Raw genomic sequence first — 106,039 nt, 5'->3', positions numbered from 1 at the left:
GCTCAACAAGCTGACGCCTCGTGAGTACAGGCGCCAGCTTGCGGTTTAAGGTCTTTTTTCACTGCCTACCAAATGGGGTCTTGACCAGGCGGAAGAGGGGCTTTTTTCTGTGAAACTTGCAAGCGAGTGGTTAGCGGGTGGCAAACGATGCGTCGATCTCGTCCGCTTCTGCGGAGTCGAGCGGTTCTCCCATCGCCACCAAGGTTTTGCGTTCGCCTGTGAACGATTCACGTCCGTGGGAGACCAACATGTTGTCGAGGACCAACAGGTCCCCGCGCTGCCACGGAAAGGCGATGGTCTCCGCTTCGATGACCGCGCGGATGGCAGCAGCGGTCTCGTCTTCAATCGGAGTGCCGTCGCCGTAGTACGTGTTGTACGGCAACCCGTCCAGACCCAGCTCGTCGACGAGCAGGTCCCGAATTTCCGGTTCTAAGCTGGATACGTGCCAAAACGAAGCGTGGTTGAACCAGATCTTCTCGCCTGTGACCGGATGGAAGCGAACCGCTTTGCGCTTCTGGCGGGTGCGCAACAGGCCGTTTGGCTTCCACTCGACTTCAATTCCGTGGGTGGCGCAATACGTTTCGACTTCCGACTTGTCCTCGGTATGGAAGACGTCTTGCCACGGCAGCCCGAATCCGTCACCGTAGTTGCGCACGAGCATCCATCCTTTTTCTTCAAATCGAGCGCGGATGGCCGGGTCGATCTGCTCATAGACGCGGCGCATGTCGGCAAGCGGCGTCGCTCCGCCCGTTTCCGCCTCCTTGACCGAACAGAACCAGATCTTCTGCGGCCACGTGCTGGAGTAGGAAAGCTCGTTGTGTTGCAAGATCACCAGTTCTTTCGGATGTTCCGTCGAGGTGTACACTTTGCCGGTCAGTTTGGTGCGCGGCGACGAAGATTCGTTGTAGACCAGCAGTTTTTCACACATGCCGCTGACGTACTCGTCGAATCGCTCTTGCGTGGAGACGTCAAACCCGCGAAACAGAATTCCGCCGTGTTGCAACAGCAACTCCTCCACTTTCGACTTGTTGGTTTTGCACCATTCCAACACGTCGACTCCGGGTACCAGAGGCGTGATGAGAACCGGCAGCGTCTGCCCTTCGGCAAACTCGCGAATTTGTACCAGATCTTGCTCCGCATGGAGCTTTACAGATGTTGCTTTGATACCGGACAATCCTTTTTTCATGATTGGCTCCCTCCTGTTTTTTTGGCTTTGGTCGCTTGCAGTTTGGAACGGCGGGCCGATTGGAAATTCTGTTGCTGCTGCTCTTCCGAACGCCCCGCCAATTCCGACATCATCGTCCGCAATTCGTCAAGGGTGACCTCCGGGTTGGCGACCACCGCTTGGAGAACGGCTTTCCACTGCGAAGCGAACAACTCAACGGTCGCGGTGCGGAAGAGGTCGGTGTTGTACGAAAGCGAGACGGCGAGTTCCCCGTCCGTTTTCGTCAACGCTTCCAGCATGAGGTCGAATTTGACCGCTTCTTCGGGAACTTGTCGGGCACGCAGGGTGACGCCTTGCAACGCAAGGTCGGTGCGCGGGGTGTTCTGGTGGTTAAACCACACTTGCACCAACGGCGGATAGGCGGTGTTGCGCTCCGGATTGATCTCTTCGATCACCCGGTCGAACGGCAAGTCTTGGTTGGACAGCGCGCCATGAGCCGCTTCGCGCGTGCGTTGCAACAGATCGCGGAACGTCGTTGCTCCTGCCAACCGGGTGCGAATCGCCAACGTGTTGACGAACATGCCGAAGATCGGATGCGTCTCTTCGGATTGGCGGTTCGCCATCGGAATCCCGACGAGGATGTCGTCGCGGCCGCTTCGTTGTGCCAACACCAGATCATAGGCGGCAAGCAACGTCATGAACAACGTCGCGCCTTCTTGACGGGAGAATTCATCCAAGCGCTCCGACAGCCCGTCCGTGAAATCGAGGCGCATGGTGTTGCCGTTCGTCGTCTGCACAGCAGGGCGCGGGAAGTCCGGGCGCAAATCGAGCAGCGGCGCGGTGTCGGCCAGCGTCTGCTTCCAATAGCGGACTTGCTCCTCCAGATACCCCTCTTCCACCAAGCGGCGTTGCCAGACCGCGTAGTCGGCATACTGCAAGGTCAGGGCCGGGAGCGAGGAATCCGCGCCACTCCGGTGTGATGCATAGAAGGCGGACAGTTCGCGATGCAAGATGTCCATCGACCATCCATCCCCGATGATGTGGTGCGCGCACAAGATCATCACGTGGCGTTGGTCGCTCAAGCGCAGCAGTTCCACACGCAAGAGCGGACCGTTCTCCAGATCGAACGCGGTGTTGATCGCGTTTTGTTTCGCTTGGATCGCTTCGATCTGTTCGGCAGCCGACAGCGAACGGAGGTCCGTTTGCGAGATCGCAAATCCCGACTCGGGGAGGATCACTTGCACCGGTTGGGTGCCGTCGAGACGGTAGACGGTACGCAAGACTTCATGGCGTTCGATCACGTCGCGGAAGCTTTGCTCCAGCACCTCCGGGTGGAGGTCGCCTTCGATCTCCCAAACGTGGGTGACGTTGTACTGGGTGTCGCGCTGCATCTGGTCGGACAACCACAGTCGCTGTTGTTCAAACGACAAGGGCAACGGCAGCGCGCGCGAGACCGGCTTGAGCGGCGGCAGGGCATCGCCGTGGTTTTCGCGCAGCTTGTTCCCGAGGAAGGACGCCAGTTGCGAAATCGTGGGCGCTTGGAAGATGTCGCGAATTTGGAAGTCGACGCCCAGTTCTTTTTTGAGGCGCGAGGTGATCAAGATCGCGTTGACGGAGTGCCCCCCGATTTCATAGAAATTCTCTTGCACGCCGATGTCGTCTCGTTTCAACACGGACTTCCACACCGCTTGCACTTGGCTCTCCAACTGGGTGAGCTGCGTCGTTTGCACCGCGTCTTCCGCCTGCGGCGCGTCGGGAGAAGGAAGCGCGCGGCGGTCGATCTTGCCGTTGACCGTCAGCGGCATGCTCTCCAGATGCAAGAGGTGCGACGGGATCATGTGCGGCGGCAGCGTGTCTTTCAAGAAGTTGCGCAAGTCGCGGGACTTGAGCGCTTCGCCGTCTGCCGTGGTGTAGTAGCCGACGAGACGCTTGTCGCCCGCTCCGTCGTCTTGCACGACCACAGCGGCCAATCGGATCTGCTCGTGCGTTTCCAGCACGGCTTCGATCTCCCCGAGTTCGATGCGGTAGCCGCGCACTTTGACTTGGTCGTCGAGGCGGCCGAGGTAGACGAGGTTGCCGTCCGGCAGATAGCGGGCCAAGTCGCCCGTTTTGTACATCCGCGTGCCCGGTTCAAACGGGTTTTCCAAGAAGCGTTCCGCCGTCAATTCCGGACGGTTCAAGTAGCCGCGCGCCACCCCGTACCCGCCGATGTACAACTCGCCAACCGCTCCGATCGGAACGGGTTGCAAGTGCGGGTCGAGTACGTAGAGTTTCGTGTTGGCGATCGGGCGTCCGATCGGGACGGGGCCGGTCGCTTTCTCTCCGCGCGGTACGCTGTACACGCAACAGCCGACGACCGTTTCGGTCGGGCCGTACTCGTTGACCAAGACGGTGTCCGGCGCATGAGTCAGCCACGGGGCGATGCCTTCGTACGTCAGCGCTTCGCCGCCGATGACGAAGACGTGATTCCACGTGTGCGCGTCGCCCGCTGCGGTCTCCATCCCCAGCAACTGCAGATGGGCGGGCGTGATCTTGGTCAAGCTGTACCCGGGGTAGGTGCGCATCGCGTCCACCAGCGCGTCCACGCCCATCGAGTCCAAGACGAGGACGATGCGCTTGCCTGTCAGCAACGGCACGTACGTCGAGGTGACGGTGAGGTCAAACGCCAGCGACGAGTGCACCGGTGCTCCATGCCCCTGCTGGGCATACGCGTCCATCGCCCACGTCAAGTAGTTCATCAAGCCGCCGTGCGTGATCAAAACTCCCTTGGGTCGTCCCGTGGAGCCGGAGGTGTAGATGACGTACACGAGGTCTTGCGCTGAGATCGTGTGGTCGAGATTCTCGGCGGACACCGCGTCCAAGGTGTGGAGTTCGGCGTCCAAGAGGAAGCGGGCCGTCTGCACGGGAAGCCGTTCCGCGAGATGACTTTGAGTGAGCAACAGTTTGATTCCGCTGTCTTCCACCATGAACGAGATGCGGTCTTGCGGGTACGCCGGGTCGATCGGCACGTACGCGCCTCCCGCTTTGATCACCGCCAAGATCGCAATCACGAGCTCCGGAGTGCGGTCTGCGCAAATGCCTACGCGATCGTCCGCTCTCACTCCTTGTTCGCGCAGGAAGCGCGCCAAACGGTTGGCGCGTTCGTTGAGCTCTCGGTAGGTGAGACTGCGGTCGCCGCTTACGACCGCCACATCCGCCGCGTGGCGGGCTGCCGTCTCTTCAAAGCGCTGTACGACATTCTGCTCACGCGGATCATACTCCGTGGCGGTGTCGTTCCACTCGACCAACAGGCGCAACCGATCTTCCGGCGTGAGAATCGGCAACTGCCAAATCGGGCGGTTCGGATTCTCGACTGCTCCGGCCAGCAAGATGCGGAAGGCGTTCGCCAAGCGGACCATCGTCGCTTCGTCGAACAGGTCGGTGTTGTACTCGAACACAAACTGCAAGCCGTCCGGTTTCAGGTGGGCTTCGATGACGATGTCAAACTTCGCCACGCCCGCGTCGAACATCTCGTACACCATGCTCAGTTGCGGCAGGTGCGTTTCGGGATACTCCCGGTTGAGGTTGAACATGACTTGGTAATACGGAGAGACGCCGGGCGGGCGTTCCGGTTGCAACTCTTCCACCAATTTGGCGAGCGGAACGTCGGGATTGGCCATCGCGCCTGTCAAGCGCTCGCGCACCCGCTGCAACAGGTCGGAGAACGTCTCTTCGCTGGACACTTGCGCCCGCAGCGGCAAGGAGTTGACCAGCGGCCCCATGATGCCTTGCGTTTCTTCACGAGAACGTCCGGAAACCGGAAACCCGACGGCGAAGTCCTCTTGCCCGGTGTACCGATGCAACAGCGCTTGGAACCCCGCCATCAGCGTCATGAACATCGTCGTTCCCGCTTCGCGGCTGAGCTCTTGCAGGGAGTTGCGCAGGTCGGCGTCCACATGCAGGTGATAGAGCGAGCCTTTGTAGCGGGGAATCAACGGGCGCGTGCGGTCAAACGGCAATTCCAGAGTCGGGACTTTGCCGGCGAGTTGTGTTTTCCAATAGTCGAGCTGTTGCGCGGCCACCTCCCCGCTGAACCACTCGTTCTGCCAAGCCGCAAAGTCGATATAATGCAGGCCGGGTTCCGGCAAGTTCGTCGCTTGCCCGGTCAGCGCTTCTTCGTAGAAGCGACCGATCTCAAAGAGCATGATCCCGGCCGACCAGCCGTCGATGACGATGTGGTGGATCATGAACAACAGCAGGTGTTCCTGCTCCGAGAGACGGTACAGAAAGAGCCGAATCAGCGGACCGTGCTCCAAATCGAGGGGGCGTTGGGCTTCCAAACGCATCAGACGGTTCGCCTCCTCCTCCCGCTCAGACAGCGGGAGGTGTTCGAGGCTCACCAACGGGATCTCAATCGTAAGTTCATCCAACACGCGCTGGAACAGTTCGTTTTCGCTGTTCTCCCGAAACACGGTGCGCAGCGCTTCATGGCGGTCGACGAATTTCTGGAAGCTGACCTCGAGGAGCTTCGGTTCGAGGGTCCCGGTCACCCGAATGAGGGAAGCGTTGTTATAGGAGGAATTGTCCGGCTCCATGCGCTGAAGCAACCACATCTGCTTTTGTGTAAACGAGACCGGGTATTCGGCTTGGTCCCTGGGGATCGCAGGGATTTGCAACGGGTTGGAAGCGGCGGACGATTTGTTTTTTTTGACGCGCGCTTGCAGGGCGGCCAGCTGTTCCGGGCTTAGGTGGGAGAGGCGGTCTTTCAAATTGCTCATGGTTTACTCCTCCTTCGAAGCTGCGATCTCTGCCAACAATGCATCCAATTCCTCGGACGAGAGTTCGCTGAGCTCAGCCACTAGATCTTCCTCGACGTCTGCGGTGGACAGCAACGCCCATTCGTCGACTTGCGGACGCAAGGAAGAGGCCAGTTCAGCCACGCTTACGCCGCGAATGAGTTCCACGATCGGCACGGAAGCCCCGATCGTTTTTTCCAGACGGCCTTTGAGTTCGATCGCCATCATCGAGTCAAGCCCGTACATTTGCAGAGAGCGCTCCGGGAGCAACTTGGCGCGCGGGATGCGCAAAACTTGCGAGACGACGTCGGAGAGTTGATCTTGGAGCACGTGTTGGCGCTCTTCGGTGTCCGTTTGGCGGTAGCGTTCACTGAAGTCGACCGGTTCGCTTTCCCCGTTTCCACCGTCCGATTCCGCATCGCCAAGCTGTGCCCGGATGTCCGCCAAAAGCGGCGGGAGCACGCCGGCCGGATAGTTGTGTTGGCAGAAGGTGTTCCAATCCATCGCTGCGACGGTGATCTGCGGAACGTTGTGGGCGATCAGATGGCCGAACGCTTCCAAGCCCTGGTCCGGCTGGATCGGGAAGAGACCTCGACGCTCGAAGAAGTCCAACAGGTCGAGATTGATCGCCAAGCCGACATCCGCCCAAGACCCCCAGTTGATGCTCTGGGCGGGCAGTCCCTGTCCGTGGCGGAAGCGGGCCAGCGCGTCGAGGAACTTGTTGCCGGCCGAGTAGTTCCCCTGTCCGGCCGAGACGAGTTGCGCAGCGGTCGACGAGAACAGGATGAAGTGATCGAGGTCGCGGTCGGCGAAGGCGCGGTGCAAATTCCAAGCGCCCCGCACTTTCGGTTTCATCACGTCATACAGGTCTTGCAGCGTCATCTTCGAGAGCAGTTGCGGGATCGCCGTGCCGGCAGTATGAAGGATGCCGCGAATTGCCGGTCTTCCCTCGCGGTCATACTCGTCGAGGAAGTGTTGCAAGCCGGCTTCGTCTGCGATGTCAAACCCTGTGATGTGGACGCTTGCCCCGAGCAACTCGAGGTCGCGCACTGCTTGGATGCGTTGACCCAAGCGGCTGTCTGCCGGGTGTTGACTCCAATCGCGGCGGGCCGGGAACGGCTCTCTCCCGACGAGGATCAAGTGGCGGGCTCCGTGTTCAATCAGCCAACGCGCAAACAGCAAGCCCAGTCCGCCGAAGCCCCCGGTGATCAGGTACGCGCCGTCCGAGCGGAACTTCGGCGGCAACGGAACGGTCATGTCCCGCTCCTGCAGACGGGGAAGCAGTCGTTGCCCTGCGCGGAAGGCGATCTGGTCTTCGCCGTCCGGCCGCAGAATTTCTTGAAGGAGTTGCGCTGCGTCGTGCGACGGCTCTTGGACAGGGTCGAGGTCGAGAAGCCCTCCCCAGAGTTCCGGATGTTCTTGGTGCCCGATGACGAGACCCAGGCCCCAAAGCGCGGATTGGCCGAGACCGTCCGCCGTCTCCGTTCCGTTGATCGGGTTCGCGCCGCGCGTGACAAACCAGATGCGCGGTTTCACAGAAGCGGCTTCGAGGGCTTGGACGAGCAACAGCGCGCTGCCGCATCCGGACTCTTGCATCGCATCGGCACCCGTTTGGTTTAAGCTCCAGAAATGCACGAGTCCGCGGGGAGCCCGGCCGTCCGCTGACAGGTCCTGCATCAGGCGGAGGTAGTCGCTTCCTTCGGCCGCTTGGATCGAATAGGAGTCTTGGCCGAGGCGTTGGAACTCTGTGCCCGCTTGCACCAGCACGGGTGTCCCGCCATGCGCGCGCAGTTGGCGGGCCGCCTGCTCCGCGACCTCTCCCTCGTCCGCAAACAACAGCCACACTCCTGTTGCGTCCATTTCTTCGGCACCCGCCGCCGAACGCTCGCGCTCGTGCGGCGTCCAGACCTGTTCCGCGAACGAAGGGATGCTGTGGCGAGCGTGCGCGGCGTCGTTTTGAAGAGACTGGGCGAGGATATCTGCGACTTCCAAGAGAACTTGGCCCGATTCATCGGTGACGGTGATCGAGCAACGCACCGTCGATTCCGTGTGCTCGTGCAGCTCTGCGAACGCCAGCATCTTCGCCTGCGGTTTCGACCAGATCGCCAAGCGTCCGAGTTCGACCGGCATGAAGAGCGCGGAACTCCCCGCGTCTCCGATCGGCAAAACGGCCGCCATCATCTGCAGGGAGATGTCCAACAGGGCCGGGTGGATGACGTACTCCCCGGCATCTGCCGCCAAAGATTCCGGCATCGCAATCTCCGCCATCGCTTTGCCGTGCCCTTGCCGGATCTGCTCCAAGCCTCGGAACAACACGCCATATTCCAAACCAAGGCCGGCAAAGTGTGCGTAGGCTTGCTCTGCGGAAATCGAACGCGTGCAGTCGGCCCGCCACGATTCGAGGTTGGTGCGGCGGACGGCCGGAGCCGGATGCGGCTTGACCGTCCCGAACGCATGGCGCGCCCAGATCGGGTCCGCTTCAAATCCCGCTGCGTACACTTCGAAACGCCCGTTGGCCGGATCGAGGTGCAACTGCAGACGGTTCCCCGTCTCTTCGTTGAGGAACAGAGCTTTTTCGAACGTGACCTGCGTCACTTCCAAGCCTGTGATCTGGTCTCCGTAGAACTTGCGGGCAGCGCCCATCCCCATCTCCAGATACGCCGCCCCGGGAAAGACAACGGCTCCGCGGATTCGATGGTCGCCGAGATACGGCAGACGCCAGAGATCGACGTTGCTCTCCCAGACGGGACGCGCCATCGGCACGCGCTGGTCGAGCAGCGGGTGAGCGTCCGGGTCGCCCACCCGATAGCGGCGGGATTCCGGCGACTCGTGCCAGTACACGTCTCGCTGCCACGGATACACGGGCAAGCGGACGAACGAACCGGTTCCGTTGACGCTCTCCCAATTCGGCTCCAGACCCAGCGTGTACAGGGCTCCCAGCGAGCGCAACAATTGCGGGCGTTCCGGTTCCGCGCGTCGAATCGACGGCAAGACCTCGGCGGTGCGCCCCTTGAGCGTCAAGCACTCGCGCACAGAAGCCGCCAAGACGGGATGCGGTCCGATTTCCAGGAACACGTTGTACCCGTCGTCGATCATGTTCAGCAACGCGTTGGAGAATTGCACGGTATCACGCAAGTTGCGCCACCAGTACTCCACTCCGTGTTCGTGAACGTCCGTGCGGGTTCCCAAGACGGTCGAGTAATAGGGCAAACGGGTCGGGTTGATTTTCATCCCTTCCAGATGACCGAGGAACTCCTCGCGAATCGGGTTCATGAAATGACTGTGGAACGCCATTCCCACTTTCAAAAAACGAACAAACACGTCCGTTTCCTGCAACGGAGCCAGCACGCGCTCCAGCGTTTCCGTATCGCCGGCGAGCGTGACACCGCTGGGCGAGTTGATCGCGCCCACGCAAATTCGATCTTCCAAACCGGCCATGTGTTCGCGGATCGACGCTTCCGGCATCCCGACAGCGACCATCGTGCCCTGACCGGTCATGCTTTGTTGCAGGCGGCTGCGGTGGTACACCACGCGAACCGCTTCTTCGATGCTCATGATCCCGGCCGCATACGAAGCCGATGCTTCGCCGGCGCTGTGTCCGATCACGCCGTCCGGCTCAATGCCTTTGGAGCGCCACAAGTTCGTCAACCCGATCTGCAAAAACAAATTGGCCGGCTGCGAGATCTGGGTTTCCACCATGCGGGACTCAGCTTCGTCCTTGAACATCTCTTCCAGCAAAGACCAGCCGGAAACCGCTTGGAACGCGCGGTCGCACCGGTCCAGCGCGTCGCGGAAGACAGGCTCCTCTGCATAGAGTTGTCGGCCCATCCCCCACCACTGCGGGCCCATCCCCGTGTAGACGAACGCGACACGAGGCTTGTCCGGCAGCACCGCCGTGGTGCCGACCACAGCCCGGTCGTGCGCTTCGCCGGAGATCACGGCTTCGAGCGCTTCGAGCAGCTCGCTTTGTTCGGATGCCACGAGCGCCATGCGTTGTCCGTGATGCCCGCGACGTTGCGCTGTGCTGAACGCGAGGTCGGCAAGCGACACGCCTTCCAGTTCTCCTGCTTCTGCAAGCGCACGGTGGTAGGACGCGGCGACTTCAACCAGCGCGTCGGGCGTGCGAGCGGAGAGCGGGATCAGAAAATCGTGAGCCGCACGCGACGGTTGCGTTTTGTCCACAGTCGGTGCTTCCCGCAAGACGACGTGCGCGTTCGTGCCGCCAAATCCAAACGAGTTGATGCCCGCATAGCGCGGCTGTGAAGTGGACGGCCACGGGACGTTCGAGTTCGGGACGCGCAGTTGCAGACTGTCGAAGTCGATAGCCGGATTGACGTTCAACAGGTGCAGATGCGGCGGAATCTGTTCGTTTTTCAAGCACAGCGCGGCTTTGATCAGCCCGGCCACACCCGCCGCCCCTTCGGTATGACCGAGGTTGGTTTTGACGGAGCCCACCCAGCAGAATTCATCAGCGGGTCGGTTTTCCGACAGCACGGTCCCCAACGCCGTCGCTTCAATCGGGTCGCCTACCGCCGTGCCGGTGCCGTGCGCTTCCATGTATTGCAGTTGGTTACCCCCGATGCCCGCCCGTTGCAGAGCTTCACGGACCAAGTTTTCTTGCGAAGAGCCGCTGGGAACCGTCAGGCCGACGCTGCGGCCGTCTTGGTTGCACGCCGACCCGGCGATGACCGCATAGATCGGATCGCCGTCCGCCAACGCATCTTCCAGTCGCTTCAGCGCGACCATGCCCGCCCCTTCGGCGCGCACGTACCCGTTGGCGCGCGAATCGAACGCTTTGGAGCGGCCGTCGGGAGAGAGGAATCCCCCTTTGGACAGCGAGTTGCTCAATTCCGGCTTCAGCATCACGTTGACGCCGCCTGCCAACGCCAAGTTGGACTCGCCCGTGATCAAGCTCTGGCAAGCCAGATGGACCGCCACCAGCGATGACGAGCACGCGGTGTCCAACGTCATCGACGGACCTTGGAAATCAAACACGTACGAAATGCGGTTGGAGTGCAACGTCATCAAAAGTCCGGAGGTCGTATGGAGTTCGAGGTGATTGGCGTTTTTTTCGGAAACTTGCAGCCATTGATAATCGTTCGTGAAGCAGCCGACAAAAACGCCGGTCTTGGACCCTGCGAGCGTTTCCGGACGCAGCCCCGCATCTTCCAACGCTTCCCAGGTGACTTCCAGCATCAAGCGCTGTTGCGGGTCCATCGTGTTGGCTTCCCGCGGCGACACGCCGAAAAACTCCGCATCGAACTGGTCGATTTTGTCCAAAAAACCGCCCCAGCGCGAATGCGTCGCGCCCGGCTTTTCCCGATTGGGATGGTAGAAACGCTTGACGTCCCAGCGATCGCTCGGAACTTCGGTCACCGCGTCAACTCCTTCAACCAACAAGTTCCAAAAACTTTCCGGACTGTCCACGCCGCCCGGAAAGCGGCATCCGATCCCCACGATGGCGATCGGTTCATATCCTTGTTTCAAACGCTCCGTCATTCCCATTTCCTCCTTCATTCACAATCCCGTTCTTATATGGAAGCCGCTTCCTGCCCAACCGCCTCCGCCTGCATGTTCCGCTTTCGCTCCGGCAAGCGTTTGATCGTGACGAGAAACAGCGCCGCGCAACTCACGCCGATCAACACGGTGACAACACCGATCGTCCACGAAGGCACATACGCGCCGATGGTGATCGAACCGGCTCCGATCATTTGCGAGGTGACTCCGATCAGACCGGTGAGCGCCATGTACGTGCCGCGATTGGCCGCCGGGATCATTTCGGCGAGGTACGATTGGCGGATCGAGGTGTGCAACAGCTCCCCGCCGGTCGCAACCAGCATGCAGATCACCAGCAACCAAGGGTTGTTCGTCACCGCGAGAATCGCAAAGCCGGCCAAGGTCAGCAAGATCCCTGTCATCAAAACGCCCAAGTCGCGAAACCGGCTGAACACGCGCACCGCCACCACCGACAGCAACACGACGAGCAACGCGTTTTCCGTCCGCAACACCCCGAACATGCCGACGCCGTCCACGTGCCAATTCAGATTCATCCAAGCAAACGGCGTCCAGTGAGAGAACTCGTTGGACAGTCGAATGCCCGAGTAGTTGAAGAAGATGTTCTCCATCGAGATCAACAGCGCACATGCCAAGATGTAGATCATAAACGTGCTGTCGCGAAACACCTTGCCGTATCCGCTGCCGCTCTTTGGGGCGGATGTCTGCTGCCCTCCTTGGGAGGGCGCCGGATGGTGCGTTTCTTGGATGACAAACAACAGCAACATCAGAGAACCAAACGAGACGAGAGCGGCTGCCGACATCAATTCAAACAGATAGTCCCGGAAGAAAAACGCCCCCACCATGCCGCCGACCAACAACGATGTGTTGAGCGCCCAATAGTCAAAGCTGTAGACGAACTTTCGGTTCTCCGGCGTGGTGCAATCCACGATCATCGCTTGCATCGCCGGGAACGCCAACCCGCCAAACCCGTTCAACGCCAGCATCGAAACCAACGTCACGACCGGCGAGTCAAACCAAGGCGAGTTCGCAAACGCCATCGTCGCAAGCGACAGCACCCGACCGGTCTCCGCCCACCGGAGCATGCGCCGCCTGCCGTACCGATCGGTGAGGGTTCCGCCGTACAGGCCGGAACCAAGACCAATCAGAATGTAGAGAATCATCAAATAGCCGGTGATCGCAGCCCCCAGTTTTTCCGCGAAGTAGATCGCCATGAACGGATAAATCATGTTCCCGACCAAATTGACGAGAAACGCTTCCACCAACCGAACGCGGATGTTGATGTGCAACTCACGATATTTCATGTGTAAGCCACCCTCTTCTACTAGGCTTTTTCCTGGAGGTATCGGGATCTCGCTTGCCGGTCGGCTTCTCTCATCCGCTCGACCAACACGCTTAGGTATTGCACATCCAACATGGAGTTGTGGTCACCCAAAACGGGATACACATAGACCGAACCGTCGGTGCGGGGTGCCCAGTCCTCAGGCTCCACCAAGGGGTGAGCATGGGCGGTCATTTCCGAAACTCGGAACAGATGAAGATCGGTGCGCACAGGCCCTTCATAACGATAGAATCTCGAAGCGGTGCCGTGTGCGGCCATGATCTGCACTTGGGCACGGATGCTCTCTTTGGAAGCGCCCGCCGGGAAACGCCCCGCGAGCACCATTTGCTCTGTCACGTAGTCAAACGCTTGCTCCTCGTCCCGCTCGTCGAGCACCGATGTATCGAGTCCCAAGTCGACCAACGTAAACCGCAAAACATCCATCTCGGTCCACGCCCGTCGCTCCCGCAGATCGCCCGGCTGGTCCATCGGAATTGCATCGAAGAGGCCCAAGATTTCGATCCGTTGGCCTTGCTGTTCCAAACAGCGCGCCATTTCAAACGCCACTGTCCCGCCAAAAGACCACCCGTAAATCCGATACGGCCCCTCCGGTTGGAGGCGGCGGATTTCTTCGACGTACCGCTTGGCAATCTCCGTCATCGAATCGTACGGCGCGACGCCCGACTCGTACCCGAACCCCTGCAAGCCGTACACCGTCTCTTCCGGCCCTAACGCTTTGGCTAGCGGGAAGAAACTGCTGATGCCGCCGCCTTGACCGTGAACGAAGAACAGAGGAGGACGCGTGCCTGTTCCTTGCTGGATCAAAAGAGCCCCGTCTCGCAACAACTCTTGCGGGCGCGAAGTGTTCGCTTGCAGGGTCTCTTCCACCCATTCGGCGAGTTTGGCGACCGTGGGACGCTGATAAACGCCCGCGACAGAGAACTTGACTTGGAACACCTGCTGCATCGCACCCAACACGCCGAGAACCCGCATCGAGTTGCCCCCGAGTTCAAAGAAGTCGTGATGAACGCCGACCGGCTCCACCCGCAGTACGTTTTCGAAGATCCGCACCAACTCCCGTTCGGCGGCGCTGCGCGGTGCCGCGTACTGCTGAGCCGAGACGGAATGGTTCTCCAACGGGATGGCGAGCAACGCTTTGCGGTCCAGCTTTTGGATGGCATTGAGCGGCAATTCGGGCAAGAGCACGAAGTACGAAGGCACCATGTATTCCGGCAATTTGCTGGAGAGCCAGTCCCGCAACGGTTGTGTTTCTTGCGGTCGGTCAGGTTCAAGCACCACGTACGCCGCCAGCGATTCGAAGCCGTCTTCTTTCCGAACCAAGACAGAAACCTGTTGCACATCCGGATGATTCAATAGGGCGGATTCAATCTCACCGAGTTCGATGCGGAACCCGCGCAATTTGACTTGGTTGTCCGCCCGCGTGACGTATTCGATCGTTCCGTCGGGATGACGGCGAACCAAATCGCCCGTTTGATACATCCGGGCACCCGGCTTGGAAGCAAACGGGTCCTGTACAAACCGTTGTGCGGTCAGCTCTTCCAAGTTGTTGTACCCGCGCCCCACGATGTCACCGCCGATGAACAGTTCCCCCACCAGACCGAACGGCGCGGGTTCACGATTCTCATCCAAGATGTAGATTTTCGCGTTGGAGATCGGGTCGCCGATCGGCACATAGCGACGCGTGTCTCCTCGTTGGCAGAGCCATGCGGTCGCGTGCACCGATGCCTCTGTCGGGCCGTACAAGTTGTGCAGTTCTGCCGTGGCAAACGTTTGGTAAAAGCGCTCCTGCACTTGTGCCGTAAGGTTTTCCCCAATGGTGACGACCGTTTTCAAACTGTCACACAACTTGAAATCTTCCTGTTCGAGCTGAATTTGCAAGGCGGATGGAACGAAGCAGATCCAGGTGATTTGTTGTTCTTGAACCACCTGCGTCAGATACTCCGGATCTCGATGTCCGTCATGGCGCGCCACGACCAACGCCGCCCCTCGCAGTAACGGCAAGAACAACTCCCAAGTCGACACATCAAACGTATGGTGGGTCTTGAACAACACGCGGTCTTGGTCGGTTAACGGAAACGCTTCATAAAGCCATTGCAACATGGTGCAAAACGCGAAGTGCTCGTTCATGACCCCTTTGGGAACGCCGGTGGAACCGGACGTATGGAACATGTAGACGAGATGATTCGGCTCCACCACACGCTCCGGACGCGAGGAGGGCATCTCCATCCAGCGGTGTTGCGCACTGTCCAGCACCACCAACCCGACATTCGATTCGGCAAACACCCCTTGCAATCGTTCCGTCGTCACGACGAGCGCAAGACTCGCTCCCTCCAACACGCTGTAGAGGCGCTCGGACGGGTGGTTGATATCCAGCGGCACATAGACACCGCCCGCTTTGAGGATCGCGTGAACCGTGATGACCATCTCCACCGAGCGTTCCAGATACATCCCTACGCGAACTTCCGGGCCCGCTCCTTGAGCACGCAAGTAATGGGCCAACGAGTTCACGCGCGCATCAAATTCACGATAGGTCAGCGTTTCATGTTCGCCGATCAACGCAATGGCATCCGGCGTCCGGTCCACCTGCTCTTCCACCAACTCATAGGCGACGAGTTCCTTGCGCAGCTCAACATCGGTCTTGTTGAACTCGTGGATCATGTGCCGCTTCTCTGCTTCTCTCAGCAGAGACAACTTGTCCACCGCTGCATCCGGCTGATCCGCGATCTGTTCCAAGAGGTTCACCAGATGCTGCAGCCAGCGCTCGATGGTTGTTTTTTCGAAGAGGTCGGTTCGATAGGTCAGCCTGCATTCCAACGTGTCGGGCAGCTCCACAAATTCGACTTGCAAGTCTTGTTTGACCGCCGTAACTTCCAAGTCGACCGGACGCATCCGCAAACCGGCGGTCGTTTCTTGAAAACGCTCTTCTCCCGCGCGGAACACTTGGAAGAGCACGGAGAAGATCGGGGTGCGGCTCATATCGCGTACGGGATTGATCAATTCGACCATCTGGTCAAACGGGTATTCATGATGCTCATACGCTTGAAGCGCCGACGCTTTGACGATCTCCAGCAGTTCGAAGAAAGAATGCCCCTGTGCCAGGCGAATTCGAAGCGGCAGCGTGTTCGCAAACAACCCGATCAGCCCTTCGACTTCAAGCAGATTCCGCCCCGCCTCCGGCGTGCCGATCACCAGATCGCGTTGACCGCTCAACCGGGAGAGCAGCAGGCTGACACCCGCCAGCAACACCATAAACAGCGTTGCATCGCCTTGCGTCGTCAACGCCTGCAACTTTGAAGTCAAGCGGGTGTCGAGAGTGATTCGCACTTGATCACCGGCAGCCGTCATCACGGACGGACGCACATGGTCGGTCGGCAAATCGAGCTCCGGCAAATCGGTGCCGAGCGTCTCCAGCCAATACTGCTCCGCTTGAAGCAACGTTCCATCGTGGAGGCGTTGGTTTTGCCACGAAGCGTAGTCGGTGTATTGCAGCGGCAACGGCGGCAACGCGGCCGGTTCCCCTGCGCACGCGGCGGCGTACAGCGCTTGGAGTTCACGGGTAAGCACGCCAAACGACCAGAAATCGATCATGATATGGTGCAACACAAACAGCATACGATGGCGCGACGGTCCCAATCGGAACACCATCAAGCGCACCAACGGCCCCGCTGTCAAATCGAACGGCTTTTGAGATTCCTCGTGGAAGTGCTTCCAGACGATCGCTTCCTGCTCGTCCTCGCTCGACCCGGAGAGGTCCACCAGCGGACACTCAAGAGGAGCCGGCGGGTGCACACGCTGGAAGAACGCTTCGCCCTCCATTTCATAGGTGGCGCGCAGCACGTCATGCCGAGCGATCACCTGCTCAAACGCCCGAACCAATGCCGCGTGGTTCAACTCCCCTTCCAACTCCAGCAGCGAAGGCATGTTGTACGTGATGTCCTCCGGGTTCAGACTCTGCAGGAAAAAGAGCCTCTGCTGCGCGTGCGACATCGGGTATCTCTCTGCAGCCGGCAGCTTCGGAATCGTCATAGACTCCGCTTCCTGCACCGCCGCGTCGCCGACCAACAGGGCGAGCTCTCGCACCGTCGGGGATTCAAACAGTTGATGCAACGGCAGATCGACCCCCAACCGCTTCTTGATACGGGCTCGAACTTGGATCGTCTTGAGCGAATGCCCGCCCAGTTCGAAGAAATTCTGGTCGATCCCCAGTTCCGGCACTTGCAACACGTCTTGCCAGATCTGCACCAACGCCGTTTCAACCGGGGAACGCGGGGCGACGATCTCCTGCGCCCCCGTAAGCCCGTTTGGTTCGGGCAACGCTTTGCGGTCGATCTTCCCGTTTTGGTTGAGCGGCATTTTTTCCAGCAAGAGGACAGCTTCCGGGATCATATACTCCGGCACCCACTGCCGCAAATGATCGCGCAAGACCGACGCTTCGGTCGGTTGCGAGGTGACGACGTACGCCAACAGCCGGTTTTGCCCGGACTCGTCCTTGCGCACGATCGCGACGCATTGGTCCACCTGCTCGTGTTTGCGCAGAGCCGCCTCGATCTCGCCCAGCTCGATCCGGTGCCCGCGCACTTTGACTTGGAAATCGACCCGGCTGACATACATGAGTTTGCCGTCCGGCAGGAAGTACCCCAAGTCGCCCGTCCGGTACAGCCGCGGCCCGCGTCCGTCGTCAAACGGATTGCGGAGAAACGCTTTGGCGGTGCGTTCCGGGTCGTGCAAGTACCCGCGCCCGACGCCGATGCCGGTGACGCAGATCTCGCCGAGGCATCCGACGGGAACTTGGCGCAAGAACCGGTCGAGCACATACACGCTGTGATGGGGGATGACCGTGCCAAGCGACACGTAGGGACGATCTTCCGACACAAGTTCGCGGATGACTTCATGCGTAAAGTCATCGGACGTCTCCGAAGCGCCGTACGCGTTGATCAAGCAGACGTTGGGAAACTTGCGCCGCCAACGATTGGACAACTCGGCGGGCAACCCTTCTCCCGTCGCGATCAAGTGCCGCAACAGAGAGAGCGGAACCCCGTCCGTCTCTTCGGCGCTTCGCCACATCATCTCCATCATCGCGGGCACCAGTTCCAACTCGGTCACTCCGTCTCTCTGCACCGCCGGCAGAAGAGCATCCGGGTCTGTCGAGACGGAGTTCGGATAGATGACCGTCACGCCGCCGACCATCAACGGCGCGAGGAATTGCCAGACCGAGATGTCAAAGCAATGCGATGCGGTCTGCGCCACCACGCCCGTCTCGTCGAGACCGACCAAGTTGATTTTGGCGTACAGGTGGTTGAGCATCCCGATGTGCTCCACCATCGCTCCTTTGGGCAGTCCGGTCGATCCCGAGGTGTAAAACACGTTGGCGAGGTCAGCCGGCTCGTTTTGGAACGTCGGGTTCTCTGCGGATTCTCCAGATCGCGCCTCCACATCGCTCAAGTTGACGACCTCGGTGTCCAAGCCCTCCGCCAATTGCGCCGCCTCGCCCACGAACGGCGTCTGGGTCAGCACGACTTTCGCACGGCTGTTTTCCACCACCGTGCGGTTTCGCGCCACCGGATTGGCGGTGTCAAGCGGTACGTACGCACCGCCCGCCTTCAACACCCCGAGAATCCCGATCAGCATGGAGATGTCGCGCTCGGCAAACAGAGCCGCCACATCATCGCGGCCAAACCCCGAGCGGCGCAACCGCCACGCCAAGCGATTGGCTTCGGCGTTCAATTGTGCGTACGTCAGCGCTTGGTCTTGGCAACGAACCGCCACTCTGTCCGGCGTGCGCAGCACCTGACTCTCGATCACCTGATGAGCCAACAAACTCAAATCAGGGTCCGGCTGAGCGGAGACGTTGAAGCCCGCCAATTGCGCCCGCTCTTGCTCCGACACCAACGTCAAATCGCCAAGCTTCGCAGACATGTCCGCCGCCGCCAAACTTTGCAACAGCGTGCGCCATTGACTTTGCAAGCGCAGAATCGTCTGCAAAGACAGCGTGTTTCGGGCGTACGACCACACAACCTTCCACTGTTCGCCCGCCTGCACCCCGACTTGCAGAGGAGGTTCCGGTACAGTCGACTGCGCAAAGCTCTCGCTCCAGGAAAACCCTTGCCGCGTCCGCTCTTCCAAATCAGCAAACGACAGCGCGGTGTCATACAGCATCACGCCTTCCGCCACCGCAGCGTCGGCTCGCACTTCCGCTTCCGGTAAAAAAGCGGACGCTTCCACCCGGCGCAGTTTCTCGTCCACCGTCTGGAGGAATTCCTGCACCGACTGTTCCCCTGCTGTCCCGACACCGAGCGGCAACCGATTGGAATACGGCCCAAGCCCGCGTCCCGACGCTTCCAGTTCCGGCACGCGACCGGAAGCCCGCAAGCCGAAAGTCACGCGCTCTTCTCCGGAGTACAACGCGACCAACAGCGACCAAGCCGCGGCGGCCAACGCCTTCTCCGACACCTGCGCGTTCTGCGCGGCTTTGCGCAGAGCGGCACTCAACTCCATATCCAATTCCTGATCGGCTTGCACGAAAGGCCCGGCATCCACGCTTTGCCGCAAGGTGGAGAGCGCCATCGACGGCATCAACTCCCCGGCTTGGGCCCGCCAAAATTCCTTGGCGGGCATCCAATCTTGACGGGTCAACCATTTGACATAGTCCGAATAGCGCGGACGGCTCTGAGCAGGGGTCCGTGCGTTCGTTCGCAGCAGCGACTCATATTGCGCCATCCACTCCCCAACCAGCAGCGCCTTGCTTTCCGGATCGAGAATCAACGCATGATGCGTGACCAGCAACGTGGCGCGCGTGTCCGAATGGAGGAGCAACGCCGCTCGCAGCAGCGGTCCGGTCCCGATATCCAGCGGTTCGAGGTGCGAAGCCGCGACTTCCTCTGTGGAACTGGCCCCGTCAAATACCTGCAACTCGACGGGGCGTTGCTTGAGGCACGCCTGCACGACGCGGTTTTTGAGCGGTCGAAAAACGGAGCGAAGTTCCGGATAGGACGAGATGACCGCGTTCAACGCTTCCTCCATCACAGCGGGGTCAATCGTCCCTTCCAACTCATAAGCGTTGAGATGAAGAGGCAAGCGGGCAAGGTCTTGGGTGTCTGAGCCGGAAAGCAGGCTTTCTTGCAAGCGGGAGAGTTCAATCACTTCCAACATGTTTTCTTTCGATAGATAATTCACGCGCCGTCACATCCTTTTTTAACCGAATAGCTCGTCCGCCACATCTTCCGCCGAGGCGGAGACCAGTTCTTGCAGACGTGCCGTCGCATCCTCTGTCATGCGGCCGAGCAAATCGAGATACTGTTGCGCCATGCCCTGGATCGTCGTCGCATCGAAGAGGTCCGTCGCGTATTCAAACAACAGCTGAATTCCGCTCTCCAGATGATGCACGAGCACTTCCAAATCGAATTTCGCCGTAAAGCGACCGACCGTTTCCGTCTGCAACCCAACGCCCGGCAGTTCAAAGGAAGTCGAGCCGACGTTTTGGTAGTTGAACATGACTTGGAACAGCGGGGAGCGCCCTTGGATGCGTTCCGGCTGCAACTCCGCCACGAGATGCTCAAACGGCACATGGGGGTTCGCAAAAGCTTCCAGCGAAGTCAGGCGCACACGATGCAACCAATCCGCCACGCTCGGGTTGCCCGATACGTTCGTTCGCAACACCAGCGTGTTGATGAAAGCGCCGATCAGCCCTTCCGTCTCCTCGTGGTCGCGTCCGGCGACCGGCACGCCGATCAACAGGTCTTCCTGTCGGGATCGGGCATACAACAAAGCTTGGAACGCGCTGAGCATCACCATCTGCACCGTGACCGACTGCTCGCCGGCAAATTTCGTCACCCGCTCCAGCAACTCGTGGGGAATCGTGATGCGATGTACCGCCCCACGGTAGCTCGGTGTCACCGGATGCGGCCGATCGGGCGACAGGTCCAAAACGGGAAGGGTTCCGCCAAGTTGGCGTTTCCAATAGGCAAGTTGGTTCGCATACGCGTCGCTTTGCAAAAAGCGCTGCTGCCACACCGCGAAATCGGCATACTGGATCGGAAGCTCCGGCAATTCGACCGATTGACCGGTTGCATGAGCGGTGTACAGCGCCATCAACTCGCGTGTGAACACGCCGGCCGACCAACCGTCGGAGATGATGTGATGCATCGTCACGAGGAGGACAAACTCCCTCGTCTCCAGTTGGAACAAGTGCAGGCGGTACAGGGGCCCTGTGAACAAATCGAAGGGGCGCGCGCTTTCGGCAAGCAATTTAGATTCCAACTCCGCCTCGCGCAACTCGTCGGAAATCTCCCGCAGATCGGTCAACGGCAGGTGCACGTCACCCGGCGGCAAGAACGCGATCACCGCTTGCCCGTCTTCCGCTTCATCGGAGCGGAAGATCGTGCGCAAAGATTCTTGCCGGCGGACGATCTCATGCAACGACGCTTGCAGGTGCTCCACGTTCAACTCGCCCTTAAACCGCACAGCAAACGGAATGTTGTACAAGGAGCTGTCGGTGTTGAGTTGCGCAAAGAACCAGTATTGTTTTTGCAGCTCGGAGAGCGGCAGATCTTCTGTGCGAGAAACCGGGCGAAGCGGTTCGATCTGCGTGTGTTGGCGGCTGGAAACCGCGCTGTCGACGTGGACGGCGAGCTGTTCGACGGTCGGGCCTTCAAACAACAGCCGCAACGGCAAGTCGATACCCCAATGACGACGCACGCGGGACATCACTTGAATGAACAGCAGCGAATGGCCTCCCAGAGCGAAGAAGTTCTGGTTGACGCCGACACGCTCCACGCCCAGCACGTCCGACCAAATGTTGCTGAGCACGGCTTCTGTTGCCGTGCGAGCCGGCAACGAGCTCTCGTCGCCCTCCATGTGAACCTCCGGCTTCGGCAATGCCCGGCGATCCACTTTGCCGTTGGCGGTGAGCGGCAAGCGCTCTAAGGAGAGGAACCAGTTGGGCACCATCGCCGGCGGAAGTTGTTGCTCCAGATACCCTCGCAACGCCTCCATCCCGCAAGCAGGATCGGCCAGAACGACGTAAGCTGCCAACTGCGTCCGTTCCTGAGCGTCCTTGACATCGAGCACTGCGCAGGAAGCCACCGCGGGGTGACGCATCAAGACGGCCGACACTTCGCCCAATTGCACGCGGACGCCGCGCACTTTCACCTGATCGTCGAGGCGGCCCAATACTTCCAACGAGCCGTCTGTACGATACCGTCCGCGGTCTCCCGTGTAATACACGAGATCGGTTTCGTCGTTCGTGAACGGGTTGGCCCGGAACCGCAACGCTTGCTCGTCCGGTGCGTTTACGTACCCTCGCGATGCAAACGGCGTGCGCAAGACGATCTCGCCGACTTCTCCGACGCCCGCCAGTTGACCGCTTGGCGTGAGGACCCAGACTTGCGTGTCCGGTTGCGGCCAGCCCGCCGGCTGCATTCCCGCCACGACTTGCCCCCGGCGCACGCGGTACGACGTTTTGATCATCGTCGTCTCCGTCGGCCCATAGAAATTGACGAGGTCGCCGCTTGAGAACCGCTCTTGCCAACGCGCCGCAAATCCGTCCGTCAAGGGCTCACCGGAGAGGAAGACATAGCGCAGGTGCGGGAGCGCGACGTTTGCGGGCGCATCGTTGAGCCACATCTGCGCCAGCGACGGAACCGAGTGCATCAACGTGATGCCTTCCCGCTCCAACCAAGGAAGCACGACGTCGGCGCTCATGTCCTCCGGGACGTCGGGCAGATGCAGAGAAGCGCCTGCCGTCAGCGGAAGCAAGAGGTCGCGCAAGATCGCATCGAAGGAGAGGTGAATCAGTTGCGCCACCCGGTCGTCCGCACTCACTTGGAATTCTTCGCGCTGCCACGCGAGGAAGTGGTTCAGCCCTTTGTGCGTGCCGAGCACCCCCTTGGGGACGTTGGTCGTGCCGGACGTGAAGAACAAGTACGCCGGATCATCCGGAAGCGGATCGTACCCTTGCGCGGCAGACGTTCCGGGCGAAGCGGCCGGGAGCTTGGAAAGTCCGGTCGCAACATCCACGTGCACCCACGGGAGATCGCGAAGCATGCGGCTGACCGATTTGGAGGCCGATTCATTGGCCCACGCGAGGACGAAACGCACACCCGCCTGCTCCAGCATCGTGCATTGTCGAACTTCCGGAAGCGACAGGTCCACCGGCAACAACACTCCGCCGCTCTGCAAGACCGCCAACGCGCTGACGACGAAGCCGACGCTGCGGTGCGTCAACACGGCGGTCACATCTCCCGGCTTCAAGCCTTCTTGACGCAGGCGTTGAGACAATGCCTCCACCCGTTCGAGCAATTCTCGGTAGGAAAGCGTCACGTCACCCTGAACGACCGCCGGGCGGTTCGGCTCTGCAAGCGCCTGCTTGCGGAACGTTTGCAACACCGACTCATAGGAAGGCTCGGTCATGGCTTGGCGCACGGACGGCCATTGCTCGCGTACAGACTCGGTCACGAGCGTGTACTCGTGAATGGAACGATCCGTCTGCTCCAGCACCTGCACGAGGAGCGATTGCAACTGCTCCAACATCATCTGGCCGCGCTCCGCTGTGAACAGCTCTTCCCGATAGACCAACTCCAGATGCAGCACACCCTCAACGTCCTGCACGAACAACGTCATCAGATACTTGGAAATCAACAACTGCTCGTAGGTGGACGTCACCTCAAGATCGCCGATCTGCAAGCCCGTCTCCGGCGTATCCAAATAGTTGATCATCACATCAAAAAACGGATTGCGCACGAGGCTGCGTTCCGGCTGCAGCTCTTCCACCACTTTTTCATAGGGGATGGAGCTGTGCTCATAGCCTTGCAGCGTCACGTCACGCACGCGACGGAGCAGTTCGCGGAAGGTAGGATTGCCTGTCAAATCCCCGCGCAGCGCGATCGTGTTCAGCAAGAAGCCGATCATCCCTTCCAATTCCACGCGGTCGCGGTTGGCCATCGGAGTCCCCACGACGATGTCCTCCTGTCCGGACAGACGGGACAACAGCAGGAGGTAGACGCTGAGGAACACCATAAACGGAGTCACGCGTTCTTCCCGGCACAGCTCCCGAAGCGTCGGGGACACGTCCACCGGCAACGGGATGCGTTGCATGCGGCCGGCTTTGGAACTCTGCGGCGTCAAGGGTGCGTCCATCGGCAATTCCAAGAGCGGCAGGGTTCCGCCCAATTGAGTGCGCCAATAGTCGAGGTCGCGCTCGATCTTGGGCTGGTGGATGCGAGCGCGCTCGCGCAGAACGTAATCGCCGAATTGCACGGTCAGCGCGGGCAGTTCGCCGCCTCCGTACAGCGTGAACAATTCCTCCTTGAACACATCCAGAGAACGAGCGTCAAACAAGATGTGGCTGACGTTCAGCATCAGTTCATGATGCGTCTCGCTGTAGCGGAACAGCCACCCGCGGCAGTTCGGACCTTGCGACAGGTCGAACCCGTTTTGGGAATCCCATGTGCGGATTTCTTCGTAACGCTTGCGTTGCTGCTCTTCCGGCAAGCCGCTTACATCGACGAGCGGAAGTTCCCAGCGGTTCGACTCTGTGAGGCGTTGATAGGGAACTCCGTCGAGTTCCACGATGACGGTGCGCAGCGATTCATGCCGTTTGATCAACTCGTCCAAACTGCGGCGCAACGCCCCCACATCGAGCGGCCCGTGCAGGTGGAAGCCAAACGGAACGTTCAGATGCGTCGTGCCCGGTTGCAAGCGGTCCACAAACCACATCGCTTCCTGCGGATAGGTCAGCGGCAAAAGCTCGGGACGTTCGACCCGCTCCCAGCTTTCCTCTTGTGCGCTTCCTTGCGACGAGTCTTCCAACAGCTCGGCCAGCTCCGCGACCGTCGGGCGGTCGTACAGTTGGGCAACCGACAGCTCGCACCCGAATTTCTCGCGGATGCGCGCCACCACGCGATTGGCAAACAGCGAATGCCCGCCCAGATAGAAAAAGTGATCGGTGACGCCGATCGCCGGCACTTGCAGCACGTCTTCCCAAATTTGCACCACCGCTTGCTCAAGCGGTGTGCGGGGCTTGACGTGCTCCTCGCGGGCGTTGTCGGAGAAGGAAACTTGCGGCAACGCTTTGCGGTCGATCTTGCCGTTCGGCGAGAGCGGCATCTCCTCCAGCACGACGAACACGTTGGGCACCATATAGTCCGGCAGTTTCGATTTCACAAATTGGCGCAGGACCCCTTGGTCCGCATCGCCGTTCTCTTGCGCGGTCAGGAAGGCGGCCAAAAATTTCCCGCCTTGCACGTCCTGTTGCGCCATGACCACCACTTCGCGCACAGCGGGGTGCGTCTGCAACACCGACTCAATCTCGCCAAGCTCAATGCGCAACCCGCGAATCTTGACTTGGTGGTCGATACGCCCGATGTAGTCGATGGTGCCGTCCGGCAAGTGGCGGGCTAAATCCCCGGTCCCGTACATCCGCGCTTCCGGGTCGCCGTGGTAGGGATCGAGCACGAATTTCTCCTCGTTGAGTTCCGGTCGGTTCAAATACCCGCGGGCGACCGCGGTGCCGCCGATGAACAGTTCCCCCGCCGCGCCGCGCGGAACCGGCTGTTTGCGCTCATCGAGCAAATAGATCATCGTGTTGGCGATCGGGTACCCGATGGGAACCACGCGCTTGGGGGAGTTTTTCACGCACTTCCAATGCGCGACGATGACAGACGCTTCGGTCGGCCCGTAGAGGTTATGCAACTCTGCGTCCAACTTGGAGAAAAACCGCTCTTGCAATTCAAACGGCAGCGCCTCGCCCGCACACAGCGCCCGCTTGATCGTCGTGCACGCTTCGACACCCGCCTCTTCCAAAAACAACTGCATCATGGAGGGAGCGAACACGATCGTGGTAATGCCCTGCTCTTGGCACAACTCCACGAGATAGGCGCTGTCTTTGTGCCCTTCCGGTTTGGCGATCACCAAGCAAGCGCCGTTGACCAGCGGCCAAAACAGCTCCCAAGCGGAGACGTCGAAACTGTACGGCGTCTTCAAGATGTGGCGGTCTTGCGGGGTGAGTCCGAAGATGTCCTGCATCCAACGCAACAGGTTGCAGATGCCTTTGTGAGTGCTCATGACCCCTTTGGGCTTGCCGGTCGAACCGGACGTGTACAGAATGCTGAGGTTGTTGTCCGCCGACAGCTCCAACTCCGGGTTCTCCACCCGCTCACCGGCGAACGTTTCCCACTCGGTGTCCAAGCAGATCACTTCGTCCGCTTGGGCAGGCAGATGCATCAACCAACGCGCTTGCGTCAACATCAGCGGAACCGCGGAGTCCTCCATGGTAAACTTCATCCGCTCCGCCGGATGGTACGGGTCGATCGGCACATAGACGCCGCCCGCTTTCATGACGCCGTAGATCGCCACGAGCATTTCCAGCGACCGATCCATGCAGATGCCGACTCGCACATTCGATTGCACGCCCGAACGAATCAGATAATGCGCTACTTGGTTCGCCCGCTCATTGAGCTCCCGATACGTCATCTCGGCTCCTTCGAACACCAACGCCACCGCGTCCGGCGTCAAAGCCGCTTGCCGTTCAAACATCGTATGGATGCACTCTTCCGTTCCATACTCAACGCGGGTATCGTTCAATCCGTACAACACATGCTCGCGTTCCTTGGCCGAGAGCACCGGCAGATCCAAGAGATCGCGCTCCGGCTGCTCCACGATGCCGGTCAACAGCGCTTCCAGACTGTCCAAGTACGCTTCCACCGTCTGCGCCTCAAACAGTTCCACACGAGCGTCGGCGACCATCTCCTCCCGATTGAGCGTCAACGCCAATTCGAAGGGAGACTCCTCCCGTACAGGAGATACGCCCCAAGCAAACCCGATTTGAAAAGGAAACGGCTCGATCGCCGCTTCCCTTCGTCCTGCTTCCCGAACACTCTGCACCAATTGGGAGAAGCTCGTCTCCCCTGAAAGCTGCACCCGAGACGCCAGCACCTCTTGCGAATCGGATACCCCGATGACCAGATCCTGTTGGCCGGTATAGCGAAACAGCAAGACATGGCTTGCAGCCAACGCCAGCTCTTCGATGGAAACACGCCATCCCTCCGCCAGACGTTGCAACCCGACGGCGAGTTCAGCCGGCATCGAGCGTGTCAAACGGCGGCTCCGCAGGGAAGGCACAGCCGGGCGCGGCGCATCCGTTGGCAGATTCACAATCGGCAGACTTTCCACTTTCTTGTGCGTGCCTTTCATTCTTGACTCCTCCTCAAAAGAGTTCTTCCCATGCATCTTCTTCCTCGACGGCCTCGGCCTGCAGCTGAGACAGGCGTCCCTCCGGATCGGCTGCAAACTGCTCCAGCACGCGCACCATCTGCGCCAAGTACCGGTCGACCGTTTCCGGGCGGAACTTCTGTCCCGCGTACGTGGCTTCCAACACGATCCCGCCGCCCTCTTCGCTCATCGAGAGCACGAGATCGTACGAAGCGTGTTCTCGTTCCGACGCTCCGTACAGGCGGCGAACCACCTCGTCCGTGCGGTCTGAGAGCAATTCGCTGAGCGGGCGAGGCTGCAAACTCATGCCGTCCAATTGCACGGCTCCGTCCGTCACGTTCTGCCCGATCAAGATCACCGAATACAGCGACGGAGCTTTGGCCCCGCGCTTGCGAAGTTCCTGCCAGATCAAGTCGAACGGATAGTCTTGGTTCGCATACGCGTCAAACGACGTCTTGGCGGTTCGTTCGACGATCTCGGCAAACGTCGGGTTGCCCGCCAGATCGGTCCGCATCGCCACCGGATTGATCAGCGGTCCAAACGCCTCTTCCATCTCCGGGTGCGTCCGCCCGGACAACGTAGCCCCCACGGTCACGGTGGTCTGACGCGAAAGTTGAGACAGCCAGGCCATGACGCCGGACAACACCGTGGCGTACAGCGAACTGCCTTGTCGTTTTGCCAAGTCGTTCAATTGCGCCGTCACACTCGGTGATACACTCGCCTTGCGCACGTCCAACGGGTTGGCGGCAAACTCCCCAGTGTCTCCCGGCACTTCCGGCGGCGGCACGTCATCTTGCAGTTGCGAAAGCCAATACTCCAGCTGCCCCTGCAGCTCCCCGTTTGCGAGCCGCTTGTTCAACCACGCGGCGACATCGAAGAACGAAACGACGTCCGGCAAGTCCACGTGAGACTTCCCGTGGCGGTAAGCGGTGTAGAACGCGTTCAGATCCCGAATCAACAAGCGAACCGCCCAACCGTCATAGCCGAAGTGATGCGCGCAGAGAAACAGCAACGATTTGCGTTCAGACAGCCGGAACAATTCCACGCGGAAAAACGACTCCCGGCTCAGATCGAACGGTGTCGTCCAGACCTCCAGCACGCGCGCTCTCACGGCCTCCATCTGCTGGGCATCGGGTCGTGCGCTCAGATCGTGTTCCCGATAGGACGGCGTCAGGCCCGGTGTGACGCGCTGATACGCCACGCCGTCCTGCACGACGATCGTCGTGCGAAGCATCTCATGACGCTCGACGACGGAAGCGAACGCCCGCGCAAAACTCTCCGTATGCAATTCGTCCTCGATGACATAATAAAAACCGGTACCGTACTGACTGCTCTGGGACAATTGGGAGGAAAACCACAAGCGCTTCTGAGAAGGAGAGAGCTCGTACAGCTCTTGTTCCCCCAAGCGAGGAATTGAAAGCTCCTGCCCCGAAACAGCTCCTTCGCCTCTCTCTCCCGTCGACCGTTCGACCATTTGAGCAAGCGCTTCCAACGTCTTGGTTTCAAAGACGATCCGCATCGGGAATTCCACCCCGTACTTCGCCCGCATCCGCATGACCACTTGTGTTGCCAACAACGAATGCCCGCCGAGGTCAAAAAAGCTGTCCTGCACGGCGATGTCCTCCACGCGCAACACGTCCTGCCAGATTGCCGCAAGTTCTTGCTCCACTTGGCTTCGCGGCGCGGTGAACGCACCGCTAGAAGCCGTGCTGTCCCCCTTCACCAGCTCCAGCCTTCCGTCGGACCACGCCCGCACCGACTGCTCGGTTGGAACCCATTCCTCGGTTCCCGTTCTGCGAACGTGCAGAAGTCCGACAGCGCCCAGCGGCACCCATTCTCCCGATGCGTCCACCGCCCGTACCTGCACTCCCGACCTCGGCCGCCACAAGGGAACAGCGGAAAGTTGATCTTCGGAATTTTCCAAATTATACAAATATATTCCATCTTCAAGCAGCGCTTCGTCCGCCGAGGTGCTCTCCAGAGCGTCCGCGTGCGCCTGTCGCGTCGTTTCCTGCCAGTACGCCAAGTCCGCACAAGTCAACGCCGAACCGGTACCGACCGATTCCACGCACTGCTCCAAACTGGCAAGCACAGCGCCCGCCCACTGCTCAATCGCTGCTTCCGACCAAAGAAGCGGGTCGACTTGAAACACCAAGTCCGCTCCTGTCGCGTCCGACTGACACGACAACCAAGCGTCAAACTTCTCGACCGCTGCCAGCTCCCGGAATTTCGTGAAGGTGGCCGCTCCCGCCTGATACGACCGCACGCGAGCGCGGCTTTCAAACCCGACCTGGAAGGAGAACGACTCTGCGACAGACTCCCCGGTCCAGGATTCCTGCCATTCGTACGCTTCCTTTGCGGCGGAAGCAAGTCTCCGCCCGGCGTCGGAAACGAGTTCCGTGCCCTCAAACTCCACGACCAACGGCACCGCGCGGGACAGCGCGCCCAATGCGCTTTCTACCCCTTCATCGGTGCGTCCGTCACAAACCCATCCCATCACCATGTCAGATTGTCCCGTGACGCGCGCCCAAACGGCCCGCCAAGCGGTCAGCACCAGATCCTGCGCCCCGATCTCCCAACGTCTCGCCGTGTTCTCCAGCGACTTCCACAGGTCATGGGAGAGCTCGACCGTTTTTTGCAAAAAAGGCTTTGCGCTCTGCGCAACGGTACGCTTGGGCACCTGAAGGCTTGGGACAGAGTCGATGCGCTTTCGAGCCCAATACGCACGGCCCGCTTCACTGTCCTCATCTTCCGCCAATTGGTTTAACCACTCTGAAATCACACTGTACGTGATTTCTTCCTCTTCGGATTCTTCGGCTGTGTCAACTGTATCAGAGATCATCGCCTCATAGAGGCTGAACCATTTCTCCATCAAATGCGAGGAGTTCGAATCGGCAATCAACGCCGAGAGATTCAAAACGACCAGCTCTTCTCCTGTCGTCAGAGCGAGCAGAGCCGGACGTACCAACGGTCCTGTTTGCAAATCGAATTCCGGTTGAAAAAGTCTGTCCAGAGCGGACTCCACATCCTCGGGATGAAGATCCTCCACGACCGTCCAGGCGACTTCGATCTGCTCCAACACCACCTGAACCGGCCAAGACAACCCCGGCACTTCGTGAAACACGGTGCGCAAAACTTCGTGTCGGCACACCAACTTCTCCAACGCTTTTTCCAGAACCTCGCGATTCAGCGGGCCTTCCACCCGCAATGCTGTCTGTACTTGTGTCAGCGGGTTCACGCTCCACACACGCCGCTGCTGTGGAGAAAGGCGATATCCTTCGACCGAAGTGCTCATAAGACGTTCACTCCTTAAATATTAACTGTTACTACGAAGATAATTCACGGTAGTTCTTATAGTAATTAAACGCATAAAATTAGTCAATCAAATAATGTATATATGAATCACTTTAAGTTAAGAACAATTACATAAAAAGAGCAACTCCTTTTATTCGGAGTTGCTCTGCTCTCATGCCCGGTTAGCGGCGGAACTGGTCGATCAAGGACTGCATTTCATCGTTCGGGATTTCCAGCGGCACTTTCACCGTGCCTTGTTCGGTCGCTCCGAGCACGACTTCATGGAACGCCGGGCGGTCTTCGCGGTAGAGGATCCCCGTGCAGACCGACTCCGTTTCCGCGATTTTCGCCAACGCTTGCGCTTTGTTCGTCGGGTCGTAGCCTTCTTGCTCGTCAAAGTTGACGATGTTCTCTTTGAACCACTCGTACGTGTTCACGCGGTTGAACGTGACGCAGGGCGAGAACACGTTGATCAGCGAGAAGCCTTTGTGACGGATGCCCTCTTCAATCAAGCGCTGCAGTTGCTTCAAGTCGCCGGAGAACGCCTGCGCGACGAACGAAGCGCCGGAGACGATCGCCAGTTCCAGCGGCTTGATCGGCTCTTCGGCCACGCCTTTCGGAGAGGTTTTGGTTTTGAAGCCTTTTTTCGACGTCGGGGACGATTGCCCGGTGGTCAAGCCGTAGATGTGGTTGTCCATGACGATGTACGTGATGTCCACGTTGCGGCGGCAGGCATGGATGAAATGCCCGACCCCGATGCCGTAGCCGTCCCCGTCACCGCCTGCCGCGATCACGGTCAGGTCTTGGTTTGCCATCTTGATGCCTTGCGCGGTCGGCAGGGAACGACCGTGCAGGGAGTGGAAGCCGTAGGAACCGAAGTGCTGCGAGATCTTCCCGGAGCACCCGATCCCGGAGACGCAGCAGACGTCTTCCGGCTCCAAGCCGATTTTTACGCAGACTTGTTGAAGCGCCGCGAGGACGGAGAAGTCGCCGCACCCGGGGCACCAAGTCGCTTTGTCGTAGCGAAAGTCAGCCATCGTTGCCATGTCTCAATCACCCCTTCACCGCTGCGAGAATTTCGCGGATCGTAAACGGATTGCCGTCGTACTTCAAGAGCGGCGTCAATTTGTCGTGGAAGCCGAGCTCGCGGGAGATCAGTCCGGTCAATTGTCCCGTGAAGTTGTTGTCGACGACGTAGATTTTCTTCGCTGCTTGGAAGTACTTTTGTGTGTCCTTCGGGAACGGCATCAGGCACCGGTATTGCAGGTGGCCGACCGATTGCCCGTCCATCTGTTTGATCGCTTCGCAGATTTGCGCCTGCGTGGAGCCCATGCCGACGATCAGCACGTCCGGCGTCTCCGAGCCTTTGTACTCATAGCCCCAGTCGTTGATGTGTTGCTCCATCGCGTTCAACTTGCGGAAGCGTTTTTCCATTTGCGCGTTGCGCATCGGCACGTCCTCGATCTCCAAGCCCGTCTCTTCGTGCTCGTTGGTCAGCGCGCAGTAACGGCCGTTTTTCTGACCGGGGATGGAGCGCACGGAGATGCCCGATTCGGTGTCGAGCGAGTAGCGTTTGAACGCCCCCTTCTCCAGCGCGTCGAGTTGCTCTTGGGAGACGAGGTTCTTGCGGGTGATGTCGACCGTGGAGAGGTCGAGGTCTTGGAACGACATCTTGTTCATCCCGATCAACAGGTCGGTGCAGACGATGACCGGCACTTGGAACTCTTCCGCGAGGTTGAACGCGCGGCCGATTTGATAGAAGCAGTCCGGGATCGAGGTCGGCGTGATCACGATGCGCGGCGTTTCGCCGTGCGACCCGTACAGCGCTTCGTTGACGTCCGATTGCTCCGTTTTCGTGGGCAGACCGGTCGACGGGCCGCCGCGCATGACGTCGACGATGACCAGCGGCGTCTCGGAGATGCCGGACATGCCGAGCGCTTCCATCATCAAGGACAGGCCCGGGCCGGACGTGGACGTCATCGAGCGCACGCCCGCGTAGTTCGCGCCGATCGCCATGATGCAGGCTGCGATCTCGTCTTCCGCTTGCAGAACTTTCCCGCCGTACTTCGGCAGGTTCGCAAGCACCCAGTAGAGGATTTCCGTCGCCGGAGTGATCGGGTACGCCGCGAGGATGCGGCAGCCGTTCAGAACCGCGCCGAGACCGATCGCTTCGTTGCCGTTCATCAGCAGGTAGCCCGAGCCCGGGCGGGTCGCTTGCGGCGCCGGTTTGCGGACATCCGGGTAGTTTTCCTTGATGTAGTCGTAGCCTTTGTTAAACGCGGTCTTGTTGAGATCGATCAATTCTTGGCCTTTTTTCGCGAATTGCTGTTCGATCTGCTCGTAGAAGTTGCTCGGGTCGATGTCGAGCACATACGCGGAAGCCCCGGCGGCGACCATGTTTTTGATGATCGGGTTGCCGAGTTCCTTCGCCATGTCAAGCAACGGCACGGAGCAAACTTGCAAGCCTTGGCGGTTGGTTTGCGCTTGGAACTTGGCGTCGTGCAAGATGATGCCGCCCTCGATCAACTCGTCCTCGTTCTCGGAGATCGTGGTCTGGTCAAAAGCAACCAGCATGTCGAGGTCGTCTCCGTGGTAGTACACCGGATCGGTTGTCGACGCACGAATTTTGTAGTTCGTGTGACCCCCTTTGACGAGCGACATGAAGTGGCGATAGGCAAATATGTAATAGCCCATCCGCGTGAGCACGGTGGCGAGAATTTCCCCGGTGGAGTCGATGCCTTCCCCTTGGGCCCCGCCGACCTTCCATGTGAATTCGTTGGTCATGTATGTCACCTCATACTTCATTCTTGTGGAGCCGTGTCATTGGCTAGTATGTCCCACTTGCAGAATTCCATCTCGCGTTTTGGCGGCGCTTCCACCAACGGCGCCGCCGCATAGAGCAGGGCAAGCGCCGCCGCCACCACGCCGGAATCGTTAAAAAGCAAAGCCGCCGCCGCCCCCATCAGCACCATGCGCCCGTTGCGGCGCAAGACGGGCGACGTGGTTTTTCTGCGGTACACGCGCAACAGCAAAAACAACAGCAACAGCACAAACAGCCGGCCCCACGGCGAGACGCGCAACAACAAAAAGTTCAACTGCAACTTGCGCATGGCGATCTGATAGAGCGCCGCAAACTTCCCGTCCACCAATTCCTGCGCGGCGCGCCCGATATGCGTCTGATCCGCGCCAGGAAGCGTCAAGTTCAACGCGAGCATGCCGAGGATGACGACGCCGGAAGCCGCGCTTAGCACGATCCAATTGCGCCGCGTCATCCGCCAACGGCTGAACTGCATCAAAGCGTACGTGCACCCCGCCGCCGCCGCCAGCGCGCCTCCGGCGTTCGTCCCGAACTTCGGCGCGGCAAACAGATAGATCACCGCCAAAAAAACCCCCGTCGCCCAGACCCGCCCGCGCACCGTCAACTTGCGCTTGGCGCGGTTCCACGCGTTCAAAAACAAAAACAGCGCCCCGAGCAGCACGCCCATGTACTCGTTGCCGATGCCATAGTACCGCGCTCCGGCGATCGGGTCGTACGAAAGCACCGACCGCTCCAAAAGCGGCGCGCCGATCAGCATGTCCACAACGAGCGTCAGCACCGTCACGCCCGCAATCGCGCCCAGACGATTCAGCGGGTCGCGAATCCCCCGCGCCATCATCCAGATCGACAGCGTGAGCCCGAGCGAGTAGAGGATCGTCTGCTCGTTGTTCACCGGATTGAACAGCGGCACAAACAGCCACGTCAGCGGGAAGATCAACAGCGCTTCCGTCAGCGGAGCGAGAACTTTCAGCCACGAACGCCGGAACAACTCCAACAGCAAGATCAGCGCCGCGAACGCGATCCACGTGTTCAGCCACGGCTTGACCAACACGGCGCGGGCAAAGCTCGGCACGAGCATCGCGTCCACTTGGCTCTTCAAGAGCTCGAAATTCTCCGTTTGCGTATTCATCACCGTCTGCGAAACGACCGGTTGACCGAGCCAGTCGTAGCGCTCCCCGACATACCCGTTGCCGCGCAAGAACCGCGCAAACGTCGGCGCGAGGTCGGTGTTGGCGAGCAATCCCTTGCGCTTCGTCGTGGCGGACGAGAGCATCCCGCCCGCCATGATGTCGCCGCCCGCCAGGAGCACGGGCGAAAGCGCCGGAGCGTCGGCGGTCGGGTGTTTGACAGGCGACGTCACCGCAATCATCGTGTTCGGTCCGGCGTCGGCGAGCAACTTGCCAACCAACGCGTCGCCGTCCCGCAGCGCTTCTTCAAATGTGCGAGCCGCTTGCCGCTCTTGCATAAGTTCGCGGGCTTTGCTCCAGCGCACCAGATCGCCCGGTTCCAGCACGATCAAATTCGCGGCTTGCTTGATTTTTTGATAGCTTTCGTAAAAAACGCCCGGGTCCGTCCGCATGCCGTAAGGACGCGCCGGGTCTGTGACGCGCCCCGCTTGGAACGAGCCGAGGTCGACCTGCCCGAGGCTGTCCGACGCGATCAACGCCGCCGGACGGTTGATCTCTTGGCCGAGATCGGAGTTGGCAAGCACCGCGGTCTTCCCTCCCGCTTCGTGGAGGATGTCGCCGAGCAAGCCGAGCGTGGACGTGTTGTACTTCTGCTTGTCCATGCTGACGAGAATCTGCGGCCATTGCGGCAACACCACGCCGGCGTTCGACGTTTGACCCGTGTGCCGGACGTAGAGATCCCCGCCGGTGACGGTCTGCCCGTCCTGTTGGACGGTTTCGCTCGTCCGGTACGCTTCTGCCGCCGCAAGATTGGCGCCCGCCCGGTTGCCGGAGCCGAGCGTCAGCGCGGCGTTGACGTCCGTTTTCGCTCCGAGCGTATTCAGGTTCATCACGCCGATCGAGCCGACGTCTTGCATCTTCCACAGGTTCGGCGTGCGCTCCGGCGTGATGTCGGAAAGCCGCAGTCCGTCGAGGAGAAGCAGCACGACATGACGCGCGATCGGAGACGGCTCGTTGGAGTTTCGATATTCAATACCTCCATAAGCGCCGGACAACGGGAGCGAAGAGCCGAGCACCAGCGTCAGGAACAGCAGCATGCCTGCGCGAAGGTTTGATTTTTTTCTCATACGATCACCCCTTGGCGGCTTTCCATGACGGCGTCGTATTCGCGGAGCACGGCCTGCAACATCCCGTGGCGGGTGAACTTCTCGTGGGCGCGCTGAGAGCCGAGACGCCCCATCCGCTCGCGGACGTCGGGCCGTTCGATCAAGTAACAGAGGGAGCTCGCCAGCAACACCGGGTCTTCCGGCGGCACGAGCAAGCCGGTCTCGCCGTGCACGATCACTTCCGGCAATCCTCCGATGTCGCTTGCGACAACCGGTCTTGCGGCGAGCATCGCTTCAATCGCCGCCAGCCCCAACCCCTCCTGCCGCGACGGGCAGACGGCGATGTCGACACCCGACAAGAGCTGCGCGGCGTTCGGCACTTCTCCTAAGAAACGCACGCGGGCGAGCCCGACTTTGCCGGCGATTTTTTGGTAGTCGGACAGAAGCGGCCCGTCGCCGATCAACACCAGTTCCGCGTCAAAGCCCCGCGACAGCAAGATCGCGAACGCTTCGAGCAAGAGATCGATTCCCTTCTCCTCCACCATTCGGGCGATGCAGGCGATCACCGTGCGCTCGTCGTTCTCACAGCCGAGCACGGCGCGGGCGAAGCGGCGGGTCAGCGGCGGAGGGCCTTGGATGCCGCCCCGAATCGTGACGGAGCGCGCCTCGTCAACACCGTGTGTGAGCAGCAGTTCGCGGCGCAAAGAATCGGAGACGGCGATCACGCGGTCGGTATCGGCGGCGAGACGGCGCTCCAGCGCGTTCATCGCTTTTTTCAAAAGGGCTTGGCGCGGCAAGACGTGATTATGTACGGTATAGAGCACGGCCGGGCGGGGTTCGATCCCGCGCACCGCCAAGCGGCCGACGTAGCCTGCCTTGGCTCCGTGCAGATGCACGATGTCAAAGCGCTCGCGGCGCAGCAGTTTTTGCAAGTGGCGCATCGCAAGCAGATCGGCGATCGGGTTCAGGCCGTCGTCGAGCGGAAAGTGCATCGTCGGCACGAGCGCGCTCAACTCTTGAAACAGCGCCGTCTCTCTCGGACACGCCGCCGTCACCTCATGGCCGGATTCCTGCAGCCCTTGGATCAAATCGAGCACATGACGGCGCATGCCGCCCTGCATCGGACGCAAGACTTGTAATATTTGATAGGTTCGCATCGGGTCACCTCACTCATCCTTTCCAGTCTTTCCCGAAAAACGATTGGAAAAAACCACCCGCGCACGAGAGTCGGGTGGTTTTTCGCAAAAGGGTCTGCTTGACAGGACACCAATTGGTGTCCTATCCTAAATACGGCACCAGTCAGTGTCCTTTCAAGACGTGAAGGTAAGGGGAAGGGTGATCGTGAGCGATACCAATCAAATCAGGGATGTGTATGTTGCCATTGCCGACCCGACTCGACGTGAACTGATTCGCCTCTTGGCGGACGTCGAAGAATTGCCGCTGCACAAATTGACATCCCAGTTTCAAATGGGCCGCACCGCGATTTCCAAGCATTTGGCAATCCTCAAAGAGGCCGGATTGGTACTGGACCGTAAAGTCGGCAGAGAAACGCGATACAGGTTAAATCCCTTTCCGCTCCAAGAAATTCAGGATTGGGTGGGTTTCTACAGCAAGTTCTGGAGTACGAACATGTTGCGATTACACCGACTGCTAGAGGAGGAAGACGAATGAGTTCGACAGTCTCTTTGGATTTTCAATACACCGCATCGAGGGAGAAAGTGTGGGCCGCTTTAACCGATCCGACCCAACTTGCCAAGTGGGTCATGGAGAATGACTTTCAGCCCGTCGTCGGTCACCGCTTTCAGTTTCGCGCGCAGCCGGTCGGCGGATGGGACGGGATCATCCACTGTGAAGTGCTGATCGTGGACGCACCGAACCGACTGTCCTATACGTGGGTCAGCGCCGGGCAAGAGAACACGGTCACTTGGACGCTGCAGGAACTGGAAAACGGTAAAGTGAACCTGCATCTCGAACAGTCCGGAATCACCAATCCTCAAGCGCTCGAAGGCGCGAAGTTCGGCTGGACGAGAATGTGCGGCGAACTGGGAAAGGTATTGGAACAGTAACGGATGACTCCGGAATAGATTGAACTCCGCGGCGCGCGGGAAAACAAGTATTTGAGCTGATGTCGTACAAAAACCCCCTCGATGGCACTCCATCAAGGGGGTTTTCGTTTTGCGCGCTCTGCACGAGATTATTTCAACACGTAGACTTTGATGTTCTGCTTGCCAAACTGGAGAAGTTGGGTGCGGTTCGCGTCGATGTAGATGTCGATGCGGTTGCCCTTGATCGCGCCGCCGGTGTCTTCTGCCGTGGCGACGAATCCGCCCGCCGGAAGCAGCGGAGAATCATAGCCGGTCACCCAAACTTTCGAGCCCAGCGGAATCAGGTTCGGGTCTACGGCGATCACGCCTTCGCGGATTTGGGTGCCCATCTTGGTCTGGCCGCCCCATTGCCACATGATGTTGCCCGGACCGTACGCAGTCGCTGCGACGTTGAAGGAAGCGGAGTACTCCTGACCCGCAACAGTCGGGGTTGCCGGTTGACGAACCGGTGCGACGACCGGAGTTTGACGAACCGGAGCTTGTGCCGGAATCGCGGCGCGGGCACTGGATGTTTGCACGGCCGGTTTGACCGCTTGTTCCGCGCCCTTGGCCGGAGTCGGGGAAACTTCGATCGCTTTGACCACCGGATGAAGCTCGGCGTTCTTGCCCGTCGGAATCGTGATCACTTCGCCCGCGATCAGTTTTTCACGGTCGAGGTGGTTGATCTTTTTGATGTCCGCGACGGTGGTGTTGTAACGCTTGGCCAAGTAGCTGATCGTGTCGCCCGCCGTCACTTTGTACGGGAACGGCATGTTCAGTTGTTGACCTGCAACGACCACGTCCGACTGCAAGTTGTTGGTGTACTTCACCGCGGCAACGGTGGTGCCGTTCGCTTTCGCCAGTTCGGAAAGCGTTTGGCCCGCTTGCACGGTGATCGTGGCCGCTTCGGCCTTGGTGTTCATCAGAGTGACGGCGCCGGTCACCATCAACGCGGCGACGAGCAGGTGTTTCCATTTGTTTTTGAAAGTCATGTCATGCACTTCCCTTCTAAAAGCCTGCGGAGTTAGCTGACGGATTCGGGAAGAAGGTTCCCGCCCGCTGACGTGTTGTCGCGGGTTCACCCCAAGATTGGGTCCTCCGTTCCTCTTCGAAAGTGAGGATTCGGCTTGTTAAGTTTTTTATGTCGAACGCTGTCGAACACAAGACTCACTCTACCAGACAAATCCGAGTGATTCACTAGGGGAAGACTGGAAACAAAATGGGAAATCCTCCGCAGCCGATAAGACTGCGGGTTCGTGGGTGTTTTGGAAAAAAAATCTCCCGTCCGCCAAAACGGCGGACGAGAGACTTTTTTGGAAACAAGCGGCAGTTGGGTGTTACTTGAGAACTTTGACGAACTCGATGTTCGGGTCGTCCGGGCCTTGCACCGGCAGACCTTCCTTCACGTGTTCGACGATATAGTCGATGTTGTCGTGTGTCACGACTTCGCCCGGCATGACGATCGGAATGCCCGGCGGGTAGACCATGATGAATTCGGCGATGATCCGCCCCGCCGCTTCGGCGAGCGGGATGATCTCCGTCTGTTTGTTGTAGAACGCGTCGCGCGGCGAGAGAGCGAGCAGCGGCATCGACGGGTACTTGACCTGTTTGCGCTCCAGCACTTCGCGGCGGTAGTCCTTGGCGATCGCTTCGAGCGCGTGAACGAGCGCGTCGATCGTCTCTTGGGTATCGCCGAACGTGATGATGCAGAGAATGTTGTACAGGTCGGACATCTCGACTTCGATGTTGAAGTCGTTGCGCAGGATCTTCTCCACTTCCCAGCCGGTCAGACCGAGGTTGGAGACGGTGACGTTGATTTTCAGCGGATCGTGCGCGAACGTCGCCGAGGTTTTCAAAATCTCTTCGCCAAAGCAGTACAGGCCGTCGATGGCGTTGATGCGGCGGCGGGCGTCGTGTGCGAGTTCCAGCGTCTTGGAAATCAGCTCATGGCCGTGGATCGCCAAGTTTTTGCGGGCGACGTCGAGCGACGCCAGCAAGAGATACGACGTCGAGGTCGTATGCAGCATCGAGAGCACCGACTGCACGTGTTCCGGCGAGATCAGGCCTTCGCGGACGTTCAACACGGAACTTTGCGTCATCGAGCCGCCGAGTTTGTGGACAGACGTCGCCGCCATGTCGGCACCCGCTTGCATCGCGGAGAGCGGCAGGTCTTCATGGAAGCTGAACAGCACGCCGTGCGCTTCGTCGACGAGGACGGGAACGCCGCGCTCGTGCGCGAGATCGACGATCGACTTGAGGTCGGCGGAGACGCCGAAGTAAGTCGGGTTGATCAAGAGCAGCGCTTTGGCATCCGGATGTTCGTCGAGCACTTTGCGCACTTCGTCGAGCGGCACGCCGTGGGCGATGCCGATCTCCGGGTCGATTTCCGGATGCATAAACACCGGATGCGCGCCGGAGAAGATGATCGCGGAAAGAACCGACTTGTGGACGTTGCGCGGGACGAGGATCTTCTCGCCCGGGCCGACCGCCGACATGACCATCGTCATGATCGCGCCGGACGTGCCGTGTACGGAGAAGTATGTGTGGTCGGCGCCGTATGCGCGTGCGGCCAGTTCTTGCGCTTCCTTGATTACACCTTTCGGCGAATGCAGGTCGTCCAGCGGCGCGATGTTGATCAAATCTATGGACAAAGCGTTCGGGCCGATGAACTCGGAGAATTCGTTCGGCATCCCGAAGCCTTTTTTATGCGCAGGGATGTGGAATTGAATCGGATTCCGGTTCGCATGTTCAACGAGTTTCGTGAACAAGGGGGTTTGGTTTTGCATTTCTCACACCTTTCCTTTCGTCAGAAACATAACGAAAGCCATTATATCACCTTTGGGGTAGATTAGAAATAATATTTTCTCATTCTTTAGTATGATCTTGCAGAAGCTTCAACTGGCTGTTCGTAGTATCCCCTGAAATCCGAAAAAGACCCGGTCTCCTCGCGGGAGAGCCGGGTCGATTGGCGGCTTGTTTTGGGTTACGCCAATTGCGCTTTGATCTCGTCCGGGGTGTTCGCCCAGAGGTCTTCGCGGAAGGACGCCATGAAGTCGCGCAGTTTGGTTTTTTGCTCGGAGGAGAGGTGCGGAAGTTGGACTTTGCCTTTGATCGCGCCTTCCATCGCCATCACCAAGGGACCGACGTTTTTGTAGCCGACCATGAGGTCGCGGTTGACGACGATCTCCGCCGAGACGATGCCGTAGTAGCCGCGGCCGGTCTCAAACGATTTCAATTGAATCCAAACTTCTTGGATGCGGCGGCCGTTCGGCACGTCCTCCGGCTTGGTGTACGTGCGGAAATCAACGCCGCGCTCCAGACGGGACTTGCCGTGAATCGCGCCGTTATCGACAAAAATATCGTCGCCGTCGATCATCACGACCGACAGCGTGGCAAAGTCGTCCGGCGTGCCGTGCTCGGTGCGTCCGGTGAGGTTCAGTTGTTCCATTGCGTTGGTGCCTCCCTCAATATGCAGGTGTCGTTGGTGTTTATTGTAGCCCAAGGAGCGGTGGATGTCATGTCGTCGTGCGAGGCCGCCCGCAAGAAGGACATCGTGTTCAGGAGTAGAAAGAAATGCAGGAAGATCGTAAAAAAGCCCAACTGCGTGCGTTGGGCTTTTCGTCACGTGTTTAGTTTTCAGTATGAAGAGCCGGTTTTTGCGCCCGTTTGGAGATCAACCAGAGGAGCGCCCAGAGCGCGACGGTGACCACGATCATGAAGAAGAAAAACCCGCCGGCATGAATGCAAAGCACGACCAGCCAAGCGTTCGTGAGCACGAAGTGCGTTTTGCGCATGTCTTTGTTCTTCACGCGCTTGTAGAGCATGCCGTAGACGGCGAGCGTCAGCAAGAGCAGGAAGCCGGCAAGACCGGACTTGGTTTTCACGTCGCTGAATTTGGTGATCAGGTAGTAGCCGCCGTGAACGGTGGTCAAGATCAGCGCCAGATAGCCGGTGAAGGTGTGGGCTTTATAGAGGAGTTTGCCCGTTTTTTTGATCAGGGCGTTGGGGGAACCGAGCTTTTTCTTGAAGAGGAACCACCAGAAGCTCAAAGCCCCGAACGCGATGGCGATGTTGCCGAGAAGCGTGAACGTTTCGCTGCCCTCTTCCATGGGCGGGCGCATGCCTGCCGGAGGACGTTGACCGGGCGTGCGGGGTCCGGGAGCGCCTTGAAAGTTCGGGCGTTGCGGTTGGTGGGTAAAGTAATACACGATGAGTGCAGCGGCGGCCACGAGGACCACGATGGCGGGAAGCCAGATGCGAAGACGACCTTTTGGCATAACTCCAACTCCTTGTTTTGTTCTCTCTCTGAAGTAGACAGACTCCTAGTGGTAGCAGTATAAAAGACAAAGATTAGAATTTGATTTGAAAATCAGGGGGTTATTCGTATGGAACGGTTGCAGCGATTGCCGGAAGACGGCATTCTCCTGTCGCGTAAATCGATGGAGGTCCAGGAAGAAGTTCGTGACCACGTGACGCTCGAACGAATCCTCTACCGCGTGGACGGATTGAAAGTGGTCGGCTTTCTCGCGAAGCCGATTGTGGCGGAAGGCGCGGGTGCGGGACAGCCGTTTCCGGTGCTGATCTACAACCGGGGCGGCTATCGAACGTTCAGCAAGATCAAGGAAGAGGCGCTGCACCGCATCGCGGGCTATGCCGCACGCGGGTATGTCGTGCTGGCGTCGCAATATCGCGGCAACGACGGCGGGCAAGGCCGGGACGAATACGGCGGGGCGGATGTCAAAGACGTTCTGGCGCTGGCGTGGCTTGCGGAGAGTTTGCCGGAAGCGGATGCCGGGCGAATGTTCATGTTCGGGCATTCGCGAGGCGGGATGATGACGTATCTGTGCATCCGGCACGGCTTGAACTTGCGGGCCGCCGCCGTGACCAGCGCCCCGGCCGATTTGGCGCGCCGCCCGCTGCCCTTTGCGCTGGAGCAACTGTACGGAGATTTGTTCGGCGACCCGGAGGAGAATCCGGCTCCGTACCGAGAACGCTCTGCGCTCTGCTGGCCGGAACTGTTGCGCGTGCCGCTGTTGATGCAAGCGGGCGGCGCGGACAAGCGCGTCGATGCGGAAGAATCGCAGTTGCTGGCGGCGAAGTTGGAGGCGTTGGGGTATCCGCATAAACTCGTGCTCTATCCGGAGGGCGACCACCATCTGGAGAACGTGCGAGCGGCGCGGGATGAAGCGGTTTTTGCGTGGTTTGCCCAGTGGAGGGATCGTGAAAAAAGCTGACCCCTGATGCCAATCAGGAGTCAGCTTGTGCCCGCTTCATGAAAAAGACCAGCGCCAAAGCGATCAGGAAGAAAACCGCGAACATTCGAAATCCAACGTCCGTCATCTGCACCACCGCGGTTTTGGAGTACGCGGGAGCCGCATAAACCTCCACGATGATCAACGCCAACGTCTGACTCACCACGCGCCCTACATTATAAATGGTGTAGAACATCCCCGAAGCCGACCCCGCCTGCTCGACCGGTGCAGCGGACAGGACGGATTTCGCTACGGAAGGCCACGCCAACCCGTTCGCCACCGAGATGATGAGCAACGGTACGATCACCGTCGCCTGCTTCAGAGACTCTCCCAAATTCCCGAGCAGAAAAAACGAACCTGCAATCAAACAGAGCCCGATCCCCGCCATGTTGAACGGCCCGAATCGGTCTGCAAACTTCCCTCCGAGCGGACCCATCACGAGTTGCGGCGCAGACAACGGAATCAGCAACAATCCCGACTCCAAAGGGCTTAGGTGTTGCGCGCTTTGCAGGTACAACGTCAGCAGCGTCGTGATCGAGAAATACCCGACGCAATAGCTGAACGTGACGCCAAGCCCCGTCGTATACGGTTTGAAAGAGAACAAGCGAAGTTGCAGCAAGGGTTGCTTCCCCCTCCATTCGACGAAAACAAAGACTGTTAAAAACAACAGCGTTGCGCCAAAAAGCCCAAGCACCGCCGGAGTTGTCCAGCCCCATTCCTGCCCTTCCGAAAGAGCGACGAGGAAAGCGCTCAGCCCCAATCCGAAAGTCAAGACGCCTGCCCAATCTGTTTTTTCCCGCAAAGTGCCTTTCATCTCCTTGAGCAGAATCCATCCTGCCACCAACCCGAGAAGAGCAAACGGCACCTGAACGAAAAACATCGAGCGCCATCCGAACGAACTGATCAACGCGCCTCCCGCGACAGGCCCGACGATCGATCCGATCACCCATGAGGTGGAATTGATTCCGATGGCAAGCCCCAGTTGCTCAGCCGGGAAGACACGCATGAGAATCGGGCTCGCCGTCGCCAACGCAAACGCCGCACCGATGCCCTGAATCAAGCGAAACAGGACCAGTTCCTGACCGGAGTTCGCCAATCCGCACAGCAGGGTAGCCGCTGTAAACAGACCAAACCCCCACAGGAAGATTCGCTTGTACCCCGCGCCGTCCGCCCACTTCCCCGCCGGCAATAAGAATACAGTGCTCGTAATCAGGTAGGCCGTAATCGACCACATCCCCGTCACCATCGAAACGTGCAAGTCTTGGATCAAACGCGGAAGACCGATGACCACGATGGTCGCGTCTAAATTGGTCACAAACGAGACGAGCGTGACCACGGCTAATACAGCCCACTTCCTTGCCAGTTCCTTTTTTTCAAAACTCATAGGACTCCCTCCCTTTCAAACAGCATTGTATCGAAGAATCCACATCATGTATAATGAATGAAAATGATGTGACCATTCGTTATTAGTGATACTTGAAAGGGAGTGAGGGACTTATGGAAAGTCAGGAGCTGCGGATCTTTCGGGCGGTGGCGTACGAGGGAAGCATCACGAAAGCCGCGCAAACGCTGGGGTATGTGCAATCCAACGTGACCGCAAGAGTGCAGCAGTTGGAGGCGGAATTGGACACGCAGCTGTTCTATCGGCATCGAGGAATGATCTTGACTCCGGCGGGGCAGAAGTTGTTGGCGTATGCAGATCAAGTGATTCGGTTGCTGGACGAGGCACAGGCTGCTCTTCATGATTCCTTGGAGCCCTCTGGACCGCTTTCACTCGGAGCCAATCCCGCCGTTTCCGTGTTGCACCTCCCCGAACTCTTGGCGCACTACCACAAACTGTACCCCAAAGTGGAACTTTCGCTGACCACCCAAACGTCGGAGGAACTTCTGCAGAAGATTCGCCAGTTTCAACTGGACGGCGCCTTCATCAAAATGTCCGTGCGAGAGGAACAACTCGCGGCGGAGCTGATTTATGAGGAAGAACTGGTTCTGATCACGCAGCCGGACATCCGCGATGTACAGGAGGTTTGCAAGCAACCGTTTCTCATGAATACCGCGGGATGTCCGCACCGGGAAGAATTGGAGACGTGGTTCAAGTCGATCGGGCAGGGGTCGGTTCGCTACTTGGAATTCAATCATCTGGATGCCACGATTCAAGGCGTGGTCTCCGGGCTTGGAGCCTCCTTCGTCCCGAAGTCCGCGATTCAAAAGCTGGAAGAGAGCGGGGTGTTGCGGTCGTTTTCCCTTCCTTCGCAACCGGCGTTTACGCAGATTTATTTCGTTCGGAACCCAAACAGCTTCGTGACGAGCGCTCTCGATAAATTCTTGGAACTGCTCAGAAAAAACCCGTTATACGGGAAGAAGTTTACTTGAAGATAGTGAAATCGGGGGAACTCACCTCCCCCGATACACCCGCTCCGGCCTTCCCACATCTCCGTAGGACAAATCGGCGATCACTTCTTCCTTGGACACGAGAAACTCCAGATACCGCCGTGCCGTCGAGCGGCTGACCCCGATCTGACGCCCGACCGCTTCCGCCGTCAGCCCGACGTGCTCCTGTGAAATCACCGCGGTGATCTTCTCCAACGTCAGCGTGTCAATTCCCTTGGGCAGGTACGACTCTTTCTTCTCCCCCGCGCTGTGGATCAGCCCGTCGATCTCCTCTTGGCCGATCGGTCCGCGCTCTTTTTTCAGCCGGTCGACTTTCTGGCGGTAGTCTTGAAACCGCACCAGCGTCTTCTGAAACCGCTCAAACACCAACGGCTTCACGATGAAGTCAAACACCCCGCTGCGCAGCGCGTCCTGCACCGTCTCCACTTCCTTGGACGCCGTGATCATGATCACGTCCGTCGTCCGATGGTGTTCCTTGATGTACCGCAGCAACTCCAACCCGTTCATGTCCGGAAAAAAAATATCCAACAACACCAAGTCCGGCTGCAGCACTTCCAACTGCTCCTTCGCCTGCAGTCCGTCTGCCGCAATCCCGATCACCTGATAACCGGGCACTTTCTCCACAAACCTTCTATTAATCTCCGCGATCCGCAGGTCGTCTTCAATGATCAGAACGTTCATGCTCTCGTCTGCCTCCCCCTAGAAATCGTTTCGGAATCGCCACCGTGAACAAACTGCCGTGCGGCTGCAACGACGTGTACGTGATGTACCCGCCCACCTGCTCCACCGCCTGTTTCACCAGCGCCAACCCAAACCCTCGGTGCTGCTCCGCTTTGGTCGAATACCCGACTTCAAAGATCCGCTCCAGCAGTTCGTCCGGCACCCCCGGCCCGGTATCTTCCACTTCCAAAATCAAATCGTCCCCAAGGTCGGTCAACAACACCCGCACTTGCTTGTCTTCCGGGTTTTCTTGCTCCATGACCGCTTCCATCGCGTTCTCGATCAGGTTGCCGAGGATCGTCGCAAACTGGCTGCGCTTCAAATCCCGCGGGAAATCCAGCAACGAACTGTGCGGGTCGAGCGACAGGTCGACTTTGAGTTCGCTCGCCCGGTTGAACTTGCCGATCAACAGCCCGCCGATCATCGGGTCGGGCACTTGCTGCATAATAAACTGCACGAGATTCTGGTGTATGTTCGACTCCCGCGTGATCAACTCCAGCGCTTCTTGGTACGACTCCAACTGAATCAACCCGGAAATCATGTACAGCTTGTTCGAAAACTCATGCGTCTGCGCCCGCAGCGAATCCGCATAGCGCTTCACTTGCGACAGTTCCTCCGTCACTTTGCTGAGTTCCGTCTTGCTGCGGAAACTCGCCACCGCGCCGATGACCTGTCCCTTGTGATTGAACAACGGCACGCGGTTGGCGATCAAAATATCGTCCGCGCCGATCATCTCTTGGTCGAACTCCGCTTCCCCCGACTGCACGACCTCCATCAGCCGCGAGCCCGGCAACACGTCGAGAACGTACTTCCCGACCATCGCCTCCCCTTCCGCAACTCCGAACATCTTCGCCGCTTTCTGGTTGACGATCGTCACGTGCCCCGTCTGGTTCACCGCGAGGATCCCTTCATGAATCGAATCCATGATCGCTTGCTTCTCCCGGTACAACCGCCCGATCTCGCGCGGCTCAAGACCCAGAATCGCCCGCTTCACGCCCGTTGAGATCAACAGCGCTCCGATCACGCCGATCACAAACGTGAGCTGGATCATCCAAATCAATTTCTGACGATACGGCTCGATGCGCTCTTGGATGTCCTCTTGCATCATCCCGACCGACACGATGCCGATCACCGAACCGTCGTCGCCGAAGATCGGCGCTTTCCCCCGCAAGGACGGCCCCAGCGAGCCGATCGCTTCCGAGATGATCGAGCGGCCTGCCAACACAGGTTCGTTATCCCCGCCGACCATCTCTTTGCCGATGCGCTCCGGCACGGGATGCGAATAGCGGATGCCGTCGCGGTTGCCGACGACGATGTATTCGGCGTCCGTTTTCACGCGGATTTCTTCGACGAGCGGTTGAATGATACGCGACGGGTCGGATTCGGAAAACGCTTTCTGAATCTCCGGAATCTGCGCCACCGTCTCCGCCACGGCGAGCGCCCGCGTGCCGGTTTCGTTTTCGACCATGTCGGATTCCACTTGCTCTTGGTAAATTCCAAAAATACTGATTATAAGAACCAACAAACAACAGATCAGCAAGATCAACTTGGTTTGCAGACGCAGATTCAACACCCCTTTAGCACTTTACTACCTCATGATACCGAAAAACCCATTCCCGTTAAAGGAATGGGTTTCATTTCCAGACCTAGCCCTCTTCGTTGACCAAGACTTTTTTGCCGCGCAGTTTCAGAAGCAGCGGGACGGTGATCCACAGAACGGCGATCACCAGGAACACCAGCGATACCGGCTTTTGCAAAAAAATCATGAAGTCGCCGTTGGAAGCGGTCAAGGCGCGGCGCATGTTGTTTTCGATCATCGGCCCGAGGACGAGACCGAGCACCAGCGGCGCCAGCGGGAAGTCGTTTTTCAACAGGAAGTAACCGGCCACACCGAAGACCATCAAGAGCATCAAGTCGAACGTGTTCGTTTGCACCGCGTACACGCCGAACACGGAGATCGCCACGATGATCGGAATCAAGTACTTCGGCGGCACCGAAATGATCTTGGCAAACACTTTGACCAGCGGCATGTTCAGCGCGAGCAGCATTAAATTGCCGATGAACATCGACGCGATCAAGCCCCACGCCACTTGCGGGTGTTCGTCGAACAGCAAGGGGCCCGGCTGGACGTTGTACATGATCAACGCCCCCATGAGAATCGCCGTCGTGCCGGAGCCCGGAATCCCCATCGTCAAGAGCGGAATCATCGCGCCGCCGGACGCGGCGTTGTTCGCCGACTCCGGTGCGGCGACGCCTGCGATCGCGCCTTTGCCGAACTTCTCGGGGTTTTTGGAGATTTTTTTCTCCAGGATGTAGGAGAAGAACGACGCCAGCGTCGCGCCGGCCCCCGGCAAGATGCCGATGAAGAAGCCGAGCAGCGAGCCGCGGACGATCGGGCCGGTACTTTCCTTCATGTCTTGCTTCGTCGGGAGGATGCGGGTGATCTTGGCGAGCTCTCCGTCGTTACTCTCGCGTTCGAGGATCGTCTTGAACACTTCGCCGAGCGCGAACAGACCGACGGCGATCGTGAGAAATTCGAGCCCTTGGTACAACTGCGGGATGTCAAACGTAAAGCGCGCAACGCCGGAGACGTTGTCGATGCCGATCGTGCCGAGCATCAACCCGAACACGGTCATCATCAATGCTTTGGTCATCGACTTGCCCGCCAAACCGGATACGGCGCAGAGGCCGAGCAGCATCAGCGAGAAATATTCAGCCGGACCGAACTTGAGCGCCACATCGGACAGCGGCTTGGCGAGCAGCACGAGCGCCACCAACGACACGATGCCCGCAAAAAACGAACCGATCGCCGCGATGGAAAGCGCCGAACCGGCGCGCCCTTGCTTCGCCATCTGATACCCGTCGAGCGCCGTGACGACGGAGGACGATTCCCCCGGCGTGTTCAGCAGAATCGACGTCGTCGAGCCGCCGTACATCGCGCCGTAGTAGACGCCGGCAAGCAAGATGATCGACGAGGTCGCCGCCGCTTCCGGGCTCAATCCGGAGGTGAACGACGCGGTGACGGGAATGAGCAGCGCCACGCCGCTCATCGGGCCGATGCCCGGCAGTACGCCGACCGCCGTCCCGATCAACACCCCGATAAACGCGAACAGCAGATTGTGCCAATCAAGCGCAGTGGCAAAACCGTTTCCTAAGTACGACAATACATCCATTCTGCCACCCCCTTACATCCCGAACCAGACGGGCCAGCCTGGCAGGGTTCCTTGCAACACTTGGACAAACACGAAGTACACGCCGTAGGAGAACAGAGCCGAGATGAGAATCGAAGACAGCCACTTGCCTTTTTGCATCGTTTGAAACCCGATCAGCAAGAAAGCGAACGTGCCGACGATATACCCGATCTCTTCCAAGAAGAAAGCATACAGCGCGGCCGCGGCGAAGATGATGAGAAATCGCTTCCAATCGAGCTTCTCGCGCGTCTCCCCGTCCCGTTTGGAATCCTTAAACGTTTCGTAGAACAAGCGCAGGCTCAGCAGCGCGAAGATCAAGCCGAGGCCGAACGGGAAGATGTTCGGCCCGACGTTGCTGCCGTACGCGCTTGACGAGATGTTCCGGCTCTCGATCATGAACGCGGCGGCGATGATCAGCGACACCAGACTGGCATACCGGTCAAACGTTTTATTCATAGAGGCTCACCTTATTTCGCCATGCCGAGCGCGGTCAGCATGTCTTTGACTTCGCCTTCTTGCTTGTCGAGGTAAGCTTTGAAGTCGTCGCCGTTTTTGTATTCGGCTTCCCAGCCGTTGGTTTGGAGTTCTTTTTTCCACTCCGGGGTTTCAGACAGGGCTTTGAGTTTGTCGCCCCAGTATTTCTTGGCTGCGTCGGACATGTCTTGCGGGCCGAACACGCCGCGCCAGATCAGGAATTGTGCGTCGAGACCTTGCTCTTTCATCGTCGGGATGTCTTTGAGATCGCCGCCGAGACGCTCCGGTGCTTCCACGCCGAGGATTTTCACTTTGCCTGCCTTCATGTATTCGACGAGGGACGAGCCGTCCGTGCCGATCGCGTCCGCGTTGCCGCCAAGCAGTGCCGCAACCGCTTCGCCGCCGCCGTCGTAAGAGACGTACTTGACTTTCTTCGGGTCGACGCCCGCTTTGTACGCCGGAAGCACCGCGACGAGGTGGTCCATCGAACCCGGAGCCGAGCCGCCCGCGACGGTCAGTTTCGACGGGTCCGCTTTCAGCGCGTTGACGAGGTCGGTCAAGGTTTTATACGGAGAATCCGCTTTCACCGCGATCGCGCCGTAGTCTTTGGTGAGTTGGGCGAGCGGGGTGGTGTTTTTGTAGCCGTACGGGGTGTTGCCTTCCTTCTTCAAGTTGTTGATCAAAATCGGCGGAGAAGAGACGAACAGGCGGTAGTCGTTTTTCTTGTCGTTCGATGCGTAGTCCGCCATGAACACGGTGCCGCCGCCGCCCGGTTTGTTTTCCACGGTCATCGTTTGCTCGACCAGTTTGGTTTCGCCGAGCACTTTGGTGACGGAACGTGCGGTTTTGTCCCAGCCGCCGCCTGCACCCGACGGTGCGACCATCACGATCGGCTTTTGCGGATAGTTGCTGTCGCCCTTGCTGCTGCCTCCGCTGGAAGCGTCCTTGCTGCCGCAAGCGGTCACGCCGAGCGCCATAACGCCGGTCATCAGGGCAACGGCCCATTTGTGCTTGGTTTTCATCTGTGTGTTCCCCCTTTTTTATCTGCGAAAGAAAAAGCAAATGAGAGCGTTTTCATGTCTTGGTCAACATCATATCACCGATCATTCTGAAATTTGTGTTACGGAAACTAAGTTGCAAAAAGATCATTCCGCGCATTTTGGTCATTCTGTTCACATGAGCAAAATGAACAAAATGGGAAGAATGAACTTTATGGATTTTACAACTGACAGAACGTTTCGTTGCATTGCTATGCTAAACTGATAGAGAAAGGAGCGGATGGTATGGAAAGCGGTTTCCTCCTTGACTTGCTCAAATTGATTTTGATCAACATCGTTCTAAGCGGCGACAACGCCGTCGTCATCGCGTTGGCGTGCCGCAATTTGCCGCAACAGCACCAGAAGAAAGCGATTTTCTGGGGCAGTACCGGGGCGATCGGATTGCGCATCGCGCTGACGTTCCTCGCTGTGTGGCTTTTGGAGATTCCCTTTGTGCAAATCGCCGGCGGTTTGCTGCTTCTCTACATTGCCTACCAACTTCTGCGCGGGGAAGACGACGAAGAGAAGTTGAAGTCGGGCTCCTCGATTCGTGATGCGATCAAGACGATCATCGTGGCGGACTTGATCATGAGTTTGGACAACGTGGTCGCCGTGGCGGGTGCCGCCAACGGCAACTTGCTGGTGATCTTGATCGGTCTGGCCATCTCCATCCCGCTGATCATCTGGGGCAGCCAACTGCTGATGGCGCTGATGCAGCGGTTTCCGATCATCGTCTTGCTGGGTGCCGGTTTGATCGGCTACACGGCGGGCGAGATGATTCTCGGCGACGACGCGATCGAAGGCTTCATCGACGAGGTGTTCCCGGCAGCGAACTACGTCGTTCCGGCAGCGGTCGGCGTCCTCGTCATGCTGGTCGGCTGGCGCATCTCGGCAAACGCCAAGAAAAAAGAATCCGAACACGGCACGCCCGTCACGTCGTCATGAAAAAAGACCCTCTGCGCGAGGGTCTTTTTTGCGAGCTGTTGTTGGTTTTTTTTTGCATAAGCATTTCCAGCTCAATGTGTTACTATGAGGGTGTATTTTCCACTCGCTTCACGATCTCCACCACGGGGTGTTCGGGTATTCGTCGCCCCCGACGGCGACCGCTTCTCCCATTTTGGGCGTGGCGAGCGTGACACCGTGCTTCCGAGCGGCGAGGCTGACGCGTTCCACCGGCTCCGTCCACGCGTGAAACGCCAACGTGAACGCCGCCCAGTGAATCGGGATCAACACCTGCCCGCGCACATCGAGATGCGCTTGCACCGTTTCTTCCGGCATCATATGAATCGCCGACCAGCGCTCGTCATACTGCCCGCACTCCATGCAGGTCAGATCAAACGGCCCGTACTTCTCCCCGATCTCGCGAAAGTGCGGCCCGTACCCGCCGTCGCCGCTGAAATAGATCTTGTGCTCCCGGCCCTCGATCACCCACGAACACCACAGCGTCGCGTTGCGGTCGTTCACGCTGCGGCCGGAAAAGTGCCGCGCCGGCGTGCACGCCAACCGCAAACCTTCATACTCAAACTCGTCCCACCAATCATGCTCTTGAATGAGATTCGGGTCGACTCCCCACCGCTCCAAGTGGCTCCCGACGCCGAGCGGGACGAGAAACTGCCGCACCTGTTCCTTGATCTTTCGGATCGAATCGTAATCGAGATGATCATAGTGATCATGAGACAGCAACACGGCATCGATCGGCGGCAAGTCCTCCACGCGAATCGGAACGTCCTTGCTGTAGCGCTTCCCGCCGATCGCCGGAAACGGATGCGGCGACTTTCCGAACATCGGGTCGAGCAACAGCGTCTTGCCGTCGATCTCCACCAGCAACGCCGAGTGCCCGAACCACGTGACTTTCGCAGGCGCGGGCGCAGTAGAAGCAGACCCTTGCGACAGACCCGTCACGTCCACCGTCTCCATCGGGAGCGGAGACTTGGGCACGCGATCGGGATTTTTTTTGATCGAGTCGCGCAGCATGGAGCCCATCGCTTTCAGACCCATCGCCATCTCCGTCGTGGTCTGATTCACAAACTTGCCCGCGCGGAAGTTTGGCGAGCTTTCATAGGTGCGCAGCTTCTCACGCGAAGCTTTCCGACCAAACACCGGATTCACCCGCAACACCAGCACCGCGAGGATGAGAAGGGCGACAACAATCGAGAGGACAACCCACATAACGATCTCCCTTTACGAGTAAAATTCTCCATCTCTCGTTATCATACCGAACCCCAACCGGAAGTCAAAGGAGAGAACACGATGAAAATTGCAATCGCAGGCGGCAGCGGCTTCATCGGACAGCACCTGATCAACGACTGGCTGAACCAACAACACGAGGTCGTCCTCATCTCCCGCTCCAAGCAACCGACGACCTCCCCCCTGCTTTCTTCGCTCACGTGGAACGACCTGCAAAAAAATCCCCTGCTCCTCGACGGGATCGACGCCGTCGTCAATTTGGCGGGCGAATCGATCAACCAGCGCTGGACGGCGGAAGCGAAGCGGCGCATCTTGCAATCGCGCTTGGACACGACCGGGCAGATCGCCGACGCGGTCTCCAAGCTGTCGCGCAAACCGGGCGTCGTCGTCAACGCGTCGGGCATGTCGATCTACGGCCTGTCGGAAACGGCGACGTTTGATGAGAACTCTCCGCATGTGCACGATCATTTTCTGTCGGACGTGGTGGAGGAGTGGGAACGGGCGGCCGATCAAATTCCGGCGGACCGCGTGGTGAAAGTGCGCGTCGGTATCGTGCTCGGCATGGACGGCGGCGCGTTTCCCAAGATGTTCATGCCCTACCGCCTGTTCGTCGGCGGCAAAGTCGGCAGCGGACGGCAATGGCTGTCGTGGATTCATGTCGACGACATGGTGCGAATGATCAACTTCTGCATCGAGAATCCGGAAATTGACGGAGCGGTCAACGGCACCGCGCCGAATCCGTTGACCAACGACCAGTTCGGCCGCGTCGTCGGTCGTGTCGCGGGGCGTCCGCATTGGATGCCGGTGCCTGCGTTCATGATGAAACTGCTGTTCGGCGAACTGTCCGTGCTCTTGCTGGAAGGTCAGAAGGTCTTGCCGCAGAAAGTCCTCGATCACGGCTTCCAATTCCGTTATCCAACGCTCGAACCCGCGCTGAAACAATTGCTCGGGAAATAAATCTCTCATGCTCGGAAAAAAAGTCTCCTGCAACCGCACCGGTGCCGGAGACTTTCGTTTTTTGAAACAGAAAAGCCCGCGCCTGTGACGGGCTGCGGGCTTTGTGCATTAGGAATTGCTGGATTTGTCGGTCAATTGTTTTTTCATTTTCTCAAGAAGGGCTTGTTTCTTCGACTGCGCCTGCCCAAATGCTCCACCGGCACCGCCGTTTCCTTGCTTGTTTTGGAAACCGCCCTGTTTCACGCCGCCTCCGTTGCTGATCGGCTTTTTCCGATTCTCTGCTCTTGGCACCCTGCTCACCTCCTGAAACTGCTGTTGAATCTATTCTACATCGACCTGTGAATTGCCTCTAATGCACACGCTTCATCTTGCGGTTTTACGTAGAGATCGTATTGCGTCATGTCCGGGCCGAGGCGGGAAGAGGAGCCGAGGGCGGACAAGTTGCCGGGCGTTTTGGTGCTGTACGGAATGCCGGCCGCTTGGAGTTTGCCGACCGCTTTGAAGTACGACTCCGAGCCGAAGCTGGTGTAGACGAGTTTCTTATACTTGCTGAAGAAACGAAACATCCCGTATCACCTCATAACGTTTGCCCGCTGTCGACGGTGATGATTTGACCGGTCATCGCTTCCTGTTCCAAAGTGGAGAGAATCAGTTGCGCGATGTCTTCCGGAGTGGCGATGCGTTGCAGCAAGAGGTTGGGGGCGAGGCTTTTCATCTGCTCTTCGCGCCCTTCCCACCATCTGGTTTCCACGGCGCCCGGCACGACACAGTTGACGCGAATCGTCGGAGCCAAAGCGCGGGCGAGGGATTTCGTCAGCGCGTGCACGGCAGCTTTGGAGACGGCGTACGGAAGCGAGGAGCCCAAACCCGTTTGCCCGGCGATGCTGCCGATGTTGACGATTGCGCCGAGTTGGCTTTCTTTCATATACGGCGCAACCGCTCTTGCGCAGAAAAACATCCCTTTCACATTGACGCCGTACAGCTCATCCCAGACGTCTTCCGTTGCGGACTCCAAGTCGACGAGCGGAATGTGGCGGGTGATGCTGGCGTTGTTGACGAGCAGATCGACGGTGCCGAATTGCCGGGCGACGGTTTCGACCATCCGGCGGACTTCGTGGTCTTGAGAAACGTCCGCTTGAACAGCGATGGCGCGTCCGCCGTTACGGGTGATGATTCGCACCGTCTCTTCCGCCTCGGCTTGCGACCGCGAATAATTCACGGCAACGGCAACGCCGCGCTCCGCCAACGCCAAGCAAGTCGCCCGCCCAATCCCCGTCCCGCCGCCGGTGACAATCGCAACTTTCCCTTTGATCTCCATTCTCCTACTCCCTCTCTCCTTGGTATATGATTCATTGTAACTTTTTCAAGACTGAAGCTGGAAGTGGGGGCGGACACATTTTGTAAAAAAATGGAGGTTTTTCCCCCGTAAGAGGAGAACCTTACAACAAACACTTTCGACTCCAAAACAGGAGGCCACCCCATGACCCTCTTCACTCAACTCTCCGACATCCAACAGCACTTATCCACAGGCAACCTCCAAGCTTTAGAGGCATGCCTCAACGACACCACACGCGCCGTATCTTTAGAAGACTACCAAGCCCAACTGGAAAAAGGCCTCCATCGCGCCTTGCAGCTCGCCAAGCGCACGTTTGCGCAGGCGGTCTATTTCGAATACGACCTCGACAATAATTGGGACAGCTCGTTTACCGTCTGCAAGGAATACTATCCGCTCGAAGCGGACAACGAAGACTGGGCGGCTCCCGGTCCGGGAACGCGCGATTTCCCCGGCCCCTCGCTGCCCGCATTCGCGGAACTCTACACGGACTTCGACACGCCGGAGACGCTCTCCCTGATCGCCGCCACCGTCCTCGTCTTCGCCAAAGCCTGCCGCACCGTGCAAAGCAACACCCCGCAAAACCTGAAGCTCTGCATCGCCTTCCACGGCCAAGACCCGATCTTCCGCCTCTAACTCAACTCAAAAAGCGGCCGCCCCTTCCAAGGGCAACCGCTTTTTCATTGGAACCTGTAAAGCAAAACAAATTCGTCCTACTCGTCCACTACCTCGAAAATTCCCAAATCCAGCAACACAATCGCCAGCAGACTTAAGACGCTGTATGTGGAACTCGTCTGATACTGTTGCTCTTGATATTCAAAAACCAATCGGTGAAATGATGACACATCATACGGCCCAAACCCAAAATGCTCAATGGCTGTTACCAGTTCCTCAACTGCTTTCTGAAGGGTTTCCTCACTGATCCTACTTTGATTAATAGTCTGCGCATGCAAGTGGTGTTTGAGTTGATGCCCGTATTCAAACTGCAGCATATAGGAACCCGAGATAAAATTAGACGCCACAAAACTTTCAACTGCCGGATAACTAAGCAACAGCAAACCTTGCCGGTATTCCCCGTTGTCGGTTGCATTCCCTAACCGGTCGATCAGATCGAGAATGAATTTCGAGTTTTTATTTGAACCCCCATCTCTGTCGAAGAGGTAATAGATCGCGGCTCGATCAACAGGGAAATTGTGTACCTCAATCAACTCCGCAAAGAGTTGATTGAGGTATTCATTGCTGTCATCGAGTGATGTAATAGCCGAACTTTGCGCATTCACAACACATACCGAAGACGTGATTTTTTCCTTTTCATTCACTTTTCTGTATTGCCCCATCCGCTTTTTGTACTCATATTGATAATCTAATATATCTTTGAAAATCCGCCTCAACAACCAAAATTCCGTTTTCTCCCCTTCAACAATAAACAGAACCCGACCGATGTTTTTGTCCTTGTTACGCGAGATCTTCATCGTTGTATTCCGGCACTCCTCCGAACACGCCGTTGAGATACATTCTCTCTAAGTTTTGCGCTTCTCTCGGTTTTTCTGATGAAAATAACTTGAGTCCGCTTCCTTCTTTGCCCCAAAAATTCACAGCGTATATTTGGTCAGGTCTCAACAGCGCATTTGTGAGCAGGTTTGTGGAATGAGATACGATAAAAATCTGAGCGTTTGTTGAGGCTTTCATGAAATATCGGATCAGCAATTCCTCAAGGAAATTATGGAGACCGCTGCTGAATTCGTCAATGATCAGCATACCCCCACGCTGAACCACGTGGAAAAAGGCTGGTAATAGATTGAGTAAATTTCGGTTCCCCAACGACTCCATCCAATACGGAATGGGCTCTCCAATTCCTTCCCGTTTAAAAAAGATCCGCTTCTCCTCTCCGTTGTCCATTCTATTAAGGGGTCCCTCACTCGAATTGGAGTACTCAATTCGTTGATCGAAGTGATAGTCGGTGAAAAATTGATTGATGGTCTGAACTCCTGCCTCGGATTGCACATATTCGTTCAACCGCAACCCGTGTTTGCCCGGTGAAAAAAGAACTCTTTCGTGGCCGTCCACATACACGGAGTTCAGCAAGAATTCGAACCATTTCTTGAGTGTTTCGTGAGCGCGAAACTTTGTATTGTAGTAAATCTCCCTCAACAAGAGCGAATAGTCGTCGATATTCGAGTACAATCTCGCATCTGTTAGTTTCGTTTCACCGTTGCTTCCGACCCGATTCAAGACTTCCTCCTGATCGACGGTCAATTTTTCTACCAGAAATTTGCGTTGCTGCGTGTCAAATTCAATCTGATATTCGATGACAGCTTGACCGATTTCAAACGTGTATTCCAAGAGAAACGAGTGTTCCACTGAAAACAGGCATACATTGGAAGACAAATTCACGATCTTTTCCGCAAACAAAAGCTCCAACAACAACCGCAAAGCTCGTATGACATTCGTTTTCCCCGATGCATTCGGCCCAACAAAAAACAATCCCTTCAGCACCTGTTCATGCACATTCGATCGTTCAAGAATTTTGTATCCGGTGCTTTTAAGATCCAGTATTGTGTCATTTTTAAATGATGTATAATTTTTCATTCGAAGAGAAGTTAGCATTTCGATTCCTCCCTTTCACGAAGTTCCTCCTGCTATTATATCCTGTCAAAGAAAAAAAGGTACACACACTGCCTCATTACATGTAATTTTTTTACCGTACATAAAAAGCGGCCGCCCCCTTCCAAGGGCAACCGCTTTTTTTATGCGCTCGTCGTCAGTGACGCCGCTTTCGCTTTCGGCTTCCCCGTCCCGAGCACGATCGCCAGAAACACCGCCGTGAACCCGACGATATGAATCCACGTGATCGACTCGCCCAAGAGCAGCACCGAGAAGATCAAGCTCAACATCGGCATTCCGTTGATGTACATCGACGTCCGTCCCGCCCCGATTACGCGGATGCCGGAGTTCCACCAGATCGAGCCGAACCCGGTCGCCATGATCCCGGAGAACAGCAACACGACCCAGACAAACCAGTCGCCCGGCAACGTAAACGGCTGGTTCGAAACCAGTTGCTCCCCCGTCGCCGTGATCGCCAACAACACCGTCGCCGTGACGTGGCTGTACGCGGTGACGACCATGACCGGGAGGGTTTGCGTCGCTTTTTTGATAAACATCCCCGAAATCACGTACGCGAGCATCGCGAGGACGACCAGCCATTCGCCCTTGCCAAAGTGCAGCGTGGACGTCTCTTCCCATGACGCGCCGAACACAACGAGAAACACGCCGCAAAAACCGAGCAGCACTCCGCCGATCTTGCGCGCCGTCAACGGCTCGCGAAACAGAACGTACGCCAGCACCATCGTCACCAACGGGTTCAAGCCGAGAATCAACGATCCTGTGGAAGCGGTCGTCAGCTTCAAGCCCGCCGACAGCGTAATCTGGTGCAGGAAAATCCCCGACACGGCAATGCCGATGATCGTCCCCCACTGGCCGACGGTGAGTTTGCGAAACCCGTACTGTTTCGCCGTCATCCCCGTCAACAGCAGCGCCGCCGCCCCGATCCGCCACGCCGCCAGCATCGTCGGGGTGAAAAAGTCGGACAGATACTTGACCATGACCACGTTCAACCCCCAGATCACCACGACAAAAACCAACAGCAGCCTGGCCTTTCTCTCCTCGCCCAAATTCCACACTCCCCTAAAATTCGTTCCTCGAAATAAGTGCTCAATGCGAAGATTATACACCATTTCTTCCTTCACAGCGTGCATCTTGAGTACCGATTCCCTGTTGGGCAAGCGCCGCGCAGATCAACGTTGTGCCTGCACGACGAAAAGCCCCTTGTCCGCGTGCGGCAAGGGGCTTTGTTCGGCGAGGATAACTGCCTTATTTCGGTTGGTACGGGCCGACGGTGACGCGGGTCATCTGCGTGTCATGAAACACTTCGTGCACGAGACGCAGCGCGTCTTCCCGCGTGACTCCTTCCAGATCGGCGATGTCGCGCTCATACGGACGCCATTCGCCCCAGAGCACTTCGTCGTCGACGAGCTTCTGAACTTTGTTGCCCAGTTGGTCGCTGCTCATCAGAAGCGACGCCCGCAGCATCGCTTTGGAACGCAGCAGTTCGTCTTCCGTGATGTCCCGTTGGAAACGGTCGATCTCGTGCAGGATCTCCGCCAGCACGCGGTCCGTTTCGCTCGGCTGGCACCCGGCGTAGATCATGTACGTGCCGACATGCTGCCACCCGGAATATCCGCCCTCCACCGTGTAGACGAGACCGAGTTCGTTACGCAATCGCTGGAACAAGCGCGACCACGAATCGCCTCCGAAGATCGTCATCGCCGTATCGAACGCCGGCAGATCCGGACGCTGAATCGCCGGAGCCCGGAAGCCGAGGAACACTTGCTCTTGCTCGCACTCCTCTTCCTCATGGCGCGACTTGATCTGCGAGAGCGGCGGCACGCGCAAATTCTGGCTCTTGCGCGCATTGCCGCCAAAGTGCTTCGCCAGCACTTCCACCACCGCTTCATGCTCGACGTTGCCGACGAGCCCGACCACCAAGTTGTCCGGCGTGTAATACGCCTGCGAAAACTCCAACACTTGGCGGCGCGTCAGAGCATCGACCGACTCCGGCGTCCCGATCGTCGGGTGCGCGTAGTTGCCGAGCAGCGAATGGTAAGCGAGGTCTTCGCCCCACGCGGACGGGTCGTCGCGGTACATCTTCCATTCTTCTTGGATCACGTCTTTTTCCTTGTCAAACTCTTCGGCCGGCACATGGAACCCCGCGATCAACGCCGCAAACAGATCCAAGCCCTGCAAGATCGTCTCTGCCGGCCCGTCGATTTCAAACGTCGTCGATTCAAAGCCGGTCGACGCGTTGGTCGAGCACCCCAAGCGGGCGATTTCGTTGCCGAACACCACTTGGTCCATCGTCGGCGTGCCTTTGAAGACCATGTGTTCCAAGACGTGCGCCACGCCCCACAAGCGGAACGGCTCCAAGCCGGAACCGATGCCAAAGCGCAAGTGCGCCACAGCCCCGCGCAGATAGGGGGTTTTTTCCGTAATGATTCGTAAGCCGTTGGGCAATATCGTTTTGCGTATCATCCTCTGCACACACGCTCCTAACCGAGCACTTTCTGGAACTCCTCTTCCTTGAAGCCGACCGTCACGCGGTCGCCGCGCACGAGGATCGGGCGTTTGATCAACATGCCGTCCGACGCGAGCAAGCGAAGTTGCTCCTCGACGCTCATGTCTTTCAACTTGTCCTTCAGACCGAGTTCTTTGTATTTGTTGCCGCTCGTGTTGAAGAACTTCTTGATCTCAAGCCCGCTCTTCTCCAGATAGTCTCGCAATTGGTCTTGGGTCGGCGGTTGGTCCACGATGTGGATGTCTTCGTAGTCGACGCCGTTTGCGTCCAAGTATTTCTTGGCATTGCGGCAGGTACCGCACTTGGGATATTCATAGAAAAGAATCTCTGCCATTCGTGCTGTTCCTCCTATGTATATGAATGGATGTGGGTTCAATGTACCATGTTTGTCCCCTTTTTGAAACCCGACGGGAGTATCTCGAACGCCCGGAATGTGTCGTGGGCGACAGTTTTTTTTCCAATCAATAGGGTATGCTGTTGGCAAAAAGCAGAATAGGTGATGATCGCCATGTATGAAGCTCCGTCCAACGAAATCGTCAAACAATGGCTCCAAGAAACCAAAACCATCGCGGTGGTCGGACTGTCCGACAAGCCGGACCGCACCTCCTACCAAATCGCGGAAACGATGCAAGCGCGCGGCTACCGGATCCTGCCGGTCAACCCGATGCTGAAAACCGACGTGCTCGGGGAAAAACCGTACGCCGCCCTCGAAGAAATTCCGGAAAAAATCGACCTCGTCAACGTCTTCCGCCGCTCCGAAGAACTGTACAGCGTCGTCGAATCGGCCATCAAAGCCGGCGCGAAACGCATCTGGGCGCAACAGGGCGTGTACGATGAGCAAGCCGCACAACTGGCGAAAGAAAACGGCGTGGAGATCCTCATGGATCAGTGCATCGCCGTGGCGCACAGCGTGCTGCTCGCGGGAGGGAAACACTGATGAGCGGATTGCGCTACCACTTTGATTACGCCTGCCCGTGGTGCTACATCGGCGCGCACACGATCCGCGAACTGGCGAAAGAGGGCGTCGAGATCAAGTATAAAGTCTGGAAGATGCCGCCGAACGCCAACCCGCCGGAAAAACCGGAAGGCTACCGCGAAGCGGCGGGCGTGCGCTTGAAGGAATTGCGCGAAGAGACGGGCATCCGCGTCTCGTCTCCCGTTCAATCGGACACCGTCCCGGCGCTGATCGCCACCAAAGTCGCTGAACAGTTCGGAGCGGCCGCTTCCTATGTAGAAGCGGTCTATCGGGCGCATTGGGCAGAGAAGCAAGACATCTCCGACCGCGACGTGCTCGTGCAACTCGCCGAATCGGTCGGCTTGAACGGTGCCGATTTCCGCCAAGCGCTGGAGAGCGATGCCGGCCGTGCCGCGTATGAAACCGATCTGCAACAAGCGGCAGACGAAAACCTCGACACGATCCCCGACTATGTGAACAGAGCGGACGCGTCGAAGCGCCTGTTGATCCACCACTTTGACGACATGCCGACGTTGGAACAACTGCGCGAATTGGCTCGCTAGAAACTTTCAACGTATTTACAACTTTTTATTGAAAAGGGAGCTCCCGACCGACGGCGGAGTTCCCTTTTTTCGTGCTGACTTGACAATGGTGATGGAGACTGTTAACTTAAATGGATAAGGTAGAATTTTTAGGTTTACATATCCTGCTACTAAAGGAGTACGGGCTCTCTATGGATACGACATTGCGGTATGTACAACAGTTTGGTCGGTCGAAGAAGGACAATTTGAAGCCGAGCTTGACCGGGAAATACCATGTTGGCCAAACGATTGAAGTGTTTCCGTTTCGCATGATGGATTTTGGTTGCTTTGCGTCCACGACCGACGGATTGAGCGGTTTGTTGCACAACAGCGAGATGGCAGTCGATCTGCAAGGCAAATTGCCGGAGATGATCGAGCGCGAAGAATCGATTACGGTACGCATTACGAAATATGACCGCCGCAGCGGCGAAGTTGCTTTCACGATGGACGGCAAAGAGAAGGACAGAGACAAATTCCACGACGCAGCTTCGACTCCGTCCGCAACGGCAACCGTTGCTCCGACCGTGGCGGATGCGCTGGTCGTTCCGGATGTGATTGCACCGACTGCAACCGGTGCCGCGCCGGCGGCTCCGACGACCGCTGCTCCCGCTCCGACGTTTGCCGCTCCGCAACCTCCGGCTCCCGTGGCGACCCCCGCCGGCGAATTGGCGCCGCATCAATTTACGACTTCCCAGCCGGTTCCAAGCGTGCCGACCCGCGATTCGCTATCAGCGCGTCTGGATTCTGAACTTGCTGACATTCAGAAATTCATTGAAGGCGTCTCGCAGACCGCGATGTCTGAACAGGCGCAAAAACTCTTGCGCGACCTGCTGGAGAAAAACAACACGTTCCGTTTCACCTATGCGATGCAGACGGTGGTCGACAATTTTGAACCCGATTTGAACTATCTGTTGCTCTCTCTCATAGAACGCGCATTGAAAAACCCGACTCCTTAGGAGCCGGGTTTTTTGACGAGTCGGGAATTGAGCATCTCGTCGATCATCTGCAATTTCGGGTTGTACGTGAAGTCGTGCGCAGCGGCGAAGTACGTTTGGTAGAGTTCCGCGGCGCGCGTGAAGTCTTTCTTGACGTAGAGCGAGAAGATTTCCTCCAGTTTGTCTTCGTTGGAGACGATGTCTTCGCGCATGATCTCTTGCGAAGTGCGGATGTCGCGGCGGAATTGCGCCATCTGCAAATCGAGCTCGTTGGCGGCGTCGGCGGCGCGGCGGAGTTGTTCCTTCATCTCTTCCGGCAGCTTCTCGTCGTACTTGTAGCGCAACTCATGCTCGTTGGTCGCCCAGAAATTCATCGCCAGCGTCCGCAACTGAATTTCGCAGAGCACATCGCGTTTTTGCGAGCCGTGATACGTCGGGTAGCGCACGATCAAATGCACGCTGCGGTAGCCCGATTCCTTGGGCGTGTCAATGTAATCGGTGATCTCGACGATTTGGAAATCCTCGCGTTCGCAGAGAATCTCCTGCACTTCGCGGATGTCTTCCAGATAGCGGGTGACAACGCGCAGGCCGGCGATGTCGTACACATGGCTCTCAATCTCCTCGACCCAGTTGCCGACGCCGATCTGGATGCCCTTCTTCTCCGCTTTTTTCAACAGCGACTCGACAGACTTGACGCGGCCGACCACGAATTCGATCGGCGAGTAGCGGTCTTGTTCGAGACAGCCGTACTTGATGCCTTTTAATTTGACTTTGAGTTCATCGACAGCTTGTTGATACGGCGCGCGAAATTTCGACAGCCGTTCAAAATCGCCCCTGCTGGGCTTATAGGCGGTGCTCATGTTAGATTCTCTTCTCCTTACTGAATCGCCGTGCGTACGTACCGTGCCTGTTCGTTCTCCTTCAATAAGAATACCATTTCTGCCGCCCTTTTTCCTCCCTGAATTCAATTCTGAAAAACTGTGTGGGATTTGCGGAAATGGAATTCAATTACATATGCATTCTTTACAAATAATTGTTGAAATTATCACAAATATCATTTATACTGAATTCGAAGACAGGACAACCTTCCAAGGGGGATTCACGGAACCATGAAAAAACGCACAGTTATCGGATTGACCAGTTTGGCAATGGTCGGCGCACTCGTTGCACCGGCAGTTTATCATGTTCAACCGGCTTCCGCAGCGATTGCTGCCGGCTCGGTCGTTGTCAACGAAATCATGTACAACTACGCATCCGGTACGACGCAAGAATGGGTTGAGCTTTACAACAAAACTTCTTCTGCTATCGACTTGTCCGGCTACAAACTGACCGATAACGGCGTTGGCGCTACTTCGCTGACCGAAGGCGTGTACACGTTCCCGTCCGGCACGACGATTCCGGCAGGCGGTTACATCACCATCGGCAACTCGCTTTCCAGCGCAACGTACAAATGGTCCGGAAACTTCGCACTGGGCAACTCCGGCGACGGCGTCGCACTGTTCTCCGACAGCAACGGCGACAACCTCGCGCAATCGGGTGAAGTGATCGACTCTGTAGAATTCACCTCTTCCTGGGGCGGCAACGGCACCGGCTACTCGCTGGAACGCAAAGACCCGGCAGGTTCTTCCTCGTCCTCGACGAACTGGGGCTCTTCCACCGTTTCCGGCGGCACGATGGGCAAAGTCAACTCCATCAACACCGGCACGGGCGGCGGCGGCGGCGGCGGTGACACCGGTGGCGGCGGTACGGTTTCCGGCACGAAAGTCCTCTGGGACCAAGGCCACGGTCAAACCGCTGGCAACGCGGACTGGACGATCGGCGGCGCGAACTCTTCCTTCGCAGACGCACTGCGCGCGAAAGGCTACACCGTAAGCTCCACCACCTCGACGATCTCGTCTACCGTGCTTTCCGGCTACAAAGTCCTCGTTCTGCCGGAGCCGAACATCAACTACACCTCCGCAGAGAAGACCGCGATCAACACGTTTATCCAAAACGGCGGCGGCGTCTACTTCATCGCCGACCATATCGTTTCCGACCGCAACAACGACGGTTGGGACTCCGTGCAAATCTATGACGGCTCCCAAACCGAAGCATATCCGGCAACCGGTTCCTGGGTTGGCGCTACGTTCGGCTTCTACTTCAACCGCAACAACGTTTCCCAAGACCCGATCACGGACATCCGTGCAAATTCCGTAACCGCAGGCGTTTCCTCCGTCGGCGCTTGGAACGGTTCCACGATCCACTTGACCGGCGCAAATTCCACGATCGTCAACGACGTGTTCCTGACCGGCCAAGCAGACGCGTTCCACATCCACGGCAAGTACGGTTCCGGCCGTTTCGCGGCACTGGGCGACTCCTCGCTGTACGATGACGGCACCGGCGCTTCCGGCAAGAACTTGTACGACGGGTGGAACGCGGACAATGACAAAGTCCTCGCAGTCAACACCATTGACTACCTCGCGGGCGTCATCAACTAATTCCAACGCAACCCCCGAAGAACCTGACCGTCATCCGGCGGCAGGTTCTTTTTTATCGATTCTCTATCATCAGTCATCGGATACACGACCGCCAAGAAGAAACCCTCGCTCCGCGCATCTGCGTGGGCAAGGGCTTTTTTTCTACCCTTCTGACACAAGATTTTCGTAAAGATTCCGATTGAATAATCCTTTCAGTGGGTGTAAGATGACGAAAGTAGAGAGGGGTTTGGGACAAAGTCCTGACTCGCAAGCACCCGTACTCAATCTTGATTTGAACCGAAGGAGTCTCTATGTACCCGACAAACTTCACCCGTCGCTGGAAACACGTTGATTACGCGCTGATCGCGGTCGTGCTGATGATCTGCAGCGTTTCGCTCTATACGATCAGCAGCGCGACCCACGCGTTTGAACCCGGTCATTCGATGACGTTCGTGTACAAACAATTGGGCGCCATCGTCGTCGGACTGCTGGCGATGATCGGGATCGCCCGCTTGAACTTACGCTCCCTGTTGGCAAACATCGAGTGGGCGTACTGGTTCAACATCGTGCTGTTGATCGCCGTTTTTTTCACGCCTGAAGTCAACGGAGCGCACGCTTGGATTGCGCTTCCCGGCGGTTTTGCCATCGAGCCTTCCGAGTATTTCAAGATCATCTTCGTCCTGATGATCGTCAAGTTCCTCACCCCGGAAGAAATGATCGACCTGGAGCGGCTCAGCGCACAAAAGCGCTACGCTCGCTTGGCCGCCTACGGTGCAATCGGTCTGTTCTTGATCCTGATCGAGCCGGAACTCGGTCAGACGATGATGATCCTCTCCGCCGTCGGATCGGTGCTGTTCGTGCACCTGCCGCGCAAGGCGTTCCTGTACCTGTTCGGCACGCTGTTGGGGTTTTGCATCGTGTTCTATTCCGCCGCGTTCCTGCTGCCCGACCAGACGCTGCACGCGCTGGACACGTTGAAACAAAAAGGAGTGCTCAAAGAGCACCAATACGGCCGCTTCGAAACGTTCATCCACCCGGAAGACAGTCTCGCCGGAGACGGTTTTCAAGTCTACCAAGCCAAAGTCGCGATCGGCTCGGGCCAATTGATCGGCAAAGGGCTGTTCCACGGCTCGCAAACGCAAGGCGACTGGGTGCCGGAGCAACAGACCGACTTCATCTATTCGGTCATCGGCGAAGAGACCGGATTTGTCGGCTCGTCGCTGGTTGTCACGCTTTATTTGTTGCTTGCCTACCGCATCGTCTCGGTCGGATTACACGCAACCAGCCGGTCCGGCATGTATCTCTGCACGATGATCGCCGGGATGTTCACCTGTCAGGTGTTTGAAAACATCGGCATGTCGTTGCAGCTCGTGCCGATGACGGGCGTGACGCTGCCGTTCATCTCCTACGGCGGGTCGTCGCTGTTGACCAACTTCATCCTGATCGGACTTGTCTTGAACATTCGAGGACAGCGTGCCGGCTTGTCGTTTTCCTCCTAAGAAAAAACCCCCTGCGCACCGCACATGACATGGTGCAGGCAGGGGGATTTTTTATTCTGCGGGCAGGATTTGCAGTTCTTTCGGGTAGGAGGTCAGGACCTCCACGCCGTCTGCGGTGACGAGCACGTCGTCTTCGATGCGGACGCCGCCCAATCCCGGCACGTAGATGCCCGGCTCAATCGTGAAGACCATGCCCGTGACGAGTTGGGCTTCGTTGTTGCCGTGCATCGACGGGAATTCATGAATTTCGATGCCGAGGCCGTGGCCGACGCGGTGCGTGAAATACTCGCCGTAGCCGAAGCCCTCGATGGTTTGACGAGCCGCTGCGTCGACCACTTTCGCCGGAAGACCCGCCTTGGTCGCCGCGATCCCCGCGAGGTTCGCCGCCAGCACCGCTTCGTAGATCAGCACTTGCTCGTCGCTCGGCTCGCCGACCACGACCGTGCGGGTGATGTCGGAGCAATAGCCTTCATAGACCGCGCCGAGGTCGAGCAGCACGAAATCGCCCGCTTGGATCTTGCGGTTGCCCGGCGTCCCGTGCGGCAGGGCGCTGCGATCCCCCGCGAGCACGATGGTGGAAAACGACGGACCCGATGCGCCGAGCGACTTCATCGTCGATTCGATCACGGCGACGATTTCCGCTTCCGTTTTGCCAACGGCGATGGCGCGGACGGCCGCTTCCACGGAACGGTCGGCGATCTCGGCTGCTTTTTTCATGATCGCGACTTCGGCTTCGTCTTTCTGCAGACGCATGCCGAGCAGCAGGTCTTCCGCCGCGACGGACGGATTCGTGCCGAAGACGGTCTGCAGTTGCTCATAGCGAGCGACGGTGAGGTGCTGCTTCTCGACGGCAAGTTGCCCGAACGGGCCGTCGCCGACGACTTCGCGGACTTTCGCCATCGGGTCGTCTGTATCGGAGACGGTGACGATGTGCGGGAAGCCGGACTTCTCCGCTTCCTCCTTCTCCAGCGTCGGCACGAACAGCGCCGCGCCGCCGTCTGCGGTCAAGCACAGCGCCATGAAGCGCTCGTGCGGGTGGCAGTCAAATCCGGTCAAATAAAACACGTTCGGCGGCGAAGTGACCAACACCACTTCGACCGATCGTTCCTTCATCCACTCCCGAATGCGGGAGATGCGCACGTCGTAAATTGACATCTCGATGCCTCCATTTTCCCTGTGTGTTCTGTGTCTACGTTAAGTTTCCATATGCAGCGTGGATTTCCTCCCGTCGGGGCAAACTAGGACGACCGAAACAGACAGAGGAGGGCTTTTGTGTGAAGAAACGTCTCTTCCCGCTCACGTTCGCGATCGTGATCAGCCTGCTGTTCTGCTTGGCTCTGTCCCCGGCGCACTCGTCGGAACGCGAGGACACCCCCGCGGAAAAACCGCTGCCCACCTTTGGAGTGATGTCGGACGTGCATGTGGTGTCGCGGTGGGAGCCGCCGCACGTGGACGGCGCGTTGAAGTTCGCTCATGCGCTGCGGGATTTGCGTCACTTTCACCCCGATTTCGAGGTGGTCAACGGCGACTTGACGACGACCGGAAGTCCGCAGGCGATGTCGCTCGCCCGCCAGATCGCCGACGACCACGCCGGAACTCCCGTGTACGTGACGATGGGCAACCACGAATACTATCAAACGTGGATCGACCCGAAGTGGAGCGACGAGTCGGCCAAGGACGCGTTCCGGCGCACGTTCGACCTGCCCGGCCTCTATTATGAGAAATGGGTGCGCGGGGTGCATCTGATCTTTTTATCCCCCGAACAGTACAGCGTCAAACAAAAACAGATCGGCGAAGCGGCTTGGCTGTCGGACGCCCAACTGGCTTGGTTTAAAAAAACGCTGCGTTCCGCACCCGATGCGCCGACGTTTGTTTTTTTGCATCAGCCGCTCGACGGGACGGTGGGCAAGACCGATCTCGGCGTGAGCGCGGTGCAGACCCGGGAGCTGCTGCGGATCGCGTCGCTGCATCCGCGCCTCGTGTGGTTTTCCGGTCATTCGCATGTCAGCGCGCGGGAAAAAACGGAACACATCGTCAAAAACGGCGTGCACTTCTTCGGATTGGGTTCGGTGTATGAGCCGGTGGCACTCTCGACGAAGCCCGCGCCCGGTGCGCAAAAGCGCGGGGACGGGGTGTACATGGTTGCGCACGGCGAGTGGAGCGAGTCGCGGTTCGTAGAGGTGTATCGCGACCGCATTGTAGTGAAGACGCGGTTGCATCAGGACGGAACATGGGCGGAGCACGTGGAGATTCCGCTGCGGTGACCGTCTGAATGGACAGGGCTGCCTGGAGGTCGCGGGGCGGCCCTGTTTAGTTCGTAATTCTTCGCAACACCCGTTGTTGACAGTACCCTCTCCTCGGGCATACAGTAAGCTTAGATACATGAATAGATGCTCATATATTGGTAGATCGAGGAGGACTGCTGATGTCCCGTACGCATAAACCGGGTGCTCATGATCACGATCACCCTCATCACGACGGTCACCATCATAAAGATGATCACGGTCATGAACATGATCGCATTCATAAACACGGTCACGGTCATGATCACGACCACTCCGACGTGTTCCACACGCACGCCCCGATTGGCAAGATGAAGACCGCGTTCTTTCTGACGCTGATCATCCTCGTCGTGGAGATCGTCGGCGCGGTGATTTCGCACAGCTTGGCGTTGCTCTCCGATGCCGGTCACGTCCTGACCGACATCGCGGCGATCGGCTTGTCGTGGTACGCCATGCAACAAGCGCAAAAGCCCGCCAATGAAAAAATGACGTTCGGCTACCACCGCGCCGGAATTCTCGCCGCGTTCGTCAACGCCTCCACCCTGCTCGTCATCGCCGTGATCATTCTCTGGCAAGCGTACGCCCGCTTCCAAAACCCCGAGCCGGTCGGCAGCACGTGGATGTTCATCTCCGCCTCTGTCGGTTTGGTCCTGAACTTGTACCTCGGCTTCGGCCTCAGCAAGGAAGACAACATCAACGTCCGCAGCGCCGTGCTCCACATCCTCGGCGACGCGGCCGCTTCGGCGGGCGTCATCCTCGGCGGTTTGATCATCCTCTTCACCGGCTGGTACGTCGTCGACCCGATCCTCAGCGTCCTGATCGCCGTCCTGATCGCGTTTGGCGCTTGGAAGATCGTCAAGCAGACCGTCGGCATCTTGATGGAAGGCACTCCGCACGGCATCTCGCTGAACCAAATCGCCGAGATCATCCGCTCTGTCGAAGGCGTGCATGACGTCCACGACCTCCACGTCTGGAGCATCACCAGCGGCAAAAACGCCCTCTCCTGCCACGTCGTGCTCGACGGCGCGATGACGATCGAAGAGAGCCAGTCCATCTTGCGCGAGATCGAGCACCACCTGTCGCACCAGAAGATCGGGCATGTCACGATCCAGACGGAAGACGGGGCACATCCGCATGGAAATTCCCTGCTCTGCTCCGACACAGAGCACGATCACCATCACGGTGATCACCACCATCATCACGACCACTAAGAAAAAAGCCCTCGTCGTCGCATGACCCGTGACGCGCGAGGGCTTTTTTTCAAGCATAAAAAAAGAAACCGCCCGACGGCGGTTCCTTATTAGACACGACGATCTTGCAGGCGGGCGATCTGGAACACGACGACCCAGATCACCGCGAAGCCGATAAACTGCCCGAGCGTGAAGCCTTGCTTGAGGAAGACCCAGTTCAGCGTGAGGCCCGCGGCGGGAAACGCGAGTTCCGCCAGCGTCGCGTAGGACGCCGGAGTTTTGGAGAGCCCGCGGTAGTACATCAACAGCGAGAACAGGCCCGGAAGCAGCGCTTGCAGGAGGATCAAGCCGAACACCCACAGCGTGCCGAAATTGCTCCACATGTTGATGTGGTTGACGCCCTCGGTGCCGTTGATCCCCACCAGCAGCGCCATCAGCGGAAGCGCAAACAGGAAGCGGGCGGCGGTGACCGATTCAAAGCTCATCTTGTTCAGCAAGAGGCGGCCCATGACGGTCGATCCGCCCCAGAGCACGGCGGCCCCGATGGCGAACAGGGAAGCGAGCGTTTCGTTGGCGCCTTGGTTGCCGTTGGGAACCGCAAAGCCAAACGTCAGCAAGTACGTCCCCGCCAGCGCGATCAGCAGATACACGCCGAAGCCGCGGGTCAGACGTTCGCCCAGCACGACGCGGGCGAGCAGGAAGACGAACACCGGTTGCAATTTCTGCAGCAAGAGCACGACGCTGGCGTTGCCTAGCCCGAACGCCGCCGTGAACAGCACGGTCGCCAGCGCCGAGCCGCCCCATGAGATAAACAGAATCGCGCCCCACTCTTTGAGCGAGAGGCCGCGCAGTTGTCGACGGTTGATCCACATCACCGGGATCGCGTAGACCGCGAGCAGCAGATGCTCCAAGAGCACGATCTGCGTGGCGGTCAAGAAGTCGAGAAGCGGTTGGCGAAGCACGGAGTCCGTGCCCCACAGCGCCGCCCCCAGCGCGATCAGCCACACGCCGTTCCAGCCGGTGAGAACTCCCGTCCCGCTCATGCGAGACGGACTTGCATTGGTTGTTGCCTTGCTCAATTCAAAAACCCCCTTGGGAAATTTTCGAACTGACAAACACCCTCTGCCACAAAAAGCCCCTCTCGCCGCAAGGGCGCAGAGGGGCTTTCATGGATAGCAAAAGAAGCCAATCGACACGGCGCTTTTGCGCGCGTGACAAGAGACTCATTTACCCTTCTTCCATCCGGACTGTACCGTCGGCCTTGGAGTTGCACCAAGTCAGTCCCTCTGCACGCACAACGAAAAAACAAACTTGTGCAAAGGGAGTCGCGGGCTGAGACCCCATCGGGGGGTCATCACCGCCGGTCGGGAATTTCACCCTGCCCCGAAGGTATTTATTCAATTCAAAATCATCGTACCGCGATTGAGAAAGCGTGTCAATGCAAGCGCCATTACCTTTCACGAAACCACAGGCTTCGCAAGTCGATCAAGCCCGTTCCGGCGGCGGTGATGCCTTGGACGTGCGGTTGGTAGGCAGCGGTGTAGCGTTCATGGTAGAGGATTTTCAGGTGGGCTTCCGTCTGGAGGCGTTGGTCGAGAGCGGTGAGGAGGGCGGCTCTCGTCTGCGGGTCGGGCTGTCGGCGGGCTTCGTCGAGAGCGTCGGCGATCCACGGGAGCGGGGGTTGCGGGAGGACGCTGCGGTCTCCGAGCAGGGCGCGGTAGAAGCAGTATTCGACGTGCTCGTCGATCATGTCGGCTTTGAGAATCATGTCCGCGCCGTCGAGTCGGCCCGGTTCCAAAAACTCGCGCCCGCCGACGAATTCCAGTTCCACCGGAATGCCGGCACGCTCGCACCGCGCTTGAATCCAGCGGGCATCCGCTCGGTTTTCGGCGCGGCGGAAAGTGAGCAGGCGCAGGGGGCGATTGGGCGGTTCGCCTTGGACTGGCTCGACCTTGGAGGGAACGCTCACGGTTGTCATGCCTTGGTTTTCCTCGCCTTGCTCGACTCCTTCGCTAGGATTTGAGCACCTCCACAGCCCGTACCGCGCCTTCTCCCTCGACCCGCCGAGCTCCGCGACCATTTCCTCTACATCGAGCGCGGCACAAACCGCGCGGCGGAGCGGTTCATTTTTTATCCGAAGCGTGAGATACTGCACCATCGCTTTCTCCAACGGCTTCTCCCGCCAGCCTTGGAGTTCTGCGGTCTCTTCCTCCGTGCGGTAAATGCTCACGTCAAGCTGCGACCAGTCCACGAATTTCACCTGTTCCGGCGGGACGATCCACGTTTCGTACGCGTCGAGAAACGGCCGCCCGAGAAAGTATCCCTCATGCGCCTCCAGCACAAACTGCCGCTCGTCGCTTTTTTTCATGAAAAAAGGCCCCGTGCCCACCGGAACTTCCGCGAACTCCCTCGGCACAATCGAAGCCGCCGGCGCCGCCAGCATCGGCAAAAACAACGCATCCGCCGTCCGCAACTCTGCCTCCACCACATATCGTCCGCGAGCGCGCACAACGAACAACTCACCGAACACACGCCCGTACAGCGATTCCGCTCCCCGCAACCGCTCCAGCGAAAACACCACATCGTCCGCCGTCATCTCCCGCCCGTGATGAAACGTCACGCCCTTGCGCAGGTACAGCGTCCAAACGCGCCCTTCCTCCCGCGACTCCCAGCCGTGCACGAGATGCGGCACGATCCGCCCGTCTCCCTCCCTTCGCACCAACGTGTCAAAAATCTGCGTGACCATGTTGGTTTCCTTCGCGTAATACACGCGCACCGGATCGAGCGCCCCGTACCCCGCGTACAGAAACGTCCGCAACACATCGCGCGGACGCTCCGCTTCGCTCAACCGCTCCTGCCGAAACCCGAGCTGCCGCGACAACGCCGCCACCACTTCCCGCTGTCTCGCCGGGCCGAGTTCCGCCGCCCGCTCAAACGCCTCTGCCGCATCGCCTCGCCCCGCCGCCGACAGCGCGAGGTTAAGCAACAACTGCTCCGACGTCTGCCAAAACGTCAAACTCGACACGTTCCCGCGCCCGCGTCCCGCCATCCAAGTAACCCACCCGGCGTCGCTCATCTGCCGAAGCACCAGCCTCGCGTTCTGCCGCGTGCAGTCAAGCACCCCGGCGATCTCGTCCAGCGTGAGACTCGCCGCTTCTCCTTCGCGCAACCACGGCCACGCTTTTCGCAAGTTCAGATAGTGTTCTGCCGCTTTCATCTCTCCACCTCATCCCGCCTGCTTATGAAAAAGGGCAAATTGCCGCTGTGAAAGTTTTGCTTTTTCTGTACCTTTTTCCAATCTATCATAAAGACAATTCCCCTGAAACGGAGGCACTGCGAGATGAAAACCAAGCTAGAAGGAATCTTTCGCCGAATCGAGGAGACGGAAGCGGACGTCAAAGCCCTGCTGCCGGAAGAAAACCGCCGCGAGCGGTTGTTGCGCGACGCTGAAGCGTTGGAACAGCGGTGGCCGAATCCGGCCGAGCGCCCGGCGTTGTACGGGCTGACGGTGGGGGTCAAGGATCTTTTTCGCGTCGACGGGTTTCCGACGCAAGCGGGTTCGGCGTTGCCTGCGGAACTTTTTGCAGGGCCGGAAGCGTCGGTGGTGACGGCGTTGCGCGAAGCCGGGGCGTTGATCGTGGGCAAGACGGCCTGCGACGAATTCGCCTACGCCGAACCGCCCGCCACGCGCAACCCGCACAACTTGGCGCACACGCCGGGCGGCTCGTCCGGAGGATCGGCGGCGGGCGTGGCGACAGGAATTTTTGAATTGGGGCTGGGAACGCAGACGACGCGCTCGATCACGGCGCCCGCTTCGTTTTGCGGCGTGGTCGGGTTGAAGCCGAGCTTTGGAAGATTGCCGTTCGACGGCTGCGTGTTGATGTCGCCGACGCTCGATACCGTCGGTTTTTTGACGCGGGATGTGCAGACGATGGAGCTCGCTGCGTCCGTGCTGACGGCAGATTGGCAACCCGTCGCCGCACCTGTAAAAAAACCAACCTGCGCCATCCCCACCGGCAAGTACATGGAATGGATGTGGGACGAAACGAGGGAGACGTTCTACACGCAAATCGAGCAATTGCGCGCCGCCGGGTATGAAGCGCGCGAGGTGGAGATGCCGTGGGTGGATGATTTGGAAGGGCTGTATCCGTTGATCATCGGGTTGTTGCAAGCAGAGATGGCGGACGTGCATCGGGATTGGGTGGCGGAGTATGCACACCTCTACCGCCCCGGCACCCTGCAGGCGATCCAAGAAGCAGCCCCGAAATTCACAGCGGAACAGCGCGTGGAGGCCAAAGCGCTGATGGCTCGTCTGCGAGCAACCCTCACAGATTTCATGAACGCCGAGCAGATCGACCTCTTCGTCTCCCCCTCCCAGCCGATCACCGCTCCCGAAGGCGACCGTCCGACCGGCTACGGCGGACAGACCATCCCTTGGTGCGCCGCCGGCATGCCGACGATCTCGCTGCCGGGCGCGATGATGAACGGACTCCCGCTGGGCTTCCAATGCATCGCTCGGTTTGGCGCAGACGAAACCCTGCTCGCGTACGCAAAAGAAATCGCCGAAGTGCTCGCCTGAACCAAATCACCCGTTGATATTGTTAAAATCGCATTGACAGAATTTTTTCGAAACGCTACTCTAACGGTACTTGGAATAAAGGAGATGTTGGCATGACCATTCGTTTCAACACTGTGCAAGATGTCCTCGAAAACTACAAATCTTCCGTTGCGGAGAACGATGTGGAGAAGTACACCGCGGCGTACGCTTCCGACATCCATCTCTACGATTGCTGGGACGACTGGGAATGTGTCGGCATCTCCAAATGGACGGACATCGTGAAGGCTTGGTTCAACGGCACCAAGGAAGAGGGCGTTTTGCTCAAAACGGAATTCAACGATGTCGTCGTCGAAGAGAGCGAAACCGTCGGCTTCGTCCGTTGCAACATCACCTTCGCCGCGTACAACGACGCCGGAGAGAAACTGCGCCAGATCACCAACCGCTTCACGTTCGGTCTGCGCAAGGAAGACGACTCTTGGAAGATCGCTCACCAGCATTCTTCGCTTCCGGTCAACGGACAAACCGGCAAGGGCGTCTTCCAACGAAACTAATCCCTCCACCAAAACTGAACTTCAAAAGACCGCTTGCGCCCTGTGCCGCCAGAGGTCTTTTTTGATTTTTCCGCTTCCTCACTCCCGCGCCAGATCTACCTTCGTCGATGTCGTCAGGCGGGTGAGATGCGCGGCCATGTAAGAGAGGCTGTACTCCATGTCGGTGCTCAACCACCACTTGATCACGCCCAGATGCGCAGGCGATGGCGCAAGGCACGCACGCCTTGCGGTTGTTTCCGTTTTTTCCCGTGCAGGAAGGGTATTCTAAGCGGGGAGAAATGGAGTGGAAGGGGTGCACGCCCTTGAAAAACAAGTTAAAAACGTTCCTGTCACAAAACAGCATCGTGTGTAAAAACGCGCTGGGATGTGCGCTCTCTTGGGAAATCGGTTCGCTGGTCGGTTCCAAACATCCCTATCTGGCACCGCTTGCCGTCATCCTCTGCTTGCAAATAACCGTCGTAAAAACACTTCGGCACGCCCTGCAACGAATTCTGGGATCGGTGATCGGTGTTCTCCTCACCGCCTATGTGGCGCAGTTGTTTGGGATGCACGGGTGGAGCATCGGTCTCATGATTCTCATCGGCACCGGCGTGGCCAAAGCGCTGAAACTTGGCAATCAAGTGATTCATCAAGTGGCGTTAACCACGGTGTTGGTCCTTACCTTCGAAAATAAATCCCCTCAATATGCGTTTGACCGCATCTGGGAATCGGTGATCGGAGCTGCCGTTGCCGTGTTGTTGAACTTGCTGGTCCTGCCGCCGAATTTGACGGAACAGGCGACGACCGCGCTGGTCGAGATGAAGAGTCGGTTGAGCGATGCGTTCTACCAAGCCGCCTCTTGGTTGGAAAAAGGGCTTCCTGCTCCTGCCGCCGAACAGATCAAATCGGAAAGTCAGAAGCTGCTTGATACGTTGCACCGCACGGAAAAGCAGCATGACACCGCCGCCAAGAGCCTGAAATACAACCCGCTCTCGAAGAAATCCCAAGCGGACGTGCAACAGAGCAAGCAAGATCTGGAACTGCTTCAACAAGGCGTTGTTCACTACAGCACGATGACGCACACCCTCCTCGATTGGGCGTCATCCGGGTTGATGACACGTCAAGATCAACGCCTGTGGGCGGAGCAGTTCCATCGGTTTGCCGAGGTGTTTTCACCGGGAGAAGCAGGAAAAGCGGGAGCGGAGGGAGTACCGAGGATAGACGCCTCCTTGCCCGCTCTTGCGCCCGAAGCGGAGCCCTACAAGTATTCGATGGTGTTGCAACAGGACGCCGCGCAGTTTCTGCGAAAATTGCATAAATCATGACTGCAAAAAAACCACAGGCGCGCACCTGTGGTTTTTTTCATGCGACTTCTTCGAATCCTGCTGAATGCCTTTTCTCACAGAAAGCGAAAAAACCACAGAAAATAAATAAAATATTGACCATTTTATGACGAATCTATCTTTCAATCCGAAGTATTTATAGTTACAATAGGTTTGCAGGATAAATTGGGAGGTCATGAACATGAACAAACTTTTTGATGGCAAAAAAGCAAACATGAAAAAGAAAGTTGCATTCCTTACCGGCGTTACCATGGCTGCAGGTTTGTTTGCTGCTTTTGCAAGCACATCTGCATTTGCAGCCGACAACGACAACATGTTGTTGGGCAACCCGAGCGGTGCAACCACCAGCACCTCCAACTCCAACAACTATCTGATGACGAAGACACAGTACGCTCTTTCCTACAACAACTCCAAGCACGAAGCGAACTGGGTCAGCTGGCATGTAGGTGCTTCCGACCTTGGCAGCACGGCACGTCAAGATGACTTCCGCGCGGATACGACTTTGCCGTCCGGCTGGTATCAAGTGGGTGCCAGTGAATATTCCGGGTCCGGCTTTGACAGAGGGCACATGTGTCCGTCTGCAGACCGCACCTCTTCTGTTGCGAACAACTCCGCAACGTTCTTGATGACCAACATGATCCCGCAATCTCCGAATAACAACGAGATCACGTGGGCGAACTTGGAAAACTATGGCCGCACTCTCGTGAATGCCGGCAACGAATTGTACATCATCGCCGGCGGCTACGGCCAAGGCGGCACCGGTTCCAACGGGTATGCAACCACGGTAGGGAACGGCGTTGTCGTCCCGGCTTACACTTGGAAGATCATGGTCGTCCTGCCGAACGGCACGAACGATCTCAGCCGAATCTCCACCGTCACCCGCGTCATCGCGGTGATGATGCCGAACAACCAGACTGTAAACAGCCAACCGTGGGGCTACTACCGCACCACGGTTGACAGCATCGAGGCCAAGACCGGTTACGATTTCCTGTCTGCGGTGCCGACCACCATTCAAAGTGCAATCGAATCCAAAGTGGACACCGGCCCGACGAGCTGAGGCTGATGACCTGAAGATACCCTTCACATTTGTGAAGGGTATTTTTCTTGTCTAGGTCTTGGGCTCTTTCCTCCGACATTTTGCGTGCCTCTTGTGGCTTATTTTCGGGATAGACGTCAGATTGCGCAATTTTGTTTATTATTCAACAAATTGTGAATTTCTGTCGGTTGTCCGTTTACAGCCGCATCCTATAATAAAAATAGACACAATGTCCAGAAAGCCACTGCGAAAGGAAGGTTCTCATGTATTCTTCTGAACAAAACGTAGAAAACGCCGCGTTCCGTCTGTTTAGCGGTCAAAGCGACGAAGACCCTTTTCAAATATTCGCACAGATGCGCGCCAAGGGTGCCGTGATTCCGATCCAATTTCCGATGGGCGGCACGAAGCGCCGAACTTGGATGGTCACGCGGATGGAAGAAGCGGTGGAAGTGTTGCGGGATCACAGCCGCTTCACGGTCGACCCGAGCACCATTGAAGGCAGCACCGAAACCCGCTATTCGCTCACCGGCAACGAAGACCCGTCCGCGCCTCCTACTTTTTTTACTTCCAAAACGATGCTCTCCGTTGACGAGCCCGATCATCGACGATTGCGCGGGTTGGTCTCCAAAGCGTTCACGCCCGGCTACATGGAAAGCCTGCGCCCGCGCGTGCAGGAGTTGGCTGACGTACTGCTCGATCGGGTGCAAGCGCAAGGCGAGATGGATCTCGTCAAGGACTACGCCTTCCCTTTGCCGATCAACGTCATTTGCGAAATGCTCGGCGTGCCTCGTGAAGACCGGGAGCGGCTTCAAGGTTGGTCGAGTGCGATCGCTCACGGTCTCGGCTTGGGCAAACGAGACCCCGAAGCGGTGGCGAACATTCGAGCGTTTGGCGAATACAACGCACAGCTCGTGGCGGAGAAACGCCGGAATCCTGCCGATGACTTGATCAGCCAGTTGATCGCCATCGAAGAAGAGGGAGACCGCCTCGACGAAGCCGAACTGCTCTCGATGATCTCGCTGTTGATTTTCGCCGGGCATGAGACGACCTCGAACCTCCACGGTGGCGGGGCCGCGCTTTGCCCTGCAAGACACGGAACTCGGCGGGCAGCAGATCAAGAAAGGGGATATGATCCTCCCCGTTTCGAAATCCGCGAATCGAGATGAGCTTCAGTTTGCCAACCCGGAGGAACTGGATATCACGCGGAAGATCAATCGCCATCTCGCTTTTGGTTACGGCATCCACATGTGTTTGGGCGCGCCGCTCGCACGCATCGAAGCGGACGTTGCGTTTACCACTCTGCTTACACGGATGCCCAACCTGCGGCTCAACATCCCGCGTGAGGACGTCACGTGGCACTATTCGCTGGTGTCGCGGGAGTTGGCGGCGCTGCCTGTCGCTTTTTAGATGAAAAAAACCCAGTCTCTCGGAGGCTGGGTTTTCTTATGTGCTTCTCTCATGTGATTCGTGCCAATTTATCAGGGTTTCGCACCATGAACAGCTTAGAAATCCGCTCCCCTTCGCGTTCAAACGAAAGCGTGCCGACCACTTCCGCTCCAATTTTGAGCAGAAGCCCCGGTTGGCTGTTGATCGTGACCCATTCGTAGGTGCCGTTCGACGGAGTTTTGCTGAAGATTCCTTGCAAGAACGCAAGCACGCGGGTCGACGAAACAATCGGATGGATCGCCGCCACCGCTTTGCCGCCGCCATCGGAGAGCAATGTCACGTCCTCCGTGAGCACCTGCATCAGCGCCGCCGTGTCGCCGGTGGTGAAAGCGGTCAGGAAGCGAGTGAGCACCGCTTGATCCTTCGCGTAGTCAACGCGACGGTCTGCGGCGTCCGGATGGAGTTTCTGTTTCACGCGGGAATGAATTTTGCGGCAATTGGTTTCCGATTTCTCCACGAGGCTCGCGATCTCCGCATACTCATACTGATACGCCTCCCGCAAGACGAGCACCGCACGCTCTGTCGGAGTGAGTGTTTCCATCATCAACAGGTACGCCATCGTCAGGTCGTCGCGGCTGAGCAATTCGCGCAACGGATCGTGATCTTCCCTGTCGTCCCGCCAGACGATAGGCTCCGGCAACCACGGACCGACGTAGACTTCCCGACGATGTTTCGCCGACCGCAAGAAATCAAGACACCTGTTGGTGAGCATCTTGCAAAGGTACGCGCGTTGGTTGTGAATTTCTTGCGTCTCCTCGATTCCGGCATACGCAACAAACGTCTCTTGCACCATGTCTTCCGCATCCATGACGGTGCCGAGCAATCGATAGGCGAGCGTGAACAGCAACGGCCTGTATTCGTTGTAGAGGTCTTGCGTGTCGATGAGGGTCCCCTCCTTCGAACGATTGCGTGATGCGAGGACTCGCTAGGCGTTCCTTCTATTTCCAGTATAGGTGAAGGACAGATCGCGGTCTAGGATACGTTGCGCCGCCCCTTTGCCGCTGACGATGGCGGCGTCTGAGAGCATCGCGTCACAAACGGTCCAGTCTCCCGCGAGATAGAGACCCGGGATGTCCGCAACCACGGTTTCCGCAACGTCCGAGCAGACGCGTTCCACCGTAGGAAGTCCGTAGGTGACGGCAATCCGCGGGAGAAAGCGGGACGCGATCTCTTCCTCTCTCCACCAAGGTTGCAGCAAGTCGAGGAACCCTTCCAGTTCCGCACGATCGCGTGCTGCGTTCGGCGCTTCGTCCGGGCTCAGATATTTATGGAGATGCAACACGACATGGCGGTCATCGCGAGTCAATCGGGCGACAGCGGAATGGTTGGAGTAATAAAGCGGTCGGTCGAGGTGGAGAGCAAAGTTCGTGCTCGGGTCCGGCATGCGGCGCAACGAGACGTCAAGCGATGCTCCCAAGACGGAACAGGGAGTGCAGGAACTTGCGCACGTTCTCATGGCGGGCGTTTTTGTCGACCCACTCTGCCAAGGTCAAGTCCCTACAGACTCGCGGCACAGCCTTCGAGATTTTCGTCAGCACCCGCGCCAATTCAATTTTTTCCCGCACGGAGAAGGCGGTCGTCTTCAACAATTCCAGCGCGGACACCGGAAGCGAATACACTCCGCCGGTCGTGACGAGCCGGCCGCCGAGGACCACATCGCCCGCGTCGGGATCGAGTCCAAGCTCCCGCAACGTCTGGAGCCCCTGCCCCTTGCTGTACAGAGCGTGCGGGCCGAGATTGAACAAGCAACCCTCCCGCTCATCGGTCACTCCGCGGCCGCCCCATCGCGAGCTTTGTTCCAGCACCAAAGTCCGCAGCCCCTGCTTCGCGCAAAAAACAGCCGCCGTCAATCCGGCCAGCCCGCCGCCAATCACCGTAACATCCCATCGTTCCATAAAAAACGCCCCCTTGCGTCTGTGGTTATACCCAAGACGAGGAGGCGAGGAGTTTTGTGACAGGGTGCGCTTACGTTTTTTCGAGAGCCTATTTTTTGTTCTCTAGGAGATCTCCGCCACGCATCGGCAAACACACCACAAACGTGCTCCCCACCCCGACCACTGCATTCCAAGGTATAAACAACATAACGATTCTGCATCACAGTTTGAAGTGTCGCCGTTCGGCATAAACCTACAAACAAAAAAGACCTCTGCCACGTTTTTTTCGTGGTGAGGTCTTTTTCAGGCTACCCGGCTTGGTGCAGTCGTCGCTCTTCTTTGAAGGTGTCCAGCCAGAGGCGCTTGGCCATCGATTTGCGGCTTTTGAAGCTGCCTTGGCAGTATTCGTGGAGCAGCGCGCGCAGTTTGAGGAGGATTTTCTTTTTCTCGTCCACCCGTTGTGCGCGATGGTAGTTGTACAGCTCTTTGTCGACGGGCAGGATCGTGACGCGCTTGTCTTTGGTGTAGGAATACTGGACCCATTCTTCCTTCGTCATCAGGAGGGACTTGAACTTCTTGCGGCGCTCATTGATGAACGCCTCCGCTTGTCCCACAAGTTTCGCGATCATATCGTCGGGAACGGTCGGGTCGGCGACGGAGCGGAGCTGTTTGTTGACTTCCAAAATCTTCTCGTCCGTGATCTCGTCGCACTTCGACAGTTGAGTGTGCGCGACTCGATACAGGAGTTGATCGTCTTTGACATCGCTCTGTTTGACATTCGCCAACTCGTCTTCGTACATCAACTCATTCACAAGCTTGTCGTCCGGCGGTTTGATCTTGCCCGGAACCGCGCCTCCCAAGGTCTCGTCTTGGCCGCCGCCTTTTTTCGGAGTCTCGACGGCGTTGACCATCTCGCCTTTGCGCTCGCCGACCGTGCCCTCCATGTGGTAGGTGCCGAGCGTCCATTCGACCAGCGTCTTGGAGTACAGCTTTTTCTTGTACACCAAGAACGCGACGAGGTCGACGATCGCTTGGATCTGCGCTTTCAGTTCGGCGTCGAATTGGTAACGGAATTGCACCGGTTTCGCGTCGTCCTGCACCAAAGTGCCCGATTTCTCATCCAACCGCACTTGTCCTTCCACGCTCGCGCTGGTCGAGGCTTTCAGGATCGCCGACGCTTTCAGATACGCCCGCAGCGCAAGCAACACTTCATGACCGAGCTTCACGCCCGCTCCCAGCGAGAAGATCAGCGAGGCGTCCAAACTCGCCCGCGCGTTGATGTTGTAGACGGGGTCATTGGCGGCGGACTTCACTTTGGACACGTCGCCGTTGACCGTGGCGGAGATGCCGCCGTCGATCTCGGCGTTCACGAACAACGAGATCGGCGTCGGCGGAAGCGGCAGGGTTGCGCCGATCTCAAGCGGCCAGAGCCCCCCCTTCTTCGGGAAGTCGACTTTCCCGTAGAGGCTGGCTTTGCCTTCCTTCTTGTCAATCATCCCTTTGACAGAACCGCCAAAGAGGCTGAGTTTGTAGACGTCTCCCAAGCTGGTTTTGGTTTGCCACTTCTTATAGGTGAATTCGCCGTCTTGGATGAGGATGTCTTCCGCTTCCACGCCGATCATCGGGCCGGAGTTGCGTTTGTTTTTCTCGCCCTGCATGCGCTCTTGCAGTTGTTCTTTGTCTTCCGGTTTGAGCACTTTGTCCAGTTCGCTGGAAGAGGTGTCTTCCTGTTTGCCGATGATGCCCCGCGCTTTCTTGATCGACACGCTGCCGTCCTTGTTGATGACGACGTTCTCGGCGTCCAGCGCAAACATGCCGATCGAGAAGGACAGTTGGCTCATCTTGCCGGTCACCGTTTTGTCCTCGTCGTATGTCAATTCCTCGATCGCCCCGTATCCGTGCACGATCCCTTTGTCCAGCGCGATCATGGCACCCGCCGCTCTGAGGTAGAGCCTGCCGTCATACCCCGCCAACAGCGCTCCTTTGACGGTCAATCCTTTCAACACTTCCCACTTCTCCACTTCGACGCCCGTTTCGAATTTCTCGACTTGCTTTTGCTCGTTGATCAGCAATTTGTTCACTTGCAGGATCAGCGGGATGCCGTACGTTTCTTGAAGGTTGTATTTCACGTCTTTGACTTCAAGGTGCGCATTATTGACTTCGGCCGATTTCCACGTGAAGTTGCCCGCTTGGAAAGAGCTGATGACGAGCTTCTCGAAGTCGCCGTTGGGGCCGAGTTGCAGTTCCACCCCGGCGCTGATCGACGTCTCGAAGGGGCTCGGGAAGTTGAGGGCCACTTGGCCGGCTTCGAAGTTGTAGCCCTCGCCTTTTTGATAGCGTCCCTTGGCGTCCGCGAGGCTCAAGAGGTCACCCGCTTTGAATTTCCCGATCCCGATCTCCAGCGTTTCCAGTCCTTTGTTGCCGACGGTGAGCTGGTTTAAGATCAAGTTTTCAAGTTGGAAGATCAAGAAGTCCGACCGGTCGACGATTTTTTTGTTGTTGAACGTGGCGTCGATGGCGAAATTCATGCCCCAGTCCAGCCGCGCATGGATTTCGTCGACGCGGTACTCCTTGCCGAACAAGCGCAGGGTTACGGCGCTCTTGGAGTCCAAGCCGCCGAGCTTCTCGATTTTCTTGGGGTCGTCCTCGTCCTTCTCGGTTTTGGCGATCGTCAAATCCTGGAGGTCGAGTTTGATCAGTTTAAGGTCGACCGTTCGGCTTTTCGGTTGTTTGTTTTTGGGTGGATTGTTGTTTGGTTGTTTGTCTATCGGTGCAAGGGATTTGGCGGTGTCTCCCGGCTCCGGTGTCGATTCTTTCGTGCCGGACGTCAGGTATGCGTAGACCCAGTTGGTGGCTCGTTTGACGCCGTCCGCATAGCCGACGCTTTTTTCCACAATGTTGAAGTAGTGGCTGAAGCTCTTCACCCATTCCGGCGATTCGTTGTCGTCGGCGGCGTACGTTTCAAAGCTTTGGTGCACTTCCGTCTGTTTCACGTATTTGCCCATGTATTCGTCGAACTTGTAAAGGACGACCCCGATGCCGTACTTGAGCACCGCTCGGACGTTGGGGTTCAAATCCTGCCAGAAGTTGACCGCCTCGCGAAAGGAAGCCAAAACAGCCAGCACGATCTTGATGGCGGCAACGACATTTCCGCCCATGGCGGTGAGTTGGTTTCCGATGATGCCGAGCACCAATTTGATAAAAGATTCGATGATCGGCTTGGCCACGTCCGGTGCCATCAAGTTGTTGGCGAGGTGCTTGAACATCTCGTGCGTCAAGTTGAATTCCGGATCTTGTTCTTTGTCTTGTTCTTTGTCTTGCTCAGCGCTTTTGCCCTTGCTCTTGTTCAATTGAGCCGCGCGTTGTTGTTGGAGCATCTGCGCCACGGCGCGGTTGCCGATCGTCTTCTGAAGCTGCAGGATTCGAGCTGAGGAAAGCGAACCAACTGCGCCCATCGAGTTCGCTTGCTTTCGCGCCGGCGGTTCAGTTCCTGGTTGGAGCGGGGCCGCCAGGGGGCCTTGGGTGCTCGATGCTTGAGTCGGCGGTTGGAACACTTTGATCACCTCTACAGTCCGTGATTATCTATGATTACTTATTATACAATTTTCATTTAATGGATGTACATCCTGCTTTCGTCTTTTTCCGTTTCCAGACACAAAAACAGCCGCCTCGAAGGGCGGCTTGCTCAAGCGATTTTACTCATCGCCGAAATCGACGTTGTGGTAGACTTGTTGAACATCGTCGTGGTCTTCCAACGCGTCGATCAGTTTGCGGAACGTGACCTCATCGTCACCCTCAAGCTTCACTTCGTTTTGCGGGAGCATCGTCAATTCTGCCACCGTGAATTCCGTGATGCCGGCGTTTTTCAATGCTTGTTGCACAGCGTGGAATTGATCTGGTTCTGCATACACGATGACTTGCTCGTCTTCCGCAACGATGTCACGTACTTCCACGTCTGCTTCCATCAGGATCTCCAGGACTTCCTCTTCCGATTTCCCTTCGAGACCAAAAACAGCCACGGAATCAAACATATACGCGACGGAGCCGTTCACGCCCAAGTTGCCGCCGTTTTTCTTAAACGCGGTCCGGACGTCGGAATACGTACGGTTTACGTTATTGGTAAGTGCATCGACGATCAGCATCGCGCCGTTCGGCCCGAAGCCTTCATAACGAAGCTCATCGTAAGTTTCGTCAGAGCCGCCCTTGGCTTTTTCCAACGCACGGTCGATGATGGACTTCGGTACGTTGTAGGTCTTGGCGCGTTCCAAAACAGCTTTCAAAGCTGCATTGGACTCCGGATTCGGCTCACCTTTTTTGGCTGCTACAAAAATCTCAACACCAAACTTTGCGTAGACGCGAGTCTTCGCGGCGTCGTTTTTCGCTTTACCCTCTTTGATATTGTTCCACTTGCGGCCCATTTATTTCACTCTCTTTCCAATGATAGAAATCTTGATCTTTCAAACCGACAACTCGGCACGTTCCATTATACCTTATTTGGACAAGTTTTTCGTAGAGGAATTGGCGGGATTCGTTTTTCTCATTTCATAACATAAAAAGTGTTTATCATTTTCTGAATTCGTGTATAATGAATATTGTTTTTGAAATATTCCAAAGGGAGTTGTTGATTGATGTCATTCACCTTGAACCCGTACTTTATTTTTGACGGAAACTCAAGAGAAGCGATCCATTTTTACGAGAAAGTTCTGGGCGGGCAAGTGATGGGAATCATGACATTTGGTGAAATGCCGGCCGACCCGAATCAACCGTTGCCGGAAGAAATGAAGGATCGCGTGATGCACGCGCACTTGAAAGTCGGAGCGACGGATCTCATGTTCTCCGATACGTACCCGGGTATGCCTCATCAGCAGGGCGATTGGATTCAGATCGCCATCCATCCCACGGAAGAGGCGGAAGCGAGAGAAATCTTCGCCGCTTTGGAAGACGGCGGAGAGGTGGTCATGCCCCTTACGAAGATGGATTGGAGCCCCTGCTATGGGATCGTCAAGGACAAGTTCGGCGTGACGTTCCAAGTGAATGTCGCAGCGGAGCAACCGCAATCCTAACACGCGGAGGGTCGCCCCGCCAACACATAAGACCTCCTGTTCTCGAAGGAACAGGAGGTCTATTATTAGGGGAAGGGGACAGGGTACCCGCCGGGTGACCCGCAGGAGTTTTTTGAGCATCCAGCACTGATTGATCCTATTATGATTTGAAGTCATCGAGTAAGTTCATTCCAACGAGACCCGTTCCACACCCGAAATCAATCGCGTCCTTCGTTTTTAGATACGCTCGTAATCCCCGCACGATGATGACTTTCCTTTCTCTCGCTCATGCTCTGGTTCAATGAGAAACAGCAGTCCTGCCGAAGTCGGTCGAAACTGCTTTTTCTCTTGCCCCGTTTGACTTCTACTTGGCCCGCTGCCTTGTAGCAGCTGCCAAGTATCACGCCCCAATGGGAAACTTGTGAGGACAGCAGTTAATACCACGAGTGCAGTGACCAAGTTGGATGCTGTATCAAAAAGAGACCACGCAAAGCGGTCTCTTCATTTCCTTTAATATTCACCTTTAATCACAAAAAACGAGCCTCGAATGGTTCCCGCCAGCTTCGACTTCTGCCTGGCAAATTTAAACTTTCCTTCTAACTCCTTGGGCACCTCCATCCCCTCAGAAAGCTTAAAACCAACGGCCCGCTTCTTAGGGTCATCCACCGTATACATGACGTTGACCGCAAGACCATCCTCATAAAAAACGTAGGCCATTTTGATAGTTTCCACTTGAAAACGCGATGTCTCTAAAGGAGTGCTCGAAAACTCAAGATCACGTTCTTCCTTCAAAATTCGGTTCACATAATCCAGAGTCTCCTGACTTTCGCGAGCGGGTACAACCGTAAATTCATGCTTGTATTTGTTCATAAAGTAACGGGCTTCATTCGCACGTAAACCAGCCAGCGCTTCTACGACCGGTGAAGACTCTAATCCAACAGTCGACACGTTTTTGAAATCAACGATATAGGACATTTGCATCTCTCCTCTTATTTCGTTATTCCCTAAGCGGCAAGCAGTCTGCGGCTCTTTGGACGCAGCGCCCGCGAAGCGAGAATGTTCGTGACGTATACTGGGAACCCCCTACGGGTCACTCACTCGACATTTCCCCCAAATCGCATCAGTTGCCCGATACAAATTACTGTCCTCGATCTTGCGGGCAGTAGTGTGACGGTCCAACAGGCCATCCGTTTTCTACGGGGATGTGTACCTGCTTTCGCGGTTGTTTCCGTGCCGATCATCGTACTGATTTGTTTCCACCACATCATGCTTTCAAACTGATTGGACACCATTTGGTGACATTTCGATTATAGGACACCATTTGGTGTCCTGTCAACAGCAGAACCTCAGCTATGAATTCTCAAAAAACCGCACCTTCATCAAAAAAATCCTGTTCGACCATGTAGCGTGTACAAAAGCAGACGATACTTAGCATGTCGGCTTTTTTTCAGAACCATATGTGCAAGAACACATATTGCCTATATAATGATTCATGGAACGTCGAAAAGGAGGAGACGCAATGAAAAACGCTCTGAAAAAAATAACGGATTTCTCCAGTTCGCGCAAAGGGATGTGGATCACACTGGCCGTGTGGCTCGTCATCACCATGCTGCTCGCGATGTTGGCTCCGAATCCGAAGCAGTACGAAGTATCCAGCCTGGAGACGCTGCCGAAAGATGCGTCCTCTGTTGTGGCGCAGTTGAAAGTGGATGAGTATTTTCCCGGAACCGATGAGATTCCGGCTCTGCTGGTGTTTCAAGCCAAGCAAGGCGAGCTGACCAGCGCGGACGTTTCACCCGTGCTGAAGCAGATCCGCGACGCGAAGATCGACGGCCTGCAAAACGTCATCTCGTTTGAAGGGTTGCCGCCGCAAGCTACAGCTTCTTTTTTCTCCGCTGACAAGACGACTGCCGTCGTACCGATCAGCTTCGACTCCGCGATGGAATCGAAACAGTTGAAAGAGAAACTGGAACAAATCCATGCGATCACCGAAAAAACCACTTCGATCTCCACGCATGTCACAGGTCCTGCCGGCATTGCCGCCGACACGCTCGATCTGTTCTCTCGCGCGGACATCAAGTTGCTTCTGTCGACCGTATGTCTGATTCTGGTCTTGCTGATTGTGATCTACCGTTCCCCGTTGCTGGCCTTGATTCCGCTGCTCGCTGCCGGAATCGTGTACGAGGTGGTGAATCAGCTTCTGGGACTGCTCGGCAAAGCCGGATTGCAACTGGGCAGCCAATCGCTCTCGATCATGTCGATCCTGTTGTTTGCCGCGCTCACCGACTATTCGCTGTTCGTCCTGGGACGGTTCCGCGAAGAATTGAAGACGAACGAAAGCAAGTTTGAAGCGATGAAGCGCGCCATGAGTGAAACGGGTCTCCCCGTGTTCTCCTCCGGGGCGACGGTCATGGTGGCGATGCTCATCCTGTTCTTTGCAAAGTTCGGGGATTACCGAAACTTCGCTCCGATCTTTGGCACGGCGATGTTCGTGATCATGTTGGCTTCCGTCACGCTGGTGCCCGCGCTGTTCACCGCGTTCGGCCGCAAATCCTTCTGGCCCAAAGCGCCGAAGCTTGGCGACGATCCGGTCGCCAAGAACACGCTGTGGGCGAAAACAGGGCGCCTGATCGCCAAAAAACCGCTGCTGACCGCCCTCACGCTGCTGGTGGTGCTCGTGCTCTCCGCCAGCAACACGCTGAACCTGAAGTACGAATTCGACACGATGAAGTCGTTCCCGGCAGATATGCCCTCGCGTGTCGGCTATGAAATCCTCGAATCGAAATTTGCCAAAGGCGAGTTGGCACCGACGACCGTGCTGTATGAAGCAAATGCGGAAGTCAGCAAAGGAGATCAAGAGACACTGCGCAAAGCGCTGGCCGCCCAGCCGCTGGTCAGCGACGTGCGTGTGAGCGGCATTTCGGAGAATGCCAAAGCGGTGCGGTACAACTTGGTGTTTGCCGAGAGCCCGTATTCCAATGAAACGATGGACGCGATGGCTCGGATGCGCGACGACGCAGCCCAGCTGCTGCAACAGAACAAGTTGAGCGGATCGTTGTACTATGCCGGCGAGACGGCCGCACAAGTGGACGACCGCGATACGAACACCCGCGATCTGTGGGTGATCGTGGTACTGGAGACGGTTTTGATTCTGGGGATTCTGATCGTCATTACCCGTTCTGTGAAACTGCCGCTGTACATGATGGGCACGATCCTGCTGTCGTTCCTGTCAGCCTTGGGGCTCGGCTCGTTCTTGACGCATCTGTTTTTTGGAATTGATGCGGTCAGCAACCGGGTTCCACTGTATGCGTTTGTCTTTTTGGTGGCGCTTGGGATTGATTACAACATCATTCTTATCTCCAGGTATCTGGAAGAGAGGAAGAAGCACCCGGTCAAGCAGGCGGTGGAGATTGCGGTGGCCTCGACCGGCGGGGTGATTTCCTCGGCAGGGTTCCTGCTGGCTGCGACGTTCGCGGTGCTGATGACGATGCCGATTCAGTTGCTGTTTGTGTTCGGATTTATTGTGGCGATCGGGATCTTGCTGGATACTTTCTTGATTCGCGGGGTGTTGTTGCCGGCGTTGCTGGTGTTGTTTGAGAAGGGGAAGACGGCTGAGATGGAAACGAAATAAAGCTCCCTGCCTGACCGTGCACCTCCCTGGCACATCGGAAGCAGGACCTGAGTTCGGGTTTCACGAGCTCAGGTCCTGTGATTTTATCGCGTAAGTATGGGATCTGACCAACAGCCCTACTGACCACCCTGCAACAGGATGGCCTTTAGGGCTGTTACTCTATTTTCACTGCCTCGATATCAAGCTAGATCTTCACTTCATTTCCGACGATCAGACCACCTGTTTCCAGCGGCGAATGAAACGTCAAGCCAAATTCGTTGCGTTCAATACTGGCTGTGGCATGAAATCCCGCACAATCCCGGCCGCGAGGGTCTTGGTTCAGTCCTTCAAAAACGGGGTGGAACGTGATGGGTTTCGTGACTCCATGCAATGTTAGATCGCCGGAAGTTCATAGTGCCGTTCACCGGCTCATGACAGTCTCATGGCGATTGCTCTCTGATAGAAGCGCCTCGATTTACCTTCGAGGGGTTGTTGTGATAGTCGTAGAGCTGGCAACGGCTCTAAGCTGATTTGTTCGTATTTTCAGTCGCAGGACTGATTGGAGGAGCATACATGATACATCTGGTTCGAATGACCGAAGAACAATATAAAACGTTCTTCGAAGAAACAGTCCGAGAGTATGCCGAAGAAAATGTAAAAGAAGGCAGATGGACACCCTCAGAATCGATGGAACGAGCCACCCAAGAAACCAAGGAGCTATTACCTGAAGGGATTCAAACGAATGGACATTTTCTGTGTTCCTTGCATCATGAAGCAGCAGGTGTCATAGGCACGCTTTGGTATGCAGTCAAAGAAAACAATCACGAGAAATCAGCTTTTATATACAGCATTCAGATCTACGAAAAATTTCAAGGCAAGGGATACGGAAAGCAGGCACTTCTTGCCCTTGAAACTGACCTTGCCTCGATGAATGTACGTTCCATCGGATTACATGTTTTCGGGCACAACAAACGTGCGTATCAGTTATATGCCAAGCTGGGGTATCTTCCAACAAGCATTAAGATGAAAAAACTCCTCAGCAGCAAGTAAACGGTCTGGAACCGATGGCAGTCGATTGATCGGGTGCCTCTACGGGCTGTTTTTACATACTGCTCATTATTTATGTTCCGCGGAACAAATTGCAGCCGGAATGGGATCTGTATTACGCAAGAGATGCACCGCCCCCTGCTGTCCCCAAAGATCGGAGCTCGGCTGACAAACCTAGTTAAACGTGCTAGCATATTAAACAATAATAGCCGACAGATACTTATGCGAATCATGGGGGAATTGGGACGATGTTTGAGAACCGTCACCTTAAAGTCATAATGGAAGTCCAACAGCAGATGCTGTTATCCAACTTTGATTTGAAGCAGTTTATGCAAACGATCTGCGATCGGATGTGCCTCTTAACCGATGCCGACGGTTCTACCATCGAGATGCTGGCGGGCGATGAAATGGTTTATGCCGCGGTCAGCGGCACCTTGCAGCCTCATCTCGGAATTCGAATCAATAAGAACGGCAGTTTGTCGGGCTTGTGCGTTACGGAGAAGGAAATCTTGTATTCGCCGGATACGAAGCAGGATGACCGCATCAACAAGGAAGCGACTGTGAAGGTCGGCGCGCGGAGCATGGTCTGCGTTCCCCTGTTCGAATCCAGCAACGCCGTCGGCGTGTTGAAAGTCATCTCCGGCCGTCCCGATGCTTTCTCCAGCCGCGATATCGAGACGTTGCAGTTGTTATCGCTCGCCCTGGGCTCGGAGCTAGGGAAGCAAATTAACTACGACGACAAAATTCGGATTCTGAACGATTACGAGCAATTATTGGTTCAATTAAGAGCCGAAATAGAAAGACGTAAAAAGCTGGAGAGCGAACTTATTCAATTGACAGAGCGCGATATTCTGACGGGATTGCTGAATCGTAGAGGCTTTAGCGATCGAATCCAAGGCTGGATGAATCGGGCCAGTCGAGAGGAAGGCTTATTCGGAGTATTCTACCTCGATTTGAATAAATTCAAGCAATGCAACGATACGTACGGACATGAGGTCGGCGATCTCGTGCTTGTAGAATTCGCGAATCGCATCAAGAAATCGGTTCGCGAATCCGATCTGATCGCGCGCGTAGGCGGCGATGAGTTCGTGGTCGCGGCATGGCTGAATAACGGCTACGACGACTTGGTGCAGGTTGCCAAACGTTTGATCGAGCAACTGGAGTCGCCGATGCAGATTCAGGAGCTTCAACTGCCGATGACCACCAGCGTCGGCTGTTCGCTGTGGGCAGGGGGCAAGACGGAGCTCGATCTCATTCGCGAGGCGGACCAATCGATGTATCTCGCCAAGTCCAACGGCACCAACCGGATTGCGATTCATGGGGAGATCATGGGGTAATTTCAGGTAGATCGCTGCCTCGTTAAGCGGGTCACGAAGAAGTAGCTCAGTAGGAAGTGACGAGGATGTTCCTTTGAAAAAGGAACATCCTCTATTACCATTCTCGTGTTTTCTAAGCGTGTAACCTACACACATCTATTCAAACTTATGCCCCAAAAGGTATTCCGCAAAAACTTGCCCATATTTAGGGTACGGCTCACCGGAGCAGTAGCAAGAACAAACAGTTGCTGGTGGCAGCTGATAAACTTTTTATCCCGATCTAAAGAACAATTGTTCCCCTTCAGATTCCTCTATGATAGAATACAACCAGCACAACTGAATAGGCTCCTCAAGGGTGGTCGGCTCATCCCCTCACGAAAGGGGGTGTTGCCATATCTGCACATGATGTCATTTCGCTCATGCTCCAATTCGGGCTATTTTTGATCGCAGCCCTCACTTTGGTCGTGACGATCATGAAACATATGCTGGACAACCAGAATAAAAAGAAATAGACCGCCTTATGAGTTGGACGCTCAGGCGGTCTATTTCGTCCTGTAAGTCGTACGTGAGCCGACACCCTTGATGGGTATCAGTTGTGCAACGACCGTGGGTGTTACCAGCACCTGCGGTCATTTTTTAGTTTATTCATTCCTTGTGAGTTTATTCTAGCACAATCCGGCTGGCAAACTCAATCTAAAGGGTTGTCGCTATTTATGGTACGTTTCTCCTTATCGCTCTAAGTGAGAAAGGACATTGTAATTCATTTGAAAGACCTCTACCACTACTGATTTCGTGGTGAGGTCTCTTCCATCTCTAAATCATTCCGTCTCGTTAGATTCTGTTTCTGTAGATTCTGAAATGAGGTCAACGCCACAAATACTCACTGAATATTCTGGTGTTTTTTGCAATTCCAAAGCATCTTCCAGTCCTCTTCTGGGTCCTTCGGTAACAACATTTCCTACAACACTCATCTTGTACTACTGAAAATAAGATGTTGGTGATTTTTTTCTGCTGCCAGTATCTTTAGATACGCTTTGATGTTCTTTTTAATGGGCGGACATGGTTGCTTGCCATGCTCAATTCGCTCTAGCGGACAAGCCTCGCCTTGGCAGGATGGCCTAAAATAACATTTTTGACATGCCGTGTCTTCCAAGGCACCGTTAACGACCCACAGTGCAAACCGATCATAGTACAGCTCCATCGTTCCATCCTCATAGAGTTGACCAACGTGATTTCGTTCATCATCAAAGGCTACGGTACACTTATAGACCATACCGTCAGACCCTATGCAAAACGAAGTAGGTTTTGCTGCATAACACACACTTCCAAAAGGTTGGATCAGTTCGCGGTACAAACTAAAGTCCAAACCTTGTCCTTGTGCTTGCTCCACTAACGGAAGTATATCTTTGGTATCGCATAAGTGAATGTTCGTATCATTGTTCCCTCCGAGCTTTTGAATGGGTACAAAATGATGCCTAAACCTCGGATCGCCTCCGAAATCTTCCACCATCATCTTGATGTACTTCTTCATATAGGGATGAACGTCTTCATCGACATTGGAACGAATGATTATTTCGAAATTTTTGATGCTTGTATCGCGAATCGCAATCAAATTGTTGTAGATTTGATCGAACGTGGCTCCCCCATGCGCTAAGACACGATGTCGATTATGTGTTTCACTTGTTCCATCAAATGTGATTTGGTAGAAAAAAACCCCTACTTTCATAAGTCGAATAAAGGTAGGCACATCGAGTAAATACCCATTGGTTGTCATATTGGCCGAATACAGTTTTTTCTTCTCCCGACAAATTTGTAACATTTCTTGGGATAACCGCACTATGATGTCCAGGGCGGTTAACGGCTCTCCACCAAACCAAGAAATATTTAATGAATCGTAATGATCCAGTTCACGTCTTACATACTCGATGATACCTCGTTGCGTTGCTTCATCCATTTTGTTTTTGGCAAAAGATTCATAGCAGTACACACAACGAAAATTGCAGTCTTCATTGGGCATGAGAATCAGATTCAGTTTTCTCTCTTTGTAGAGCGCTTCCTTATGTTGCAAATTTGCTCGCATAAATTCATTCACATCATGTGGGATCATGAAGCCTCGCTCGATCAGCTCCTTGACAATTGGCGCATTTTGCTCTTTCGACCCCTTGCTTAAAAGGTTCACAACGTCAGCAGCATCGCTTCTTTCTATTGTTACAAACTGACCGTTAAAGCTGTTGTATAGCAAAAGATTCCCTTCCTCATCATACGTGCGTACATTGAACCGAGAACTCACAAAAAATTGGTCACCCACATTATCCAAACGTTCTGAGGTTTTACTCCGTTGCACCATTATTTATCCCTCATTTCTCTGGTTGTTTATGAAATCCAGCACACCGAGCAGTTGTTCCATAATCCCCGACGGCTGATGTAACGTTGCTGCTTTCACCATTTCTCCTGTGGCTACCTCATAAGCTTCCGAGATCAACGGCGGAATCACAAAGTGTCCATCCGATTCCAGTAGACTTAGATTTCTCTGCACAACCGATTTATTGAACATGTCGAAATTCATATTGGGAAAGATGGCAACCGGACACTTCGCAGCAATGGCTGTGGTGGTTAGCAAGTCATCGCAAATTCCATTCGCAAGTTTGCCAATGAGGTTAGCAGATGCCGGTAAAACCGCGTACATTTGTGGCCATTCCCCTAACTTAATATGTCTCACCTTGCCTCCTTCCTCATCAAACAAACTGGTGTGAACCCCGTCGCAAAAGAGACGAACTGTACTCGGCGGGATCATTTTGGCTGCCGTATCTGTCATGATAACCTGTACCTCTTTTGCAAATCTGGCCACTTTAAAGGCGAGGAGAAACGGAATCAAATTCACGACTCCAATCGACCCAGAAGCCCCGATCAACAATCTGTCAATGGAATACGAACGAGTTTCCATTTACTAATCTTCCTTTCAAAAGGTCATTTAGCAAGAACCATAATTTGCGGGGCATGAATCCACGGAATTTCCTTCCCCCACACTTGTTCAGCTTTCTTGGAAACCGTGAGATCAAATTTAAAGAAAGAACGAAGATCGATCACGATGGAAGCTGATTCGTCAATTCGTCCTATCACGTTTCCATTCTCCACATACCAAGCTTTTTTTAGCGGTAGTTGTACAGGGTGAAAGAAGAAATCGTGATTATACGTCAGAGACAGTTCTTCGACAAGAATGCCTGTACTCATCGAAGCGATCATATCTTCAGCCTCAACCTTGCCAGACTGCATCCTCGCGAATGGATATTTCGAGGAAGGAATCCCCTCTTGTAAGGGGGCATGCAGAAACATCCCTCGAAATCCGTTTCCTGTAGGTTCTACACCAAGCTTGTTCGCTGTGTACAGATCATTGAAGTAGCCTGTAAATACCCCTCGGTCGAAGAGCGGTTTGTTGTTTGTCTGGACCCCTTCATCGTCAAACAAGTTAGAATATTTCGGCGATGAATCAATTGTGATTGATTCCGACAATACTGAACCAGCGAATGGATGCCGTTCTGAGAAGTCTGTAACTGTACAGATTCTTGCATTGCAACAATGCAGCAGCAAATCCAGGATAACATCGAATGCAGTTGAAGAGAAAACGGCTTCGTAGTTTTTCGATTCAATGGAAGACTTCTGTTCCGTATTCCATTGCAATTGATTCACATTCATCAATTCATCAAATTTAAGAACCTTTTGAAATGAATTTTTCCTAATGACTGCAGGCGCAGAACCCTTTTTCCTGGGAAGTTGCACAAGATACTCGTAGAAAACAAGTTCTGAATGATGGAGAAGTTCACCATCATAATAAAGACCAAGATTCCTTTTATAGGACTTCAAAATAAAATTTGCTTCTCCACATCGGTTCTGCAAGTCATTGCGCAAAGATTGGATTCCGTACGAAGAATCCTCTAATTTCGACATCATGTGAGGGTGCACACGAGCGGAAAAGAAATCATCTCCAACATCAGCCCCGATTGATGCCATTGCTTTCGCCAGTTCGATATGTTTCGGAGTGATTCTAGTAGTAGTAAGTAACACTCCTAATTTTCCATTTTCCAAGTACCGGATCGCATTGCTTTGTTTCTTCCTTTTTTCAGAATATATAGGTGTAAACTGCTGTTCCTCCCAACAGATTTCGCAAGTTTCGATCTTTTTTCCCATAGTGTTATCCTTTTCCAATCCAAATGGAGTCGATTAAAATTTCGGGTACATCAGAGGCCACATACAAACCGTTTTGGTTCTTCTTCGAACAAGTAAAAAAGTGTTTTTTTGCCTGATTGCTGATTGAGACAATTCGACTTAGCGCACTCAGACAACTTCCTCTAACAAAACATCTTCCGATTCGTTGAACCGGCACTCCATTATCCAACACATGGGCATTCCGAATTTGAAGTACAAAATTATTTAGATGTGAATGAGCATCCTCAATACTTTCCAGATACACCATACGTTTAAAAGCGGACTTCAATGTGTTGGATGATTCTACTCCCGGTTCCATACATGTGCAGTGCATTCGTGGCATCGGCTCCATCCCTCCACGTATGGCACGGCCATGTCCTGTTACTTGAACTTTGTCACGAGCAGCCGTTTCACGGGAATGTAGCAATCCTTCGATTCTCCCGTTCTGGATCATAAAAGTATTTTGGGTGAGAGAACCTTCATCATCAAACTGCATGTTGGGTTTATCCGAGATATGCACAAAATCAGGCGCGATTCTAGAACCCTTTTTAGAATACAGCTTAGAAGCAATCGCAGTATCAGCTTCAAACAAATGACCCACAACTTCGTGTAAAAATACCCCTGCAACGTGTGAAGACATCATGCAAGGGTAATTTCCAGAAGCAAATTCACTCGCCTCTCCTTCCTCATGATAAAGTTCGAGGCTGTTCAACTCTTGCAAGTGTTGCGGTATCGGTTGCGGCTTGACTGAATGATGCAAGTACAAATGATTCGCTGAAGTCAGAATCTCCGATGCAACAGTTGAAAACAGTTCATTTCGAGAGAGTGTTGTGCCGTTTGAATTCAGATACTGAGTATATTGACGATCTATAATAGCCTTCACGACATGGCGACCTTCAAACCGACCGTGCAAATGCTGATGGTACTCGTCCAAAGCCTTAATATCTCGTTTGAGTTTCTCTATATATTCTTGATTAAAAACCTCATTTTCCACGGGGTCGAACGTGCCACATGTTGAATGGTGAGAAACCGAACCCACATGGATTGGATTCGTCCTCGTTAACAACATTTCTCTTGCTTGCTCGTATGCGAATGTAAATTCGCTAGGTTCTTGGAACGTTGATCTCCCTTGATGCGCACCATCCGAAAGTATTAATAGCCCCCCCTGATGAATGATCGGGACAACTGGAAATTCAGCTTGGGAAGGATCCACATGTAGGGTCTGGCCTTCCTTCCAAATAATCTCTGCAAAATACTGTTTCTTGTTCTCAAGCAAATCACGAAGATACTTGTTGTCGGCTGGAATCGTCAACCCCTCCCTGAAATCTCTTCCTTGTTAAAAAAGCAACGACATACAAGGTGATTGCGAGCAATCCCGCACCTCGATACATCCACTCCACTGACCAGGTAGCAATACTGCCTCCTACGAGCATACCTGTGATATAACATGGAGTCGTAACCAAATTCAGCAGACCAAAAAACCTTCCTAATAGACTTTCCGGAACCACTCTCAGACAGATCGTTACGGCCACTAAATTGGGCATGGTTTGAAATACGCCCAAAAAGAATAAAACCACCAATACATAAGGGAAGGGGACGAATGTCATGCTGATCAGCATCACTCCAACTCCCAAAAATGTACTGCCGATTATCGTTTGATACGGTTCCCATTTTGAAACAAACTTCGAAAATAAGGAGGAGACAATCACAACTCCGACAGCCATGGCGCAGTTCAAATAGCCGTACGTTAATTCAGTTCCCTGTAAGACCTTCGAATTATAGACGACTATTTGTGTCACAAAAAGTCCCATGATAAAACTGCCTAGTGTGAAGATGATCAGGAGCTGCGGCACCGGTGGAACTTTTCGAATTCCGCTCCAACCTTCTTTTAGCTCCTCGCGTACCGATTTTTTGTCCTCATTCGAAAAGTTGTCTTCTATTTTGGTAGACCGATAGAGAATAAAGGAAATAAAAAATGCTGACAACAGATAGGAAGCAGAGTCGAAATAGAAAGGCAAATCATAGCCAAAAAGACCAACCACAATCCCTCCGAGAAGGACCCCAATAATCTTTACAAGTCCAGTAAGCATGGAAGACGTGCCATTGATCATGGCTAATTCGTCATCAGATGAAATTTTTCGGATGATTTTCATTTTAGCCGGAGTAAAGATACAGCCCGAAGTGACAATCAAAATCTGCACGACAAAGATAACCGCAATGTTCTCGTGAAAGAACGGAATCAGAAGAATCAACATACCTCTTAGAAGATCACTGATGAGCATCATCCGTTTTGGGTTATAGCGATCCACGATGACTCCGCCCAAAGCTGAAAAAGCAATGATCGCTATATTCTCAAGAACCGCAATCCCGCTGACCATTAACGGACTTTCTGTAACATGATAGATCAACAGCATGACGGCACTGATCGAGAACCAATCTCCGATCTCTGAAAAAAACTGAGACAGGTAGATTAAATACCTAGGCATGAATCGATTCAAGATTCCCCCCCCATTCGATTTTTAGTTAGTAAAGCAGAGAGGTGTTCAGGCCTCTCTGCTTTACTTTGAGAAATTAGCAGATTACGTTGTTGTTCGTTTTTTGCTCGCCGAAAACTTCGTCTGCCAGAGTTTCTTCCAGCTCAAGGATTTCTTGCTCGAGATTCTTGTTCATTAATATTCACCTCTCATATTTCTTTAAATTCGCAGCCTGCAAAATTTATCTTACAGCATCGAAGAAATTCATGTCAATGCGGTTGACAAAAAATATTTTTAATGTGATATATTTACATATATACACTCCCAATAAGTAACTCGCCATGGTTATTGTTATTCTGTATTTTAATTCTGTGTTTTTGACCGAAAGGAGCCCCCATCATGTCCACATTACTTCTGTACCCACCCATAACAGATCCTACGTCTGGTTACCATAGTCTTTCATACCTGGAGACGTATGCACGTCAAATGAATGTCGAACATATCGACATTTTGGACACCAACATCGAGGCATTTCTGTACACAGTGAACGGCGAGTATCTTACAAATTTCCAAGAGGATGTACGCGCACGACGACTTGAACTCGAAAGCAAACCCCAATTGAACGGGCTTGAGCAAGTGGAGTTGCTATACCTTGTAAAAGCCTGTGCATTTGACTATGAAGGACTCGAACAAGCGATTCAGGTCATGCGAAATGAGAACTTATTTTATGATTATCATCACTATCAACCGGCCGTTGAATTGCTCCTGAGTTGGGTTGACTTGCTTTCTTTGCAGGGATTTGTAGGGCAGTTTGATGGTTTTTCTCTGTCTCCTCGTTCTTTATTCAATCTTCAAAGTTCCGGCGACATGGGGAATCATGAATTATGCCATCGTATCGCCAATCCGTTTCATCCCTACTTTGAAAATGTTCTCTTGCCACTCATTCAAAAAAATGAATACCGGGTGGTTGGCATTAATGTCACCTACATGGCTCAGCTCCCCTTCGCCCTCTCCCTAGGAAGGTTGATTCGGAATCACTTTCCGAACATCGTCATCTTGTTTGGTGGCACCGAAGTCTCTGATGTGTGGAAATATCTCCTCGATAAAAGCAAGTTTTTCTGCGTTTTTGACGCGGCCGACGCTTGCGTGATCGGTGAAGGAGAACAAGCATTTACCCAGTTGCTAAAACTTGTTGAGAACAACCAGCCTTTCCGTACGATTGCAAACGTTTTGTTCAATCCCAAGCATGAGCTCACAGCCGAATTACCTGTTATTCAGTACGAGGATATCGCAAAACTCCCAACACCTGACTATAGCCAACTTGACTGGAGTTTGTATTTATCACCGGAACCGTTTGTCTACTACTCACCTTCACGCGGCTGTTACTGGAACAAATGTACGTTTTGTGATTATGGATTGAACGGTGACTCTCCCACGAGTCCGTGGAGAACAAACCAAGTGGACAAAGTGGTAGATGATTTATCTATATTGTCTAAAAAATATAAATTTATATATTTTTCTGTCGATGTGCTTAGCCCGGCTACTTTGCTGCATTTAGCAGAAGAGATCGTGAAAAGAAAGATTGATATACGTTGGGGTGCGGAGATACGACTTGAGAAGTATTGGTCGAAAGAGCGTTGCGACCTGTTAAAAGCAAGTGGTTGCACTGCAATTTCCGTAGGCTTTGAATCGGGGAATCAGCGAATTTTGGATCTCATCAACAAAGGCACACAAGTTCACCGTGTCAAAGAAACAGTACACAGTTTTTATAACAGCGGCATTGGTGTACAGATTATGGGATTTACACACTTCCCGAGTGAACGATATGAGGAAGCAATGGATTCCATAAACTTTCTAATGGAAAGTCGCGATTATTGGACATTTGGCGGCTTAGGAACATTTGCATTGACTCCGGGAGCCATCGTGGCCAAACAGCCGTCAGACTTTGGTATTACAAACGTCAGGCCCTATGATGGGGATGATATCATTCGGAATTTACACTTTGAAGATTCTGTACAAGATCGCAGTCCAGAAACGGAACATATTCTAAGTAAAAAGAAGCAAGCCTTGAATCCAACCGGATTTGACAGACCTTGGGTTGGTGGAACAGACTCGGCGCACTCCTTTTTCTATCATGATCGATTTGGAACTCAGGTCCGAGCAATTTTAGAACCTCAAAAGCCGGAGTTAGATACAATCGTGATAACGAATGGAAATGTAGTCGATGATATCGGCAAATTCCCTATTGAGGAACTTTTGAGTACTCGATACATTTCTGATTTACACGCTGCGTATCGAAAAGAGCAACTTATTGGCTTATCTCACGCTCAACTGGTAGACATCCTGACCTCCAAAGTTCTGCCAAGCAAGCAAGGCTCAGAAGCAGTGAAACAGTATTTCATCCGTCAGGACAATACGATTCACCGCCTGACTCCCCATGTAATCGAACTCTTAGAATGGTTTCAAAATGCAAATTCTCTTCGGGCCTATTTTGAGGACCAGAAAACTCCTGAAGCGGATCGACACTTATTTGAACGGTTGCTTCATGTTTGTATCTTGAAAAACTATATTCGTTTCGTACCCTCTCCTCATCATGTTGATGCTGTAGCGAATCACGCTTCATCATATAAACAACATTAAACCTAAAAGAGAATCCAAATGGATTCATTCAGCGTGTAGACAAACTACCATTTGCGGTACGAGGTCTACACGCTTTTCGCGTAAACTACAAAAATAACAAGGCCAAAAGCAGTAAATCAAATCTCAGTTTTTCGATTGAGACACGGATGTGGAGCACCACAGGGGACTCAGCCAACCAGAACGTGCAATTTGCGGGATCTGCTTTTATTTATCACATCTTAAGATAGGCCTCACCGTATCGAATATGAACAAACTGCAGGGGACACATCCCCTGCAGTTTGTTCCGTTTTTTCTACTTCAAACACTCCTCCACAACCTCATACCGCCAGAGCCCGCCGTCATCCTCGATCTTCAGCTTCCCGTCATGCACAAGCCAGTCGAGGTGGCCGATCGTTTCCGAGATGATCAGCGGCAGTTGCTCGAAGTGCCTCGGAAACAGCGTCAACGTAATGTCCATCCCGACCGACTTCCCGGCGCGCACCGTCTCCAAAACCCGCTCTGCACGGCGCTCCATATCCCTCAGCCGCTTCGTGATCAACTCCTTATGCCCCGTCACTTCCTCCCCATGCCCGGCGTACCCGATCTCCCAGTCCAGCGCTTGCACGTTCCGCAGCGCCTCGCGATACAGCATCAGCATCCGCGGGCGTTCTTCTCCTCTGCGAAGAGGCGGCTCCAAAAGCGCGTTCGACGAGATGTGCTTGATCACATGATCTCCCAGCAACATCCGCCGCCCCTGCCGGTCAAACAGCGAAATATGATCCAGCGCATGCCCCGGCGTGTACAACACTTCCCACTCCTCATGCCCCGGCAAGCGGTCGCCCTCTTGCAACGCCGTGTCCACATGCGCCGTGCCGACGTAATCGAGGAAGTACAGAATCTGCTTCAACGCCGTTTCCTTCTGCTCTTCATTCAACCCGAGCCCTCGATACAGCTGCAAATAAAACTCACCCCTCGCCGCTTCCACGTCCGGGTCGCGCGCAATCAGCGGCTCCGTATACGGATGAGCCAGCACCTTCGCTCCGCTCTTCTCCACGAGATGCTCCACCAACCCGACATGGTCGCAGTGGTAATGCGTCAAGACAATCTGATCCAAATCCTCCACCCGCACCCCGGCTGCCCCGAGACCGTGTTCCAAGGCCTCCAATGCATCCCGGGTCAACGGCCCCGTGTCCACCAACGTCAAACAATCCCGCCCTTTCAGCAAATACACGTTGATGTCGCCCACCGGAAACGGCGTGGGAATCGGTATCTTATGCAGCATCTCGGCTCACTCTCCTTGATCCGAATCGAAATTGTACCGAACAGTCGGTAGATATTTCGATTATAAAAAAAAAGACCCCACGCGAAAAGGGGTCTTTTTTCCTGAATCGGGGATCGCGCCGTTACGCGGCGACTCCGCTTTTGTTCTTGCGGGCAAATCCCATGATCCCGGCGATGAGGAACAGCACTGCCGGCACGGTGTAGAAAAACGAGATGCAGATAAACCCGACGATCGCCGCCACGATCATGAACAGGCTGCCCAGCGCCGTTTTGCTCTTGATGATCGCCGCACCGATGATCCCGAGCACCGAAATCGCAATGGCCACCCACGAAGCCGTGGAGACGACGCCCGCGCCGTCGACTTGCAACGACTCTGCGATCCCGCCGAACAAGACGCCCGAGAAACCGCACAAAATCCCTACAATACCAGCAATAAGACCCATAACAAATTCAGCCGTTCTCTTCATGCGCGTCACCCCTTCTCTTGTGCGCCTTGGAAAGCGCATCCACACCGTCATACTATGTATGAGTCAGGGGTGACATTCCACTCTTACATCTGTTAACGCTTGCCGGGGCTCGTGTTCGCCGAAATTTTGGACATCATCAGCGAGCCGAGCACCGTTCGCAGCATGCCCCGGTTCACCGATCCCACCAGAAGGACAATCATCGTCACAAGCAACGCAATCACATAGAAACGGATCTTCATCCAAGCTCACCTCCGCCCGCTTAGATTTCCCAAAAGAGGGTACAGTAACACTCGAAGCGAGCGTGAGACGTTCTTTCGAGATTCATGGGAGGTGGTTGTCGTGAGCGAAGTCGACCTCGATACCCTCGGAATCAAGGAGATTCAAGCGCTGGCCAAGCAACTTCGCATTCACCCTTCGTACAAAGTCGGGGGCTTGCGCGTGCGCAAGAACAAAGCGGAACTCCTGCGCGACATCCGCAAGTCCTACAAGCCCGAAGACGACGAAGGGTAAAAAAAGACGGCTCTCCTCTATAGGGGAAGCCGTTTTTTTGTGCAAACAATCCCCTTCAACGAGGAGCCGACTTTTGTACAGGCTTACTCTTTTGAGAGCGCCGTTTTTTATACAGGCTCAAGCCTGCAAATTCACTTGATACACGCCCTCCGTCTCCGTCGGCAGCAACCGCTTGGTCTGCACCAACGCCCGGCGCTGCTCTTCGGTGAGTCCCGCGTCGATCAGGTCTTGCTCCGCCACTTGCGCGCCCTTGGCACCGTGCAAGCGAATCAGCGTGCGCAACACGTGCGGGGTGATGATCTCAATCAATTCCGATCGCGAAAACCGCATGGGTCCTCTCTCCTTTCGCTGCCTCCAGTCTACCATAAAAACATTTTTCGACAAATAAAGGAGTTTTCACACTATTTGACGAACTGGTCAGTATAAAAACTGGCAGTTCTGAGCATTGGGACAAGCGCGCGACACGTACACTATCTGTACCTGTACTTGTTCGCTTTTTTTGTGCACCCAGTCGATAAGGAATAAGGAGGTGTCGCTATGTCGAACCTGCTTTCTCTTCTCCACCAATCCGTGCAGAACCACGCAGAACGCACGGCGTTGATGTGGAAACAAAACGGTCAGTATGAGAAGCTGACCTACCGCGAATTTTGGGATCATGTCCAATCGTTCGCGTACGCTTTGCAAGACCTCGGCGTCAAGCGCGGGAGCAAGGTTGCCATCCTCTCCAACAACTGTCCCGCCTGGACGATTGCCGACATCGCGATCATGATGTGCGGAGCGGTCACCACGCCGATCTACCCGACGAGCACGGCGCACCAGATCGAGTTTATCTTGCAAAACGCCGACGTGGAAGCGATTCTCGTCGAGACGGACGCGCTGGCGGAACGCGTGCTTTCCGTCGCCACGGAAGCGCTGCACTCCCTGATCGTGATCTCGTCTGCCAACACGCCGGTACATCCGGGCGTGCAGACGTATGACGCGATACTAAAGCGCGGGCAACAGCTGTTCGCTCTGCAAGGCCCGCAAACGGAATGGACGGCGATCACCGACGACGAACTGGCGACGATCGTGCACACGTCCGGCACCACCGGCAACCCCAAGGGCGTGATGCTCACACACGGCAATTTGTTTGCCAACGTGGACGCCATCCGCGAATTTTTGCCGACGTATCCCGACGATGTGGCGCTGTCGTACTTGCCGCTCTCGCACATTTTTGAGCGCACGTGCGGCCAGTTCACGATGCTCACCAACGGTGCAACGTTCGTCTATTGCGAAGGCTTGCCGAAGATCACCGACAACTTGCTGGAAGTTCGCCCGACGCTGATGACCTCCGTCCCGCGCCTGTTTGAAAAAATTTACGACGGCGTCATGAACACCGTTCGCGAGGGCTCCAAAGCCAAGCAAGCGATCTTCCGCCTCGCGCTGAAAGTCGGAAAGCAGCAGATCACCGCTCCGACGTTCACGTCGAAACTGCTCCACCCGTTGCTCGACAAGTTGGTGTTTCAAACGATTCGCCAGCGCATGGGCGGCAACATCCGTTTGCTCGTCTCCGGCGGGGCGGCGCTGTCGCCGACGATCGGCGAGTTTTTGAAGATCGCGGGGCTGGACGTTTGCGAAGGCTACGGGCTGACGGAAACCGCGCCGGTCATCGCGACGAACCCGTACAACGACCTGCGCATCGGCACTGTCGGACGCCCGCTTCTCAACCTCGACGTGAAGCTCGGCCCGGACGGCGAAGTGCTGGCGAAGGGACCGTCGGTCATGGTCGGCTACTACAAAAACCCGGAAGCCACCCGTGAAGTTTTTACCGAGGACGGCTACTTCATGACGGGCGACATCGGCGAATTCGTCGACGGCTACCTGCGCATCGTCGAACGCAAGAAAAACATCCTCGTCCTCGCCACCGGCAAAAACGTCGCCCCCTTCCCGATCGAATCGGCGATCACGCGCTCGCCGTACATCTCGCAAGCGATCCTGCTCGGCGACAAACGCAAGTACGTCTGTGCGCTGGTCGTGCCGGATTTCGTCAACCTGGAGAAGTTTGCGGCAGAGCATTCTCTGAACCTACCAACCGTTCAGTTGATTGAGCACCCGCTGGTGAAAGCGCTTTTTGAAAACGAAATCAAAGCGCAGCTCGGCGAGTTTGCCAACTTTGAACGGCCCAAGAAGTTCACGATCCTCCCGCGCGAGTTGACGCTGGAGAACGGCGAACTGACGCCGTCGCTGAAAGTGAAAATGCACGTGCTGCAAGAACGCTACGCACAGCAAATCGCCGCGATGTACGAAGAGCAACCGGAAGCGGCTGCGATCTAATTCATCTTCCAACCACTAGACCTTCCGAATCTTGAAAAAAAACCGCTCGGCACCCTTACAGGGCCAAGCGGTTTTTTGCTAGAATGGATGCATCCTAGTTTAATGATTTCAGGAGGTCTCATGGTCGCCTATTTTCAATCGTTGTTGCGAATGCCGCGGGCTGTGCATTTTTATCTGATTTCGGAGATGGTGTTCGGTCTGGCGATCGGCATGGCGGTCATCTTCAACTTCCACTACTTGGCGCTCGGGTTCGATGCGCGGGTGATCGGGATCGCAACGGCGGTCAACTCTGTTGCGACGGCCGTGTGCTCGTATCCGGCGGGCCTCTTCACCGACCGTTTCGGTGCCAAAAAAGCGATGGCGCTCGGC

General features: G+C 56.1%; 79 protein-coding genes and 2 riboswitches (1 of these 81 only partly in view). Of the genes, 29 read left to right on the top strand and 50 right to left on the bottom strand.

The window, feature by feature from the left end:
* Window positions 1-130: 130 nt before the first annotated feature.
* The 11 genes from EL26_RS07150 to EL26_RS23560 all read right to left on the bottom strand — a co-directional run bounded on the left by EL26_RS07150 (window position 131) and on the right by EL26_RS23560 (window position 36,503).
* On the bottom strand, window positions 131-1,186 hold the full coding sequence (locus EL26_RS07150) for a TauD/TfdA family dioxygenase (protein ID WP_038086083.1): 1,056 nt from the start codon (window positions 1,184-1,186) through the stop codon (window positions 131-133).
* Window positions 1,183-5,922, bottom strand: coding sequence for a non-ribosomal peptide synthetase (locus EL26_RS07145; RefSeq protein WP_052036099.1), 4,740 nt, complete (start codon window positions 5,920-5,922; stop codon window positions 1,183-1,185). Before EL26_RS07145 ends, EL26_RS07150 begins: the two co-directional genes overlap by 4 nt.
* 3 nt (window positions 5,923-5,925) lie before the next feature.
* Window positions 5,926-11,439, bottom strand: a complete 5,514-nt coding sequence (locus tag EL26_RS07140) for a type I polyketide synthase (protein ID WP_038086081.1) — start codon at window positions 11,437-11,439, stop codon at window positions 5,926-5,928.
* 32 nt (window positions 11,440-11,471) lie between these two features.
* Window positions 11,472-12,758, bottom strand: a complete 1,287-nt coding sequence (locus EL26_RS07135; RefSeq protein ID WP_038086079.1) for an MFS transporter — start codon at window positions 12,756-12,758, stop codon at window positions 11,472-11,474.
* A 20-nt stretch (window positions 12,759-12,778) separates the two neighbouring features.
* Window positions 12,779-19,969 (bottom strand): non-ribosomal peptide synthetase, encoded by a 7,191-nt coding sequence (locus EL26_RS07130; protein ID WP_038086077.1) that lies wholly within the window; start codon window positions 19,967-19,969, stop codon window positions 12,779-12,781.
* 18 nt (window positions 19,970-19,987) lie between these two features.
* Entirely contained in the window at window positions 19,988-26,983 is a 6,996-nt protein-coding gene (locus EL26_RS07125; RefSeq protein ID WP_038086075.1) for a non-ribosomal peptide synthetase, read from the bottom strand.
* 13 nt (window positions 26,984-26,996) lie between these two features.
* Window positions 26,997-30,296, bottom strand: a complete 3,300-nt coding sequence (locus tag EL26_RS07120) for a condensation domain-containing protein (RefSeq protein ID WP_038086073.1) — start codon at window positions 30,294-30,296, stop codon at window positions 26,997-26,999.
* A gap of 181 nt (window positions 30,297-30,477) precedes the next feature.
* Window positions 30,478-31,341 carry a 2-oxoacid:ferredoxin oxidoreductase subunit beta gene (locus tag EL26_RS07115; protein ID WP_038086071.1) on the bottom strand — a complete coding sequence of 288 codons (864 nt, stop codon included), beginning with the start codon at window positions 31,339-31,341 and terminating at the stop codon, window positions 30,478-30,480.
* A gap of 7 nt (window positions 31,342-31,348) precedes the next feature.
* Window positions 31,349-33,079: a 2-oxoacid:acceptor oxidoreductase subunit alpha gene (locus tag EL26_RS07110; RefSeq protein ID WP_038086069.1), complete on the bottom strand. Its 1,731-nt coding sequence runs from the start codon at window positions 33,077-33,079 to the stop codon at window positions 31,349-31,351.
* Between the two features lie 17 nt (window positions 33,080-33,096).
* A complete protein-coding gene (locus EL26_RS07105) occupies window positions 33,097-35,367 on the bottom strand; it encodes a hypothetical protein (RefSeq protein WP_038086067.1) in 2,271 nt (756 codons plus the stop codon).
* A complete protein-coding gene (locus EL26_RS23560) occupies window positions 35,364-36,503 on the bottom strand; it encodes a glycosyltransferase family 4 protein (protein ID WP_052036098.1) in 1,140 nt (379 codons plus the stop codon). The genes EL26_RS07105 and EL26_RS23560 overlap by 4 nt, the downstream gene beginning before the upstream one ends.
* A gap of 184 nt (window positions 36,504-36,687) precedes the next feature.
* On the opposite strand from EL26_RS23560, the gene EL26_RS07095 reads away from it, so the two are divergent.
* The gene (locus EL26_RS07095; protein ID WP_038086065.1) at window positions 36,688-37,017 is read left to right on the top strand and encodes an ArsR/SmtB family transcription factor; all 330 of its coding nucleotides are present in this window, start codon (window positions 36,688-36,690) and stop codon (window positions 37,015-37,017) included.
* On the top strand, window positions 37,014-37,412 hold the full coding sequence (locus EL26_RS07090; RefSeq protein WP_038086063.1) for an SRPBCC family protein: 399 nt from the start codon (window positions 37,014-37,016) through the stop codon (window positions 37,410-37,412). The genes EL26_RS07095 and EL26_RS07090 overlap by 4 nt, the downstream gene beginning before the upstream one ends.
* 128 nt (window positions 37,413-37,540) lie before the next feature.
* Here EL26_RS07090 and EL26_RS07085 read toward each other — a convergent pair whose 3' ends face one another.
* The 4 genes from EL26_RS07085 to EL26_RS07070 form a co-directional block, all read right to left on the bottom strand.
* Entirely contained in the window at window positions 37,541-38,422 is an 882-nt protein-coding gene (locus EL26_RS07085; RefSeq protein ID WP_038086062.1) for a LysM peptidoglycan-binding domain-containing protein, read from the bottom strand.
* Window positions 38,423-38,428: 6 nt separating this feature from the next.
* Window positions 38,429-38,568, bottom strand: a riboswitch (cyclic di-AMP (ydaO/yuaA leader).
* A gap of 199 nt (window positions 38,569-38,767) precedes the next feature.
* On the bottom strand, window positions 38,768-40,216 hold the full coding sequence (locus tag EL26_RS07080; RefSeq protein ID WP_038086060.1) for an aminotransferase class I/II-fold pyridoxal phosphate-dependent enzyme: 1,449 nt from the start codon (window positions 40,214-40,216) through the stop codon (window positions 38,768-38,770).
* Window positions 40,217-40,413: 197 nt separating this feature from the next.
* The gene (locus EL26_RS07075; RefSeq protein WP_038086058.1) at window positions 40,414-40,878 is read right to left on the bottom strand and encodes a YwhD family protein; all 465 of its coding nucleotides are present in this window, start codon (window positions 40,876-40,878) and stop codon (window positions 40,414-40,416) included.
* A gap of 181 nt (window positions 40,879-41,059) precedes the next feature.
* Window positions 41,060-41,707, bottom strand: a complete 648-nt coding sequence (locus EL26_RS07070) for a hypothetical protein (RefSeq protein ID WP_038086056.1) — start codon at window positions 41,705-41,707, stop codon at window positions 41,060-41,062.
* A 108-nt stretch (window positions 41,708-41,815) separates the two neighbouring features.
* Between EL26_RS07070 and EL26_RS07065 the strand changes: the two genes are divergently transcribed.
* Complete coding sequence (locus tag EL26_RS07065) at window positions 41,816-42,664, top strand: alpha/beta hydrolase family protein (RefSeq protein WP_052036097.1); 849 nt, start codon at window positions 41,816-41,818, stop codon at window positions 42,662-42,664.
* 13 nt (window positions 42,665-42,677) lie between these two features.
* Here the strand turns inward: EL26_RS07065 and EL26_RS07060 are convergent, their stop codons facing one another.
* Entirely contained in the window at window positions 42,678-44,066 is a 1,389-nt protein-coding gene (locus tag EL26_RS07060; protein WP_038086054.1) for an MFS transporter, read from the bottom strand.
* Window positions 44,067-44,179: 113 nt separating this feature from the next.
* On the opposite strand from EL26_RS07060, the gene EL26_RS07055 reads away from it, so the two are divergent.
* Window positions 44,180-45,055 (top strand): LysR family transcriptional regulator, encoded by an 876-nt coding sequence (locus EL26_RS07055; protein WP_038086053.1) that lies wholly within the window; start codon window positions 44,180-44,182, stop codon window positions 45,053-45,055.
* A 21-nt stretch (window positions 45,056-45,076) separates the two neighbouring features.
* Here the strand turns inward: EL26_RS07055 and EL26_RS07050 are convergent, their stop codons facing one another.
* The 5 genes from EL26_RS07050 to EL26_RS07030 form a co-directional block, all read right to left on the bottom strand.
* Window positions 45,077-45,754: a response regulator gene (locus EL26_RS07050; RefSeq protein WP_038086051.1), complete on the bottom strand. Its 678-nt coding sequence runs from the start codon at window positions 45,752-45,754 to the stop codon at window positions 45,077-45,079.
* Entirely contained in the window at window positions 45,735-47,357 is a 1,623-nt protein-coding gene (locus tag EL26_RS07045) for an ATP-binding protein (RefSeq protein WP_038086134.1), read from the bottom strand. The genes EL26_RS07050 and EL26_RS07045 overlap by 20 nt, the downstream gene beginning before the upstream one ends.
* Before the next feature lie 82 nt (window positions 47,358-47,439).
* Window positions 47,440-48,966, bottom strand: a complete 1,527-nt coding sequence (locus tag EL26_RS07040; RefSeq protein ID WP_038086050.1) for a tripartite tricarboxylate transporter permease — start codon at window positions 48,964-48,966, stop codon at window positions 47,440-47,442.
* A 12-nt stretch (window positions 48,967-48,978) separates the two neighbouring features.
* Window positions 48,979-49,440, bottom strand: a complete 462-nt coding sequence (locus EL26_RS07035) for a tripartite tricarboxylate transporter TctB family protein (protein WP_038086048.1) — start codon at window positions 49,438-49,440, stop codon at window positions 48,979-48,981.
* Between the two features lie 11 nt (window positions 49,441-49,451).
* Window positions 49,452-50,480: a tripartite tricarboxylate transporter substrate binding protein gene (locus tag EL26_RS07030; protein ID WP_038086047.1), complete on the bottom strand. Its 1,029-nt coding sequence runs from the start codon at window positions 50,478-50,480 to the stop codon at window positions 49,452-49,454.
* A gap of 261 nt (window positions 50,481-50,741) precedes the next feature.
* Between EL26_RS07030 and EL26_RS07025 the strand changes: the two genes are divergently transcribed.
* Window positions 50,742-51,440 (top strand): TerC family protein, encoded by a 699-nt coding sequence (locus tag EL26_RS07025; RefSeq protein WP_038086045.1) that lies wholly within the window; start codon window positions 50,742-50,744, stop codon window positions 51,438-51,440.
* A gap of 108 nt (window positions 51,441-51,548) precedes the next feature.
* Here the strand turns inward: EL26_RS07025 and EL26_RS07020 are convergent, their stop codons facing one another.
* Window positions 51,549-52,664, bottom strand: coding sequence for an MBL fold metallo-hydrolase (locus tag EL26_RS07020; RefSeq protein WP_038086043.1), 1,116 nt, complete (start codon window positions 52,662-52,664; stop codon window positions 51,549-51,551).
* 81 nt (window positions 52,665-52,745) lie between these two features.
* On the opposite strand from EL26_RS07020, the gene EL26_RS07015 reads away from it, so the two are divergent.
* Window positions 52,746-53,639, top strand: coding sequence for a TIGR01777 family oxidoreductase (locus tag EL26_RS07015; RefSeq protein WP_038086041.1), 894 nt, complete (start codon window positions 52,746-52,748; stop codon window positions 53,637-53,639).
* Window positions 53,640-53,747: 108 nt separating this feature from the next.
* Here the strand turns inward: EL26_RS07015 and EL26_RS07010 are convergent, their stop codons facing one another.
* Genes EL26_RS07010 through EL26_RS07000 form a run of 3 tightly spaced genes read right to left on the bottom strand, consistent with a single transcriptional unit; the run spans window position 53,748 to window position 54,957 of the window.
* Entirely contained in the window at window positions 53,748-53,930 is a 183-nt protein-coding gene (locus EL26_RS07010; protein WP_038086039.1) for a hypothetical protein, read from the bottom strand.
* A gap of 35 nt (window positions 53,931-53,965) precedes the next feature.
* Window positions 53,966-54,205 carry a hypothetical protein gene (locus tag EL26_RS07005; protein WP_038086038.1) on the bottom strand — a complete coding sequence of 80 codons (240 nt, stop codon included), beginning with the start codon at window positions 54,203-54,205 and terminating at the stop codon, window positions 53,966-53,968.
* An 11-nt stretch (window positions 54,206-54,216) separates the two neighbouring features.
* Complete coding sequence (locus EL26_RS07000; RefSeq protein ID WP_038086035.1) at window positions 54,217-54,957, bottom strand: SDR family NAD(P)-dependent oxidoreductase; 741 nt, start codon at window positions 54,955-54,957, stop codon at window positions 54,217-54,219.
* 162 nt (window positions 54,958-55,119) lie between these two features.
* On the opposite strand from EL26_RS07000, the gene EL26_RS06995 reads away from it, so the two are divergent.
* The gene (locus tag EL26_RS06995; RefSeq protein ID WP_052036096.1) at window positions 55,120-55,608 is read left to right on the top strand and encodes a hypothetical protein; all 489 of its coding nucleotides are present in this window, start codon (window positions 55,120-55,122) and stop codon (window positions 55,606-55,608) included.
* 77 nt (window positions 55,609-55,685) lie between these two features.
* On the opposite strand, the gene EL26_RS06990 is transcribed toward EL26_RS06995, so the two are convergent.
* The 5 genes from EL26_RS06990 to EL26_RS06970 form a co-directional block, all read right to left on the bottom strand.
* A complete protein-coding gene (locus tag EL26_RS06990; RefSeq protein ID WP_038086033.1) occupies window positions 55,686-56,444 on the bottom strand; it encodes a hypothetical protein in 759 nt (252 codons plus the stop codon).
* Complete coding sequence (locus EL26_RS06985; RefSeq protein WP_038086031.1) at window positions 56,428-57,579, bottom strand: AAA family ATPase; 1,152 nt, start codon at window positions 57,577-57,579, stop codon at window positions 56,428-56,430. The genes EL26_RS06990 and EL26_RS06985 overlap by 17 nt, the downstream gene beginning before the upstream one ends.
* Window positions 57,580-57,719: 140 nt before the next feature.
* Window positions 57,720-58,643 (bottom strand): DMT family transporter, encoded by a 924-nt coding sequence (locus EL26_RS06980; RefSeq protein ID WP_038086030.1) that lies wholly within the window; start codon window positions 58,641-58,643, stop codon window positions 57,720-57,722.
* A gap of 199 nt (window positions 58,644-58,842) precedes the next feature.
* Complete coding sequence (locus EL26_RS06975) at window positions 58,843-60,060, bottom strand: M16 family metallopeptidase (RefSeq protein WP_038086028.1); 1,218 nt, start codon at window positions 60,058-60,060, stop codon at window positions 58,843-58,845.
* Between the two features lie 17 nt (window positions 60,061-60,077).
* Entirely contained in the window at window positions 60,078-60,437 is a 360-nt protein-coding gene (locus EL26_RS06970; RefSeq protein ID WP_038086026.1) for an arsenate reductase family protein, read from the bottom strand.
* Between the two features lie 165 nt (window positions 60,438-60,602).
* Between EL26_RS06970 and EL26_RS06965 the strand changes: the two genes are divergently transcribed.
* From EL26_RS06965 to EL26_RS06955, 3 genes are all read left to right on the top strand, one after another.
* Window positions 60,603-61,040 carry a CoA-binding protein gene (locus EL26_RS06965; RefSeq protein ID WP_338010852.1) on the top strand — a complete coding sequence of 146 codons (438 nt, stop codon included), beginning with the start codon at window positions 60,603-60,605 and terminating at the stop codon, window positions 61,038-61,040.
* Window positions 61,040-61,621, top strand: coding sequence for a DsbA family oxidoreductase (locus EL26_RS23555; protein WP_052036095.1), 582 nt, complete (start codon window positions 61,040-61,042; stop codon window positions 61,619-61,621). The genes EL26_RS06965 and EL26_RS23555 overlap by 1 nt, the downstream gene beginning before the upstream one ends.
* A 170-nt stretch (window positions 61,622-61,791) precedes the next feature.
* Complete coding sequence (locus EL26_RS06955; RefSeq protein WP_038086022.1) at window positions 61,792-62,595, top strand: S1 domain-containing protein; 804 nt, start codon at window positions 61,792-61,794, stop codon at window positions 62,593-62,595.
* Here EL26_RS06955 and EL26_RS06950 read toward each other — a convergent pair.
* Window positions 62,592-63,434, bottom strand: coding sequence for a GTP pyrophosphokinase (locus EL26_RS06950; RefSeq protein WP_038086021.1), 843 nt, complete (start codon window positions 63,432-63,434; stop codon window positions 62,592-62,594). The two genes, EL26_RS06955 and EL26_RS06950, sit on opposite strands and share 4 nt — an antisense overlap.
* Before the next feature lie 249 nt (window positions 63,435-63,683).
* Here EL26_RS06950 and EL26_RS23550 point away from each other — a divergent pair, with 249 nt between their 5' ends.
* Window positions 63,684-65,051, top strand: a complete 1,368-nt coding sequence (locus EL26_RS23550) for a lamin tail domain-containing protein (RefSeq protein ID WP_052036094.1) — start codon at window positions 63,684-63,686, stop codon at window positions 65,049-65,051.
* Between the two features lie 290 nt (window positions 65,052-65,341).
* Entirely contained in the window at window positions 65,342-66,529 is a 1,188-nt protein-coding gene (locus tag EL26_RS23545; protein ID WP_052036093.1) for an FtsW/RodA/SpoVE family cell cycle protein, read from the top strand.
* A 51-nt stretch (window positions 66,530-66,580) separates the two neighbouring features.
* On the opposite strand, the gene EL26_RS06935 is transcribed toward EL26_RS23545, so the two are convergent.
* Window positions 66,581-67,684: a M24 family metallopeptidase gene (locus tag EL26_RS06935; RefSeq protein ID WP_052036092.1), complete on the bottom strand. Its 1,104-nt coding sequence runs from the start codon at window positions 67,682-67,684 to the stop codon at window positions 66,581-66,583.
* A 119-nt stretch (window positions 67,685-67,803) separates the two neighbouring features.
* Between EL26_RS06935 and EL26_RS06930 the strand changes: the two genes are divergently transcribed.
* Both EL26_RS06930 and EL26_RS06925 read left to right on the top strand, forming a co-directional pair.
* On the top strand, window positions 67,804-68,793 hold the full coding sequence (locus EL26_RS06930) for a metallophosphoesterase family protein (RefSeq protein ID WP_038086020.1): 990 nt from the start codon (window positions 67,804-67,806) through the stop codon (window positions 68,791-68,793).
* 161 nt (window positions 68,794-68,954) lie between these two features.
* Window positions 68,955-70,022: a cation diffusion facilitator family transporter gene (locus EL26_RS06925; protein ID WP_081857040.1), complete on the top strand. Its 1,068-nt coding sequence runs from the start codon at window positions 68,955-68,957 to the stop codon at window positions 70,020-70,022.
* An 89-nt stretch (window positions 70,023-70,111) separates the two neighbouring features.
* On the opposite strand, the gene EL26_RS06920 is transcribed toward EL26_RS06925, so the two are convergent.
* The gene (locus tag EL26_RS06920; protein WP_238546073.1) at window positions 70,112-71,080 is read right to left on the bottom strand and encodes a DMT family transporter; all 969 of its coding nucleotides are present in this window, start codon (window positions 71,078-71,080) and stop codon (window positions 70,112-70,114) included.
* A gap of 147 nt (window positions 71,081-71,227) precedes the next feature.
* A riboswitch (FMN riboswitch) is annotated at window positions 71,228-71,396 on the bottom strand.
* A gap of 55 nt (window positions 71,397-71,451) precedes the next feature.
* Window positions 71,452-73,218 carry an ABC transporter substrate-binding protein gene (locus EL26_RS06915; RefSeq protein ID WP_038086017.1) on the bottom strand — a complete coding sequence of 589 codons (1,767 nt, stop codon included), beginning with the start codon at window positions 73,216-73,218 and terminating at the stop codon, window positions 71,452-71,454.
* Window positions 73,219-73,341: 123 nt separating this feature from the next.
* On the opposite strand from EL26_RS06915, the gene EL26_RS06910 reads away from it, so the two are divergent.
* The 6 genes from EL26_RS06910 to EL26_RS26160 all read left to right on the top strand — a co-directional run bounded on the left by EL26_RS06910 (window position 73,342) and on the right by EL26_RS26160 (window position 78,875).
* Window positions 73,342-74,580 (top strand): amidase, encoded by a 1,239-nt coding sequence (locus EL26_RS06910; protein ID WP_038086014.1) that lies wholly within the window; start codon window positions 73,342-73,344, stop codon window positions 74,578-74,580.
* Between the two features lie 92 nt (window positions 74,581-74,672).
* Complete coding sequence (locus EL26_RS06905; RefSeq protein ID WP_038086010.1) at window positions 74,673-75,110, top strand: nuclear transport factor 2 family protein; 438 nt, start codon at window positions 74,673-74,675, stop codon at window positions 75,108-75,110.
* A gap of 302 nt (window positions 75,111-75,412) precedes the next feature.
* Window positions 75,413-76,414: an FUSC family protein gene (locus EL26_RS06900; protein WP_161780677.1), complete on the top strand. Its 1,002-nt coding sequence runs from the start codon at window positions 75,413-75,415 to the stop codon at window positions 76,412-76,414.
* A 199-nt stretch (window positions 76,415-76,613) separates the two neighbouring features.
* Complete coding sequence (locus EL26_RS06895; RefSeq protein WP_202962847.1) at window positions 76,614-77,489, top strand: DNA/RNA non-specific endonuclease; 876 nt, start codon at window positions 76,614-76,616, stop codon at window positions 77,487-77,489.
* A gap of 242 nt (window positions 77,490-77,731) precedes the next feature.
* On the top strand, window positions 77,732-78,634 hold the full coding sequence (locus EL26_RS06890; RefSeq protein WP_238546072.1) for a cytochrome P450: 903 nt from the start codon (window positions 77,732-77,734) through the stop codon (window positions 78,632-78,634).
* On the top strand, window positions 78,531-78,875 hold the full coding sequence (locus EL26_RS26160; protein WP_238546071.1) for a cytochrome P450: 345 nt from the start codon (window positions 78,531-78,533) through the stop codon (window positions 78,873-78,875). The genes EL26_RS06890 and EL26_RS26160 overlap by 104 nt, the downstream gene beginning before the upstream one ends.
* Before the next feature lie 49 nt (window positions 78,876-78,924).
* Here the strand turns inward: EL26_RS26160 and EL26_RS06885 are convergent, their stop codons facing one another.
* The 5 genes from EL26_RS06885 to EL26_RS06865 form a co-directional block, all read right to left on the bottom strand.
* The gene (locus tag EL26_RS06885; RefSeq protein WP_038086007.1) at window positions 78,925-79,797 is read right to left on the bottom strand and encodes an RNA polymerase sigma-70 factor; all 873 of its coding nucleotides are present in this window, start codon (window positions 79,795-79,797) and stop codon (window positions 78,925-78,927) included.
* 42 nt (window positions 79,798-79,839) lie between these two features.
* Complete coding sequence (locus tag EL26_RS06880) at window positions 79,840-80,331, bottom strand: hypothetical protein (protein WP_038086006.1); 492 nt, start codon at window positions 80,329-80,331, stop codon at window positions 79,840-79,842.
* Window positions 80,315-80,809 carry an FAD-dependent oxidoreductase gene (locus tag EL26_RS06875; RefSeq protein ID WP_038086004.1) on the bottom strand — a complete coding sequence of 165 codons (495 nt, stop codon included), beginning with the start codon at window positions 80,807-80,809 and terminating at the stop codon, window positions 80,315-80,317. The genes EL26_RS06880 and EL26_RS06875 overlap by 17 nt, the downstream gene beginning before the upstream one ends.
* A 287-nt stretch (window positions 80,810-81,096) precedes the next feature.
* Window positions 81,097-84,342 carry a hypothetical protein gene (locus tag EL26_RS06870; RefSeq protein WP_038086002.1) on the bottom strand — a complete coding sequence of 1,082 codons (3,246 nt, stop codon included), beginning with the start codon at window positions 84,340-84,342 and terminating at the stop codon, window positions 81,097-81,099.
* Between the two features lie 141 nt (window positions 84,343-84,483).
* On the bottom strand, window positions 84,484-85,206 hold the full coding sequence (locus EL26_RS06865; protein ID WP_038086001.1) for a YebC/PmpR family DNA-binding transcriptional regulator: 723 nt from the start codon (window positions 85,204-85,206) through the stop codon (window positions 84,484-84,486).
* Between the two features lie 210 nt (window positions 85,207-85,416).
* Here EL26_RS06865 and EL26_RS06860 point away from each other — a divergent pair, with 210 nt between their 5' ends.
* Window positions 85,417-85,851, top strand: coding sequence for a VOC family protein (locus tag EL26_RS06860; RefSeq protein WP_038085999.1), 435 nt, complete (start codon window positions 85,417-85,419; stop codon window positions 85,849-85,851).
* Window positions 85,852-86,340: 489 nt separating this feature from the next.
* Here the strand turns inward: EL26_RS06860 and EL26_RS06855 are convergent, their stop codons facing one another.
* Window positions 86,341-86,805 (bottom strand): hypothetical protein, encoded by a 465-nt coding sequence (locus tag EL26_RS06855; protein WP_038085997.1) that lies wholly within the window; start codon window positions 86,803-86,805, stop codon window positions 86,341-86,343.
* 544 nt (window positions 86,806-87,349) lie between these two features.
* Here EL26_RS06855 and EL26_RS06850 point away from each other — a divergent pair.
* Complete coding sequence (locus EL26_RS06850; protein WP_038085996.1) at window positions 87,350-89,461, top strand: MMPL family transporter; 2,112 nt, start codon at window positions 87,350-87,352, stop codon at window positions 89,459-89,461.
* Between the two features lie 184 nt (window positions 89,462-89,645).
* Here the strand turns inward: EL26_RS06850 and EL26_RS24455 are convergent, their stop codons facing one another.
* Window positions 89,646-89,831: a YceI family protein gene (locus EL26_RS24455; protein WP_081857039.1), complete on the bottom strand. Its 186-nt coding sequence runs from the start codon at window positions 89,829-89,831 to the stop codon at window positions 89,646-89,648.
* Between the two features lie 182 nt (window positions 89,832-90,013).
* Here EL26_RS24455 and EL26_RS06845 point away from each other — a divergent pair, with 182 nt between their 5' ends.
* The 3 genes from EL26_RS06845 to EL26_RS26655 all read left to right on the top strand — a co-directional run bounded on the left by EL26_RS06845 (window position 90,014) and on the right by EL26_RS26655 (window position 92,315).
* Entirely contained in the window at window positions 90,014-90,490 is a 477-nt protein-coding gene (locus EL26_RS06845) for a GNAT family N-acetyltransferase (RefSeq protein WP_038085994.1), read from the top strand.
* A 245-nt stretch (window positions 90,491-90,735) separates the two neighbouring features.
* Window positions 90,736-91,824 carry a sensor domain-containing diguanylate cyclase gene (locus EL26_RS06840; protein WP_038085991.1) on the top strand — a complete coding sequence of 363 codons (1,089 nt, stop codon included), beginning with the start codon at window positions 90,736-90,738 and terminating at the stop codon, window positions 91,822-91,824.
* Window positions 91,825-92,195: 371 nt separating this feature from the next.
* Window positions 92,196-92,315, top strand: a complete 120-nt coding sequence (locus tag EL26_RS26655) for a putative holin-like toxin (RefSeq protein WP_152559193.1) — start codon at window positions 92,196-92,198, stop codon at window positions 92,313-92,315.
* A 455-nt stretch (window positions 92,316-92,770) separates the two neighbouring features.
* On the opposite strand, the gene EL26_RS06835 is transcribed toward EL26_RS26655, so the two are convergent.
* The 5 genes from EL26_RS06835 to EL26_RS06815 are packed head-to-tail and all read right to left on the bottom strand — an operon-like array spanning window position 92,771 to window position 98,504.
* Window positions 92,771-94,150: a radical SAM/SPASM domain-containing protein gene (locus EL26_RS06835; protein ID WP_052036089.1), complete on the bottom strand. Its 1,380-nt coding sequence runs from the start codon at window positions 94,148-94,150 to the stop codon at window positions 92,771-92,773.
* A gap of 3 nt (window positions 94,151-94,153) precedes the next feature.
* Window positions 94,154-94,747 (bottom strand): flavoprotein, encoded by a 594-nt coding sequence (locus EL26_RS06830; RefSeq protein WP_052036088.1) that lies wholly within the window; start codon window positions 94,745-94,747, stop codon window positions 94,154-94,156.
* A gap of 23 nt (window positions 94,748-94,770) precedes the next feature.
* A complete protein-coding gene (locus EL26_RS06825; protein ID WP_038085988.1) occupies window positions 94,771-95,988 on the bottom strand; it encodes a metallopeptidase TldD-related protein in 1,218 nt (405 codons plus the stop codon).
* A gap of 4 nt (window positions 95,989-95,992) precedes the next feature.
* Window positions 95,993-97,318, bottom strand: a complete 1,326-nt coding sequence (locus tag EL26_RS06820; protein ID WP_038085986.1) for a metallopeptidase TldD-related protein — start codon at window positions 97,316-97,318, stop codon at window positions 95,993-95,995.
* Window positions 97,284-98,504, bottom strand: coding sequence for an MFS transporter (locus tag EL26_RS06815; protein ID WP_038085984.1), 1,221 nt, complete (start codon window positions 98,502-98,504; stop codon window positions 97,284-97,286). The genes EL26_RS06820 and EL26_RS06815 overlap by 35 nt, the downstream gene beginning before the upstream one ends.
* A 375-nt stretch (window positions 98,505-98,879) precedes the next feature.
* Between EL26_RS06815 and EL26_RS06810 the strand changes: the two genes are divergently transcribed.
* On the top strand, window positions 98,880-101,120 hold the full coding sequence (locus EL26_RS06810; RefSeq protein WP_081857037.1) for a B12-binding domain-containing radical SAM protein: 2,241 nt from the start codon (window positions 98,880-98,882) through the stop codon (window positions 101,118-101,120).
* Between the two features lie 292 nt (window positions 101,121-101,412).
* Here EL26_RS06810 and EL26_RS06805 read toward each other — a convergent pair whose 3' ends face one another.
* The 3 genes from EL26_RS06805 to EL26_RS25380 all read right to left on the bottom strand — a co-directional run bounded on the left by EL26_RS06805 (window position 101,413) and on the right by EL26_RS25380 (window position 103,086).
* Window positions 101,413-102,381 (bottom strand): MBL fold metallo-hydrolase, encoded by a 969-nt coding sequence (locus EL26_RS06805; protein WP_038085981.1) that lies wholly within the window; start codon window positions 102,379-102,381, stop codon window positions 101,413-101,415.
* A gap of 121 nt (window positions 102,382-102,502) precedes the next feature.
* On the bottom strand, window positions 102,503-102,847 hold the full coding sequence (locus EL26_RS06800; RefSeq protein WP_038085979.1) for a DUF4064 domain-containing protein: 345 nt from the start codon (window positions 102,845-102,847) through the stop codon (window positions 102,503-102,505).
* Window positions 102,848-102,939: 92 nt separating this feature from the next.
* Complete coding sequence (locus tag EL26_RS25380) at window positions 102,940-103,086, bottom strand: hypothetical protein (RefSeq protein WP_161780676.1); 147 nt, start codon at window positions 103,084-103,086, stop codon at window positions 102,940-102,942.
* Between the two features lie 100 nt (window positions 103,087-103,186).
* Here EL26_RS25380 and EL26_RS25375 point away from each other — a divergent pair, with 100 nt between their 5' ends.
* Window positions 103,187-103,357, top strand: coding sequence for a hypothetical protein (locus EL26_RS25375; protein WP_161780675.1), 171 nt, complete (start codon window positions 103,187-103,189; stop codon window positions 103,355-103,357).
* Between the two features lie 117 nt (window positions 103,358-103,474).
* Here EL26_RS25375 and EL26_RS06795 read toward each other — a convergent pair whose 3' ends face one another.
* Window positions 103,475-103,687, bottom strand: coding sequence for a hypothetical protein (locus EL26_RS06795; RefSeq protein WP_038085977.1), 213 nt, complete (start codon window positions 103,685-103,687; stop codon window positions 103,475-103,477).
* Between the two features lie 207 nt (window positions 103,688-103,894).
* Between EL26_RS06795 and EL26_RS06790 the strand changes: the two genes are divergently transcribed.
* Entirely contained in the window at window positions 103,895-105,670 is a 1,776-nt protein-coding gene (locus tag EL26_RS06790) for an AMP-dependent synthetase/ligase (RefSeq protein WP_052036087.1), read from the top strand.
* A 120-nt stretch (window positions 105,671-105,790) separates the two neighbouring features.
* On the top strand, window positions 105,791-106,039 hold the beginning of the coding sequence (locus tag EL26_RS06785) for an MFS transporter (protein WP_038085975.1). The gene runs 978 nt beyond the window's last position; 249 of the gene's 1,227 nt are visible here — the first part of the coding sequence; its start codon is at window positions 105,791-105,793; its stop codon lies off the right edge, out of view.

The organism is Tumebacillus flagellatus (assembly GCF_000714935.1).
GTDB lineage: Bacteria > Bacillota > Bacilli > Tumebacillales > Tumebacillaceae > Tumebacillus > Tumebacillus flagellatus.
Note: the sequence above shows the minus strand (reverse complement) of the source record. Positions and strands in the feature narration are given on the sequence as shown.

Coding starts and splice junctions, on each gene's coding strand:
- EL26_RS07150 (WP_038086083.1), bottom strand. CDS start 1,186: ATGAAAAAAGGATTGTCCGGTATCAAAGCAACATCTGTAAAGCTCCAT.
- EL26_RS07145 (WP_052036099.1), bottom strand. CDS start 5,922: ATGAGCAATTTGAAAGACCGCCTCTCCCACCTAAGCCCGGAACAGCTG.
- EL26_RS07140 (WP_038086081.1), bottom strand. CDS start 11,439: ATGACGGAGCGTTTGAAACAAGGATATGAACCGATCGCCATCGTGGGG.
- EL26_RS07135 (WP_038086079.1), bottom strand. CDS start 12,758: ATGAAATATCGTGAGTTGCACATCAACATCCGCGTTCGGTTGGTGGAA.
- EL26_RS07125 (WP_038086075.1), bottom strand. CDS start 26,983: ATGAAAGGCACGCACAAGAAAGTGGAAAGTCTGCCGATTGTGAATCTG.
- EL26_RS07120 (WP_038086073.1), bottom strand. CDS start 30,296: ATGAGCACTTCGGTCGAAGGATATCGCCTTTCTCCACAGCAGCGGCGT.
- EL26_RS07115 (WP_038086071.1), bottom strand. CDS start 31,341: ATGGCAACGATGGCTGACTTTCGCTACGACAAAGCGACTTGGTGCCCC.
- EL26_RS07110 (WP_038086069.1), bottom strand. CDS start 33,079: ATGACCAACGAATTCACATGGAAGGTCGGCGGGGCCCAAGGGGAAGGC.
- EL26_RS07105 (WP_038086067.1), bottom strand. CDS start 35,367: ATGAGAAAAAAATCAAACCTTCGCGCAGGCATGCTGCTGTTCCTGACG.
- EL26_RS23560 (WP_052036098.1), bottom strand. CDS start 36,503: ATGCGAACCTATCAAATATTACAAGTCTTGCGTCCGATGCAGGGCGGC.
- EL26_RS07090 (WP_038086063.1), top strand. CDS start 37,014: ATGAGTTCGACAGTCTCTTTGGATTTTCAATACACCGCATCGAGGGAG.
- EL26_RS07085 (WP_038086062.1), bottom strand. CDS start 38,422: ATGACTTTCAAAAACAAATGGAAACACCTGCTCGTCGCCGCGTTGATG.
- EL26_RS07080 (WP_038086060.1), bottom strand. CDS start 40,216: ATGCAAAACCAAACCCCCTTGTTCACGAAACTCGTTGAACATGCGAAC.
- EL26_RS07075 (WP_038086058.1), bottom strand. CDS start 40,878: ATGGAACAACTGAACCTCACCGGACGCACCGAGCACGGCACGCCGGAC.
- EL26_RS07070 (WP_038086056.1), bottom strand. CDS start 41,707: ATGCCAAAAGGTCGTCTTCGCATCTGGCTTCCCGCCATCGTGGTCCTC.
- EL26_RS07065 (WP_052036097.1), top strand. CDS start 41,816: ATGGAACGGTTGCAGCGATTGCCGGAAGACGGCATTCTCCTGTCGCGT.
- EL26_RS07060 (WP_038086054.1), bottom strand. CDS start 44,066: ATGAGTTTTGAAAAAAAGGAACTGGCAAGGAAGTGGGCTGTATTAGCC.
- EL26_RS07055 (WP_038086053.1), top strand. CDS start 44,180: ATGGAAAGTCAGGAGCTGCGGATCTTTCGGGCGGTGGCGTACGAGGGA.
- EL26_RS07050 (WP_038086051.1), bottom strand. CDS start 45,754: ATGAACGTTCTGATCATTGAAGACGACCTGCGGATCGCGGAGATTAAT.
- EL26_RS07040 (WP_038086050.1), bottom strand. CDS start 48,966: ATGGATGTATTGTCGTACTTAGGAAACGGTTTTGCCACTGCGCTTGAT.
- EL26_RS07035 (WP_038086048.1), bottom strand. CDS start 49,440: ATGAATAAAACGTTTGACCGGTATGCCAGTCTGGTGTCGCTGATCATC.
- EL26_RS07030 (WP_038086047.1), bottom strand. CDS start 50,480: ATGAAAACCAAGCACAAATGGGCCGTTGCCCTGATGACCGGCGTTATG.
- EL26_RS07025 (WP_038086045.1), top strand. CDS start 50,742: ATGGAAAGCGGTTTCCTCCTTGACTTGCTCAAATTGATTTTGATCAAC.
- EL26_RS07020 (WP_038086043.1), bottom strand. CDS start 52,664: ATGTGGGTTGTCCTCTCGATTGTTGTCGCCCTTCTCATCCTCGCGGTG.
- EL26_RS07015 (WP_038086041.1), top strand. CDS start 52,746: ATGAAAATTGCAATCGCAGGCGGCAGCGGCTTCATCGGACAGCACCTG.
- EL26_RS07005 (WP_038086038.1), bottom strand. CDS start 54,205: ATGTTTCGTTTCTTCAGCAAGTATAAGAAACTCGTCTACACCAGCTTC.
- EL26_RS07000 (WP_038086035.1), bottom strand. CDS start 54,957: ATGGAGATCAAAGGGAAAGTTGCGATTGTCACCGGCGGCGGGACGGGG.
- EL26_RS06995 (WP_052036096.1), top strand. CDS start 55,120: ATGACCCTCTTCACTCAACTCTCCGACATCCAACAGCACTTATCCACA.
- EL26_RS06990 (WP_038086033.1), bottom strand. CDS start 56,444: ATGAAGATCTCGCGTAACAAGGACAAAAACATCGGTCGGGTTCTGTTT.
- EL26_RS06985 (WP_038086031.1), bottom strand. CDS start 57,579: ATGCTAACTTCTCTTCGAATGAAAAATTATACATCATTTAAAAATGAC.
- EL26_RS06975 (WP_038086028.1), bottom strand. CDS start 60,060: ATGATACGCAAAACGATATTGCCCAACGGCTTACGAATCATTACGGAA.
- EL26_RS06970 (WP_038086026.1), bottom strand. CDS start 60,437: ATGGCAGAGATTCTTTTCTATGAATATCCCAAGTGCGGTACCTGCCGC.
- EL26_RS06965 (WP_338010852.1), top strand. CDS start 60,603: ATGATCGCCATGTATGAAGCTCCGTCCAACGAAATCGTCAAACAATGG.
- EL26_RS23555 (WP_052036095.1), top strand. CDS start 61,040: ATGAGCGGATTGCGCTACCACTTTGATTACGCCTGCCCGTGGTGCTAC.
- EL26_RS06955 (WP_038086022.1), top strand. CDS start 61,792: ATGGATACGACATTGCGGTATGTACAACAGTTTGGTCGGTCGAAGAAG.
- EL26_RS06950 (WP_038086021.1), bottom strand. CDS start 63,434: ATGAGCACCGCCTATAAGCCCAGCAGGGGCGATTTTGAACGGCTGTCG.
- EL26_RS23550 (WP_052036094.1), top strand. CDS start 63,684: ATGAAAAAACGCACAGTTATCGGATTGACCAGTTTGGCAATGGTCGGC.
- EL26_RS23545 (WP_052036093.1), top strand. CDS start 65,342: ATGTACCCGACAAACTTCACCCGTCGCTGGAAACACGTTGATTACGCG.
- EL26_RS06935 (WP_052036092.1), bottom strand. CDS start 67,684: ATGTCAATTTACGACGTGCGCATCTCCCGCATTCGGGAGTGGATGAAG.
- EL26_RS06925 (WP_081857040.1), top strand. CDS start 68,955: ATGTCCCGTACGCATAAACCGGGTGCTCATGATCACGATCACCCTCAT.
- EL26_RS06915 (WP_038086017.1), bottom strand. CDS start 73,218: ATGAAAGCGGCAGAACACTATCTGAACTTGCGAAAAGCGTGGCCGTGG.
- EL26_RS06910 (WP_038086014.1), top strand. CDS start 73,342: ATGAAAACCAAGCTAGAAGGAATCTTTCGCCGAATCGAGGAGACGGAA.
- EL26_RS06905 (WP_038086010.1), top strand. CDS start 74,673: ATGACCATTCGTTTCAACACTGTGCAAGATGTCCTCGAAAACTACAAA.
- EL26_RS06895 (WP_202962847.1), top strand. CDS start 76,614: ATGAACAAACTTTTTGATGGCAAAAAAGCAAACATGAAAAAGAAAGTT.
- EL26_RS06890 (WP_238546072.1), top strand. CDS start 77,732: ATGTATTCTTCTGAACAAAACGTAGAAAACGCCGCGTTCCGTCTGTTT.
- EL26_RS06875 (WP_038086004.1), bottom strand. CDS start 80,809: ATGGAACGATGGGATGTTACGGTGATTGGCGGCGGGCTGGCCGGATTG.
- EL26_RS06865 (WP_038086001.1), bottom strand. CDS start 85,206: ATGGGCCGCAAGTGGAACAATATCAAAGAGGGTAAAGCGAAAAACGAC.
- EL26_RS06860 (WP_038085999.1), top strand. CDS start 85,417: ATGTCATTCACCTTGAACCCGTACTTTATTTTTGACGGAAACTCAAGA.
- EL26_RS06855 (WP_038085997.1), bottom strand. CDS start 86,805: ATGTCCTATATCGTTGATTTCAAAAACGTGTCGACTGTTGGATTAGAG.
- EL26_RS06850 (WP_038085996.1), top strand. CDS start 87,350: ATGAAAAACGCTCTGAAAAAAATAACGGATTTCTCCAGTTCGCGCAAA.
- EL26_RS06845 (WP_038085994.1), top strand. CDS start 90,014: ATGATACATCTGGTTCGAATGACCGAAGAACAATATAAAACGTTCTTC.
- EL26_RS06840 (WP_038085991.1), top strand. CDS start 90,736: ATGTTTGAGAACCGTCACCTTAAAGTCATAATGGAAGTCCAACAGCAG.
- EL26_RS06835 (WP_052036089.1), bottom strand. CDS start 94,150: ATGGTGCAACGGAGTAAAACCTCAGAACGTTTGGATAATGTGGGTGAC.
- EL26_RS06830 (WP_052036088.1), bottom strand. CDS start 94,747: ATGGAAACTCGTTCGTATTCCATTGACAGATTGTTGATCGGGGCTTCT.
- EL26_RS06825 (WP_038085988.1), bottom strand. CDS start 95,988: ATGGGAAAAAAGATCGAAACTTGCGAAATCTGTTGGGAGGAACAGCAG.
- EL26_RS06810 (WP_081857037.1), top strand. CDS start 98,880: ATGTCCACATTACTTCTGTACCCACCCATAACAGATCCTACGTCTGGT.
- EL26_RS06805 (WP_038085981.1), bottom strand. CDS start 102,381: ATGCTGCATAAGATACCGATTCCCACGCCGTTTCCGGTGGGCGACATC.
- EL26_RS06800 (WP_038085979.1), bottom strand. CDS start 102,847: ATGAAGAGAACGGCTGAATTTGTTATGGGTCTTATTGCTGGTATTGTA.
- EL26_RS25380 (WP_161780676.1), bottom strand. CDS start 103,086: ATGAAGATCCGTTTCTATGTGATTGCGTTGCTTGTGACGATGATTGTC.
- EL26_RS06795 (WP_038085977.1), bottom strand. CDS start 103,687: ATGCGGTTTTCGCGATCGGAATTGATTGAGATCATCACCCCGCACGTG.
- EL26_RS06790 (WP_052036087.1), top strand. CDS start 103,895: ATGTCGAACCTGCTTTCTCTTCTCCACCAATCCGTGCAGAACCACGCA.